This is a genomic window from Bombilactobacillus sp. ESL1202, assembly GCF_058107125.1.
In genome coordinates this window covers 634,388-749,730 of record NZ_CM176590.1, presented here as the reverse complement: position 1 = coordinate 749,730, position 115,343 = coordinate 634,388, and the positions used below count along the sequence as shown (strand labels likewise).

94 protein-coding genes, 1 tRNA gene and 1 pseudogene (1 of these 96 cut by a window edge) are annotated in these 115,343 nt (G+C 36.3%); 82 read left to right on the top strand and 14 right to left on the bottom strand.

Annotation, left to right across the window (positions count from 1 at the left end; all coding sequences use genetic code 11):
* Both AC3B7A_RS03440 and AC3B7A_RS03435 read left to right on the top strand, forming a co-directional pair.
* Positions 1–157, top strand: partial view of an SLAP domain-containing protein gene (locus AC3B7A_RS03440; RefSeq protein ID WP_489756331.1) — the 3' end only. 8,483 nt of this gene lie to the left of the window's left edge; the window shows 157 of its 8,640 coding nt (coding positions 8,484–8,640); its start codon lies off the left edge, out of view; its stop codon occupies positions 155–157.
* A gap of 250 nt (positions 158–407) precedes the next feature.
* Complete coding sequence (locus AC3B7A_RS03435) at positions 408–668, top strand: helix-turn-helix domain-containing protein (RefSeq protein WP_489756535.1); 261 nt, start codon at positions 408–410, stop codon at positions 666–668.
* A gap of 121 nt (positions 669–789) precedes the next feature.
* Here the strand turns inward: AC3B7A_RS03435 and AC3B7A_RS03430 are convergent, their stop codons facing one another.
* Complete coding sequence (locus tag AC3B7A_RS03430) at positions 790–3,015, bottom strand: putative mucin/carbohydrate-binding domain-containing protein (protein ID WP_489756330.1); 2,226 nt, start codon at positions 3,013–3,015, stop codon at positions 790–792.
* A 456-nt stretch (positions 3,016–3,471) separates the two neighbouring features.
* Between AC3B7A_RS03430 and AC3B7A_RS03425 the strand changes: the two genes are divergently transcribed.
* From AC3B7A_RS03425 to glpO, 6 genes are all read left to right on the top strand, one after another.
* Positions 3,472–10,485: a mucin-binding protein gene (locus tag AC3B7A_RS03425; RefSeq protein ID WP_489756329.1), complete on the top strand. Its 7,014-nt coding sequence runs from the start codon at positions 3,472–3,474 to the stop codon at positions 10,483–10,485.
* Between the two features lie 218 nt (positions 10,486–10,703).
* Positions 10,704–11,237: a TetR/AcrR family transcriptional regulator gene (locus AC3B7A_RS03420; RefSeq protein WP_489756328.1), complete on the top strand. Its 534-nt coding sequence runs from the start codon at positions 10,704–10,706 to the stop codon at positions 11,235–11,237.
* A gap of 347 nt (positions 11,238–11,584) precedes the next feature.
* Entirely contained in the window at positions 11,585–14,023 is a 2,439-nt protein-coding gene (locus AC3B7A_RS03415) for a hypothetical protein (RefSeq protein WP_489756327.1), read from the top strand.
* Between the two features lie 379 nt (positions 14,024–14,402).
* Positions 14,403–16,043 (top strand): SLAP domain-containing protein, encoded by a 1,641-nt coding sequence (locus AC3B7A_RS03410; protein ID WP_489756326.1) that lies wholly within the window; start codon positions 14,403–14,405, stop codon positions 16,041–16,043.
* Positions 16,044–16,333: 290 nt separating this feature from the next.
* Positions 16,334–18,736, top strand: coding sequence for an albumin-binding GA domain-containing protein (locus AC3B7A_RS03405; protein WP_489756325.1), 2,403 nt, complete (start codon positions 16,334–16,336; stop codon positions 18,734–18,736).
* Between the two features lie 425 nt (positions 18,737–19,161).
* The gene (gene glpO / locus AC3B7A_RS03400) at positions 19,162–21,012 is read left to right on the top strand and encodes a type 1 glycerol-3-phosphate oxidase (protein ID WP_489756324.1); all 1,851 of its coding nucleotides are present in this window, start codon (positions 19,162–19,164) and stop codon (positions 21,010–21,012) included.
* A 49-nt stretch (positions 21,013–21,061) separates the two neighbouring features.
* Here the strand turns inward: glpO and AC3B7A_RS03395 are convergent, their stop codons facing one another.
* Positions 21,062–22,792, bottom strand: a complete 1,731-nt coding sequence (locus AC3B7A_RS03395; RefSeq protein WP_489756323.1) for a hypothetical protein — start codon at positions 22,790–22,792, stop codon at positions 21,062–21,064.
* Positions 22,793–23,202: 410 nt separating this feature from the next.
* Between AC3B7A_RS03395 and AC3B7A_RS03390 the strand changes: the two genes are divergently transcribed.
* From AC3B7A_RS03390 to AC3B7A_RS03280, 23 genes are all read left to right on the top strand, one after another.
* Entirely contained in the window at positions 23,203–24,741 is a 1,539-nt protein-coding gene (locus tag AC3B7A_RS03390; RefSeq protein WP_489756322.1) for a hypothetical protein, read from the top strand.
* A gap of 190 nt (positions 24,742–24,931) precedes the next feature.
* Positions 24,932–26,188 carry an ISL3 family transposase gene (locus AC3B7A_RS03385; RefSeq protein ID WP_489756321.1) on the top strand — a complete coding sequence of 419 codons (1,257 nt, stop codon included), beginning with the start codon at positions 24,932–24,934 and terminating at the stop codon, positions 26,186–26,188.
* A 587-nt stretch (positions 26,189–26,775) separates the two neighbouring features.
* The gene (locus tag AC3B7A_RS03380) at positions 26,776–27,891 is read left to right on the top strand and encodes a glucosaminidase domain-containing protein (protein ID WP_489756320.1); all 1,116 of its coding nucleotides are present in this window, start codon (positions 26,776–26,778) and stop codon (positions 27,889–27,891) included.
* Between the two features lie 212 nt (positions 27,892–28,103).
* Positions 28,104–29,018, top strand: a complete 915-nt coding sequence (locus tag AC3B7A_RS03375; RefSeq protein ID WP_489756319.1) for a peptidoglycan recognition protein family protein — start codon at positions 28,104–28,106, stop codon at positions 29,016–29,018.
* Positions 29,019–29,781: 763 nt separating this feature from the next.
* On the top strand, positions 29,782–30,156 hold the full coding sequence (locus tag AC3B7A_RS03370; RefSeq protein WP_489756318.1) for a hypothetical protein: 375 nt from the start codon (positions 29,782–29,784) through the stop codon (positions 30,154–30,156).
* 2 nt (positions 30,157–30,158) lie between these two features.
* Positions 30,159–30,548, top strand: coding sequence for a hypothetical protein (locus AC3B7A_RS03365; protein ID WP_489756317.1), 390 nt, complete (start codon positions 30,159–30,161; stop codon positions 30,546–30,548).
* Between the two features lie 176 nt (positions 30,549–30,724).
* Entirely contained in the window at positions 30,725–31,219 is a 495-nt protein-coding gene (locus AC3B7A_RS03360; protein WP_489756316.1) for a sigma-70 RNA polymerase sigma factor region 4 domain-containing protein, read from the top strand.
* A gap of 330 nt (positions 31,220–31,549) precedes the next feature.
* Positions 31,550–33,019, top strand: a complete 1,470-nt coding sequence (locus tag AC3B7A_RS03355) for a hypothetical protein (RefSeq protein ID WP_489756315.1) — start codon at positions 31,550–31,552, stop codon at positions 33,017–33,019.
* A 27-nt stretch (positions 33,020–33,046) separates the two neighbouring features.
* A complete protein-coding gene (locus AC3B7A_RS03350) occupies positions 33,047–34,057 on the top strand; it encodes an AI-2E family transporter (RefSeq protein ID WP_489756314.1) in 1,011 nt (336 codons plus the stop codon).
* Between the two features lie 78 nt (positions 34,058–34,135).
* Complete coding sequence (locus tag AC3B7A_RS03345; protein ID WP_489756313.1) at positions 34,136–35,830, top strand: hypothetical protein; 1,695 nt, start codon at positions 34,136–34,138, stop codon at positions 35,828–35,830.
* A 135-nt stretch (positions 35,831–35,965) separates the two neighbouring features.
* The gene (locus AC3B7A_RS03340; RefSeq protein ID WP_489756312.1) at positions 35,966–36,952 is read left to right on the top strand and encodes an acyltransferase family protein; all 987 of its coding nucleotides are present in this window, start codon (positions 35,966–35,968) and stop codon (positions 36,950–36,952) included.
* 192 nt (positions 36,953–37,144) lie between these two features.
* Entirely contained in the window at positions 37,145–37,834 is a 690-nt protein-coding gene (locus AC3B7A_RS03335; protein WP_489756311.1) for a 2,3-diphosphoglycerate-dependent phosphoglycerate mutase, read from the top strand.
* Positions 37,835–37,998: 164 nt separating this feature from the next.
* Positions 37,999–38,562 (top strand): elongation factor P, encoded by a 564-nt coding sequence (efp, locus tag AC3B7A_RS03330; protein WP_489756310.1) that lies wholly within the window; start codon positions 37,999–38,001, stop codon positions 38,560–38,562.
* Positions 38,540–39,364, top strand: a complete 825-nt coding sequence (locus AC3B7A_RS03325; protein ID WP_489756309.1) for a PfkB family carbohydrate kinase — start codon at positions 38,540–38,542, stop codon at positions 39,362–39,364. Before efp ends, AC3B7A_RS03325 begins: the two co-directional genes overlap by 23 nt.
* Before the next feature lie 224 nt (positions 39,365–39,588).
* Positions 39,589–40,140, top strand: a complete 552-nt coding sequence (locus AC3B7A_RS03320; protein ID WP_489756308.1) for an ECF transporter S component — start codon at positions 39,589–39,591, stop codon at positions 40,138–40,140.
* A 4-nt stretch (positions 40,141–40,144) separates the two neighbouring features.
* Positions 40,145–40,822, top strand: coding sequence for a DUF6198 family protein (locus AC3B7A_RS03315; protein WP_489756307.1), 678 nt, complete (start codon positions 40,145–40,147; stop codon positions 40,820–40,822).
* Positions 40,823–41,162: 340 nt separating this feature from the next.
* A complete protein-coding gene (citX, locus tag AC3B7A_RS03310; RefSeq protein WP_489756306.1) occupies positions 41,163–41,705 on the top strand; it encodes a citrate lyase holo-[acyl-carrier protein] synthase in 543 nt (180 codons plus the stop codon).
* A 101-nt stretch (positions 41,706–41,806) separates the two neighbouring features.
* On the top strand, positions 41,807–42,598 hold the full coding sequence (locus AC3B7A_RS03305; RefSeq protein ID WP_489756305.1) for an alpha/beta fold hydrolase: 792 nt from the start codon (positions 41,807–41,809) through the stop codon (positions 42,596–42,598).
* Positions 42,599–42,935: 337 nt separating this feature from the next.
* Positions 42,936–44,117 carry an aminotransferase class I/II-fold pyridoxal phosphate-dependent enzyme gene (locus AC3B7A_RS03300; RefSeq protein WP_489756304.1) on the top strand — a complete coding sequence of 394 codons (1,182 nt, stop codon included), beginning with the start codon at positions 42,936–42,938 and terminating at the stop codon, positions 44,115–44,117.
* Positions 44,117–45,577, top strand: a complete 1,461-nt coding sequence (locus tag AC3B7A_RS03295) for a hypothetical protein (RefSeq protein ID WP_489756303.1) — start codon at positions 44,117–44,119, stop codon at positions 45,575–45,577. The genes AC3B7A_RS03300 and AC3B7A_RS03295 overlap by 1 nt, the downstream gene beginning before the upstream one ends.
* Positions 45,564–46,520: a glycosyltransferase family 2 protein gene (locus AC3B7A_RS03290; protein WP_489756302.1), complete on the top strand. Its 957-nt coding sequence runs from the start codon at positions 45,564–45,566 to the stop codon at positions 46,518–46,520. Before AC3B7A_RS03295 ends, AC3B7A_RS03290 begins: the two co-directional genes overlap by 14 nt.
* 20 nt (positions 46,521–46,540) lie before the next feature.
* The gene (gene tyrS, locus AC3B7A_RS03285; RefSeq protein ID WP_489756301.1) at positions 46,541–47,803 is read left to right on the top strand and encodes a tyrosine--tRNA ligase; all 1,263 of its coding nucleotides are present in this window, start codon (positions 46,541–46,543) and stop codon (positions 47,801–47,803) included.
* Between the two features lie 22 nt (positions 47,804–47,825).
* Positions 47,826–48,566, top strand: coding sequence for a DUF975 family protein (locus AC3B7A_RS03280; protein ID WP_489756300.1), 741 nt, complete (start codon positions 47,826–47,828; stop codon positions 48,564–48,566).
* A 152-nt stretch (positions 48,567–48,718) separates the two neighbouring features.
* Here AC3B7A_RS03280 and AC3B7A_RS03275 read toward each other — a convergent pair whose 3' ends face one another.
* On the bottom strand, positions 48,719–49,375 hold the full coding sequence (locus AC3B7A_RS03275; RefSeq protein ID WP_489756299.1) for a metal-dependent transcriptional regulator: 657 nt from the start codon (positions 49,373–49,375) through the stop codon (positions 48,719–48,721).
* A gap of 95 nt (positions 49,376–49,470) precedes the next feature.
* On the opposite strand from AC3B7A_RS03275, the gene AC3B7A_RS03270 reads away from it, so the two are divergent.
* Together AC3B7A_RS03270 and AC3B7A_RS03265 are read left to right on the top strand one after the other, a co-directional pair.
* On the top strand, positions 49,471–49,986 hold the full coding sequence (locus tag AC3B7A_RS03270; RefSeq protein WP_489756298.1) for an HdeD family acid-resistance protein: 516 nt from the start codon (positions 49,471–49,473) through the stop codon (positions 49,984–49,986).
* A gap of 91 nt (positions 49,987–50,077) precedes the next feature.
* Positions 50,078–50,150 (top strand) — tRNA-Thr (locus AC3B7A_RS03265).
* A gap of 140 nt (positions 50,151–50,290) precedes the next feature.
* Here the strand turns inward: AC3B7A_RS03265 and AC3B7A_RS03260 are convergent.
* Positions 50,291–50,995 (bottom strand): hypothetical protein, encoded by a 705-nt coding sequence (locus tag AC3B7A_RS03260; RefSeq protein ID WP_489756297.1) that lies wholly within the window; start codon positions 50,993–50,995, stop codon positions 50,291–50,293.
* Between the two features lie 213 nt (positions 50,996–51,208).
* Here AC3B7A_RS03260 and AC3B7A_RS03255 point away from each other — a divergent pair, with 213 nt between their 5' ends.
* From AC3B7A_RS03255 to AC3B7A_RS03235, 5 genes are all read left to right on the top strand, one after another.
* Positions 51,209–51,880 (top strand): hypothetical protein, encoded by a 672-nt coding sequence (locus tag AC3B7A_RS03255; protein ID WP_489756296.1) that lies wholly within the window; start codon positions 51,209–51,211, stop codon positions 51,878–51,880.
* 16 nt (positions 51,881–51,896) lie between these two features.
* Positions 51,897–53,438 (top strand): glutamine-hydrolyzing GMP synthase, encoded by a 1,542-nt coding sequence (gene guaA, locus AC3B7A_RS03250; RefSeq protein ID WP_489756295.1) that lies wholly within the window; start codon positions 51,897–51,899, stop codon positions 53,436–53,438.
* A gap of 234 nt (positions 53,439–53,672) precedes the next feature.
* Positions 53,673–55,463: a translation elongation factor 4 gene (gene lepA, locus AC3B7A_RS03245; RefSeq protein ID WP_489756294.1), complete on the top strand. Its 1,791-nt coding sequence runs from the start codon at positions 53,673–53,675 to the stop codon at positions 55,461–55,463.
* 459 nt (positions 55,464–55,922) lie between these two features.
* Entirely contained in the window at positions 55,923–56,462 is a 540-nt protein-coding gene (locus AC3B7A_RS03240; RefSeq protein ID WP_489756293.1) for a TetR/AcrR family transcriptional regulator, read from the top strand.
* A gap of 1 nt (position 56,463) precedes the next feature.
* Entirely contained in the window at positions 56,464–57,048 is a 585-nt protein-coding gene (locus AC3B7A_RS03235) for an NAD(P)H-dependent oxidoreductase (RefSeq protein ID WP_489756292.1), read from the top strand.
* Here AC3B7A_RS03235 and AC3B7A_RS03230 read toward each other — a convergent pair.
* A complete protein-coding gene (locus AC3B7A_RS03230) occupies positions 57,026–57,301 on the bottom strand; it encodes a hypothetical protein (RefSeq protein WP_489756291.1) in 276 nt (91 codons plus the stop codon). The two genes, AC3B7A_RS03235 and AC3B7A_RS03230, sit on opposite strands and share 23 nt — an antisense overlap.
* Before the next feature lie 344 nt (positions 57,302–57,645).
* On the opposite strand from AC3B7A_RS03230, the gene AC3B7A_RS03225 reads away from it, so the two are divergent.
* The 14 genes and pseudogenes from AC3B7A_RS03225 to AC3B7A_RS03160 all read left to right on the top strand — a co-directional run bounded on the left by AC3B7A_RS03225 (position 57,646) and on the right by AC3B7A_RS03160 (position 70,627).
* On the top strand, positions 57,646–57,711 hold the full coding sequence (locus AC3B7A_RS03225) for a hypothetical protein (RefSeq protein ID WP_489756534.1): 66 nt from the start codon (positions 57,646–57,648) through the stop codon (positions 57,709–57,711).
* Positions 57,701–57,928: a hypothetical protein gene (locus AC3B7A_RS03220; RefSeq protein WP_489756290.1), complete on the top strand. Its 228-nt coding sequence runs from the start codon at positions 57,701–57,703 to the stop codon at positions 57,926–57,928. The genes AC3B7A_RS03225 and AC3B7A_RS03220 overlap by 11 nt, the downstream gene beginning before the upstream one ends.
* A gap of 382 nt (positions 57,929–58,310) precedes the next feature.
* Entirely contained in the window at positions 58,311–58,664 is a 354-nt protein-coding gene (locus tag AC3B7A_RS03215) for an iron-sulfur cluster biosynthesis family protein (RefSeq protein ID WP_489756289.1), read from the top strand.
* Positions 58,665–58,839: 175 nt separating this feature from the next.
* Positions 58,840–59,748, top strand: a complete 909-nt coding sequence (locus tag AC3B7A_RS03210) for an NlpC/P60 family protein (protein WP_489756288.1) — start codon at positions 58,840–58,842, stop codon at positions 59,746–59,748.
* A gap of 141 nt (positions 59,749–59,889) precedes the next feature.
* Positions 59,890–61,398: an ABC transporter substrate-binding protein/permease gene (locus tag AC3B7A_RS03205; RefSeq protein WP_489756287.1), complete on the top strand. Its 1,509-nt coding sequence runs from the start codon at positions 59,890–59,892 to the stop codon at positions 61,396–61,398.
* On the top strand, positions 61,385–62,143 hold the full coding sequence (locus tag AC3B7A_RS03200) for an amino acid ABC transporter ATP-binding protein (RefSeq protein ID WP_489756286.1): 759 nt from the start codon (positions 61,385–61,387) through the stop codon (positions 62,141–62,143). Before AC3B7A_RS03205 ends, AC3B7A_RS03200 begins: the two co-directional genes overlap by 14 nt.
* A 9-nt stretch (positions 62,144–62,152) precedes the next feature.
* Positions 62,153–63,304, top strand: coding sequence for an ArgE/DapE family deacylase (locus AC3B7A_RS03195; RefSeq protein WP_489756285.1), 1,152 nt, complete (start codon positions 62,153–62,155; stop codon positions 63,302–63,304).
* Between the two features lie 350 nt (positions 63,305–63,654).
* A complete protein-coding gene (locus AC3B7A_RS03190) occupies positions 63,655–64,782 on the top strand; it encodes a 5-methyltetrahydropteroyltriglutamate--homocysteine S-methyltransferase (protein ID WP_489756284.1) in 1,128 nt (375 codons plus the stop codon).
* Positions 64,783–65,088: 306 nt separating this feature from the next.
* Positions 65,089–65,388 carry a glycine cleavage system H family protein gene (locus AC3B7A_RS03185; RefSeq protein ID WP_489756283.1) on the top strand — a complete coding sequence of 100 codons (300 nt, stop codon included), beginning with the start codon at positions 65,089–65,091 and terminating at the stop codon, positions 65,386–65,388.
* A gap of 229 nt (positions 65,389–65,617) precedes the next feature.
* The gene (locus AC3B7A_RS03180; protein WP_489756533.1) at positions 65,618–66,925 is read left to right on the top strand and encodes a threonine/serine exporter family protein; all 1,308 of its coding nucleotides are present in this window, start codon (positions 65,618–65,620) and stop codon (positions 66,923–66,925) included.
* Between the two features lie 166 nt (positions 66,926–67,091).
* Positions 67,092–67,481: a hypothetical protein gene (locus tag AC3B7A_RS03175; RefSeq protein WP_489756282.1), complete on the top strand. Its 390-nt coding sequence runs from the start codon at positions 67,092–67,094 to the stop codon at positions 67,479–67,481.
* A gap of 267 nt (positions 67,482–67,748) precedes the next feature.
* Positions 67,749–68,492, top strand: a pseudogene (locus tag AC3B7A_RS03170) (transporter substrate-binding domain-containing protein); the annotation flags it as partial.
* Positions 68,484–69,893, top strand: coding sequence for an amino acid ABC transporter substrate-binding protein/permease (locus AC3B7A_RS03165; protein WP_489756532.1), 1,410 nt, complete (start codon positions 68,484–68,486; stop codon positions 69,891–69,893). The pseudogene AC3B7A_RS03170 and the gene AC3B7A_RS03165, both read left to right, overlap by 9 nt.
* On the top strand, positions 69,890–70,627 hold the full coding sequence (locus AC3B7A_RS03160) for an amino acid ABC transporter ATP-binding protein (RefSeq protein ID WP_489756281.1): 738 nt from the start codon (positions 69,890–69,892) through the stop codon (positions 70,625–70,627). Before AC3B7A_RS03165 ends, AC3B7A_RS03160 begins: the two co-directional genes overlap by 4 nt.
* 517 nt (positions 70,628–71,144) lie before the next feature.
* Here AC3B7A_RS03160 and AC3B7A_RS03155 read toward each other — a convergent pair.
* A complete protein-coding gene (locus AC3B7A_RS03155) occupies positions 71,145–72,551 on the bottom strand; it encodes a basic amino acid/polyamine antiporter (RefSeq protein WP_489756280.1) in 1,407 nt (468 codons plus the stop codon).
* A 503-nt stretch (positions 72,552–73,054) separates the two neighbouring features.
* Here AC3B7A_RS03155 and AC3B7A_RS03150 point away from each other — a divergent pair.
* The 3 genes from AC3B7A_RS03150 to AC3B7A_RS03140 all read left to right on the top strand — a co-directional run bounded on the left by AC3B7A_RS03150 (position 73,055) and on the right by AC3B7A_RS03140 (position 76,554).
* Entirely contained in the window at positions 73,055–74,371 is a 1,317-nt protein-coding gene (locus tag AC3B7A_RS03150) for a cytosine permease (RefSeq protein WP_489756531.1), read from the top strand.
* A gap of 370 nt (positions 74,372–74,741) precedes the next feature.
* Positions 74,742–75,176, top strand: coding sequence for a MarR family winged helix-turn-helix transcriptional regulator (locus AC3B7A_RS03145; protein WP_489756279.1), 435 nt, complete (start codon positions 74,742–74,744; stop codon positions 75,174–75,176).
* On the top strand, positions 75,163–76,554 hold the full coding sequence (locus tag AC3B7A_RS03140; RefSeq protein ID WP_489756278.1) for a DHA2 family efflux MFS transporter permease subunit: 1,392 nt from the start codon (positions 75,163–75,165) through the stop codon (positions 76,552–76,554). The genes AC3B7A_RS03145 and AC3B7A_RS03140 overlap by 14 nt, the downstream gene beginning before the upstream one ends.
* 153 nt (positions 76,555–76,707) lie before the next feature.
* Here AC3B7A_RS03140 and asnB read toward each other — a convergent pair whose 3' ends face one another.
* Entirely contained in the window at positions 76,708–78,666 is a 1,959-nt protein-coding gene (asnB, locus tag AC3B7A_RS03135; protein WP_489756277.1) for an asparagine synthase (glutamine-hydrolyzing), read from the bottom strand.
* A 504-nt stretch (positions 78,667–79,170) separates the two neighbouring features.
* Here asnB and AC3B7A_RS03130 point away from each other — a divergent pair.
* Positions 79,171–81,690 (top strand): hypothetical protein, encoded by a 2,520-nt coding sequence (locus tag AC3B7A_RS03130; protein WP_489756276.1) that lies wholly within the window; start codon positions 79,171–79,173, stop codon positions 81,688–81,690.
* A 156-nt stretch (positions 81,691–81,846) separates the two neighbouring features.
* Here AC3B7A_RS03130 and AC3B7A_RS03125 read toward each other — a convergent pair whose 3' ends face one another.
* The gene (locus AC3B7A_RS03125) at positions 81,847–82,701 is read right to left on the bottom strand and encodes an aldo/keto reductase (RefSeq protein ID WP_489756275.1); all 855 of its coding nucleotides are present in this window, start codon (positions 82,699–82,701) and stop codon (positions 81,847–81,849) included.
* Between the two features lie 81 nt (positions 82,702–82,782).
* Positions 82,783–83,253 carry a nucleoside 2-deoxyribosyltransferase gene (locus AC3B7A_RS03120; protein ID WP_489756274.1) on the bottom strand — a complete coding sequence of 157 codons (471 nt, stop codon included), beginning with the start codon at positions 83,251–83,253 and terminating at the stop codon, positions 82,783–82,785.
* A 135-nt stretch (positions 83,254–83,388) separates the two neighbouring features.
* Between AC3B7A_RS03120 and AC3B7A_RS03115 the strand changes: the two genes are divergently transcribed.
* From AC3B7A_RS03115 to AC3B7A_RS03100, 4 genes are all read left to right on the top strand, one after another.
* Positions 83,389–84,213 carry an RluA family pseudouridine synthase gene (locus AC3B7A_RS03115; protein ID WP_489756273.1) on the top strand — a complete coding sequence of 275 codons (825 nt, stop codon included), beginning with the start codon at positions 83,389–83,391 and terminating at the stop codon, positions 84,211–84,213.
* A gap of 71 nt (positions 84,214–84,284) precedes the next feature.
* Positions 84,285–85,646, top strand: a complete 1,362-nt coding sequence (locus tag AC3B7A_RS03110) for a PTS sugar transporter subunit IIC (protein ID WP_489756272.1) — start codon at positions 84,285–84,287, stop codon at positions 85,644–85,646.
* Positions 85,646–85,828 (top strand): hypothetical protein, encoded by a 183-nt coding sequence (locus AC3B7A_RS03105; RefSeq protein ID WP_489756271.1) that lies wholly within the window; start codon positions 85,646–85,648, stop codon positions 85,826–85,828. Before AC3B7A_RS03110 ends, AC3B7A_RS03105 begins: the two co-directional genes overlap by 1 nt.
* A gap of 231 nt (positions 85,829–86,059) precedes the next feature.
* The gene (locus AC3B7A_RS03100) at positions 86,060–86,482 is read left to right on the top strand and encodes a DUF3284 domain-containing protein (RefSeq protein WP_489756270.1); all 423 of its coding nucleotides are present in this window, start codon (positions 86,060–86,062) and stop codon (positions 86,480–86,482) included.
* A 121-nt stretch (positions 86,483–86,603) separates the two neighbouring features.
* On the opposite strand, the gene AC3B7A_RS03095 is transcribed toward AC3B7A_RS03100, so the two are convergent.
* Positions 86,604–87,707 carry an SLC13 family permease gene (locus tag AC3B7A_RS03095; RefSeq protein WP_489756269.1) on the bottom strand — a complete coding sequence of 368 codons (1,104 nt, stop codon included), beginning with the start codon at positions 87,705–87,707 and terminating at the stop codon, positions 86,604–86,606.
* Positions 87,708–87,987: 280 nt separating this feature from the next.
* Between AC3B7A_RS03095 and alsS the strand changes: the two genes are divergently transcribed.
* From alsS to htpX, 4 genes are all read left to right on the top strand, one after another.
* Positions 87,988–89,661 (top strand): acetolactate synthase AlsS, encoded by a 1,674-nt coding sequence (alsS, locus tag AC3B7A_RS03090; protein ID WP_489756268.1) that lies wholly within the window; start codon positions 87,988–87,990, stop codon positions 89,659–89,661.
* A 100-nt stretch (positions 89,662–89,761) separates the two neighbouring features.
* On the top strand, positions 89,762–90,469 hold the full coding sequence (gene budA, locus AC3B7A_RS03085) for an acetolactate decarboxylase (RefSeq protein ID WP_489756267.1): 708 nt from the start codon (positions 89,762–89,764) through the stop codon (positions 90,467–90,469).
* A 56-nt stretch (positions 90,470–90,525) separates the two neighbouring features.
* Positions 90,526–91,077, top strand: a complete 552-nt coding sequence (locus AC3B7A_RS03080; protein ID WP_489756266.1) for a LemA family protein — start codon at positions 90,526–90,528, stop codon at positions 91,075–91,077.
* Positions 91,078–91,088: 11 nt separating this feature from the next.
* Positions 91,089–92,003 carry a zinc metalloprotease HtpX gene (gene htpX / locus AC3B7A_RS03075; protein ID WP_489756265.1) on the top strand — a complete coding sequence of 305 codons (915 nt, stop codon included), beginning with the start codon at positions 91,089–91,091 and terminating at the stop codon, positions 92,001–92,003.
* A gap of 290 nt (positions 92,004–92,293) precedes the next feature.
* Here htpX and AC3B7A_RS03070 read toward each other — a convergent pair whose 3' ends face one another.
* Entirely contained in the window at positions 92,294–92,926 is a 633-nt protein-coding gene (locus AC3B7A_RS03070) for an HAD family hydrolase (protein ID WP_489756264.1), read from the bottom strand.
* Positions 92,927–93,011: 85 nt separating this feature from the next.
* On the opposite strand from AC3B7A_RS03070, the gene AC3B7A_RS03065 reads away from it, so the two are divergent.
* The 4 genes from AC3B7A_RS03065 (at position 93,012) to AC3B7A_RS03050 (ending at position 98,578) form a co-directional block, all read left to right on the top strand.
* Positions 93,012–93,962 carry an SGNH/GDSL hydrolase family protein gene (locus AC3B7A_RS03065; protein WP_489756263.1) on the top strand — a complete coding sequence of 317 codons (951 nt, stop codon included), beginning with the start codon at positions 93,012–93,014 and terminating at the stop codon, positions 93,960–93,962.
* A gap of 299 nt (positions 93,963–94,261) precedes the next feature.
* On the top strand, positions 94,262–95,914 hold the full coding sequence (locus tag AC3B7A_RS03060; protein WP_489756262.1) for a putative polysaccharide biosynthesis protein: 1,653 nt from the start codon (positions 94,262–94,264) through the stop codon (positions 95,912–95,914).
* Positions 95,915–96,087: 173 nt separating this feature from the next.
* A complete protein-coding gene (locus AC3B7A_RS03055; RefSeq protein ID WP_489756261.1) occupies positions 96,088–96,879 on the top strand; it encodes a hypothetical protein in 792 nt (263 codons plus the stop codon).
* A gap of 361 nt (positions 96,880–97,240) precedes the next feature.
* The gene (locus tag AC3B7A_RS03050; protein WP_489756260.1) at positions 97,241–98,578 is read left to right on the top strand and encodes an NCS2 family permease; all 1,338 of its coding nucleotides are present in this window, start codon (positions 97,241–97,243) and stop codon (positions 98,576–98,578) included.
* A gap of 333 nt (positions 98,579–98,911) precedes the next feature.
* On the opposite strand, the gene AC3B7A_RS03045 is transcribed toward AC3B7A_RS03050, so the two are convergent.
* Positions 98,912–99,856: a 2-dehydropantoate 2-reductase gene (locus AC3B7A_RS03045; protein ID WP_489756259.1), complete on the bottom strand. Its 945-nt coding sequence runs from the start codon at positions 99,854–99,856 to the stop codon at positions 98,912–98,914.
* Positions 99,857–100,008: 152 nt separating this feature from the next.
* A complete protein-coding gene (locus AC3B7A_RS03040) occupies positions 100,009–100,359 on the bottom strand; it encodes a hypothetical protein (protein ID WP_489756258.1) in 351 nt (116 codons plus the stop codon).
* Positions 100,360–100,443: 84 nt separating this feature from the next.
* Between AC3B7A_RS03040 and AC3B7A_RS03035 the strand changes: the two genes are divergently transcribed.
* Positions 100,444–101,619, top strand: a complete 1,176-nt coding sequence (locus AC3B7A_RS03035) for an MFS transporter (RefSeq protein WP_489756257.1) — start codon at positions 100,444–100,446, stop codon at positions 101,617–101,619.
* A 128-nt stretch (positions 101,620–101,747) separates the two neighbouring features.
* Here AC3B7A_RS03035 and tpx read toward each other — a convergent pair whose 3' ends face one another.
* On the bottom strand, positions 101,748–102,239 hold the full coding sequence (gene tpx / locus AC3B7A_RS03030) for a thiol peroxidase (protein ID WP_489756256.1): 492 nt from the start codon (positions 102,237–102,239) through the stop codon (positions 101,748–101,750).
* Between the two features lie 119 nt (positions 102,240–102,358).
* Between tpx and AC3B7A_RS03025 the strand changes: the two genes are divergently transcribed.
* The 13 genes from AC3B7A_RS03025 to AC3B7A_RS02965 all read left to right on the top strand — a co-directional run bounded on the left by AC3B7A_RS03025 (position 102,359) and on the right by AC3B7A_RS02965 (position 115,330).
* On the top strand, positions 102,359–103,849 hold the full coding sequence (locus AC3B7A_RS03025; RefSeq protein WP_489756255.1) for a glycosyltransferase: 1,491 nt from the start codon (positions 102,359–102,361) through the stop codon (positions 103,847–103,849).
* Positions 103,850–103,930: 81 nt separating this feature from the next.
* Complete coding sequence (locus tag AC3B7A_RS03020; protein ID WP_489756254.1) at positions 103,931–104,425, top strand: LPXTG cell wall anchor domain-containing protein; 495 nt, start codon at positions 103,931–103,933, stop codon at positions 104,423–104,425.
* A gap of 104 nt (positions 104,426–104,529) precedes the next feature.
* Positions 104,530–105,243 carry a WxL domain-containing protein gene (locus AC3B7A_RS03015; RefSeq protein WP_489756253.1) on the top strand — a complete coding sequence of 238 codons (714 nt, stop codon included), beginning with the start codon at positions 104,530–104,532 and terminating at the stop codon, positions 105,241–105,243.
* A gap of 182 nt (positions 105,244–105,425) precedes the next feature.
* The gene (locus AC3B7A_RS03010; protein ID WP_489756252.1) at positions 105,426–106,472 is read left to right on the top strand and encodes a DUF3324 domain-containing protein; all 1,047 of its coding nucleotides are present in this window, start codon (positions 105,426–105,428) and stop codon (positions 106,470–106,472) included.
* Between the two features lie 92 nt (positions 106,473–106,564).
* Positions 106,565–107,575 carry a WxL protein peptidoglycan domain-containing protein gene (locus AC3B7A_RS03005; RefSeq protein WP_489756251.1) on the top strand — a complete coding sequence of 337 codons (1,011 nt, stop codon included), beginning with the start codon at positions 106,565–106,567 and terminating at the stop codon, positions 107,573–107,575.
* 25 nt (positions 107,576–107,600) lie between these two features.
* Positions 107,601–108,644, top strand: coding sequence for a DUF916 domain-containing protein (locus tag AC3B7A_RS03000; protein WP_489756250.1), 1,044 nt, complete (start codon positions 107,601–107,603; stop codon positions 108,642–108,644).
* Positions 108,645–108,679: 35 nt separating this feature from the next.
* Positions 108,680–109,513: a hypothetical protein gene (locus AC3B7A_RS02995; RefSeq protein WP_489756249.1), complete on the top strand. Its 834-nt coding sequence runs from the start codon at positions 108,680–108,682 to the stop codon at positions 109,511–109,513.
* Positions 109,476–110,567, top strand: coding sequence for a WxL protein peptidoglycan domain-containing protein (locus tag AC3B7A_RS02990; RefSeq protein ID WP_489756248.1), 1,092 nt, complete (start codon positions 109,476–109,478; stop codon positions 110,565–110,567). Before AC3B7A_RS02995 ends, AC3B7A_RS02990 begins: the two co-directional genes overlap by 38 nt.
* A gap of 15 nt (positions 110,568–110,582) precedes the next feature.
* Complete coding sequence (locus AC3B7A_RS02985; protein ID WP_489756247.1) at positions 110,583–111,434, top strand: hypothetical protein; 852 nt, start codon at positions 110,583–110,585, stop codon at positions 111,432–111,434.
* The gene (locus AC3B7A_RS02980; protein ID WP_489756246.1) at positions 111,431–112,462 is read left to right on the top strand and encodes a WxL protein host-binding domain-containing protein; all 1,032 of its coding nucleotides are present in this window, start codon (positions 111,431–111,433) and stop codon (positions 112,460–112,462) included. The genes AC3B7A_RS02985 and AC3B7A_RS02980 overlap by 4 nt, the downstream gene beginning before the upstream one ends.
* 197 nt (positions 112,463–112,659) lie before the next feature.
* Positions 112,660–113,442 (top strand): WxL domain-containing protein, encoded by a 783-nt coding sequence (locus AC3B7A_RS02975; protein ID WP_489756245.1) that lies wholly within the window; start codon positions 112,660–112,662, stop codon positions 113,440–113,442.
* Positions 113,443–113,470: 28 nt separating this feature from the next.
* The gene (locus AC3B7A_RS02970; protein WP_489756244.1) at positions 113,471–114,514 is read left to right on the top strand and encodes a DUF3324 domain-containing protein; all 1,044 of its coding nucleotides are present in this window, start codon (positions 113,471–113,473) and stop codon (positions 114,512–114,514) included.
* An 18-nt stretch (positions 114,515–114,532) separates the two neighbouring features.
* Positions 114,533–115,330, top strand: coding sequence for a WxL domain-containing protein (locus AC3B7A_RS02965; RefSeq protein ID WP_489756243.1), 798 nt, complete (start codon positions 114,533–114,535; stop codon positions 115,328–115,330).
* Positions 115,331–115,343: the final 13 nt, after the last annotated feature.

Here is a 115,343-nt window from a genome sequence, read left to right as displayed (position 1 = left end):
TCGTCATCAAGCTGGCTATTTAGCGAAAGCTCTAGAACGTAGTATTACCAATAAAAATGACTGGAAATTTGATCAAATTTTGCAAGTCAACGGTCATAAGTATTATCGTGTTGGCGGTGATGAATGGGTTAGAGATGTTGATATTAAAGTTGACTAAGCTGCAAACAAGACTGGTCAGCGCTCATCAACTAACCTAGACTAAGGATTTAAGATTGAATTTTATTTTCAGTTTTTGGAGCGAATTAAAATCAAGCTGAATGTATTGAAATAGTGATTTCTAGAATAATTCACGCAATCGAAAAGTCACTTTTGAAAAATGATATCCGCCCTAAAATTAGGACTAACTCTGGATACTCAATCGGAGTTAGTCCTTTTAACTTAGTAATTGAATTGAAAAGCTTTCCTGAATTGTCAAATCAAGTGCAATCGATCCAAAATTTGCTAAAGCAGTGGAGCAAGAAGATATTAATTTAGAAGTTGCGGTTAAAGTTCGTAGTTTGCGTGAAAGTTTTGACATGAGTCAACGAGAATTTGCTAAGTTAATAAATAAGCCTCAATCTACGATTGCCCGAGTTGAGAGTGGCAATATGAATGCTTCAACAAAACTATTAGCAGAAATTGCTCAAGCTACAAATCAAAAATTATCAATTCAGTTTGATCCAATGTAATTAAATTTCGTTATGTACAAAGCCTTCCTATGTGACCTGCGAAGTTGTCCTAACTTCGGGGGCCACATCAAAATAGGAAGGGCTTTTTAGTTGTACTAATAATTTAGAATTAGCACTCTATTTAATGAAATAAGATACCATACATTTGTTGATAAGCACCCTTGTAAGGTTCATCGAGGGCATTGATGGCAGCTAGTAAGTCTTTTTTATCGGGGGAATCAGCCAAAGGAATTTTTGGTGTCTTATCTTGACTGATCAATTTAGCACCGAGAGTACTAATCTTACCAATCAAATCTTGTTGCGGATCATTATTTAACGCTTTGTTTTTTAAACCACACTTCGTAACTGTCCAAGTATTGGTATTACTGGCAGGATTAATGATTTTGTCGGCGGCGTGGAGACGATTTTTGGTTTCAGCATGATAGATTTCGATGCTATCGCCAATGTTCAAAGCAAAAGTATCATTGCTCTTAGTCATGCCAGCACCAGTGATATCTTTTTGGAAAATAACTTTGCCGTTACTATCTTTAACAGTGACTGCAGCATATTTCTTACTACCATAATAAGCATGTGGTTTAGTCTGGGTTACGGCAAAAGTAGCGTTGTGGTTATTCAAGTTAGTTTTTAAGCTAGCGAATTGTTCTTCACCTAAACCCGTAAAATCAATTTCCTGATTAGTTAAGGAACTAGCATTAATCTTCTTTAAAGAAAGTTCCACGCTGTTATTGGCTTCTTTGACGTAAACATAATGTTTGTCCGGAGTATAACGTTGCATTGCAGTGCCGGTAAAGTCTAACGTGTAAAGGCCGTTAGGAACATCTTTAAACGTCACGGTTTTGCTGGTAATTGCTTTTGAAGCGACAACTTTTTTGCCGTCTTTCAAATTAACTGTGACGCCGTCTAAGTCTTTAAGATCGGTGGCAGTTAAGTTTAAGGTTAAATTGCCAGTTAATTTCAAAGGTGCGAGATCTTGGTCTTGAACCATTTCAAAATTCGAATTGATCAAAATATTTTTATCCAAGAGATTACGAGCCGCTTTAAGTTGACTTTGTGGCACCACATCAGCTAAGGAAGCAACGGCGGGATAATTAGCTGCCCGATTTTTAGCAGCTTGATTTTGGTTAACACTTAAACCTAAACGTTCTAAAGCTGGGGTGAAATCTTGCTGACTATTTTCACTATAAATTTGATTCATTAAATCAGGTAAAGAATGATCACTCTTGTTAAAGCCAGCTTGATTGGCCAGCTTCCGATAAGTTTGATACATCTTGGTAAATGAACGATCGCCAGCTTTTTGTTTCAACATAGTCAATAAAATTAATTTGCCGCGGAGATCAGTATCACTGTAGCCACCTTTTTTAGTTACTAAGGTTTGATACAGACTATTTTCGACGGCATCTTTTTTACCATAATTAAATAACCAACCGATTTGATCGGCCTTTTTACCATACTTACTGTATTGGTATTGGACACCGAATAAATTATTGGAAACTTCGCCGGTGTACATGCCGACGCCATCAAAGCCAGCTTGGTAACCGTGGGCAATTTCATGTAAAGTCGCCCAATCTAGTTTGGTAATCCACATTTTGATGGAACGGGAAGTATTAGCGGCCCACTTATCGCTATAATAAGCCCCACCGGCGCCGTGAGCGTCAGCCTTTAAGAAGTAACGGTTTTGTCCATTGACATTCTCAGGAGCGGAGCCGTCAAAACCAGCCATTTTATTATAAAAAGCAAAGATATCTGTGTAATGATCAATTAAGTCGTCTAAGTTTTTATAATCCGTTAGTTTGCGTACGGCCTCTTTGTCACTTTTAGGGACTAACAATTGGAAATCAGGCCCTTTAATCAAGGCAAAATTACCATCATATTGATCCCAAGTTTTGAAGAAAGCACTTTGGTTACCGTGGTAATTGTAGATCGGTAACGACTTTTGGGCAGCAGTAGCTTCTACTTCGTATTCCAAAGTAGCATTGGTATGACCGTAAGGTGTATCAACAAAAGGAACTAAGGGACTATCCGCACTGATGGTCACCCAATTAGAACCAACGGTCGTGCTTTTTTCCATTTGCGAGTCAAAACCTAACAATCTTAATGTCAATTTACCACTAAAATTGGGATTAGTTTGCCGAACTTTGAGGACGGTATTTTCGCGCAGAATAAAACCTAAATCCTGACGATCGTGATACTTACCCTTACTCATGCCAGCATGATAGATCCAAGTAGGTTCTGGTAAACTGGTGATAGTTTGTTGCTTAGTAGTCGCTTGAGTATTAGTAGTGATACTAACAATAAAGAAGAATACCACGGCTAAAAGCCCAGATATTCTTAAAAGTTTCTGTCTCATGATGTAACCTCCTAGTAAAATAAATTAATCACAAGTCGAGTATATGGTTTTTCAGCGCTCGAAAACAGCAATCAGTCTTTTGCGCACTGTTTAAAACAACAAATTTCCATTTTTGCGTAGATAATCCAAAAAGTCAATCGTTAATTTAATTAATTTCTAAAATAATGATTAATTTTTGTGATTTATATTGATTATAAGGTTTTTAAAATTAAAAATCATATAAAATGCTGCTATAATTTATGATTAATACTTAATGAAGATGCGTCATGACAAGGGGGAGTTTCGGTTAGTCAATAGATTAGTTTAGTGACCATTAGTTTTAACTAGTTGATTCAACTAATGATTTGAATAAATTTTATCAAGCATTTTTTTTGTATATTTTTGTAAGCGTTATATAATGATGGTGTAGTTAAGGTACTCGTAATTTTAGCAAGTTAGATAATGGAGGGAATGTTTATGCCTAAGTATTCTCAAGAACAAAAGGTTCATTACAAGATGTATAAAGCCAAAAAGCAGTGGGTCTTTGCGGCAATTACTACATCAACAATTTTCTTCTTCGGCTCTAATCTTAATAATATAACTACCCAAGCGGCTACATTATCAAGCAATGAGTCTAATAATAGCGATCAAGTTTTAACAAAAGCTGCACCACCAGCCAATCAAGTAGCGGCTGATCAAACTGATGTTAACACTAGTGCACCAGAGTCAGTAGCGACGACTACAGCTACGGCGCCAGCAGCAACAACAGTGGATTCGGCACAAACGCAGGTTGTACCGACTACGACTGATTCATCGCCAGTCAATAGCGGGCAAACGCCATCGACTGATAATGCAACGTCACCGGTTACGAGTCCAGCACCCGCAGCTCCGGTGAAGCCGCATTTACAAACGATGGCAGTGCCACAAATGCAAACCAATACTAATCCGTTGCTCCGCAGTAATGCCAGACCAACTAATAACTATCAAGTTTCTTATCAAGAATTATTGCGTGATTCGGGTTTGGATGAAAACGGTTTTGCCAATGTTAATAAAGATAACTTTTTAGATTACTTCGATTACAACGGTAGTGGTACTTATGATCCAAACACCGGTTTATTTACTTTTACCCCTGATGATCGTTCACACGTTGGGAGCTTTAGTTTAAAGCATAAAATTGATTTGAGTAATGATTTTTCTTTAACCGGCCAAGTTCGTTTAGGCAATAAACCTAGTTATTACGGTGGTGCTGATGGGATTAGTTTTGCCATCCATACGGGTAATACCAATGATGTCGGTGCGTTTGGTGGTAACTTAGGGATTGGTGGTTTACAAAACGCGTTTGGTTTTAAATTAGATACTTTCCCCAATGACGCGCAAAAACCTGATCCGACTAATGCGGATAATGCCTTTGGTTGGGATGCTGATGAACCCAATGGTTACTACTCATACGGAGCCTTTGTCACAACTTCTTTCCGGCAAAATGTAATTGATACGCAAGGTAACCCCCAAAGTCGTTGGTGGGCAACGGTTGATCAAAACTCCGTTCAAGGTTTATCAGATAATAATTTAAATAATCAATTACACGATTTTACAGTGACTTATACCGCGCAAAGTCGGCAATTAAGAATTACCTTTAAAACTACCAATGGCTTAACGATGGTTTGGCGTGCAAGTATTCCTGATACGCCGATGTACCAATCAGTGTCTTTGATGATGGCAGCATCTACTGGCTGGAATACGAACTTACAAGAATTTAAAATTAATGATTTCAAGTTTAAGCCAGCTTTGTCTGTAAACCTCGAATACGTTGATTTAAATGGAAATCCAATTGGACAAGGAACTGTTCCGCAATCCATTAGTTATCCTAATGGGGTCACAAATGGTGATGCCTACCAAGCCCAAGAACCACCTGAGATTCCAGGCTATGACTATGTTGCTTTAGGCAGTGATAGTTTACCGGCCAGTGGGACTTTAAGTGAGACTAATAATGGGCAATCCGTGGTCTATGTTTACCGTCCCAAAGCCCCAGCTGGTCAACATCTTGTTACTGGTCATGATAATTTGCAAGCGGGCGATAATCTTCCGGGCACTAATATTGCCGCACCAGCTGAAGTTTTAGGGGATCAATTAGATGTTACTGTACACCGTAAAATTAGCTATCTAGATGGTGCAAACAATACTGAAATTCATGATGCAGAAGACCAGACGGTTGATTATTATTTAACTGGTGTGGTGGATGATAATGGTCAATTTCTTGGTTATGATACCGATGGCGATGGTCAAGCTGATACGACTGACCGCAATGCAGCATTAAGTCAAATTGGTGCCACAGGCACGGATAATACGAATGCCAAGAGTTTTGATGAAGTATCTTCGCCCAGTGTTGACGGTTATAATGCTCCCGATCAAGCCACGATTAGCGCACAAGTTGCTAAAGCAGATCAACCGGCTGGTTCTTATGATGTCACAGTTTATTACAGCAAAACCAAGTTGCCGGATGCTGGTTTAAAAATGGTCACGATTGGCGATGATTTACCAGATACTGTGACGGCTGACGACTTAGTGGATACCGTTACAAGAACCATTCACTATCAAGATCAAGCCAAGCCGGGCATTCCGATTGCTCCTGATGTGGTGCAAAAAGTTGATTATCAATTAACGGGAGTCATTGATCAGGATAATAATAATAAATTTTTAGGTTATGACACAGATAATGATGGTAAAGTTGATGTTTTACTCAGTGATTATACTTCAACTGAAGATGCTAAAGATGCGGCTGTGTTAAAGATTGCTCGCAACTTTGATCAACAAGCTTCGCCCAGTGTTGACGGTTATTCTACGCCCGATCAACCTTTAGTGGCTGCCAGTTCTGCAATTCCGGGAGCTGATGATGTCACAGTTAACTATACCAAATTGCCAACGATTACCGAAAATCAGGTAGTTGTTTATCCGGATTGGGGAATTCAAGATGGTTATCATGTTGATCCTCGCGATCCAAACAGTCCAGATTGGCCAGCCCAAGCTGATGCAACTAATTTAAGTTCACATGTGACTCGTACTATTAATTACGTGGACAAAGATACTGGTAATTCAATTTCTAAATCCGTCGTGCAAGCTGTTGATTATCAATTAGCAGCCCAGTTTACTTTAACTAAAGCTGATAATAAAGTGACGGGAATTTCATTTGACGGTTATGTTTTACCTGACGGAACAGTAACTCAAGATAAGCAAACAGCTATTACTGCTAATTATCCACAGGCGCAAACTGTACCGGAAGCTATTTCTCCTAACTTAAGTGCACAAGACTATGGTGCTCCTGATCAGGCGGTGGTTGCCGGAGCTAGTTTAGCTTATGATGCTGACAATCAAGTTGTGACAGTTAATTATACAAAGAATAAAATGACTTCTGTCACAGGTGATCCTAATACCACGACACCAGTTAATGCTGAGACACCAGTCGAGGCTGGTAGTTCGATTATGATGCCCGAACAAGCCTGGAATATTAATTTAACTGGTAATGTCCAACGGACAATTAATTATCATGCACCAGATGCGAGTGCGGCACAGGCAATTGCCACACATTTAAAGTCAACGAATATTCCTTATACAGTAGCTGGAAACGTCGTTTCTGTACCGCAACAAGTTGATTACCAATTAACTGCGGTTGTTAATGTTAATACTGGTGAATTTGTCGGTTATGATACTGATGGCGATGGTTGGGCTGATACCAAAGATAAAAAGGAAGCTGTCACTCAATATATTGCTAATAATAACCGGACTTTTTATGAACAAGCAACTCCTAATGTGGTCGGTTATCACCCAGTTTTAAGTGATGCCCAGGGTACCCCAACTACGACACCAGCACCGAATGTTCCTGACACGACAGCTGCTATGGATATGCCTGACGTCAATATTGCCTATACGGCTAATGCTACGAAACCAATTACGGGCGCTGACAATTTAGGCGCTACTGATCCAATTGATCCTGGTAATGTGCATTATGCACCAACAGAAGCGCAAGGAACTAATTTGAATGGTTCAGTTTCGAGAACTATTAATTACGCGATGGCTGACGGATCGACGTTGCCAGCTGATGATCAGGGACAACCAATTAATGCAGTTACGCAGACTGTTAATTACAATTTAACGGCCATTGTTGATCTCCAAACGGGTGAATTTGTTGGTTATGATACGAATGGTGATGGAACAGCTGATACTAATGACAAAGATGTCGCCATTGCAGCCTATTTAAAGCAAAATCCATTTGCTGCCCAAACTTCACCAACTATTGGCGGTTATACTGTCAGTCAGGTAACAGTTCCCAGCAGTTCCGAACAAAAAGACGTAACGGTTTACTATTCCCAAGATGAAATAACTGTCGTTGATGGCAGTGCTATTCCTGATGACACGACAGTTACTATTGATGGTCATGACTTAATGGGAGCAGATTTGCAGAATGCTTTAAACGGTACAGTCCATCAGATTGTGCACTATCAACTTGCTGATGGTTCAACACCTAGTTATTTACCAACTGATCATACTAGTCGAGAAGTGAGTTATCATTTACGCGCAGTTGTCGATCAAACTAATAATGATTTATTAGGCTACGATACAACGGGCAATGGTCATATTGATACTAAAGATAAAAACGTGGCAATTGATGCTGCCTTAGCCAATGAACAGTTTGACGAGGTAGCTTCACCAAAAGTTTTAGGTTATACCCCTGATATAGCGATCGTCGCTGCAACTACCGCAACACATGATCCACAGATTGTTAATGTCACTTACAGTCCGAATACGACCGTTCCAATTTCTGGTGGGGCAGCGCATACAACAGGTCAACCTATTCAACCAGGGAGTAAAGTAGGCACACCAGTTAAAGCGACCAAAGATGAGTTGACAGGGACAGTTAGCCGCAAGATCACTTATGTCATGGGTGATGGTTCGACTTTACCAGCTAAGGCCAAAGCAGTCACTCAAAACGTGCCTTATAGTTTAACGGCAATTGTTGATGCACAAACGGGCGATTTTCTCGGTTATGATACAAATGGTGATGGAAAAGTTGATATTAGTGCTCACGAACCTGATGCTAAACAACAAGCCATTACGGCTGCGATCAGTAATAAGACGTTTGCTGAAGTCCAAGTACCAACGATTGACAACTATGAACCTGATCAAGCTACGGTTGACGCAATTTCTGCTACTGACCAAACTCCAGTAACCGTCACTTATAACCCACAAGCCACTGTAGTGGTTAACGGAAGTGATGATCCATCACCAACTGTTCCGGGAACTTCTTTACCAATGCCTGTACCTGCACAACAAGCTAACTTACACGGTGAAGTTAAGCAGACAATTAATTATGTCATGAGTGATGGGACAGATTTGCCTACTGATTTTCCTAGTTCTAAAGAACAATCAATCCCTTATGATTTGACGGCGGTGGTTAATCAAGTTACCGGCAAGTTTCTGGGTTATGATACTGATGGCGACGGGAAAGTTGATACTACCAATAAACAGGATGCCATTCGCAAAGCTTTAGCTGGACAACAATTTGGTGAAGTTGAGTCCCCAGCAATGGCTGGATATACCGCTGATCAACCAATCGTTGCTGCTAGTGATATTGTATTGAATGGTAACGACGATACGGCGGTGGTGACTGTCACTTATACGCCTAATTCAGACCCAGATCAGACGCCAGTACCCGCAGAAAACTTGATTCCAATTTCAAGTGCGTACGGGCATGATACAATTACCGTCGATGGCCAAACGGTACGGTTGCCTAGTCAAGCAGCAGCTAGTGAATTAACAGCCACTTATACTAGAACTATTAAGTATCAACAGGAAAACGGGACTAGTGTGGCAGACGATGTAACTCAAAGGGTGGAGTATGATTTAATTGCCATGGTTGATAAAACTACAGGGCGCTTTGTCGGCTATAATACTGACGGTACTGGGCAAACAGTTAACGTACGTTTGAGTGATTATAGTACGGTAGCTGATGCGAAAAGAGCCGCTATTCAAAGTTACTTTACTAAGAACAATTTGAGTTGGGCAGCAGTTACTTCGCCAACAGAGCCCAACTTGAAACCTAATCAGACGGTTGTAGTAGCCCAAACTAATCCTGCACGTGATGAAACTGTAATTGTCACGTACGTGGATGAAAGTACACCTGCTCCTGTACCGACAGTTACACCACTGGAAAGTGATCATAAACATGAGGTTGGTACTTGGATTGACGTTCCTGGCACCAATGGTACTCAGCAAATTAAAGTGCCAGCAGAAGCTATGCCGAGTGAATTAAATGGTAAATACGTCAGAAGGATTAACTATCAAGATGTAGATGGTAATACGGTTAAAGATTCGACTGAGCAAACGGTCGATTATAAATTGACTGCCATGATTGATACGACTTCTAGTGATGTGATTGGTTATAATACCGACGGTACTGGTGAAAGTGTCAATATTCGCATTAGTGATTACAGTAGTCCTGAGGAAGCTAAAAAAGCCGCTATTCAAGATTATTTTGCTAAAAATGGTCTGAAATGGGTAGCCTTTACGCCAGCCGATATTAATGGTCAAGCACCTCATCAAAGTGTTCCTGAAGTGACTAATCCTTTTGGTAATGATACTATAACTATCACTTATCCACGCGCAGCTAATGGCGGTGGTAACAACGGTGGTGGCAGTGGTGAAACACCAACCCCACCTGAAGATAATAATGATGCAGAGGTTGTGGTTGTTAAACCAAGTGATAATGTTCAACCTGGACAATTAATTCCTGGTAGTTCAACGAACGCTACTTGGCCAAAAGGCGTTGCCGCTACTGATTTACAAAAGACAGTGACGCGAATTGTTAAGTATCAAGATGAACTAGGCAATACGTTGAGTTCACCAACTATTCAACAAGTCACCTACCAGATTGCAGCTGTGGTTAATAAAACGACTGGTCAGTTATTAGGTTATGATATTAATAATGACGGAACTGTTGATGCCACCGACTTGGCAAGTGCTTTTGCTAAACTGAACCGGACGCAAAACTTTGCAATGCAACCAGGAGTAGATTTGAGTAGCCAAGGTTATTATCCAGTTGGTGAGGCAATGGTTGCTAGTGCACCAGCTGATTTGAATCAATTGGATACCATTGCAGTTATTCGTTACAGTAAAACGGCTAACCAACCAGGGCAAACAACTCCTGAAAATCCAACCGGAGGTTCAACTGGTTCAAATGCAAATGGTCAGCCAGTAGGAATTCCAGGTGCTAGTGGTCATCAATTAGCAGCCAATCAAGCTGGTCAAGCACAACAATTAGCGGTTGATCCACGAGCTGTTAATGGCAATGATCCAAGTGTGAAGAAAGATCAGGCTAAATTGCCACAAATGGCTGATAATCAAAGTGAAAATCAAGGTTTATCCTGGTTAGGCTTTGGTTTGTTGGGAACGTTCATGACTTTCTTAGGCTTAGATCGCAAAAAGAAAAAAGATGAATAATTAAGTTTGAACAGTAGGAGTTCATCAGAAAAATCATTGAAATGCAATATGTTTCAATGGTTTTTTTATGCTTAAGATTAGTTTGAACACTAAGTTAGCAAGAAACTAATTTTAATATTAAAATCGCTATTTTATTTGCTACATATTATGAAAAAATGTTGGATAAGTTGTATTATAATAATAAGGTTCAGGAATAAAACTGAAAGTAGGAGTAAAAGATGGTTAAAGAAAATCGGCGCGTTCAACGAACAAAAACGGAAGTTCAAGAAACTCTAATTAAATTGCTGCAGAAAAATAGTTTTGATGATATCACAGTGACCCAACTTTGTGATAAAGTACCGATTAACCGTTCGACTTTTTACTCACACTATGGTTCAACTTATGATGTTTTATTGGAAATTGAAGAACATGTGGTGGGCGCTTTTGTGAAATATGTGACGCAACAACAAAAGTTATCCATGGAAGAATACCGTCAAGAGATGTCGGTCTTGTATTTAAAGATTTTGAAATTTGTCAAGCGCAACTTGTCCGAGTTTAAAATTATGTTTACTTCTCCGATTAGTGATAAATTTAATGCTGACTTGTTAAAATTATCGCAAGATTATAATGTTTATCTGGGTGATAATTACCAACAATTGTATACAGTGGCGGGCAGTTTGGCGATGGTACGGCTCTGGATTAAACAAGGCTTAGATCTGACGCCAGAAGAATTAAGCCAAAAGATGGTCGAAATGGGACCGTATGATAAGTAAATTTTATTTACGTTACTAATTTGAAGCAAAAATTATTTTGGAGAGAATTTTTAATTTGAAAAAATTATCTTTAATAAGTGACAATTAATTAGATGATTTTAGCTAATGCAACCATTTATTAAAAAAAGTAGGTAAAACTATGACTATTTTTAATTAAAATTAGTGCTTGACACTAGCTTAGTGGGTGATGCTGGATTTTGACTGGAATTGAAATGTGCTAAAATGTACATATGTAAATATTTCTTTAATGTTAAGTAAAAAGTTTTCTGTGGGGAAAAATGATGCGTAACAAAATATGGGGAAAAGTTTTGACAGCGTCCTGTTTGGTGCTGTTTAGTGTAGTACTATTGGAAAACAAGGCTTCAATTGTGAAAGCCGTCTTGGCTGATCCACAACCGACTGATATTGATGATGGAATCAGTGGGTGGGAATCTAAAATTGATTTATTTTATAATGATGTTGGTTATAATACAGTACCGATATCTAATAAAACCTCTGATAAAGAGTATATGGGATTTACATTTGGTAATTTGTCTAACGTATTGTATGGAAGGATCTCTGAGCCTGATACTTTGCCCATTAATCCATTCTTTGAGGCAGCTAAGGATCCTACGCACCATGTTTTAGAACGTAAGTTTTCTCTTTATAAAGGTGGAGCCGATGGAATCTTTCACAATCAGGCCGCATATACCGGATTTAGAATTTTTGATTCTGATAAAGCTAACGATTTAACATACAAAACTAATGGTAACGTGATTCATAATTTAAAAAATCTTTCTATTTTTTGTTCAAGAGATAGCTCTGGTACTATTCGTGCCGAAAAAATGATGGGCTATTTAAGAAATGGAGATTTGGAAGTTGAAATTCTGTTAAAGCCTTCCCAATCTTTCCCGCAAAGAGTTTCACAACAATTAATTATTAAAAATCAATCTAATGAACCTCAATCTTATGAAATAATGGACTGTCGCACTCTAGAGACTGGAGGCGTAGATACCGCTTATTACATGTTGGATAACAAAAATCCAACTCAGTTTACAATCTATTCACTGGGGAATAACCGTGGAATTTATGTTAAATCTAAGAACCCAGAATTTCCTTCTAACTATGTGTTTAGTGTTTATTTTGATACGACTAATGGACCAGATCGTTTTATAACTGCTCAAAATGCCAATATGGATACTATTGGTGGTGATAATTGGCAGGGAACAGATCTCAGTAATTTAACTGGTCTGGAAACTAAAAATTATCCAGCTGGTAAAGATATTACGCCGGTAAGTGATTTCCAAAAAGGTTATAGCTACAGTTTATTGTGGCCTTACACATCGAATCTAAACCCAGGACAAACGGCAAGCTATGGTACAGAAGTTGTTGCTTGGCCTGGCGGTCAATCTAATCCTCAAGTAACTGAAAGTTACAAAAATGCCTCACGAAGTAATGGTCATAATTATTCTGGAGATCAACTTGACTTTTCGCTTAAGATTCATAATGAGAGCTTTAATGGTTCTTGGCTAATTAATAAATTAAGCCATTTAGTTCCAGTTGGTGTGACAGTTGATCCAAACAGTATTAAAGTTACTAAAACTAACGTTAATCAAACTACAAGCGCTTATACCAGTGATGCTGCTAGCTATGATAAAACGACGGGCGATTTATCTTTATCAAAAGTAGCAGTGGATAGTAATGAAGATGTGACGATTGATTTTACGGGTAAAATTGATGATGATCAGAAAGCTGGGCTTCTGACGACAACGGCCTCGGTAACTGGTCAAGATACTAAATTTATAGATACACCGACCACGACAGTTTCAGCCAATCCTATTAACTTTACCGTTTCTAATCGGCCGTATGCTGCTAAATTTACGCAAACTGTGAAGAATGAAACGCGAAAAGATACTGGTTTTACACCGGATACAGTGTATGTTCCCCGTGATTTGATTGATTTTAAACTAGATTATCAAATGAAATCGACTAATTCATTGCAATTAAATGGACCACTGAAGATCAAAAATACTTGGCACAACGGTCTGACAACCAATTTTGATACCTTAAAGGCGACCTTTTATCCCGATAGTGGTTCTGCAGAAGAATTAACTTTGAGTGGCTATGATCCAAACAGCCCTAAAAGTTTTAAAAATTTAACAGTCGTCCGAAAAAATGGTACTGCTTTTACCTCAGGGAAGATTGAGATTACTTGGCAAGCACAAGCTGGTAATAGTTCTAAGGGAGCTTACGACAGTGGCTATGTGCAAATGGCTAATACTGCGACTGCGTCAGGCGCTTTGAGTGATGGAAACAGTACAAGCAATGCTTCCGATGTGACACTAAATCGGCAAGATTATGTTTATTTTCTAAGTACGCCTAAAACAATTGACTTTGGTAGCTCTTATCAAGCGGAAGTTACAAATAAAAGAACTATTAATGAATCAGGAAAAGAAACCGAAACCTTAGTTATTAGTTCGTTCCTAAAAGCTGCTAGCCGAAATAATGGTTATGAGGTCTATGTAGCTTACGATAATGACAAAGATGATACTAAAATCAGCCATGCAATGACTAATTTACCCTTATCAACAGCAGCGACACCGTTTTTATATTTTAAGGATATTCCTATTACCCAAGGTGGAGCTTTAATCAAAAAAGAAACAGCACAAATTAAGGGTAGTGATCAACATGCGGATTTAACAACGGATGTTGGTGCTGCTCAGTGGCATTTATATGCGCCTCCACGAAGGCCAGCCGGTCAATATGATGGCAATATTACTTGGTCAATTGTTCAGAGCTTAAACTAAAATTAAATAATGATAGCAATAGCAAGAGTTGTTGAATTACTCTTGCTATTTTTGTGTTTTCATATTGATAATGCTTAATATTGGACGACCTGACAGTTGTGTAGTACGGTTAAATTGGTTTTGGAATATTATATTTGTCTTAGTAATTTTGATTTTTAATTAATGAAAGCCTTTTATTTTTATGCGTTGAAGATTATGATTTGAATATAAAAAGCTAATGGTTGCTTTAATTATCTATTGTATTATTTATTGAATGGAAACTGATTTGGTTTTGTATGGGAAATTTTATAATTTAAATGATAAATAAGTAATACTATTAATTAAAAGTGTGCTATTATTAAGGATGTATAATAAATGTTATATAGGAGCTGATAAGAACATGAAAAAGAATACATTAAAAAGTTCAAGCGTAGTTGTTGCAGCATTATTAGCTGTTGCACCAATTGCAACCCAAGTACCTAGTGTTTTTGCGGATGTGCAAACACAAATTGAAGATCAAAACAAGAGTGATAAAACCATTTTGAATGATTTTATGAATGGCTTTGATCAAAATGTGGGATTTTATAGCAGAAGTGAAGCTCATGACTTATTAACAAATTCAGATCCGTATGAGTTTTTAAATAAGAGCCAAGCACTTGGTATGGCTAAGGCAGATGGTAATAGTAATTCTCACGATGGACTTATAAATGACGATGGCACTTTAACGACTTCTACATTAGCTAATAATTTTTATAAGGGCACTTCTTCTAGTTTAGCTGCTTGGAAGATTTCTTCCGATGCACATTCACTTAAGCCTAATTATTATGTTCGTTCAACGGTAACTATTGGTGATAATCCATCATTAGAAGTTAAGGATGATAATAAAACTGCTATTAATAATCAATTATCCACAATTGGCAGTCAAGGCGGAGATGTTAAAGAAAAACTAGAAATATTGAATTCTGATAACTCTGTTGATACTGATGTAAATCCAGTTACTTTAACAGTTCATGTCCCAACTAATGAAGAGATTGCTAATAAGTTTATTAAGAGCTTTGTTACTGATCGAACTGTTTTTATGACAAAAGATGAATTTAAAGTGTACTCTGGTAATGCTAACTCAATAACTCATAATGCTGAAAATCTTAACTCTTTTGTAGACGCTTCTGGTAAAGTTCAAGGCATTGCTGGTGCTTTCTATAAAGGTGATGATGATACTGCTAAAGATATGTCTTTAGTTGTAGATAATTATAAGATTACTGCTAACGCTATTGTAAATAATAAGAAGGAAATTAAGAATGTTGGCAATAATACTCCAGTTTCTGATGGTGGTGTTGTTGATTCTGACAATCATATTAGTACTGATGATGATTTTATAAAACCGGAATTAACGGCTATTGCAAATAATGGTGGCAGTATCCAACAAACTTTACAAGTTACTGATGAAAATGGTGTTAAAGTTGGAGATCCCATCAATTTAACTTTAAAAGTAGGTTATACTCCAAATATTTCTAATACAGTTAACGGTGGTTCAGCTGACGTTGCTTCCACGCCAAGTACTGATCAACCTGTAGCTAACACACCGGCAACGACTGATAAAGCTGGTAAGGGTGTTGTAACAGTTACTAAATCTGGATTTGCACAATTGTACGATAAAACTGGTCAAGCCATTGAAGGTCGCGTTGTTCCTAATGGTTCAGCTTGGAAATCTGCTTCTTTAATTAAATTAGCTGATGGTCGTCAATTTTATAAAGTAGCTGCTAATGAATATATCTCTGCTGCTGATGTGAGCTTTGCAGCGGCTGGTGCGATGACAACAACTAAGGAAAAGGGTGTTGTTACAACTAAGAACGATGGTCAATACAAAGTACTCTATAACTTAAAGGACAATAATTTTACCGCTAACGCTGCTCGTGTCTTGCCAAGTAATTCTGCTTATCGTTATGACAAGAAAGCTGTTGTTGATGGTCAAACTTACTACAAAGTAACACCAACTGATTGGATTAGTGGTGCTTCTGCTGGTTCAGCAATTGCCGATTAATTTTTAAAAATTGATTTGATAATCTGGAGTGTCGATGAGTAATTTCATCGGCACTTTTTTATGTAAGCTTATTTATTTGAACATATTTAAATTGGCATTTTGGATTAACTTTTTTATTTCAATTTGAATTATCTTAAATCTTTATAATGTTAAACTTATGTGATAAAAATATCACATCGTTAAAAATATTTCTTTTCTTCGTTAATAAATAGAAAAAACTGTTAATATTATTTAATGTTTGTGTTAATATATAGTTGTTTAATTAATTATTAAAGGGAGAGAATTTTAAAATGAAAAGAACAATTTTTAAAAATTCTGGAGTTGTTATTGCCGCTTTGTTAGCGGTTGCTCCAGTTGCTACCCAAGCATCTAACGTTTTAGCTGATGCAAATCATACCATTTCTACACAAGATGCTTTGTCTGATGCTAAAGACGCAGCTAAGGCCACTATAGATTCAGATTATACTAACATTAAAAATGCTATTGCTTCTGCAAATATGTCAGATGAAGCTAAAAATAGTTCATTGGCTGTTGCAAAAAATATTTACGATCAATTTAATACTTTATTGAATAATCCTGGTACTGATACTGAGTCTAAAGTTAATGATGTAGTAGAAAATACTGAAACTAGTTTTAATAATATTACTTCACAAGCAACGACAGTTGATGATGCTAAAAATTCAGCTAGATCAGAGCTGAGTGCGGCTTTTTATTCAACGGATAATGCTATTGATGGTTTGAAAATCTCTGATAGTTTAAAGACAGCAGCACATAAGGCCGTTAAAGCAGCTTATGATGTTGCCCTAAAAGATGTGAAAAATGCTACAACGGCTGATTTAGTAAATGAAGTTAAAACAACTGATATTAATAATATTAAAGATGTGATAAAACAAGCTTCTGATCTAAACGAAGCTCGTGAAACAGCTAAGACTGAATTGAAATCAGTTGCTGATAAAACTGATGCTCAAATCGATGAACTTAATATTTCCGATAAAATGAAAACTGCATCGCATAATGCCGTTAAAGCAGCTTATGAGAATAATGATATTGATAAAGCTCAAACAGTTGAACAAGTGAATCAATTTGAAGCTACTGCTATCGGTAATATTAAAGGTGTTGCCGAATTAGATGAAGCTCGTGAAACAGCTAAGACTGAGTTGAAATCAGTTGCTGATGAAACTGATGCTCAAATTAATAAATTGAATATCTCAGATGATTTGAAAACTGAAGCTCATAATGCCGTTAAAGCAGCTTATGAAAATACTGAACTTGATAAAGCTACAACTGTTGATCAAGTAAATCAATTTGAAACGACTGCCACTAATAATATTAAAAGTATTGTTTCTCAATCATATTTAATAGACGCTAAACAAAACGCTGGATCTGAGCTAAAGACTATTGCTGATAATACCAAGACACAAATTGATAAATTAAATATTTCAGATGAAATGAAGTCTGCAGCTCGTAACGCTGTTAAAGCAGCTTATGAGAATAATGATATTGATAAAGCTCAAACAGTTGAACAAGTAAATCAATTTGAATTAACTGCTATTGATAATATTATGGGTGTTATTAAACAAGCAATTGATCAAAACGATTCAAAACCTTCAACAACTTCATTAAATGATGCTAAGCAAATTGCTAAATATGAATTAAAGACTATTGCTGAAGCAACAGATAAACAAATTGATAAATTAAATATTTCAGATAAGATGAAAAATGCAGCCCATAATGCCATTAAATCAGCTTATGAAAATACTGAAATTGATAAAGCAACAACATTCGATCAAATAAAGGAATTTGAAGCAACTGATATTAACAATATCATAAGTATTGTTTCTCAATCATCATTGAGTGACGCTGTACAAACTGCTAAGTCTGAATTAAAGACTGTTGCAGATGAAACAGATAAACAAATTAATAAATTAAATGTTTCAGATAAGATGAAAGCTGCAGCCCATAATGCTGTTAAAGCAGCTTATGAAAATAATGATATTGATAAAGCCCAAACAGTTGAACAAGTAAATCAATTTAAAGAAACTGCTATTAACAATATTAAGGGAATTGTTAAGCAAGCTGTTGATCAAGATAATACAACATCTAATAAACCTTCAACTCCCAATAAGCCTGCTAAACCTAATAAACCTTCTACTACACCTAATTTGCCAAGCAATGGTGGTAGCAGTACTTCAACAACACCATCATCTAATGACAATAATTCCACCAGTGAAACAAATAATGTTGCAACCTCGACTCCAAGTAAGGGAATTGTGACTGTTACCAAAGCTGGATTTACTCAATTATACGATAAGAATGGTCAAGCCGTTCCAGGTCGTGTTGTTTCTAATAATTCAGCTTGGAAGACAACTTCGGTTCTTAAATTAGCTGATGGCCGTCAATTGTATAAAGTAGCTGCCAATGAATATATTTTGGCTGATGATGTTAGTTTCGCGTCTGCTGGTGCTGTGACAACAACTAAAGAGAAGGGTGTTGTTACAACTAAGAATGATGGTCAATACAAAGTTCTTTATGGTTTAAAGAACGGTAGTTTTGTTGCTAATGTTGGCCGTGTTTTGCCAAGTAATTCTAGCTATCGTTATGATAAGAAGGCTGTCTTTAATGGCAAGACCTACTACAAAGTAACCCCAACTGACTGGGTTAGTTCTGATGATGGTAGTGCAATAGCTAACTAATTTTTTAAGATTTCTTTTTCATGTTCTATGATATTAAGTGTCGATGAATAATTTCATCGGCGCTTTTTTTATGTAAAAAAGTAGTTTTGGGTACAAAAAATTGCATCGCTATTAGTTGTTTAAAATCAAAAACTTGACGACTCTCAATAAAAAACTAACTGAAACAATTAGTGATTCAGTTAGCTGAGAATTAATTATCAAAACGTCTTTATAATGGAAGCAAAGTACTATTGGAAATTTTTTTCATTTCTTGAGTTTGCAAAAATTCCACTTTTGAAGATTCACTTCAAAATTGTGTTGCAATTATGCGAATCTTAGGTGGAATTTCTTATTATCAATTGTTATTTTATTGTAATTTGAGTAGTATAAAATATAGGTGATTTCGGGGAATTCACCATAATTCAAAGAATACGGGGGATATCGGGGTGGATTTTTCTTACAAAACAAGAGCTAGTATTATTCAAAATTTACAAAATACAGAGTTTGATTTATTAATCATAGGTGGCGGAATCATTGGTGCTGGAGTAGCTATTCAAGCAGCCGCTAGTGGCGCTAAAGTTGGTTTAGTGGAAATGCAAGACTTTGCCGGTGGCACCAGTTCACGTTCTACCAAATTAGTTCATGGTGGTATTCGCTACTTAAAAACTTTTGACGTTGGCGTGGTCTCTGACATTGTTTCGGAACGGCAAGTTGTTCAAGGAATTGCGCCACATATTCCACGACCATTTCCCATGTTGATGCCCATTTATAATTCGGATTTTTCAACTTTTGATATGCAAAACATTCAAGTAGCGATGGATTTATATGATCGCTTTGCTGGCATTAGTGGTGGTAAATATGCTAATCAATTACTTAAACGTGATGAAGTATTAGAACGGGATCCTTATTTGAAAAAGGAAGGCTTACAAGGCGGCGGTGTCTACTTAGACTTTGTTAATAATGACTCTCGTCTAGTAATTGAAAATATAAAAGGCGCTGTCGAATTGGGAGCACAAGCCGTTAGCTGGGTGAAGGTTAATCAAATTACCCATGATTCGATGGGAGTTGCTGATGGAGTAGTAGCAAAAGATTTATTAACTGATGAAGAGTTTAAAATTCAAGCCCGCTTGTTGTTGAATGCAACCGGCCCCTGGTCATCCAAATTTACCGATTTGGATGCTAAAAATGGTTTAGGACAGATTATTCGGCCAACCAAGGGCGTTCACTTGGTCGTTGATCATCGTCGCCTGCCAGTTTCACAGCCAACGTATTCTGATTCTGGTGAAGGAGACGGAAGGATGTTGTTCGTTGTTCCTCGTGAAGGTAAGACTTATTTTGGCACCACGGATACTGATTATTACGGTGATTACCAACATCCCTTGGTTGAACAAGAAGATGTTGATTACCTTTTGCGGGCGATTAATAATCGTTTTCCTACTTTAAAAATCACCTTGGATGATATTGAAGCTAGTTGGGTCGGCTTACGTCCATTACTGGAGTCCAACGGTAGTTCGGATTATAACGGTGGCACCTCTAATATTGGTAAAATTACTGATGAAAGCTTTAATTTATTAGTAGAAATTATTGACGATTACAATCGTGGTTTTGCTAAACGGCGTGACGTTGAAAAAATTATTAGTAGTTTAAAAACCACCAATGCGGAAAAAAATTTAGATAATGGTCAAATTTCCCGCGGTTCTTCGCTAGATATTGGTGATGATGGTTTGATTAGCTTAGCAGGCGGTAAGATTACAGATTATCGTAAGATGTCTGCTGGGGCAATGGTGGCCATTCGTCAGGCTTTGGCTAATAATTTTAATGTTAATTTAGAAGAAATTGATTCTACTAAGTTACAAGTATCAGGGGGGCATTTTGATCCCGCTCGCGTCCAGCAAGCGATGGATTATTACCAGTCAATTTTCACTAGTAAAGGCATTAATTCGACGGAAGCTCGGGCTTTGGCTAATCTATATGGCTCCAATTCGAATCTAGTTGCTGAATACATTGGACGAATTTCGCCAGCGCCAGGCTTGACTCTAGCAGAGACTATTAGTTTACATTATGCAGTGGATCAAGAAATGGTTTTGACACCGATTGATTATTTGTCACGTCGCACGACTTACATTTTGTTCCACCAGGATTTATTAGCACCCAAAAAGCAAGCTTTTGTGAATGAAATGGCGCATATTTTTAATTGGTCGGCAGAAGAAAAGCGCCAACAAGAACAAGAACTTGATCAATATATCTCAGAAACGCGTTTGGATTATCTTAAAAATAAGTCTAATCCGCGTAATTAAAAAGATAATTTGCTTGAAGCAATTAAGAGGCTGGAGACATGTTGATAGTTTACTGTTCCGGCTTTTTTGGTTGCAATTTGGACGCACTATAACCACTGATGATTAACATGATACCACCAAGAATGGCAATCAAATTAGCCCATTGATCGATTCTGGTTGGCTGATAAACAATTTTAATTTGATTTTGTTCGGTAGTTGTTTTAATTAAGAAAGTACCTCGATGTGAAATTTGATAGTTAATTTGCTGCCCATGATTATAGACTTGATAATTAGGACCATTGACTAAAAATGGTAAATCAAAGGTATTATTTTTTTGGTGGGTTGATAGGTCATAGGTCATCTGGTTCAAACCAGGTGTACCTTGAAAAGCTTGACGTTTTTGATTAATGTAGCCGATTGTTTGGGATAATTCGTCAATATAAGGCCGCGCTTTTTTTGGATAATAATCTACTTTGGCATTTTGCTGACCGACTTGAATAGGGCGTTGAAATGAATTTTGATTTAAATTTAAGTTATTCCAATCTTTACGGTAATTGACGACGTCAACAATGGCTAAAAATGTTAGTGCCAAACTAATTATCACTACAATTCCGGTTAAAGTGTTGCGCAAGGATTGCAGGGTTAATTTGATGGATAACTGCCCCCTTGCTTGCTTGAAACGTTTAGTGAAGATCAATTGCTTGTTGTTGAATTTTATAAGTAATTGACCTAATAGATAGCTGGCCAGTAAGGTATAAAAGGTGCCAAAGCGAAATGCAAATTGAATTACTGTTACACTAGTATGATTTAACCAAGACCAAGGAAATGCGGGAGTTTGCAACCATAGCGTTAATAAAGCTAGAAGAGCAATAATTCTGTTGCTGGAATGGGATTGTTGAGCTTTGAATAAGAAATAAACACTAGCGATTAAACCGCCGATTAAAAGCACTAAGCCCACAGTATGTGGTTTGAAAGTTCGATTGTGTAAGAGGGTATTGATTTGGTCGCCCCAGCTGCTGACTAAAACCTGGTTTAATTGATAGTTAGTGGGTTGCAATTTAGAGGGCATTAAAATAGTATGTTCGAAAACTGGCCCCCAATAACCAAAACTAACAACTAAAACCGCCGCGCCAACTTGTAACCAGTGCATTAACAGTTTGAAGTGACGTTGAATGAGTAATTGACCAATTAAGACGAGACCAATTAAACTAGCTGCCAAAACAGCAGTTAAGAGGTGGGAATAAATGAGACCACTCAAGCCAATGATGGTTTGAACCCGGCCACCTGCTTGATGACTGACTTTAATAGCTCCAACTAGGACTAATGGTAAAAAAGTCATAGCTATGAATTCGCCTAACCCAAAATGGGCATAGATACAGGCCATACGATAAAAGGAAAAGGTATATAATAAAGCAGTTGTGACACTTTGGTAGCGATTTTTAGTTAAGGAGTAGACAGCATAATCGGTAATTAACAGCGTCAAAAAATTTAGTAATCCTAGATAAAGGTATAAGGCTAGCAGATCATTATTGCAAAACTTCATGAAGATAATTAACGGAGATAATAATTGGGCAGGATAAAACAGATTGACTAAAGAACCAATGCCAGCAAATGTATGGGTAGCAATATAAGGGAAATTTCCCAATTTAGTTTGGGCTAGTTCGCTAATGCGTTCCAGATGAAATTGTAAATCACTGCTCCAGATGAAATTATGATAACAATACATATATTCGAAACTAGCGGCTAACAGCAAATAAAGTAAGATTAGAACAATATTTTTTTTGAATTTTTTTGTATTCATAGATTTGTAACCCTCAACTTGAATCAATTTTAACTATAATCATAGCGATTTTAAATTCAGCAAACAACTCAAATTGACGTTAAATTAAGAAAACTTAATAATTAAGATGGCATTTTGCCCAGTTAAAACTTGATTATTTGGCAGAATGTGTTAATTGTGTAACAAAATATTTACGAATTCATAATATTCTTGTCAGACAATAAATATCGCTTGCAAAAGCTGGTTAATGAGTTAAAATAGCATTGTTGGTAAAAAAGATATTTGATAAGCAATTAAGATTAACGATGGATCGCGACGACTACCAAGTTACCATTATTCAGCGAACATTTTGTTGATCCTTTGCTATTAATGTTATAATGTCAGTATCTTTTATAAATTAATTATATGTAATTCGAGGAGGAATACCAATTATGAAGAAAACTTCATTAATGGGTGCTAGTGTCGTAGCTGCTACTTTGTTAGCTGTTGCCCCAATCGCTGCCCCAGCAATTAGTTCCGTTTCCGGTACACAAATCGTTAAAGCTGACGCTGCTTCAGATGCAACAGATGCAGCTAACGTATTGAATGCCGTACAAAATACAAGTTTGAATTATGATCTTAGCAAAACAGGATCTAGTGGTGATTTAGGTTCAGCAGCTTTTGCGGATGCTTCTGGTTCTTTGAAGACCGCATTTGCTAATAATGGCCTTCATGTTGATGATATTATGGATACCACTAATCATGCTGTTGGATTTTTGAAGTCATTCCAAAGTAGTGTCCCTGTAAATAATGATGAATCATTAGTTACGGATAATATTAAGGGTAATACTGTTAAAGTTACTGTCAAAGCCGGTGATTTACAGTTAAACAATAGTACTGAATTGTCAAATAAACTTCAAGACATTAATGATAATGGTGGTAGTATAACAGCAACTTATACTATTTATGATAGCAATGATGCTAATAAAGTTTTGGCTTCCAAGTCATTTACAATGAACGTTAAAGCTGCAAATAATTCTAATAGTAAAATCAGTACTTTATATTTGACAACACCTGGTAGTTTAGAGGTTAAAGCCGGTACACCGGTATCAAATTATATGTATAGTGCTACTGCAAATGTGTCAGCTAAGGATCAAAATGGTAAGGCAGTTACTGCTTTTGATAACGGTGCAAATACAAATGTTGATGTTCAGTATAACGCTACCAATTATGAAGGTGTCTCAACTGGCTGGAAATCTGTTTCTGAAGCTACTGGTGATGAGGCTACCAAAGTTTCAAAATTTGAAAAAACTGATGGTAAAGATCAACCAACGACTTATCAGTATCGTCAACAAATTACAGTTACAGTTCCTGATGATTTAGCTGCTGATGGTATAAATGTTTTTGCTAATGGATCAAGAGTTGATGGTAGTGCACGTGCTTTTACTTTCAATCGTTCTATTAACGTAACAGGTTCTGAAGCTGAAAATACAGAAGGAACTTCTCTTGAAAAAGTTAAGGGTGTTGCTGTTGTTAAACCTGCTGTAACTTATGCACAATTATATGATCGTCAAGGTAACATCATTGCTGCTCGTGTTATTCCTGCTAACTCCAGCTGGGCTGTTGATGGCAAGTTAACACACTTAGTAGATGGTAAAGTTTACTACAAAGTTTCACCTAAGGAATATGTTTCTGCTGATGATGTAACATTTACTGCTGCTGATTCTTCAAACTCAAATTCTGATAATAGTAATGCTGCTACAATTACTCAAAGTAAAGAAAAAGGTGTCTTCTCTACTTCTAATGATGGTGTTTATGCAGCATTATTCAACATCAAAGATGGTAAGTTTGTAGCAAATCCAGCTCGTGTAGTTCCAAGTAATACAAAATGGTTCTATAACAAGAAGGCTGTTGTTGGTGATACAACTTACTATAAAGTTTCACCTACAGAATGGATTTCTTCAGTTTCTGGTACAGCTGTTGCCGACTAATTAACTAATAGTTAATTATGAAAGTCTCTCTTTGGAGAGGCTTTTTTTGGTTCTATAATATTGAGTGTTGATGAGTGATTTCATCGGCACTTTTTTTATGTATACCAATTTATTTTTGGATACAAAAAAGAACATTGCCTCCCTATGTTACAATTTAGTCGTCTAAACCTATTGAAAGAAGGAAAAAACAATGCCCTTAGATAATTATTCTACCAGTTTAATTCTTGGAATTAAAGATCAAAACATTAATTTTGAATCTGTTAAGCGTCAATTTATTAATGGTAAGAGTGCTTTGGTGTTTCATGCTACTTTATCTTATCCTCTAAAACGTTGTCCTAATTGTGGTTTTACTGGAAACATAGTTAAGTATGGAACTATAAAAGTTCGTATTTTACTACCAGACAATCACTGTCAATTATCATATCTAGTTCTAAAGAAACAACGATTTTTATGTCGACAATGTCATTCCACAACAGTCGCGCAAACTGATATTGTCAAACCACATTGTCATATTGCCCTAAATGTTTATCGTTGTGTAACCCTGGCTGCACGCAAGAATCAGTCACTCAAAGATATTGCCCAAAGATATAGTGTTTCAGCCACCACTGTGCAAAATGTCTTAAACCAAAACTATCAGCGATTGTTGGGCTATCCAACTTATCGTTTACCTAAACATCTTTTGTTTGATGAATTTAAAGCTTTAAAGAATTATAGTTTTATCTTGATGGATGCCAAAAGTCACCGTTTATTAGATACCTTACCCACCAGATTAACTAAAGATCTGAAACACTATTTTGAACGGTTTTCTTTAGAAAATCGGCAACAAGTGCAGACCATTGTCGTTGATTTGAATGCTGCCTATATTAATTTTATTCCCAAACTATTCCCGAACGCAGAAATCATCCTTGATCGTTTTCATCTAGTACAAATGGCTAATCGGTCACTGAACTCCATTCGTAAACGGGTAATGGAAGGCTGTGTCCACAGGAGTCGTGACTATTGGATCTTAAAAGGTTATTGGCGGCTGTTTTTAACTAATTTTGAAAATTTGGAAGCTAAAAAAATGAATTATCAAACCAAAGTTGGTTATTATGACACGCAAGTCAATTTATTGCATATTGGTTTAGCCTTAGACTGTCAGTTTCAAGCTGCTTATGAAGTTTACCAACAGCTATTAACCGCTGTGAAAACGCGAAATGCTCATCTTTTGAAAACTATTTTGAATGACTATCGACCTCTGCATAATGAGATGGACCAAACAATTAAATCATTGCGTAAGCATTTAACAGCCGTTTTAAATAGCTGTCGCTATGAGTACAATAATGGTGCTATCGAAGGTCTGAATAGTAAGATCAAGAAAATCAAACGAACTAGTTATGGTTTTCGCAATTGGGATAATTTCCGCTTACGCATTAAACTGGAATGTTTACCCAGTTTACAGATTTAACGATAACAATTAAATAATTTTTAAAAGCCCAACAGCTTGGGTACCTTTAAGATACCCAAAAATAGCTTAGAATTAAAAAATGACGACTGAAAAGTAAACAAAAAAAACTAACTAGACCAATTACTAATCTAGTTAGCTAAAAAATTAATTATCAACACTGCTTTACATAGAATCCTTTTTTTGTGTGTCAAAGACAAAAAAGACTAGTTCAAATTGACTTGAACTAGTTTTTTCTTTGCTCAATGAAATTCATCAATACAAATTAAGTACTGATTATAGTCTAAAAGACTATTGATCTGGGGAATTGCAATAATGAACAATTACTGCAACTAGTAGTTATTATAAGACCTGAATTATGAAAAATCAATAAAAATTATATGAGTGATTATTCAACTGTTATACGGATTACTAATGTAATTTAATGATGGTTATTCTTTGATTTGTTAACATAAAGCTTCAATGAAATTTTTTATGGTTTTCCTATTGATGGAAGTAATATGTTAATTTAATTACAAATTGGCTAATGACTTGCATTAATTCCTCAAGATCGGTAATATCGAAGTGTAATTAATTCTGGAGGGATTTTCGTGAAGAAAAATTTCATAACGTCAACTTTGACAGCTGCCTTATTAACCACTTCTTTAATTCCGAGTGTTACGAATATTATTCAAGCAGCTGATCAAACTGCATCAACGACTGATGCACAAACTGATACTAAAAAACAAGTTCAAGATCAATCTCAAGCCAATGCGCAAACGCAAGTTACTGATCAAACTGCGGCTCAGGCGACCCAAGCGGCGCAAGATAATGGACAAGTAGTCGTGGCACAAGATACTGATCCAACAGTTAGTCCAGTGGCTCCAACGGCGACACCAGCTTTCAGTCCGAAAATGGCTACTTTTGCAGCTCCGAGTTCTTCACAACAGGCATTTATTCAACAGATTGCTCCTTATGCCCAACAAGCTGCTAATTCACGAAATCTTTACCCATCAGTAATGATGGCGCAAGCAATTTTGGAAAGTGGCTGGGGAACTTCTACTTTGTCTCAGGCACCTAATTATAATCTTTTTGGGATTAAGGGTTCCTATAATGGTGCTTCAGTTTCCATGCCAACCTTAGAGTGGGTTAACGGCCAATATATTTCAGTTAACGCTAATTTCAGAAGATATCCGAGCTATCTCGAATCTTTTAACGACAATGGTGATAAATTGCGCTACGGTTTGAGTTGGAATAGTTCTTACTACAGTGGTACCTGGCGTGAGAATACTACTAGTTATCGCGATGCAACGGCTTGGTTACAAGGACGTTATGCTACTGATCCAACCTACGCTAGCAAGTTAAATAGTATTATTGAAACCTATAATCTAACTCAATATGATAATACAGCTGCTGCTTCAGTAACTTTACCTAATAATTCTAGTGCTAATAGTAGTAGCTCTAATAACAGTAATACTGCAACAACCACGACGCCGGCTCAACCATCTGAGGGACAAGTCCAAGTCTTTCGTCATGTTGTGCGGACGACTAATGTCTATCAATATGCTTGGCTCTATAAGTCTGATGGTTCTTTGATTCCTGGTCGGTTATTGCCGAAAAACTCTGATTGGAAGACTGATAAGGTCAAAACAATCAATGGTCGCCAATACTATCGTGTTGCCGCCAATGAGTGGGTTTTAGCTGCTGATACGACGGTGATGAGTTAATTTTAAAAAGCAATTGTTAAAAGAGGCAGAAATGTAATAATGAATTAATGTTCGTTATTGCATAAGCTTCTTTTTTTATGCTTTTTAAGCGGAGATAATTTTGGAGAACAGTTAAAAAGTTTGCTTTTATGTTACACAACTGTTAAAGCTCTTGTTGGGCAATTTGATTCTTGTTAAAATATTGTTGAGATTAAAGATTGAGGAGAAAAACAATGTTAAAACGGAATTTAATGCTGTTTATTTCATTGATGAGTGGTTTGTTCATCTGGTTTAGCTGGAATAACCAATCAGTTCAAGCTGAAACAATCAATGAATATATTCAACGCAATAACATTCAGCCAAGCAATATTCAACAAGTCAATGGGACTTTTGATCAAATGTTTGGTTATCAAAATGGTGTGGGTAAGCCTGAAGGGGTTGTCATTCATGAAACAGCAACGCCAGGTGCGACTGCTTGGGATGAAGTAACCTATTTTAATCGGGAATGGCCAACTGCCCAAACTTACGTTCATGCGTTTGCTGATGCTAATCACATCTTACAAATTCATAATACTGATTATGGTGTTTGGGGAGCGGGTTATTGGGCTAATCAACGCTTTATTCAAATTGAATTGTGCGAAGAAAGTACGTACGATGGCTTTGCGCGTTCAGTCAATAATCAAGCTTACTTCACGGCTTACATGTTAAAGAAATATGGTTTAACACCGTCTTTAGCTGATGGTACTGGTAGCGGTACAATTTGGTCACATAATGCCGTGAACCAATATCATCCTTCCGCTGGTGGTCATACGGATCCGATTGGTTGGTTCAATCAATGGGGCTATTCAATGTGGCAGTTCTATCAACTAGTTCAGTCTTATTATAATAACTTGAACGGAACGGTTAATGATTCCGGCAATAGTAAAGACGGAATTATTCAAGTTAATGCTGATCAAGCTTATTCTGCTTTATACAATCGTAAATCTGATGGTACTTTTGTAAAAAATGATGCTCGTGTGATTCCTGCAACTACCAAGTGGGTTTATAACAAGTCTGCTGTTGTTGATGGAATTACGTATTATAAAGTTGACCCAACTGAATGGGCCATTGGCACGCAAGTAACGATGTTACGTTATTCAACTCATTAATTAAGCGTCGTTGAAGAGTTTAATTTTCCGTGGTGAAAGTTAAACTTTTTAATTAATGTTTTGTATAATTATTATTAATGTTTGAGTTAGAAACTGGTAATGATTGATGACTTTAATAATGATAAAGCTGCAATGTAATATTTTATAAGCATAAATAGTCACTTTTATTAAATTTTATTATACAATTTCTTTGTGGTTAAAAGTAAATAGTGATTATTTTTACAAATCGGATTAAAACTGTAGTGCTAATTACCTCAGTCAACGGGGATTAGCACGAGTTTAATCTGATTGTACTTGAACGGTTAAAGTAGGGACATTAAGTCTAGTTCGTATATTTGTATTGGCTTCCCTATTTACTTTTAACTTCTAGATAAAACAACAGTTAGTGAAAAACTCCTTGATTTTCTCCCTTTCTTAAAAAAGATTGTCAAACATTAAATTAATTGTTGTTTTATCGAAAAGAGGCTGGGTCGCAATAATGAATTAATGTTCGCTTAATTCTACGGAAGACGAGCGTTAATTTTCTTGGCGAAGCCTCTTTTTTTGTACCTTGATTGGCTTACTATATTTATAGTGCTAGTACTATAAATTTTAAAAAAAATTGCCAGATAATTAACGTAAATTAATTAATTATCTTTTTTTTATCTTTTTTTAACAAAAACAGTGGCTTTTTGTTTTGATTAGCGGTAAATTTGTAATCGTTGACAGCAATTAGTTGGTTGTCAAATAATCATGGAAATTTAGGAGAATAAGGAGTGATTTTATGGCTGAATTTTTATTGCAGCACCAAACAGTCGATAAGGAGGTGCTGCTGGCTGAGATTGAACAACAAAATCTACCAGTTATCACTGACTTTCAATTAACCCCGCAAACGGTTGCGATCTTTAATTTGCAGGGTCGTTCGCCATACGCAACCGTCGTTTTAGATCATCAATTAGGCTATTTTTGTGTGCCGTACACTACGCGGCAATTGTGGAACTATTATTTTCATAATCATATTTTTGATCTCTATCATTCCCGTAATTTAGTGAAATATCATGGCCGTTCCCGCCCACTATCAGTTATTTTAGGGCCATTGGTCATGGTAGTACTGATTGGGTCGGTCTACATTGGCAAATTGATTGTGCTCAAGATTTGACCATGCAACAAGCAACTTTTTGTTATCAAACGGGGCAGCAGTTGCGGTTTGACTATAGTCGTCATCATGATTTATGGTCTGCCGTTCATCAAGCTGGTTTTTATGCCCAGTACAGTGTGGCGGCTTTTCAATTAGCTGCGCAGGAATTAGGTTTGGAATTAAAACCGGTTGTTTGGCAAGGTTTATTGCGGCAAATTGATCAATGTCAATGTTCATTACACCGGAATTTACCGACTTCGTATACTGAAGTTAAAGATTTTTTGCAAAGTTTCCAAACAGGAGTTTTACAATATCTTCTGAAAGACCCGGACTTACAGTTAACGCCGCAGTTACAACAAGAACAGTTACAATTTTGGCAGACTAGTTTGCTTTCAGCTCATTATTTGTGGTAAAAATTGTTCCCGCTTTCAAGACGCCTTTATCAGTAATTAAGACGATTTTAGGGGCATAATGAGGTGTTCATCCTTAATTATAGCTAGCTGAACGCGAGTTCATTAACCATTAAATTCTTGTTATCTTAAGACTACACAAGCGCTTGTGGCATTTTTAAGATAAGGAGTTTAAAGTAATGAGTCACACTTTACAACAAGGTTTTAGTTTGGCCTTAGATAATCAACGCTTAATTGGCGGTGCCCTCAAACGCGCTGGTTTGCGTCCCAATAACGACCAATATAATGATAGTTTTCAAGAAGGAATAATTTTATATGCCACAACTTGGGTTACCTTTACCCAAACGGCTGAACAATTTGCTCCCTATATTTTTCAAAAGATTAATTGGCGGACGAAAGATCAATTACGTTTTCTCCAGCAACGCCAGCATGAATCGGTGGAAGAGTTGTTATTTTTACCAGATCTGACTAGCAAACCAGCAACTGTTGACTGGAATGATTTTTATCGACAAGTTGCAACTTTGTCGGCCTTAGAACGGCAGATTTTGTTGGAACATTTAATTGCTGGCAATTCGTTAACCGAAATTGCTCATCAAGTTCATAAAAGTCCGCGTTATTTACGCAAAGTGCGGGCTCAACTGCAACAAAAATTGCGCCAAAATCTCATTGATTGAACCTAGCGTAACTTGGTTGTAAGAAACAAAATGAAACCTATTTATTTCAGTAAATTTTGGTAACAAATAGACAATGGACTTAAGTTGAAACTTAACTTAAGGCTATTGTCTTATCATCAATTAGTGGTAATTTAAGTTGATTAAATTAGCACTTTTATGCGGACTGGATTTTTGTGAATAAATGTTTGGTTTGTGGGGAAATTTTGCTATAATTAGTCTTGTTTAATTAACTTGGAAATACATAGTTTGAAAAACTGATATGATAATTTTACTAATCAAACTTTGTCATATGAAACAGCTAGATCTAGTAAATAATGAGGGGATTATTTAATGAAGAAGCGGCAAATTTTCGGGGGAACGCTGCTCTTAATTGGGAGTATGATCTGGTTCATATTAGTTGGTTGTCAACGCCAACCGACTAATCAACAAGTTGTCCAATCTAAGTCAGCTTGGTATTTGTACCAAAAACCAAACCAAAGTGTACAGCGTTTTTGCTTTTATTCTAATAAAACAGTCGGCATTCAGCATGTTAATTTAATTGGTGATCGAAAAGGTTCTAGTGTTTTGAACGCTAGGTTTGCCAATCCGAGTTTTCAACTCAATCAGGATGGACAAGAAATTACGATTAATACTTCGCATCCTAAGCTGATTTTGGCAATCAAAAAGCCTTATCAGGAACATGTAGCTGGTTATCAGCTCCAAGGTTTTAAGGTGACTTATCAAGGTGAGCAATGGAAATTAGGGCAAATTACTGAAGTCAATCATGCCAAAAATAAAAAATACCGGCACTTGCAAAAACAAAAACGGCAGGCACATCTCACGCCAAAGCACTCCGACCAATTAGGCCCTACACTTTTAAAACATTTAATTCAACCAAGCAACAAAACGGCTAGCAGTCAATTACAGCAACAATCGATTGCGGGTGAGTATAACTATCGGGCTCTTTTAGGGCTGAGTCGAGTTTACGGGCATTTAAGTATTGATGATCACGGCAGTTTTACGAATACTTTATATATTCACGCCAAGCAAAGTGTGAAAAATCCGCATAAAGACAATCCCGTCATGCTCGAACAACAGACAATTTCCGGAACTTTAACGAGTTTATATGGTAAATTATATTTTAAGCCAGCGAATGTTTTAACGGTTAAGTATTGGACGGCGGGGCAAAATCCCCAAAATCCGGCGATTAAATCACTGAATTTAACCACGAACTCCAAGCGTTATGGTCATAATATTAAATTGGCCAAGTATCGCTTAGAAAAAAACGATCAAGGTTTACAACTCTTTAGTCACGGTTTAAAACCGTGGACTGATCAAGATAATGATGGTATTTTATTGTATCAAAGCACGAAAAGTGCGCCGACTTTGAGTCAGCAATATGATAAGTTATATGAGCATTACCAAGACTTGAAGAAAGCACCTTTGACTTCCAATGCTGATTTACGGCAGTTAGTGGCAATTTTGGCTGATCAAAATGACAGCACTTTGGCCGGCATTGGAATTAATCTGGCGGGGAAATTCAGCATTAATCAAGACCCCGAAGCTTTTACGGGCGTCGATGCTAAAGGGCAACCGCAACCGCCCCGCCAATATATCGCCTTATTGGAACCGGCGATTATGCAGGATAATAAAAGTCAAAAGACGGTTAATACACCAGCGGGCGAGTTTTTAGTATTTGGTGTTTACCACCGGCGGTTGTATTTATTGCAACAACCAGACAGTGATTCAACGACTACGACGTGGACCGCTTTTAGTAATTTAAAGTTGCAATTGCCAACGGCTAATATTACTTGGAATTAAAATCTTTACTTAAATATAGGGGTAGAAATGAAATTATATCGAGAGTTTATTCAAAATCAAGCCTTACGGCGCACGTTTGTTTTAATCATGTGTATTTTTTTGATTTGGTTAATGCAAGATATCATGAGCATTGTCTTGTTAACCTTTATCTTTACTTTTTTATCAATTAATTTTTTGCGTTGGGTTCAAAAGTACCTCTCGTGGTCACCAATTTGGATTATTACACCGCTGTATTTAATCATTTTGGGAGTCATTTATTTATTTGCCACTCATTATATTCCTAGTATTGTGACGTCAACGGTTCAGTTAAGTAAAAAAGTGGTGCACTTTTATAATAGTAATCAAATGCAAAATAATCCGACCATCGCTTATCTAGTAGATGGCCTCAAAAGTTTAAAATTAGATGATCAGATTAAAACTGGGATTACCGAAATTTTTAAATATGTGACGAGTGTCGGTGCTTTAGGTGTAACGATTGTGTTATCTTTTTTGTTAAGTTATTTTTACAGTTTTGAAGCCGATAAAATGAATGATTTTGGCCGCTTGTTTGAGCGCGGACATTTGGCTTGGCTCTTTCAAGACATTAATTATTTTGCGAAAAAATTTGTTAACACTTTTGGGGTAGTTTTAGAAGCCCAGTTAATTATTGCCATTGTTAATACGATTTTAACCGCCATTGTGATGTTAATCTTGAAGTTTCCGGGAGTGCCGAGTTTATCCGTCTTAGTATTTATTTTATCGATGATTCCGGTGGCTGGCGTCATTGTCTCCTTGATTCCACTATCAATTGTTGCTTATTCAGTTGGTGGCTGGCAGGCAATGTTGTATATTTGGATTGCCGTATTATTAATTCATACGCTCGAAACTTATGTTTTAAATCCCAAATTAATGTCCAGTCGCACGCATTTGCCCATTTTCGTGACCTTTGTCGTTTTACTGATTGCTGAGCGATTATGGGGTACTTGGGGATTAATTGTCGGTATTCCCATTTTTACGTTTTTCTTAGACTTATTAGAGGTTAAAGCCATTAAAGTTTAATTAGGTAACTTAGTGGTTTCGTTCATTAATTTTATGTTAAACTGAGTATTAGTTAGGAATACAGTGAGGTAAGGTTATATGTCATTATTTAACAAGCAACATTCCAATAAACAATCAGCGCCCAATCAGCCCCAAGAACAGCAAATGGCGCCTAATATGCCTAATTCCAATAATTACGGAGCTAGTCAACAAACGCAGACCATGCCGATTCAGGGTCCTAATCCCAATAATCCGGTGAGTCAACCAACTCCAAATCAGCCTGTTCAAGGACCAAACCCGAATAATTCAGCTAGCCAACAAACGCAGACGATGCCAATTCAGGGTCCTAATCCGAACAATCCAGTGAGTCAACAAACTCAATCAATGCCGATTCAAGGTCAAAATCCGACCAATCAGCCAACTCAAGCGCGACCAGCGCAAAATTCTCAATCGGCTGCTAATCAGTCAGAGGGCTATTTTCAAGATGTAGCTGAATATCCGGTACAAACACCTGCTAATGCAAATAATGACAATAATCTTTATCGTTCTAGTAATTTTAACCAACCGGAAGTAACTGTGAATGAAGTTAACGAACAAACGGCTTCCAAAAATAACGGTTGGAATCAGTGGCGGCACACTGAAGAACAATTAACTAATTTAAAATCTGAACAAAAAGAATTGAAACATGTCCTAAAAGGACAGCTATTAAGTAGTCGGACTTTTTATCACCAAACTTTACAAAAAAAGCAAGGTACCGAAGACCCGTATGGTCAAAATGTTAATTATGACTTGCAACAAATTCAACAAATTAATGACTCTTTGAAACGTTGGTTTGGCACAGATGCGATTTCCGGAGAAGTTTTATTTGAAAAAGGGCAGCAGTACTTAGTTTTGAGTGAAAAATTAAGTTCTCCTGATGATGAAGCAGCTACGAGTTTAGGTGACCTAAACTTTTACTTGGATGCTTTTCACGTTTTGCCTAATTTGGTGACGCTAGATTTTGATGAAGAATTAGCTGCTGATTGGCAAGATAATTTGGATGCTGGAGTGGTTAATCCGGAATCACAATTGCTTAACTTGTACCAATATTTTCAAACTGAGGATGGCGTGCAGGCCAATAAGTCGCATTTGAATATGGGGATTGAAGTTAGTCCTCATGCCCGCGTAGAAACAGACTCGCAACAAAATATTGATCGGATTTATGAACGCGATAGTTTGATTATGAAGGTCATCAAAGATGATCAAGGCAAACCAGCGAATGTCTATCATTACTATAATGGGCAACTATTGAGTTTGGATTACTTAAATGAAGCCGGAATTAACTTAGTAACGGAATTTTTTGACAGTCGCTCCAAAGATCAGCTATTGCGCAAGAATTTTTATCGTTTAGATGGCACTTTAGCAGTCGTATTGAACTGTCAAGAAGCACAACCTCGGGTTCAAGTGTTTAACCATAACAATTTATTAGTTCAAGCGTTTGAAACGGAACAAGATTTTGCCGCTTGGTGGTTAGTAAATAAGGTATTGAATGAAAAGACGACGATCATTGCTCCGTTGAGCTCACCCGTCTGCATGATTTTGTTAGAGTATCCAGACGCTAACTATCAAGTAATTCCTTATATTGCTGATGCTAAAAAGCAACAAACGGAAGTTTCACAACTCCTGCCGTTGACCCAACGTTTAAGTGCTGGTATTTTGGTTAAATCGACTGCTGACCAAGAGCGGTTAAGTGATTTAACTAAAGGACAAGTTAATGTTTCAGTAATTAATAATGACGACGATAGTGACGATTAAGTTGCTGTTTTAAAGTGAAATTGGCAAATAGCGAAAGTGAAAAATTACTTTCGCTATTTGTTATGATTAAAAAGTAGTCTTCTACCAACTAATTGAGAGGACTCTTAAGAAGAGCTGCAAGAAAGAGAGAACTAAATGCATAAAAAACAAATTGATAGTTTGGATGTTATGAAAATCTTGGCGGCTATGGCCGTGGTTAGTATTCATACGGGCTTTGTGGAGGTTTTAAATCGTCTCAGTCACAGTAATTTTTTTACATTAATTGTTCGAATGGCTGTGCCCTTATTTTTTATAGCGGCTAGTTTTTTATTAGCGCGTCATATTCAAACTCATCATGATCGATTAGCGGCCTTGAAAAATTATACACGCCGGATTGGTAAGTTATATCTGTTTTGGATTATTTTGTATGGCTATTATATTTTGCGCGATGCTTGGCCCGCGTTTCAACAATATGGTTGGAATTTACCACGTTTTTTGTTTACTTGTGCGCAGTGGTTGTTAGTTGGGCCGTGGACGATGTTAGTCGGCTGGTATTTGAATGCCTTGTTATTTGGGGTGTGGTTTGTTTACTGGTGGTTGCGGCGTTACAAAAATCTAGGCTTAATCTTGGCCTTAATGATTTTTGTGACTGTGGTCATTTTTAGCGCTTATCTACCAATCAATACCGGAATTTTAATTGCTTGTACCATTTTGGTGGGACCCATTTATATTTACTTAGGACAAATTGTGGCTCAATTAAAAACCTGGCCTAATTGGCGGTGGCTGCTTATTAGTTTAATTGTGTTGGTGGCGCTAGCTTATCTAGAATTACATTATGTGATTGCTAGACAAGGACACACTGACCAGTTATTATCGTATTTACTCCTAGCCCCCTTACTATTTATTATGGTTTTAAAAATTCCGTTGACACTGCCGCATGCTCATTGGTGGCGGAACTTAAGTACTTTTATGTATTTTAGTCATTACTTATTAATGAAAATTGGTTATAATTTATTGTACTATCAAATTCACAGCACGACGGTGCGTTTCTTGATAGTCATACTGGCAGTCCTGATTTTATATTCAATAGTTTTAGCTTTACAGAAAACGCGCTGGAAAGTTTTAGTGACGTGGGCGTATTGAAAAAGCTTTATTTGATTGATATTATCAGTTCATGAAAACGCAGAAAATCAAGGCTAAAGAGCAAGTTATGAAAATACAATCGGTTAAATTTTAAAATTTACTGAGGGGTTAGTTTTGCTTTATTGACACTAGTTTACTGAAAACATATAATATTTGTGAGTATGTAAACATAATAAAAGGGGTATTGCAATTATGACAAAATTAGTCTTTATTCGTCATGGTCAAAGCCAATGGAATTTATCAAATCAATTTACTGGTTGGGTTGATGTTGATTTAAGTGAAGAAGGCGTTGAACAAGCCAAAAACGCTGGACGCTTATTGAAAGCTGAAGGAATTGAATTTGATCAAGCTTACACATCCGTTTTAACACGGGCTATTAAGACCTTACACTATGCTTTAGAAGAAGCTGGTCAACTATGGATTCCTGAAGAAAAATCATGGCGCTTGAATGAACGTCATTATGGCGCTTTACAAGGTTTAAATAAACAAGAAACAGCCGATAAATATGGTGATGAACAAGTTCATATTTGGCGGCGTTCATATGATACTTTACCACCATTATTGGATGCTAACGATGAAGGATCTGCTGCTCAAGATCGGCGTTATGCTGATTTGGATCCACGGGCAATTCCTGGTGGTGAAAACTTAAAAGTTACTTTGGAACGGGTAATTCCTTTCTGGCAAGATAAGATTGCGCCAAAATTATTAGATCATAAAAATGTCATCATTGCCGCTCATGGTAACTCCTTGCGGGCCTTAACAAAATATATTGAAGATATTTCGGATGCAGATATCATGGATGTTGAAATGGCAACGGGTCAACCAGTTGTTTATGATTTAGATGATCAATTAAACATTATTAGTAAAACTAAATTAGGTTAAGTTAACAAGAGTGATTGACTGACTTGCTGCTAAAACTCCCGAAGTTAAGACGACTTCGGGAGTTTTTTGACACGATTTTTAATTGAAATAACAGTTCAAGACTTAACTATTGTTTTAGATCTGCTAAAATGGGAAGTAATTAAGTTTTTAAAAGGAGTGAGTATATGATTGAAGCAGTTAATTTACGAGCTGGCATGACTTTTGTTCAAGATGGCAAGTTAATTAAAGTTATGAAAGCCGACCATCATAAACCAGGTAAGGGTAATACGGTGATGCGCTTAAAGTTGAAGGACGTTCGAACCGGAGCAATTGTTGATAAAACCATGCATCCTGATGTTAAATTGGAGCCGGCTGTCATTGACACGAAAGCTGCGCAGTATTTATACACTCAAGATAGTGTCGCCGTTTTTATGGATTTAGAAACTTATGATCAGTATGAAGTACCATTGGATCTTATTTCCCAGGAAATAAATTATTTGATGGAAAGTATGGAAGTTAAAATTGATTTTTATGGTACGGAAGTAGTCGGAATAACTTTGCCCACGACCGTTATTTTAACAGTTACGGATACACAGCCACTAATTAAAGGCGCAACCGCTGCGGGTTCAAACAAACCGGCAACGATGAATACTGGTTTAGTGGTTTCGGTACCAGATTTTGTTAATATCGGGGAAAAATTAGAAATTAATACGCAAGATGGTAGTTATGTCAAACGTGCAGCCAAATAAACCTGATCATTGCTTTTTAATTGCCGAAGATTGGTCTAGTTGGGGCAATATCTCTTTACAGGTTGCGACCACGGTTTTACAAATTTTAGGGATTTCTAGTGTTAGTTTACCAGTGCACTTATTAGCTACTCATCCGGGTAATGATAGCCAAGCTCCCCAAGTTAAAATTGATACTTGGCTCAAAGCGGTTTTGCAATATTGGGATAATGTGGCTTTTAGTGGGCTAGCTTTAGGATACTTGGGTACCAACTCATTAGTTGAATTATGGGTTCAATATTTAACTAACCATCATTTGCCTTTGGTAATTATTGACCCAGCGATGGCTGACCATGGCAAGTTATACAGTTTATTAGCCAGTGATTATGTTGCTGCTCAACGTCAATTATTGCCATTTGCCGATGTTTTAACGCCTAATTTAACGGAAGCGCAATTGTTACTGGATCAGACCATCACAAGTCCAAGTGAACTAACTGCGGCTTTAAGAAAATTGACTAGCTTAATTAAGGGACAACGGGTAGTAGTTACCGGCATTAAAATTCATGAAAAAATTGGGTGTGCATATCTGGCTAATGACGAATTACAATATTTAGCTTATCAACAAGCACCACATTCAGTGGGGGGAAGTGGTGATTTATTTACTAGTATCCTAGCGGGGTGTTTACTGAAGGATTATTCCTGGGTGACGGCGATTAAGTTGGCAACTAAGTTAACCACTAAGGCTGTGACTTTGACACCAGAGACACAAAGTGATTTATTTTTAGTACCAATCATCCCGGATTTAATTAAAATAACCCAGCGTTAGCTGACTATTTTTTCAAATATTACTTAGTAAATTGTCTATCTGCTGAGGTTGGGGCAATAAGGGGTAATGTTCATATTCGATTTAAATTAAACGAACATTAATTCCTGATTGTATTTAAGCAATAAAATAAACTAAGCTGAATCTTTCAACTTAGTTTCTGCTTGGCTTTTAAACAGTTCTTGTCTCAGCCGCAAGCAAATTAATTAATTAAGGAGGAAACTGACATGCAACGTTCGACTTTGCGTAAGACCATTTTTACAGGACTTTGTGCAGCTATTATTTTTGTAGGCATTAGTATTTTTCGAATTTATTTACCAGCACCCACAGGTCGACCGTTTATCCATTTTGGCAATACCTTTGCGGTTATTACGGTGTTACTATTAGGATTTAAAGCTGGCGCACTGGCTTCAATGATTGGCTTGGGCTTATTTGATATTTTAAATGGTTATGCAGCAACTTCTTGGTTAACAATTATTGAAGCCTTGATTTTGGCTGCCGTTACGGCTTGGACTTTTAAAAAAGTTAATTATCAGGCTCATAAACAAATCTCTAAACTCTATGTAGTTTCTTTGGCTGCAGGCTTAATTAAATTATTAACTTCGTGGTGTACGGGGGTAATTGAAGCCTTGATGGTAGGAACGCAATTACATGTTGCGCTGATTAACGCGTTTGTTAGTTTACCGGCAACGGCCATTAATTCCGTTTCGACTTTTATTATTGTACCAATAATTTATGTAGCCTTAGAACGAACCTTATTGAAACGGATGCGAATATAATTAAATGATTGAATTACCAAATGGGAAAAAACGCCACTTGAAAACTTCGGAAATGATTTTTTATTTAGCTTTTTCCATTATTTTAAACTCTTTAGCTAACGGTTTGACGATTGCGACACATCTAGGTAGTGCTGTTTGGACGGCTTCGGCAGTCAATTTAGAAACCCAAATTTCTTGGAGTTTGGGTTTGATTTTATTAGTCTATGCCCTAGTTGTTCAATGTTTAAATCTGATTATTAGTCAGAAATTGGATTGGGCCATGTTTGGCAGCAATATGTTGTTTGCCCTTTGTTTTAGTTATTTGGTGCAATTTAGTAATCATTGGTTCGTTCTATTAAATGTGCCTCAATTTAATTTTTGGGGACGGCTAATTTTAGATATATTAGGCGTTTGCTTGATTGCAACTGCCGTTTCAATTTATCAACGGGTTAATGTGATGCTGCATCCCAATGATGAATTTAGTTATTTATTGCGGTTTCACTTTTTCCACGGGAATGCTGCTTGGGGCCAGATTGTTAGCTATACCATTCCTGTTTGTATCATGATTTATTGCTGGTTGCGCTCGGGTCACTTACAATCAGTTGGAGTAGGTACGATTTTTGCTTTATTGTTTCAAGGCTCAGTCATTGGTTGGGCCGATCAACATGTTTTTAAAAGCTTACGTCACCATTTAACGGCATAAAAAAGTTATTAGTAGAAGAGACTGTTAACAGTTGCGCACTAACAAAATTTAATTCTACTGGGCAAAACTGTTAACTTTGAGAACGCAATAAGGGATTAATACTCGCTGAATATGAGCCTTAATCTTTATGAGTCTAACCTCTTCTATTTTTTATACCTTTAATCACAATTAGTCATAGCTGAATAGTGATTTTGCTGCTCAGGCGGTTGCTTGATTTTTGTAAAAAGTAATAGAAAAAATAATTTATATCTAATGAATATTATGATAAACTAACTCCAAATAATCGAAGATTGCTTTAAATCAAATCATAATTTAATTAAATTCATTAGGGTGTATGATAATGAAAATACTTGACCAGGGAACGCCAGTCACTAAGACTGAATTGTTACAAAATCAAGCTTGGCGTGACCAAAAACAAGCAGAGATAATGTTAAATTACCGAATAGATGTGGTATTGAGCATTAAATTGCATCTTCCTGGAAATATTAAAAATAATCAAGTTATTCGGGATATTTTTAGTGCGGGTTTAAAAGAGATTGATCATATTTGTCGCCAAGAGCAGTTGCCAGTGCTGAACTTAGAAAATTATTTTCAGCGATTAACTGGTCCAGAATCATTTTTAGTTCTAGGGGAAAATAGTGTTTTAGTGAAACGTAAAATGTTAAATTTTGAAGAAAATTTTATTTTAGGACGACTATTTAATTTGGATGTTTTTCATTACGGAGCCGCCCAGAAGTTATCACGCAATGATTTAGGTTTGCCACCGAGAAAGTGTTGGCTTTGTTCAAAACCAGCTACAGTTTGTATCAACCAACACAACCATCCGTTAGCACAATTGAAAGCGGTGGTCGATCAATGTTACACGGCTTATTTTAAGAATTGATTGCCGTTGTTTCTTCTTTGAAGAAAAGCGTTTTATTAATGCTGCTTGAATGTCCCTCCCAAAAGGCGTAGTTTAGAATTAAATCAGTGGAGGCGATTTTTATGTGGTTGACAACCAACGATGGTGTGCAACTTAATTATCAGTTACAGGGGCAGGGCACGCCACTAGTCTTTATTGCTGGATATTCTGGCAGTCAATTAGAGTGGCAACAAGAGGTGCCCTTTTTTTTACAACAAAATTACCAAGTACTAACATTTGATCAAAGAAATCACGGTCGGTCACAAGGTAGTTCTTATAATTTGCGCATTGCGCGGTTAGCAACTGATTTGGCTCAAATTTTAACTGGCTTAGATTTACATAATGTAGTCATCGTTGCTCATTCCATGGCAGCGGCAGTTATGTGGTGTTATGTGAGTCTATTTGGTACGAAGCGCTTAAAAGCGTTAGTGGATGTTGATGAATCACCGAAGGCTTTAAATACTGCTACTTGGCCTTTTGGTGCATTGGATTTAACTTGGGATACTGTTCGTTCGCAACAAAAACGGATTTTACAAACCAAAATGACTTATCAACAGGTGCCAACTGTCGTTTGGAATTCTTTAAAACAGCAGCAACAAGCGCATCCTTTTGACCAAAAAGTAACAGCACCACTACTAACTGATCATCTAATTCAAGATTGGCGTGGAATTATTGCGAATTGTCCACTGCCCCAATTATTTTTTGGTAGTCAGCATTCACCGATTTGGGCACCGGGTTTTGTCCAACAGTGTTTACAACTTGCTCCCCAAGCACAGATGCATATTTTTCAACATTCAGGTCATTTGCCCCATTTGGAAGAGGCCGACCAATTTAATCAATGGTTAATGGAATTTTTACAAACATTATCTGAATGAAACAGCCAGGGATGGAGCAAGCCATGCTGAATCCGATCTAAATCCTTGCCTAACCTTACTTGCCTAACCTTAGTATTTCAATTGCTTAATCTAGTGTAATTTAGCTGACAGCATGATTGTTTCTCCTCGTTAGTTAGCGGTATAATATAGGCTTACAGAGTATCAGATAAATTGAATTAGAACAAAGAATTAAGCGCTAAGATTTGGTCGAAAGCTAAGTAATACTTGTCCTACTAATGCAGGGGGATTTTTAAAATTTAACCATTGAATTGTTTTTACGACCAATTATTAGATCTTGACCCAGTTCATAAATTTTTAGGTGAAGGGAAGAAGTAACATGAGTGATTTAGAAGCAAAAATGAGTAGTTCGGTTTTAAAAATTAAACCGCAAGATATTTTTTTATTCAATGCCAAGGCTAATCAAACATTGGGTATAGTGAATATGACTGTTGGAGAACCAGATTTTATCACGCCCGCTCATATTAGACAAAAGGCTAGTGAAGCGATTTTAAATGATAAAATGCACTATACAATTCCCGAAGGAAAGCCCGCATTAACGCAGGCGATTGCTGATTTTTTACAAACTAAATATGACTTACATTACGATCCAGAGACGCAAATTGTGACCACGGTGGGGGTCACTGAAAGTGTTTATACGACTTTGACGGCTATTTTAAATCCAGGTGACGAAGTGATTTTACCGACACCCTGTTTTACAATTTATGAGCCGGATATTCGTTTAAATCATGCGCAACCAGTTTATTTGGATACTTCAAAGACCAATTTTAGGGTTGAACCCGAAGTGCTCAAAGATTTATTACAACAGCATCCCAAAGCCAAAGCGATTATTTTAAATTATCCGAATAATCCAACAGGTGTGACGTATGACCAACAGCAATTAGCCGCCTTAGCAGCCGTCTTACGCCAGTTTGATATTTTTGTGTTAAGTGATGAGATTTATAGTGAATTATCTTATGATATTCAACATGTTAGTCTAGCTAAATTATTACCAGAGCAAACCCTGTTGATGAATGGTTTATCTAAATCACATGCGATGACTGGTTGGCGGGTCGGCTATGTTTGTGGTCCGAAAAAAATTATGGAACATTTGTTACACGTGCACGAGTTAGTTACCACTTCCATCCCAGAAATCACGCAAGATGCTGCGATTGAAGCGTTAACGGTGGGACAAGATGATACGCAAGTCATGAAAGTACAATATCAAAAACGCCGTGATTATTTGTATCAGCAGTTAACCCAATTAGGTTTTGTGGCTTCTAAGCCACAGGGAGCTTTTTATTTGTTTGTTAAGTTGCCATCAGCTTTAGGTCAAGATGATGTTCAAGTTGCTCAAGCTTTGATTGAGCAAGAAAAGCTGGCCCTTTTACCAGGGAGTTTCTTTGGTCAAGGTGGAGCAGGTTATTTACGGTTGAGTTATGCGGCTAGTATGGAAGAAATTAAAATTACAGTTGAACGGCTAGCTGATTATCTCAAGAGAAATGGAGTTTCAACAGATTAATGAACTTAACTTTTCAATCTTGGATGACAAAGTTATTGAAAATAGTTTTAATTATTTTTAGTACTTTAATGTTACTAGGAGCTTTACTGGCTAGTTATCGGTTGTTCCACGCCCAAGTGGGCCATGATCAGTGGCTGCTAGTTGGCAGCTGGCTACTATTACTAGTCTTAATTGGCTTGATGAGTGTCATTTTAGTTAAATTGCCCGATCAACGACAACTTAATCGGGGGATAGTTATGGGGCTAATCATATTTTTTGCCATAGTTTTTACGTGGTGGGTGTTAGTGACACCAACTAAACAGCTCAGTGATTATCATAAATTTTGGAAAATTGGTTCCCAAGCAATTTTAGGCCAACCCATTTATCATACTGATAATAGCTATTTTTCTAAATGGGCTTATCAAACGGGATTTTTGACTTATGTTATGGCAGTGATTAAGCTGTTTGGGGTCAATATTCGCCTTTTTCAAGTTTTAACCGTGCTGCAACAATTGCTGGTTTTACTTTTAACCTATGTTTTAGCCCAAAAATTATTTCACCGAGTAACGATTAGTCGCTTGAGTTTGTTTTTAGTGGGCATTAATTGGGAATGGTGGGCCTTGAATAATCGGGTTACCAGTCAGTATTTGGCCTTAATTTTTTTCTTGTTAACTTTTATTTTAATAATTGACCAAAAACCTTTCAGTTGGTTAGCAGCGGGAATTTGTCTAGCTATTGCCAATATCCTGCGCCCCTTAGGAATTGTTTTTTTAGCTGGAATTATTGTTTTTTGGCTAATTTATCAGTTAAGTTCTGCACCAGTTAGTTGGCGGCGATCGTTAATGAATCTATTCGGATTAATCGGCGTTTACTTTTTATTAATTATCAGTTTAGCTGCCGCCATTAAATTAACTGGCTTAAATGAATATGGCTTAAGTAATCGTGACAGTGAGTGGAAATTTGTGATGGGCTTAAACTATCCGACTGCGGGCACGTATTCGAATGAAGTCCGCCATAAATTTGATCTGCATGATAGTCGGCAAGTAATGTTGAAAAAAGAACAGCAAGTGACCCAGGAGCATATTGTCTATTTAAACAAGCATCATCTCTGGTTCAAATTATTGGTGAAGAAATTCTTTGTTTTATGGTCGAATCCATCAAATACGCTTTCTTTTTCGTTATTTGATCACAATCATTCGCCAAGACAAACGTGGTGGGTAACAATACTAGCTTATGGTATTAGTGTGTTAGAAATGATAGCCGTGTTTTTAGGAGCGGTAATTTTGCTAAGGCAAAAAGAGTCGCCGCAGGGCTTCAATTTATTACTTTTAACCTTATTTGCTTATGTTTGTGCTCAACTGATTATTGAAGTTCAGGGTCGCTATCGCTTGGAATTTATTCCCATTTTAGCAATTATTGCTGCTGTTGGTGTGAACAGGCTAGTTCGGCGACTTGAAGGTGGTATTCGTGAAAGAAAATAAATTATGTATTGTTGTCCCTTGTTACAATGAACAAGAAGTTTTACCGCAGTCGATTCCCGTTTTAAAACGAGTTTTACAAACTTTAATTGATCAGCAACAAATTTTATCAACGAGTCAAATCGTTTTAGTTGATGATGGGAGTCAAGATCAAACTTGGTCATTAATTGAACAATATAGTCAACAAGATGCGCAAATTACAGGGGTTAAATTAAGCCGTAATTTTGGGCATCAAGGAGCACTGCTGGCCGGATTGAGTACCGTCACTGATGCGCAGATGGTGGTCTCAATTGATTCGGATTTACAAGATGATCCCCAAGCAATTATTGCAATGGTTCAAAAATATCATCAAGGTTTTGAAATTGTTTATGGTGTGCGGAATAATCGGGAAACTGATAGTGTGTTTAAACGTACAACAGCGGAATTATTTTATCGAGTCATGCGATTTTTAGGCGTGAAAATGATCCCTGATGCGGCTGACTTTCGCTTAATGAGCCAAAAAGCAGTGCGCGTCTTATTGGATTATCCAGAACGAAACTTATTTTTGCGAGGCTTAGTACCGCTAGTAGGCTTTAAGAGTACAAAAGTTTTTTACCGACGCCAAGAACGGGCCGCAGGTGAATCGAAGTATCCTTTGAGCAAGATGCTTCGTTTAGCGGTTGATGGAATTACTTCATTTTCTATTGCCCCGATCAAATTAATTATGGGCTTGGGCTTATCAATTGTGTTAGTTGCTTTTTTATTATTATTGTACACAATTATTCAAAAGATTCGGGGAGCCGTCGTTTCTGGTTGGTCATCGTTGATGATTTCTATTTGGGCTTTAGGTGGAGTGCAATTAATTTGTATCAGTGTCATTGGGGAATATGTCGGCAAAATTTTTCAAGAAGTTAAGCAAAGACCCCGTTTCACAATTGAAAAAGACTTGTATAATAAAAATAAATAACTTTTAAAGGAGTGAGGCACGTGTCTCAAAATATTATTGACGAATTAGCTTGGCGTGGTGCCATTAATCAACAAACCGATGAAGAAGGCTTAAAGGATTATGTGAAGGATCATAAAATTGCTTTATACTGTGGCGTTGATCCGACTGGCGATTCTTTACATGTGGGGCATTTGGTAACCTTTATGATTTTGAAACGTTTCCAACTGTTGGGACACAAACCTGTGATTGTCATTGGTGGTGCAACAGGTTCGATTGGTGACCCCTCTGGTAAAAAATCCGAACGCGTTTTACAAACAATGGAACAAGTGCAAAGTAATCAAACAGCCTTAACTAAACAAATGATTGCCCTGTTTGGTACGGAAAATTTTGAAATTGTTAACAATTACGATTGGTTATCTAAATTAGATTTATTAACCTTTTTAAGAGATTACGGTAAATTATTCAATGTTAATACCATGTTGAATAAGGAAATTGTGGCTTCGCGTCTACAAGTTGGTATTTCTTATACTGAATTTACTTATCAAATTTTACAAGCAATTGATTTTCTAACTTTATATCGTCAACATCAAGTGCAATTACAAATTGGTGGTGGTGATCAGTGGGGCAATATTACTGCGGGGATTGATTTGATTCACCGGATTGAAGGTAACGAGACCAAAGTCTTTGGTTTAACAATTCCGTTATTATTGAAGGCTGACGGTACGAAGTTTGGTAAGACAGAAGGCGGCGCGGTGTGGCTTGATCCGAAAAAGACCAGTCCGTATGAATTTTACCAATTTTGGTTTAATACGGATGATCGTGATGTTATTAAATACTTGAAGTACTTTACATTCTTAAATCAAGACCAAATTAATGAGTTGGAACAACAAATGCAAACGGCCCCAGAAAAACGGCAAGCACAGAAAGTTTTAGCTCAAGAGGTTACTAAGTTTGTCCATGGTCAAGCTGCCGTTGATGAAGCTGAAAAAATTTCTGCTGCGTTATTTAGTGGTGATTTATTGGCTTTATCAGCACAGGAAATTGAACAAGGATTTAGTTCGGTACCTTCAGTAACCGTTAATGGGAAAATTAACAATTTAGTTGAATTTTTAGTTGATCAAACTAAAATTGAACCTTCTAGACGCCAAGCTCGTGAAGACATTCAAAATGGTGCCATTTATGTTAATGGTCAACGGCAACAGGATGTGAACTACGAAGTTGATCCAAATCAAGCTTTTGACGGTAAATTTGTCATTATCCGCAAGGGCAAAAAGAAGTATACCTTGGTTAGAATTCAAGGTTAAATGGAAAGAATAGGTAAAAAGAGTGCAATTTCCCCAAAATATTTATGAACTCAAGCGCCAAGCTCGTAAAAGCCTAGGTAAACATCCGCAAAATTGGCTACATCTGGGTTTGGTGCCCACGTTAGTATTAGTTTTTATTTTTTATTTAGTTTTTCGCCTATCGCTGGCGATTACTACGCAATTGCCGACGGATTTAAATTATGAACAGCTTCAACAAACGGTTCAAAGTTTAGTGAATCATAATCCACAATTTTTATGGTACAGTATTGAAATTCAATTAACTTATGCTTTAGTTGCCATTGGGACGGATTTTGCGGCCTTGAATTGGTTACGGGGGCAACAACCAACTGGCGGAATTTCGCAAAGCCTGCAAGTTTTTTCGGGATTATATTTTTTTCGGGTGATCTTTTTGTGGTTGATTTGTTATGGCGTTTTTAAGTTAGGCTTGCAGTTTCTGTGGCTCTTTGGCCTTTATTTTAGCTATGGGTTGCGGTTAGCTTATTTTATTTTAAAAGATCTTTCGCAAGTTCAAAAATTATCTTGGCTTCAAACGCTCAGAGTTTTGGGTTACAGTTGGCAAATGATGCGGGGGCATAAGTGGCGGTTGTTAATTTTAGACCTCAGCTTTGTGGGCTGGGATTTAATCAATTGCCTGACACTGGGATTAACCAATTTATACGTGGCACCTTATAAAGCTGGTAGTTATGCCGCTTTTTATCAGGATATTTTGAGTTTAAAGATGCAAGCTAAATTTAAAAAATAAAGCTGTGACAAGAATGATTAGGAATTGAGTGTAGAACTTAGACGTTAATTTCTAAGCGACTTTTGTCCTCACCTCATCCTTATTGGAATAATATGTTTAACAAAATAAAAAATGACGACAGATTAGTTTGGTCTGCCGCCATTTTTTATATATTAATTTTTAATGGGCTCCACAAAAATATAGTCTGCTAGTTTTTGGCTTAAAGAAATTTTTTGCTTGTCCTTAGTAGTAACTAAAACTGAATGGTCAAACTTAGAATGTTCAGTGACGGTAATAACTTGATTTAACTTTAAGCCTAATCCCGTAAAGTAAGCTAAAAAGTCACGATTATCAAAGACGCGGACGATTTTAACTTGCGTGTTGGGAGTGACTTGACTTAAAAGCAAGTCATCATCATCAGTTTCCCCTTGGCCATTTCCCGGAATAATCCCGCCGTGAGGACATTTTTGTGGAAAATTTAAATAACGGTTCAAGGCTTTGGTCATACGTTCATCAGTAGAATGTTCTAGAGCATCAGCTTCAGGATGAACTTCAGCAATTGGATAGTTTAATTTGTTAGCCAAAAAAACTTCCCATAGTCGATGCTTTTGCACCAGCTTTTCGGCTAAGATTTGGCCTTGGTTAGTTAAAGCGATGGCATTATATGGTGTATGTTCAATAAAACCATTCTGGCTCAAGGTTAACAGCATTTCAGTTACTGAAGGTGCACTAATATTCATCATGGCAGCCAGCTTTTTGTTAGTAACTTTTTGGGCACTTTGTTGTAATTCAAAAATATTTTTTAAATAATTCTCTTGACTGGGTGACAAATTCTTGCTACCCCCTATAATTTAAGATATCATTTTCATTATAAAGTGTTCATCAATAACGTGCAATTTAAAATTTAAGTTATGGGGTAATAAATATGAAAACACGTAAATTTGATTTTTTTAGTTTGATAATTGGAATTTTTTCTTTATATGTTGGTTATCTAATTATGACTCATCCATTAACGGGATTGTTATCAATTATTGTAGTTGTCGGAATTTTTGCTTTAATTCGGGGAATTTACCAATTATGGTTAAGTTATAAACTGCATAAGTATACTAATCGCCGAACTGGCTGGTTAATCTTTGCCGCCATTGTCGATATTATCTTAGGTTTGGTCTTTTTGTTTAATTTACCAGTTGCCGTCTCAACGTTGATCTATATCTTTGCTTTTTGGTTTATCATTGATGGTTTGGCGGAGATTAGTATTGCCCCAATATATCATACCTTGGGTAAAAATTATCATTGGCTAGTAATTTTATTGGCAATTTTGAGTATTATTGCGGGGGTGATCTTACTGTTTCGCCCGATGTTAGGCGCCTTGATGATCATCGTTTTTGCAGCAGTTTATTTTATTACTGCAGGCATTTTGGAAATTGTCGAAGCTTTCTAAAATCTGTGAAATGAGATAATCAATTGAATAATTTTTAAAATTGGGCTTGGCAAAAGTTAAATCTTTTGCTAATATAGATAAGTGCTCAGTTGCCATCTTAGCTCAGTAGGTAGAGCGCCACCGTGGTAAGGTGGAGGTCGTCGGTTCAAACCCGATAGATGGCTTAAGTAGAGAAAAGTTAGGCTAGTGAAGCTTAGCTTTTTTATTTTACTTTGCAAAAACGAAAAAGGTTAGAACAAAAGTCAGGTGGTCAACGACTTTTGGTTCTAACCTTTTTTGAATGTTGAAGCTTCACGATAATTAACTATTTAATAACACCAATACTTAATTTTTTATTTTTAACTAAAGCTGTTACTTGATAATTATTTAATTTCTTAGTTTGATTTTGGCCTTTATTGCTCTTGGCTTTTGAAACTAAATCTTTTAAAGCGGATGGTTTGATTTTTAAGCCACTAGCAAAAGCTTTTATATTAGTTTTAACTTCTTTACTATTAGCATCGTTGAAATGTAATTGAATACGGTAAATATTAGTGCCATCACTTAAAATTTTATAAGTGGTTACTGGGCTAAATAAAATTTCCATTGGTTGATCTAATTTTGGTAATTTAGCAGACATTTTAGCTTGCAATTGTTTAGAATTATTAAAATTGGTTGCAAAATCATTCAGTGATGAAACAACTTTTGGTTTTTTAACAGTAACTTTAAGCGGCTTTTTCAAAGACTTGGATTGGCTAACTTTGACTTGACGATCTTTAGTAACTGCTGGCAAAGTAATGGTATATTTTTTATTTTTAACCGTTGTTGTCTGCGTTTGGCTATTGGCAACTTTATAATAAACTTTGTTACCCTTATCAGAATTACCAGTAATTTGTTGCTTGAAGACTTGGGTACCGTTAGTATTCTTGGCACTAAATGGTTTACTATCTGCATTATTCTTAGTATTAGAACAACCAGCTAATAATAAAGTAACTCCAGCAGCAATAGCGGCAGTTAATTTTTTGTTAAACATTATTAATCGAACCACGCTTTCATTTTATTTGTAAACAAACACATTATAACAGTTTTTCAAATTAAGTCCTATATCATTAATGACAAATAATAAAGGCTAATTTTTCCTTAATTGAGTATCATGAACAGTTTGTTTAATTAATAATTAAGTTGTCGTCTATCCTTTGGTAATGGTATAATTCGCTAAGGATAACTGTTATAGGTGGAGAATAATATGAATGTTTTAAAATCACCAACTTTGCGGGGCATATGGTACGCAATTTGGTTAGCAATGGTTTTATTTTCTCAACGTTTAGAACAATTGAGTATTGGCAGCAAGTCAATTAATTGGCCAAATGCCATACTTTTTTTAATTATTTCAGTAATTTTTTTGGGAGCAATGATTGAGCGATATTGCCATGAGCAACTGTCTTTTGCGAATGATTCGTTGAGGCTCTTTCATGGACTCGGATTGTTTTTTGGATTGGTGGTTTTTGTGGCGTTGGTTATTGGCCTTTTTTTACTGATAATTAGCTATTTGAAAGCGCAAGGACGTTTACCTTCTTTAAAAGTGCAATCGGACTATGTTGATCGTGGAATGTTAGTTTTTTGGTTTGATTTATTAGCTTCGGCGTTTATTGTTGCCGCGGAGCAACAATTTGTCGTGACAGGCTTCTTTTTTAATTATTTTTTTCGAAAAAGTACTTTAACTAATGCTTTATTGGGAATTTTAGTTAGTGGTTGCTTATACGGCGTACTTAATATGGAAGTTTTTCATTTTATCAACTTTTTTATCTATTGGGCCATTGGTTGCTTATTGGCAGTTGTTTATTTGGCAACGCAAAATTTCCGGATTAGTATTGTACTGGGAATTTTTGTGGCCTTATTGCGGGTGATTTTAATTTAATAGAGGAGTGAGATTAATGGTGCAAACAGCTGATAGTATTTTAGTTTTGGACTACGGTAGTCAATATAATCAATTAATTACTCGACGGATTCGAGATATGGGCATTTATTCAGAATTATTGCCGCATACGATCAGTGCGCAGGAAATTAAAGCTAAAAATCCCAAAGGAATTATTTTATCAGGTGGTCCTAATAGCGTTTATGATGCTCAGGCTTTAACAATTGATCCTCAGATTTGGCAATTAGGGTTGCCAATTTTGGGTATTTGCTACGGTATGCAATTAATGATGCATGATCTGGGAGGCCAAGTTCAAGCTGCTGGTCAGCCAGAATATGGCCGGGCTAAAATTCAATTACAGTCCGCTCAAGACTTATTGTTTGCTGATCTACCGGCAGAACAATTTGTGTGGATGAGTCACGGTGATCGGGTCACACAAATTCCGGCGAGTTTTCAAACATTAGCTGTTAGCGATAGTACACCTTATGCGGCTGTTGGTGATTTAGACAGAAAATTATATGGCGTTCAATTTCATCCCGAAGTGCGCAATAGTGAACATGGTCTAGAAATTTTGCATAATTTTGCTTTTGAAATTTGTCAAGCGCAAGCTAATTGGAGCATGCAAGATTTTATTACGGATCAGATTGCGAAAATTAGAGCAACAGTTGGTGATAAAAAAGTTTTATTAGGTTTGTCTGGTGGGGTTGATTCTTCAGTGACTGGTGTCTTACTACATAAGGCAATCGGCTCCCAATTGACGAGTATTTTTGTGGATCATGGTTTATTACGTAAAGGTGAAGCTGAGGAAGTGATGGCTAGCCTTGAAGGTAAGTTTGGTTTAAACATCATCAAAGTAGATGCCAAACAACGTTTTATGGACAAGTTAAAAGGAATTAGTGACCCTGAACAAAAACGGAAAATCATTGGTAATGAATTTATTCAAGTATTTAATGATGAAGCAACTAAATTAGATGGCATTGATTTTTTGGCGCAAGGAACGTTGTATACTGACGTGATTGAAAGTGGCACCAATACTGCACAAACGATTAAATCGCATCATAATGTGGGGGGGTTACCTGAAGATTTGCAGTTTACTTTAATTGAACCACTACGGACACTGTTCAAAGACGAAGTGCGTGAATTAGGCGAACGCTTAGATATGCCGCATGATTTAGTATGGCGGCAACCCTTTCCTGGTCCGGGTTTAGGCATTCGGGTTCTTGGTGAAGTTACTGAGGATAAACTCCAAATTGTGCGCGACAGTGACTGGATTTTACGTGATGAAATCAAAAAAGCCGGTTTACAAGAATCAATTTGGCAGTACTTTACGGTCTTACCAGGCATGCGTAGTGTTGGTGTCATGGGTGATGGACGTACTTATGATTACACCATAGGCATTCGCGCGGTAACTTCAATTGACGGGATGACGGCTGATTTTGCTCAAATTCCGTGGCAAGTTTTAGCTAAAATTTCCACCCGAATTACTAACGAAGTCGCTCATGTTAATCGCGTCGTGTATGATATTACTTCTAAGCCACCAGCAACGATTGAATGGGAATAGTTAATAATCAGATTTGAGATTGGGATTAAAGTCGGTTACAGTATCCAATTTAAATTTTAATACGCAATAATGGTTTAATATTCGTTTTACTTTGGCAAAAATATGTTTGTTGAACTTACTTATTCAAATTTTTCTTGATTGAAGATTTTTTAAGAGGGTGGAGCTGTATGAAGGAAATTTTGTTAGTTGGTCAAGCATTCTAATTTAAGCGTTAGATTAGAATGGAGAAAATAAATGAAACAAGCAAATATTCGTAATTTTTCAATTATTGCACACATTGATCATGGTAAATCAACTTTAGCTGATCGAATTATGGAAATGACAAAAACAATAGATAATCGTCATAATGATCAGCAAATCTTAGATAGTATGGAAGTTGAAAAGCAGCATGGCGTAACAGTTAAGGCACGAACGGTTCGCAATCTTTATCATGCCGATGATGGGCAAGATTATGAATTTAATTTAATTGATACTCCAGGTCATGTTGATTTTAATTATGAAGTTGCTAAAAGTTTGACAGCTAGTGATGGTGCTATCTTATTAGTCGATGCTACGCAAGGCGTTCAAGCTCAAACTTTTGCTAATTTTAACTTAGCCAAACAAGTTGGTTTACCGATGATTCCAGTCATTAACAAAATTGATATGGATAGTGCTCAAGTTGAAAAAACTAAAAATGAACTTTATCAACTAGATAGCCAATTTAAGAAACAACCCATTTTAGAGATTTCAGCTAAAACAGGTTACGGAGTACATGAAGTTTTGGAAGCAATTGTACATTTGATTCCAGCTCCGACAGGGATAGTAAGTCATCCGTTAAGGGCTTTAGTTTTTGATTCAATTTATGATAGCTTTAAAGGAATTATCACTTATGTACGCATTTTCGACGGTAAACTAAAAGCTAATCAAGTTTTAAAGTTAATGCAAAATAATGAAAATTTTACTCCTATTGAAATGGGAATTTTGACTCCTAAAATGTTGCCAACCAAGGAACTACAAGCTGGAGATGTTGGTTATATTGTTACCGGAATTAAAGATCCCAAATTGGTTCGTTTTGGCGAAACGGTTACGACTCAAATTGACGGTACAAAAGAGAAACTTCCAGGGTATGAACCAGCAATTCCAATGGTTTATGCTGGAATTTTTCCTAAAAATGATTATCACTTGCTTAAAGAAGCATTGAATAAATTGGCTTTAAATGATTCTTCTTTACAAATTATTCCTGATGTTTCAGACGCGTTGGGATCAGGATTTCGATGTGGTTTTCTAGGGATTTTTCACTTACAGATTATTCGAGAACGTCTTCACGATGAATACGAGGTTGATGTAATTACCACAGCTCCCAACGTAACTTATCGGGTGCACTTAAAAGATACGCCTGAAGTGATGGCGGTTAATAATCCTGTTCATTATCCTAGTTTTGATCAAATTGAATTTGTCGAAGAACCAATGGTAACAGCAACGATTACAACTACTGGTGATACTTTGAGTGAAGTAATGAAGCTGGCCAACAGCATTCAGGGACAATTTGAAAATATGACCAATCAAGATGATTTGGTTCAATTAATTTATCGGATGCCTTTATCTAAAGTTGCTTATGACTTTTTTAATCAGTTGAAATCTGTTTCGCATGGCTATGCAACGCTAGCAATTAAGCCAGCTGGTTTTGAGCTAGCTGATGTTGTGAAAGTTGAAATCAAAATTAATTATGCAACGATTGATGCCCTAACTTTTGTGACTCATCGACTTGATTTTTCGAAACAAACTCAGCAGTTGGTGCGGCAATTGAAGTATACAGTTCCTAGAAAATTGTATCCCATGCCTGTGCAAGCTACGGTTGAAGGAAAGGTAGTTGCGCGCGTTGATATTCCGCCCTTGCGAAAAAATGCAGCCGTAAGCGGTGATCAAAAAAGTGTTTCCAGAAAACAGGCTTTGCTGCGGCGTCAAAGTATTAATAAGCGTGCGTCGGCACACAGTGACGTCAAATTGCCTCAAGAAGTGTTTAACTCTTTGTTGGAAATACAATAAGGTTATATACTAAGAGTTTTTGAGCAGTTGATTATGGACTAAGTGTGTCCGTGAATTATAATTTAATCTTTAAAATTTAAATAAGTTTGGTTCTATAAGAAGATTGGATATAAGTCATTTAACAGTTGAGCATGAAGCTGCTAGTCTCTGCTTTTGAGTGCTGTGGTTTCAGAAAAATGGTTCTATGTAAAGCGGTGTTGATAATTAATTTCTTAGCTAACTAGATTAGTAATTGGTCTAGTTAGTTTTTTTATTTACTATTTAGTCGTTAGTTGGATAATTTCTTTTGATTTTTGAGGTTGGGATAATAGAAGTTGAGTACTAACTGAGTTCAGTACTAAAGTTCGAACTTTTAATTTAATATTGACATAGTTGAACCCAAGCTTTGACTTTTTAGATAACGGTGTTATCATAAAATTTGTATTTTGAGATAACATTGTTATCCAAGGGAGGTTAATTATGAAAAATGAGACTGAACAACAATTAATTCAGAAAACAATTGAAGTTATTGAACAGCAAGGTTATCAAACTTTATCATTACGTAAATTGTCGCAATCGATTGGGTTAACGACTGGAGCATTTTATAAACATTTTAAAAACAAGAATGATTTATTTCAAAAAGTTACTAGTGAATTGTCGCAAGCTTTTATTAGTCACATTAACTTTGAATCGGACGATCCCCAGCAACAGCTGTTACAAATCGCCCAGTATTTTGTCGAACAAACCATTGTGCGGCCATACATGATGGATTTTCTCTTTTTTAATGAAACGGCATCATCTGAATTAACACAAAATCCAGAGTCTTATGTTTTTTTAGCTAAATTGAATGACTTAATTGGGCAAATTAAAATCCAGGCCAATATTTCTCCACAAGCTTTTTTTGTTCAAATTTGGTCCTTTATTCAAGGTTACGCGTTGCTAATAAAAAAAGGTGTGACGCAATATGATCCTGATTTAGTACAGTTAACTTTAACAGAAATGATTCAAGGAGTGGATTAGAATGCAAACTTTAATTATTTATTGTCATCCTTATAGTAAAAGTTTTAATCATGCCATTTTACAAACGGTTGTTAAAAATCTCCAGCAAGCTAAGAGAGAATATCAATTGATTGATCTGTATGCTGAACAATTTAACCCGACTTATGATCAAGAAGAATTGCGATTGTTTCACGATGGACAAACGCATGATCAATTAGTGCTGAAATATTTCCATTTACTCCAGCAAGCTACGAGCATAATTTTCATCACCCCTGTTTGGTGGAACAGTATTCCTGGGATGCTCAAAGGCTTTGTTGACAAAGTCATGAAAGAAGGAACTGGTTTGTCACATACAGTTACTAAACTGGGAATTCATGGTGAGCTGACTAATATTCAACATACTTATGTCTTAACCACTTCAACGGCACCTAAAATTTACTTACAGCTACTGGCTGGTAATGGTATTAAACATCTGTTTTTAAATACGACGCTCAAGCAATTAGGAATGAAAGATCGGCATTGGTTACATTTTGGTGGGATCACAACTTCTACTTTAGCCAAACGGCAGCGGTATTTAACCAAAATTAATCGTTATCAGTTTCAATAGAAAGCTTTTCTTGTTTAGCAATAAATTTAACAAATTCATTAAGTCTGCCGTGAAATTTGTGGACATGATCCATTTGATAAAAAGTACTCGTTATTTGCGGAGCTTGAATTTTGTTAATAGTGTCAAGCGCATAAATTATTTTATTCAGGGCGGTGGCAATTCCAAATTCAATATTGGAACCTTGACCACCGGGAAAGATAAATATCAAAAAATCACACTGAGCAATCCCTTGATATTTAGTATCAAATCTCATGTAGTTGCTTTAACGTATTAATTGTTGGCGCTTGAGTCCAGTTGTAAGTTTGGTGATTTTTAGCTTATTGGCGAGTTGGTTGATTAGATCTTTTTTTTTAAAAGAACCCGCAATATAGAATTGCTTAAGATGTGGTTGTGTCATGATTTCACCCTTCGAATGATTAAAGTGTGTCCGATATTATTTGATAAAGTATCATATCTTTGGAACTGTACGTTGTTTGACGTTCAATTCACTTGAAATCAAGGATAATAGTGTAAGAATAATATTTTATGAATAAAGCAAATTTAGTTCGGATTTAAACACGCATAGATCCCAAGATAAAGGATAAAGCTAGAGATGTATTGGCAGATCATGGATTGAGTATTTCTCAATTTGTTAGAATGACTATTACAACTATTGCAAGATGATTATGGATTACCAACTCAAGAACTTTCGAATGCGATAAAAGAAGTCGAAGATGATATGTCTGGAAAAAAGAAATTGAGCACTGTGAATACGTTTGCAGATTTAGAGAAAGAATTGAACAAACAGGAAAGTGATTTAATGAAGGGCAAATCTCCAGAAAATAGGAATTATAAGAAATTGAAGTGTAAAAGAATTATAAGCGGAAAAAGTCAGATTTAAAATGGAAGCACATTTTTAGGTGATTAATTTAGGCTTTTATCATGAACCCAAAATTGTCAAAATTTCCTGGGCTATAATTTATCATCAATGCTAGTTAATATGTTGTTCTAGCTGTTTTATTTGTGGGAAATTATTGGTCCGCAAGGGATTTAGTTGGAGTTAAGCATTATGTTCTTTAATTTAATTCAATTACTCAAAAAACCGGCTTCACCTTATCAGATATCTGATTGGTAAGCACGGCAATAGCAAACGGTTAAAGCTTTTGCCAGCTGGAAAAAATAACTGTTGTAAAATGCTTCGACTCACAATTCTAATTACTTTGCAAAGCTAGTTTCTTTGATTATTATATTGTTAGGGATTAAAAGAAGGGGAGTTCAGATTAATGTTTTTACAAATTGATACTAAAGCACAAGCTAAATTACAACCATACTTAGATGATCCAATGGCCGTGGTTTTATTGAATTTTGATGATGGCGTTAGTTCTTATTCTAATACACAAGCTAGCTGTACTTTAAATGTTGAATTTAATTTAACAATCGTTAAAAAGGATAGTGATCATCATGATTTTCAAGAAGTTTTATCGACTTCAGTGGGTGATTTTTTAATTAAGCAATATTCCAAAGATTTTATGGACGATCAGATGCAGTTAAAATTGACGGATAGTGGTGTATTACAACTACGGGGTGCACATTCGGGCTTAATAGCAAGTCGGGTGCCAGTTGTTGATGAACGTTAAAGTTTGGATTTGATCTTAATAGTAGTAAGGCTGCCTAATTTAATATTCAAATCCGCCATCCTACCACATTCTTAAGAATTTCTTAAACAAAATGCTTCACATTTGGGACAAATCGTTGTACATTAATACTAGTAGTTTAAAAATTCGTTATTCTGATTAAGAAGTAAGGGTGATTATGGTGAAAAATTTGAATAAATTTTTAGCAGCTGGAACTTTGATGGCAGCTGGAGTAACTGTAGCAGCAACACAAACGACAACAACAAAAGCTGATACTTATGGCGCCAAAATTGCTACCACCAACGCCCAGACTAATACTGTTAATTTATATGATAATCAAGGTCAATTAATTCAAAATCGAAAGTTACCTGCGAATACGCAGTGGCGTGTTGGTAAGATTGCCTACTTTAATGGTGGTAACCAAAATTTACAAAATGTTTTGATGTATCAAGTAGCACCGAATGAATGGCTTCGGGCTCAGGATAGTTCTTTAAATATGACACCAACTAATGTTGTTACACGAGACTTAAATGCGGGAACTACCACAGTTACACCATCGACTCCAGTTGTTAATAATCAAGTTACAACGCCAGTCAATAATAGTGACGTGGTTTCGACTGCCAAGAGTCTGCTTGGTTACTTTAATTATGGTGCGACTCACGGAATTGCTAATATTGGTTCAGTTGCTAATCCTAATCCATATGGCGTGACTGATTGTTCCGGTTTTGTTTGGTTAGCCTTAGCTAAAGCAGGTTATCAAGTTCCAGCCAATATGGGCTGGTTTACGCAAACTATGGAAAATGATGCCAAAGGTGCTCATCAGTATTTACAAGCCATTGATCCTAGTCAATCACAGGCTGGCGATATTGTAATTGTTAATACTAATGATGGATCTGGTCAAAACGGCCATACTGCTATTTTAGAAGGACCATGGCAAAATGTTTCTCCAAGTGGTAATATGACGCCAGTGATTCAAATGGGTGGTCGAACAACCTCACATGGTGTTAATGAAGATGGATTTGCAACTTCATTTTTAAGTTTATTGCAAGGAAATTATAGTTTGACAATTGCACGTCCAGTTCGTTAATTAGAATTGATAATTATCTAAGTTTAAGTTTTGGAATATTTATTCCAAAACTTTTTTGTGTGCTTTTATTTTTAATTAAAAGATTGTAATTTTTACTTGTTGTTTTATAATGTTAGTTATCTAATAAAGGAGGTACAAGTTATGATTAAGCAAAAATCTTGGTTACAATTTTTGATTGTAACTTTGACAGTAATGCTGGGCATTGCAATGACAACCCAAATTGGACAAGCTGCAAGTTCTAATGTGCCAGTGCCACAAGATGATTATTTACAGAAAGTTAAGGCCAAAAAAGAGTTAGTGATGGGGACTAGTCCGGACTTTCCACCATATGAATTTGTTAAAAATATCCATGGCAAATCGACTGTTGTTGGCATGGATGTTGAAGTGGGCAAAAAAATTGCGAGTGATTTAGGTGTTAAACTAGTTGTTGAGCGGATGGATTTTGATTCTTTATTGGTTGCTTTGGAAACTGGTAAAGTTGATATGGTTATTTCTGGAATGAATAATACACCAGAACGGGCCAAAAGTGTCGCTTTTAGTCAGGATTATTATCAAACTGGACAAGATTTAATTATTCGGCAAGCTGATATACATAGGTACCGCAATTACCGATCATTCTCGGGGAAAACAATCGGGGCACAGACCGGTTCTATTCAATATTCTTTGATTAAAAAGCAAGCTACGATGGCTAAATTAAAGGGCATGGACAAAGACAATGATTTAGTTTTAGCTTTACAGACGCATAAAATTGATGCCGTTGCAGTTGATACGGCGACAGCCAAAGCTTTTGTGAAAAATACTAATGGTTTAAAGCGTATCCCTTCAGGCTTTAAGATTACTTCTGCCGGCTCAGCTATTGCCTTTCCTAAAAAAGCTAATTCTTTAGTACAAGCAGCGAATAAATCTATTACAACTATTAAAAAAGATGATTTAATTAATAAAAAGTATTTACCTAAAGTTGGTAAATATATGGCGAATAATAAGTCTAAAAAAGAGAAACAAAAAGCTAATTCCATGTGGGCTTATAAAGATTTCTTTGTTGCTGGTGTTGGTTATACGATAATGATCTCAGCAATTTCAGTCTTCTTTGGTTTCTTATTAGGAATAATTTTGGCTTTAATGCGTTTAAGTCAAAATCAAATTGCGCAAAAATTAGCCGGAGCTTATATTGAATTTGTTCGGGGCACACCTTTAATGGTGCAGTTACTCTTTATTTACTTTGGTTTAGGTGTCATTGTTAATATCCCAGCACTGTTGTCAGGAATAATTGCCGTTTCATTAAATTCGTCGGCTTATGTGGCGGAAGTTATTCGTTCGGGAATTAATTCCATTGCGATTGGTCAAAAAGAAGCGGCACGGTCTTTAGGTATGTCTAGGTTTTTGACGATGCGCTACGTGATTTTTCCACAAGCTATGAAAAATATTTGGCCAGCTTTGGGCAATGAATTTATCTCCTTAATCAAGGAAAGCTCAATTGTTTCAGTCATTGGCGTCAAAGATTTGATCTATCAATCACGTTTGGTGCAAGCAGACACTTATCGTGGTGTTATGCCATTAGTTATTACGATGATTCTATATTTCATTATTACTTTCAGTTTATCGCGGTTGATGAAGTATTTAGAAAGGAAAATGGGCCATGAGCACAACTAAAGAGCAACCAGTTTTATTAACTACAAAAGAATTAACTAAAAAATTTGGTGATAATGTCGTCTTAGAAAAAATTTCGCAACAAGTGTATGAAGGGCAAGTTATTTGTTTAATTGGACCTTCTGGTGCTGGTAAAAGTACTTTTTTACGGTGTTTAAATTTATTAGATGAACCCACATCTGGTTCGGTTTTCTTTAAAGATCAAGATTTGACGCAATTAAATGATAAGCAACTTGATCAGCTCCGGCAAGAAATGGGAATGGTTTTTCAACAATTTAATTTATTTCCGCATATGACGGTATTGGACAATTTGACTTTAGCTCCTTTAAAGGTTAAGCAAACGTCGCTTCAAGCAGCTCAACAAAAAGCCCAAGACTTGTTAGCTCAAGTCGGCTTAAGTGATAAGGCAGATGCTTATCCAGCTAATTTGTCTGGTGGACAACAACAACGGGTTGCGATTGCGCGAGCTTTAATGATGGATCCTCAAGTTTTACTATTTGATGAACCGACCTCAGCGCTAGATCCAGAAATGGTGGGTGAAGTCTTAAAGGTGATGCAGGATTTAGCTCAAAAAGGAATGACGATGATTGTGGTGACTCATGAAATGGGTTTTGCCCGCAATGTTGCTGATCAAGTTTGGTTTATGGCTGATGGTGATATTCAAGAAGCAGCAGAACCCAAGCAATTTTTTGAACACCCACAGACGCAACGGGCACAGGACTTTTTGGCAAAAATTTTAGAGTCATAGGAGCGCAAAATGGAGAAACAACGAGCTTTAAAAATTTTGACGGACTTAATTGCCTTGCCGACAGTTGATCAAAAAGAAGGCCAAGTAGCTGATTATTTAACACAATTATTTGCGCCTTATCAAGCACAAGTCGAAATTAAACGAATTACTTTTGCACCGCAACGTGATAATTTAATTGTGACCATTGGCACTACTGGTTCCATTTTAGGTTTTAGTGGCCATGAAGATGTTGTCGCTGCTTCCGATTTAACTAATTGGCAAACCGATCCGTTTACTGCAACTATTAAAGATGGCAAAATTTACGGTCGTGGTGCTAGTGATATGAAATCAGGTCTGGCAGCTATGGTTGTGTCAATGTTAGATTTGTTAGAATCTGGTCAAGTTTTACCAGGACGGATTCGATTACTGGCCACCGTTGGTGAAGAAACGGGAGAATACGGAGCAGCGCAACTGGTTCAACAAGGAGAACTAACTGATTTAGCTGGTGTTATCATTGGCGAACCATCTAATTTGCAATTGGAAGTTACGCATAAAGGTGTCATTGATTACTGCGTGACCTCGCAGGGACAAGCCGCTCATGCTTCGACACCAGAAGCTGGTAAAAATGCAATCTGGCCGTTAATCTTATTTGCACAAAAAGTCCAAGACTATTTTGCACAAACCAAAGTAGAAGATCCAATCTTGGGAACAACAACTCATGTTTTGAGTCAAATTCAGGGTGGCGAACAAATTAATTCAGTACCTGCAAAAGCCAGTTTGACAGGAAATATTCGTACTACACCGGCTTATTCCCATCAACAAATTTACCAATTTTTGGAAGCGGAAATTAAGCATTTAAATCAAGCGGGCGCTGATTTAAAAATTGAGTACCGTTATCCTGAATTACCATTACCTGATCAATCCCAAAGTGATTTAGTGAAAATTGCACAAACGGTTTTGCGGCAAGAATTGCATTTACCAGGAGAAATTATTGCGGGAACTGGAGCTACCGAAGCTTCAGAGTATATTAAAGTTGCTGATCTTCCAATTTTGATTTGCGGTCCTGGTGAGGGTACGAGTGCTCATCAGGCTAATGAGTGGGTCAGTGTTAATAATTATTTATTGGGATGTCAATTTTATCAACAATTAGCTTGGCAGTTTTGGCAGGCAAAAAATAGTTAAAGAAATTGACAAAGATCAAAAGATAATTTAAGATAACCATAATTAAAAAATGCTGAGAAAAGATGAGTAAATATCACGCTAACTTAGAGAGTCACGGCAGCTGGAAAGTGATTTAAAACGGATATTGAAGATGGTCTGGGAGCAAAATCAAGTGTCAAAAACTTGCGGTTAACGATCGATAGCTTGTTGCAGTATGAAGGTACTGCTTGAGGATAGTATTGTGAAATGCTATTAAAGTTTAAGGTGGTAACACGCTTTTGGCGTCCAACATTAGTAATAATGTTTGGGCGCTTTTTTGATCCTTAGTTGCGGCTTGATTAGCATGGTTATTAATTTAGAGGAGGAAACATATGACTGAATTTACAAAACGTTCAACGTCACCATTTAGATATGATATTGTGGGGAGTTTTTTACGGCCCCAAAAACTAAAGCAAGCTCGTCAAGCTTTTGTTCAACACCAAATTAATGCGACTGATTTAAAAAAAGTAGAAGATCAAGCGATTATTGAATTATTGGCTAAACAAGAGGCAATTGGTCTGCAAGCGGTGACTGATGGTGAGCTACGACGCAGTTGGTGGCATTTAGATTTTTTCTGGGGGTTGAATGGATTACAGAAAGCGCAAGCCCGTCAAGGTTATGATTTTCACGATGAGCAAACGCGCCAAGAAACTGTTCAAGTGGTAGGACCGATCAATGGTGTTCAACATCCTTTTGTGGAGCATTTTAAGTTTACAAAAGCACATGCTAAAGTGTCGACGCAAGTTAAACAAACGATCCCTGCCCCGAGTCAATTATTGTTGGAGTTACAGCGACCAGAAAATCAAGCTAGTGTGAAAGCAGTTTATCAATCTGAAGATAATTTACTACAAGATATTACACAAGCTTATCAACAAGTTTTGGCAGATTTAATGGCAGCTGGGTGTCAAGTAGTCCAATTTGATGATTGCTCTTGGGGGAATGTTATTGACGCTAGTGTTAATAACAAATTGTCCACACTAGATTTACAACAGTTAAAGCAAACATTAGTACATTTAAATAATGAAGTGATTGATCACGCTCCTGCCAATTTAACGATTAATACGCATATTTGTCGCGGTAATTACCATTCAACTTGGTTTGTTGCTGGGGGTTATGATAATGTAGCTGTCCCCTTATTTACCACGGAAAAAGTTAATGCCTTTTATTTGGAATACGATAGTAGTCGGGCGGGAGATTTTCAGCCGCTGCAATTTGTGCCCCAAAATAAGATGGTTGTTTTAGGTTTAATAACTACTAAAACTGGTACGCTAGAACAAAAAGCAAATATTATTCAACGCTTGCAAGAAGCTAGTCAATATCATGATTTAGATTATTTAGCTTTAAGTCCACAGTGCGGTTTTGCTTCGACTGAAGAAGGTAATATTTTAACAGAACAACAACAGTGGGATAAGTTGCAATTGGTTAAAGAAATTGCACAAGAAGTATGGGGAACTAATTAGTAGTTACTTTTCGGTAAGGCGGGGACAAAAGTCGTGGAGTAATGGCATTTTAATCAGAGTAAAGCGACGGAAACCAACTTCTGGTTTTGGTGCAATATCGGGAAAATATTCGTTTAAATTTATGGAAACTTCCTGTTACCTCATTTCGTTAGGTAACAAAATGTTGCTTGGTGGCACGGTAATAATTAAGATTTAAGCTTGTTTTCCTAGATCAGGTCAATTTTTAACCGCTTCTTGTCGCTGCTTTTAAAAGTGCGTTATAATTATAAAAGCGATACCAAATTAATGAGAACAGGAGCTTGATACATGGATTCTTCAGAAAGTGAATATTTTTGGCAAGAAACTTTAACTAATGGTCATATGCGAATCGGTTTAGATCAAAAAGGCCAAGAGGAAGTAGGAACGGTTAGTTTTGTTGATTTACCACAGGCTACTGAGCTAAAGCAAGGCGATTTATTGATATCAGTTGAAAGTAAAAAAGCTGTGACGGAATTACATACTCCTAAAGCAGGACATGTAGTTCAGTTTAATCAGGCATTGACAAAACAACCAGACTTACTAAATGAGACAGATCATCAAAAGAATTGGATTGTGGAAATTGCTTAAGATAATGAAGTAAGTGAATTGCAATTAAAAATTAAAATGGAGATTAAGATAGTCAGCTTTCAAGCGTTTTTGAGAGCCAACTTGTTTTAAGCTCCTTTTTCTTTGCAAAAAATTATTGTGTTATACTAAAAAAGATTGTTTTAAATTCTTGAGTTAAAGAAAGTTGGCGAATTACGTGGCTGATGATAAAATACCTCGACCACATTTTCATTTAACAGCAAAAAATCATATGGATATTCCTTGGTCGCGTGTAGTGGCGCAACATCGCCAGCAACCAGTAGTTCAAGCTTCACTGATGGAAAAAGCAACGATCATTGGCCGGGTTGGTTTAATTATGCTAGCCTGCGGTACTGGAGCTTGGCGGGTACGCGATTCAATGAATACAATTGCCCGCATTTTAAAAGTTAGCTGTTCAGCTGATATTGGTTTAGTTTCCATTGCTTATAGTTGTTTTGATGGAAAAGATGAGTATCGAAGTGTAACTGAAGCTTTATCGTTAGCAAGTAGTGGGGTTAATACTGCTAAATTAGCTGCTATGGAAAACTTTGTGGATTTGTTTGAAGCGGAAGGTGCATTTTTAAGTGTTGGCAAAGTTCATGAATTATTAGCTGAAATTCAAAAACGCCCCAATTTATATGGACCAATTGGTTTGGGATTAGCTGCCGCCGTTGCTTGCAGTTCTTTCGTCTTTTTACTCGGTGGCGGACCAGTGGAAATGTTTTGTACTTTTTTAGGCGCTGGTTTAGGAAATTATGTTCGTGCCTTGATGAATAAACGGCATTTGACACTTTTTGCTGGTTTAGCAGCAGGAGTGGCAGTCGCTTGTTTAACTTACTTATTAGTTTCGCGATTTTTGGAATTTAGTTTTCAGATTAATGTGGCACATGAAGCGGGGTATATCGGTTCAATGCTTTTTGCTATCCCAGGTTTTCCATTTATTACCAGTGGCTTAGATATTGCAAAATTTGATATGCGTTCCGGGATTGAACGTTTAGTGCACGCCGTGACTATTATTATTGTAGCAACTTTAGTTGGGTGGATGGTTGCTTTAGCTAGTGATTTGCGCCCCGATAATTTTGTACCGTTGGGACTTAACCCCTGGTTATTAGGCATTTTACGTTTTCCAGCCAGTTTTTTAGGTGTTTTTGGTTTTTCCATTATGTTTGATAGTTCCCAAAAGATGGCTACTTTAGCAGCTTTAGTCGGAGCTGTAGCTAATACTTTGCGTTTGGAATTAGTAGATTTAACCAGTTTACCACCAGCGGCAGCGGCTTTCTTAGGTGCTTTAGTAGCGGGCCTTCTAGCTTCTTTTGTGCATAAAAAATTTCGTTATCCGCGAATTAGTTTAACTGTTCCAGCTATTGTGATTATGGTACCTGGACTTTATATGTATCGCGCAATGTATTATCTGGGCATTGGCACAGTCGCTCAAGGGGCACAATGGTTTTTAAACGCCATGATGATTGTCATCTTTTTGCCATTAGGGTTGATTTTGGCACGAGTACTAATGGATGCTGATTGGCGTCATTCAGGATAGGCAGTTTTATTGATTATTGAAAGACAAAATATTTGTGCTTTGATTAAAAGTGCTCTTATAATGCTAATTATAAGGTCATATGCAAGTGGAAATTTCTGGTTAGATTAACTAGAAACTGGATTTGCTCGGTCATAAAATAGTAATTTGTTGGAACAGCACCTTATTAATGACAGAAATCGGGGTTACAGGCATGAAGCAATATTTAGACGATAAAGTCCAATATAAAATTTATCAAACCGCTAATTATCAAGTTTTGGCAACAATTACCTCCCCGATAATTTTTATTCTGAATTTAACAAAGACGATCCCTTTGTCCAAACCTCATTTAAGTTTATTGACTGATCAACCACCATTGACTAAGTCAATTTTGGTTTTACCAATGCCAACTAGCAAGAAAAATGCTCTAGGCCATTTAAAAATTGTTAAATCAATTCAGAACTCTTATTGCTTGTTAGAATCTCACCAAATATCAGCGTTGATGCAGCAATTACGTCAACAAGGTTATCATGGATTGCAATTAGCGTGGATTTTAAAAAAAAATTTTCAATATTATTAATTAACTATTAATTTTTTAAAGACCAGTTTAGCCCCAAAAACTGATCTTTTTTAGTATTTTAACGAGTTAATTTGTAGGATTTTTAGAAAGGACAATGACAATTTGAGAATTTTGGGGTAAAATTATTCTTTAATATTTCTGTATTAAGTAAGTACTAATGTTGTATCATTAAATTTTAATTTAGGATTATCAGTCAAAGGAGATGAGATAAGCATCAGATAATTTTAAATTAAAGTTCCAAATTTTATTGAAAATGGAGTGAGACTGATGAAAAGTCATTTAAAAAAGATAGGTAGTTTTTTAGTACTAGCTTTTAGTTTTTTGATTTGTTGGACTAGCACTAACAATCAAGTGAAAGCTAAAACCTATCAAATTGGAACAGATGTTACTTATCCACCATTTGAATTTGCAAATGATCAAAATAAATACATTGGAATTGATATTGATATTATTAATGCTGTGGCTAAAGAAGAGGGCTTTAAGGTTAATACCAAACAAGTTGGTTTTAATTCTGCGGTTCAGTCGACTCAAGCAGGTCAATTAGATGGTGTGATGGCCGGCATGACAATTACTCCAGAACGTCAAGAAAAGTTTGATTTTGGAACACCTTACTTCAAAACTGGGGTGGTCATGGCTGTTGGTAAAGATAGTTCAATTCAAGATTTTAAGCAATTGAAGGGTAAACGAGTCGCTATTAAGACGGGCACGGCTGCTGCTCAATATGCAACGAAATTGAAGAAGAAATACGGTTTTAAAACAGTAACTTTTGATGATTCGAATAATATGTATCAAGATGTGATTACTGGTAATTCCGTGGCCTGTTTTGAAGATCAACCAGTGATGCAATATGCCATTAAGCAAGGTATGAAATTAAAGATTGTTACTAAACCAGCCGAAGGTGGTTGGTATGGTTTTGGTGTTAAAAAAGGAACTCATCAAGAATTAATTCGGCAATTTAATGCTGGTTTCAAAAAAATCAAAGCGAACGGCACTTATGATCGGATTGTGGCAAAATATTTAGGTGGCAAAACTAGTTCAGAGGTTAAAGGTAAAACCTTTGTCGTGGGAACTGATGTAACTTTTCCACCGTTTGAATTCGCTAATAAAGATAATAAGTACGTTGGGGTCGATATTGATATTTTGAAAGCAGTTGCTAAGAATCAAGGCTTCAAAATTAAGACGAAACCTTTAGGCTTTAATGCTTCGGTACAAGCAGTTGAATCGGGACAAATTGATGGTGTAATGGCTGGTATGTCAATTACGCCTGAACGGAAGGAAAAATTAGATTTTTCTGATCCGTATTATACCTCTGGTGTTGTGATGGCAACTTCTGATAAGGGTCGAGTAACTAGTCTTAACCAATTACGAGGCAAAAAAGTTGCCATTAAAACGGGAACTTCTGGCGCACAATATGCCAATAGTATTAAGAAAAAGTATGGCTTTAAAACTGTAACTTTTGACGATTCAAATAATATGTACCAAGATGTTTTAACCGGAAATTCTGTGGCTTGTTTTGAAGATCAACCGGTGATGCAATATGCTATCAAAAAAGGTACTAATTTAAAAATTGTGACCAAACCAGCTTTGAAAGCTCCGTATGGTTTTGCAGTTAAAAAAGGTCAAAATCAAGCTTTCCTAAAAGCTTTTGATCAAGGTTTAGCCAATATCAAAGCTAGTGGCACTTATGACGATATTAAAGCTAAGTATTTAGGCGGTAAAACTGGAAAGTCAGCTGTTAAAGCTGGTCAAGATCATGAAGATCGCAGTTTTATCGGCTTAATCAAGCAAAATAAGGGTGCCTTATGGTCTGGTTTTGTGGAAACGATGTGGCTGACAGTCGTAGCCATTATTTTTGCCACTATTTTTGGTGTGATTATTGGTTTATTAGGAGTAGTTCCAATGAAGTTCTGTCATTGGATTTCTAATTTTGTGATTTATTTATTCCGAGGGATGCCGTTATTAGTTTTGGCATTATTTATTTATACCGGAGTACCTAGTTTAACAGGACAAAAGATTCCCGCCTTTATTGCGGGGACAATTACGTTAACCTTAAATGAAGGAGCTTATATTGCTGCCTTTGTTAAAGGGGGAATTGAAGCCGTTGATGTCGGTCAAATGGAAGCCGCTCGAAGTTTAGGTCTGCCATTTGGTAAAGCAATGCGCAAAGTTATTTTACCGCAAGGAATTAAGATTATGATTCCGTCGTTTATTAACCAATTTATTATTACGTTAAAAGATACTTCCATCTTATCCATTATTGGTATTTTAGAGTTAACACAAACTGGTAAAATCATTATTGCCCGTAACTTAGAAGGTTTTAAAGTTTGGACAATTATTGCTGTGATTTATGTAGTTGTTATTACGTTATTAACTTGGTTATCAAATTGGGTTCAAAGGAGAACACGGGTATGAGTGCAAAAGTTGAAGTGAAAAATTTAGTCAAAACTTATGGCACAAATGAAGTGTTGAAAGGCATTGACTTAACTGTTCAAAATAATGAAGTAGTTGTGATTATTGGACCTTCAGGTTCCGGAAAAAGTACGCTATTACGGACTTTAAATAAATTAGAAGAACCAACTTCGGGCAGCATTTTGGTGGATGGAATTGATATTTCCAATCCTAAAACCAACTTAAATGAAGTTCGAGAAAACATTGGCATGGTGTTTCAGCATTTTAATTTATTTCATAATTTGACTGTTGGTCAAAATATTATGTTAGCTCCAGTGGAGTTAAAGAAGCAAAGTAAGTCAGAAGCACAACAAAGTGCCAAGCAATTATTAGAAACTGTTGGCTTATCTGATAAATTTGATGCAACCGTCCAATCTTTATCTGGTGGTCAACAACAACGGGTAGCCATTGCTCGGGCGTTAGCGATGGATCCCAATGTAATGTTATTTGATGAACCAACTTCAGCATTGGATCCAGAAATGGTTGGTGACGTGTTGGCAGTTATGAAAGATTTAGCTAAAAACGGCATGACCATGGTCGTGGTCACTCACGAAATGGGCTTTGCCAAAGAAGTTGCGGATCGAGTAGTCTTTGTTGATTCTGGCAAGATTCAAGAACAAGGTGAACCGCAGCAAATCTTTGAACATCCTCAAAATCAACGGTTACGAGACTTTTTGGATAAGGTGTTAAACGTTTAGGAACGCAAAATTTTAAAATTACAAAAAGGCTCGAACTAACGTCAGAAAAGTTGACGTTAGTTTGAGCCTTTTTACTACATAATGTAAAAATATAAACCCTCCTTCGCTATAGTTGATGACTACCAACCAAAACTGTGATCGAAAGAGTTTTTTCTAATCTATAAACAAGACGCTTAATATCTGAGCCTGATCAAGCCAAAATGTACAGATTGGAAAAGTTTAGCTGAAGATTTGCAGTATTTTAAAGACTTGATACCTTAAACTAGTAGTGAGAAATTATGCTTATTAGAAATTACAATAGTTTTAAGAAAATGGAATCAATAATGACAGCTGCCACAAATACTGAAGTAAAGCTACCAACTAACATTTGGGGCAACATTTGCTCATTTAATACGGCTTCTTCTTTAGCATTAGTGGCTAATTGACTACAAATTTCAGTGATTAAATGTAATCTACTGGAAAATCAAACAAAACGGTTAAGGTGCAGGCAAATATGTGCCTTTTTATGATGTGAAAGTTATAGAATTAATTTTTGACAACCAACCAAAATCAAAGCAAAAATGCCAACAATCATCAAACTAGTAGCACCTAGACGTTCTTGCAGTGATAACGAACGGTTTAATTCGTGGGTATGAACATGATGATATAAATAAATTCCGGGTAAATAAATAATTGTACAGACTAACAGATATTTTAACCCAGAAAAAGTAATACCGACGATTTCAAAACTAATCGTGCCTAAACCTAGGACCAGTGCTACCCAGTCTTTTTGTTGCCAAGCCAGCTTGATTTCAAAAGCAGCAACAATAATGTAACAAACGATCACAGCCGCTGTGCTTAGACTGTAAGCTACTTCATAAGCTTGATTGGTAAATAATAAAGTCAACAAAAATAACTGAACCATGGCGCCGGTAATGATCAAGGCCAGGGTGGGGGCTTGATGTTGATTTTTTTGACCTATTTTTTGTGGTAATAAATGTTCCTCAGCCATGGCACTTAAAGTTTCAGCTGGAAGCATGGTCCACGAAATCCAAGCACCAAAGATGGAAATTAATAAGCCAATGCTAATAAAAGTTCCCCCCCAAGGCCCGACCATTTTTTCAAAAAGGTAGGCCATCACTGGTTGGGGGGCTTGGCGCAATTGCGCCTGTGTGAAATAGCCGTAGGGCAAGATGGAAGCTAAAATATAAATTAATAAGAGGCAACTAACCCCGATGATCGTCGCTTTGCCAGCGGTTTTGTTACTCTTAGCTCTAGCCGATAAGACTGTGGCACCTTCGATACCTACGAATAGCCACATCATAATCATAAAACAATTTTTAATTTGTTTGCTGACAGCTCCAGCTACAAAATTATTATGAATATTGCCCCAGAAATGTTGGGTCAGCATTTGACTGTGGAAAACCAGAAGACAGCCAATAATAAATGTCAAAATCGGAATCAATTTACATAAAGTAATTAATGAATTAATAAAAGCTGCATTTTCCACACCTTGATTAACTAACCAAGTTAACATCCAAGAACAAAAGCTAGCAGCTAAAATAGCCGGCCAACCATTAGCACTTTTAAAAATGGGGAAAAAATAACCTAAAGTACTCATAAAAACTGTCGAAAAAGCAACATTGCCTAGCCATCCGGACATCCAGTAGCCCCAGCCACTAATAAAGCCGACAAAATTGCCAAAGCCGGCTTGACCATAGCTAAAAATTCCCTGTAAGTCGGGACGTTTATGCAGTAAATTATTAAATGTCATTGCTAACATTAAAATGCCCCAGCTGATCAACAGCCAAGCGATTAAAGCGGGACCAGGAGCTGCCGCTTTGGCTAAATCACTACTTAAGGCAAAAATTCCCGAACCAATGGCAGTAGTAACGACTAGGGTTGTGAGTGTAAAACCATTGATTTTTTTGGATTGTGTTTCCATATAGTTCTCCTAAAATAAAGCTCATGTTCACTAGAATTTAAGCGGCTGAGATAAAAGTTATTGAGCAATTAAGCGCTGAGCAAATTAAAATTTAAAGTTTTAACTGGACTTGAAAAATTGAATTTCATTAATCATAAATGCTTGACCTGGGGAATGCAATAAATCTTATTGCTTCGGTTGTTTTTTAGCTGCAGTTTCACAGTTTAAATTTTTACCTAAGTAACACAATGTCAAAAAAACTAACCTTTTTTATCACAGCCTATATATCATAGCAAACTTTAATAGTTAACGGGCAATTTTTTAGAAAATTCATTGACTTTTATCATGAAAATCAGTAGTGTAGTTCATAAGTTTAGTCCTTTTAACTTAATTCAGTGAGATTAAGAAGGGTTAATTGTTGCTCGGAGGTCAAAACTGCGGGCTTTTTTGTGTAGCTAAAATTCAAAGGAGTGTTGGCATTGGGATTTAAACAAAGTAATAGCATTAAGGATTCAGAATTAAATATGTCTAACTGGGATATGTTTGCCACTTGGATTGGCGCTAACGCAAATAATGGAACTTGGTATGTTGGTGGGGTGATTGCCGCTTGTGGCTTTTTAACTTCATCAACGTTATTGATTGCAGTAGGAATAATTTCTTATATTTTATTAGCCCTAGTTTCCTTAGCTGGCTATGAAAGTCGTTTGAATACGATGACCTTGATGCGAGGTTCTTTTGGCGTTAAAGGTTCAATTTTGCCGTCATTAATTAATATTGTACAATTCATTGGTTGGGCAGCGGTTAATACATATATTGCTGCTGTGTCTGTAAGTTATATCTTACGAGAGATTTTTGGCTGGTCCGCTAACAATCAAACTCTGGATCGCTGGGGCTTATTTGCGGGCATTATTATTATGTCAATGTTACATTTAGGCAGCATTTCTTTAGGGGAAAAATCAGTCAAGTGGATTGAGCGCATTGGCATTATTTTAGTAACAATTTTTGTGGTTTGGGAATCGGTAATTGTTTTACAAATGGTGCCCTTAAAACAAATTATTGCTTGGCAACCACCAACTAAATTGCACTTAGCTAATGGTGTGGCAATTGATACGATTGCCGCCTTTAACTTGGCTTGGGTGACTGCGGCGGCGGATTTTAGCCGGTTTGCTAAGAAAAAATCTGGCGCTACCTGGTTATCTTTTTTGGGTGCTAATCTAGGCTTGATTTGGTTTGCCTTGATGGGGATTATTGCCACAATCGCCACGGCGATTAGCATTGATAAATTTGATCCCAATAATTCTGATCCTAGTACCATCGCTACTAAATTAGGTTTAGGGGCATTGGCTTTAATTGTAATTATGTTAACTAGTACGACGGCTAATGCAGTGAATTTAATGGCGGCTGGTTCGGCGGTAACTAACATTTTTTCCCGATTAAAATTAAAAACCGCATTGTGGATTGTTACTTTAATTGCCACGTTAGTAACATTTATTCCGGCATATATTGCCACCTTTTTGGAGACCTTTGAATTATTCTTAGATGGTGTCGGAATGTTTTTAGGACCAGAAATCGCCATCTTTTTAATTGATTATTTCGTGATTAATCATCATCAATATCAAATTGACGATTTTGACCAAACCAATGGACAATATTGGTATTATCATGGAGTTAACTTGGTGGCATTTGGTACTTGGATCATCGGGGTGGCTTTGTACTTTATCTTGCGTCGATTGACAATCATTAATCAAAGTTTTGGCGCCACCTTTATCGCCATGCTTGTCAGTGCAGTACTTTATTGGTTGGTGATGCGAAAAAAGGTCAGTTCAAAAAAAATTAATTAAGCTGTGTAGAAGTTAAATTAATCACTTGCTCTAAGAGATGCAAGAGTTGAATATTACTGTGTTTTTCGGTTAGGATAATCGATTCGGGGATAAAAGTCATTTACTAACAAAATGAAATTGTAAAGTCCGAATTTGAATTTAAAAATTTCATTCTGTTGGGCACGAAATAGTGACTTTTAGAATGTAACAGTTAATTAATGGTCGTTTAGTTTGTGTTAGAATACGAGCATTATTCTTATTGTCCCGCACTGGTTATCCTAGCCTTTTACATACTTTTAATCCTAAAAAATTTGACAATTCAGTAATTAAGTGTAAACTATCTTCTTTGAAAAGGTTAGTTAGCTAACGTTTTTGATGAGGAGGAAATTTGATGCATAATACTGGACGCTTACTCCAGAAAGCTGCCCGACAAATGACCAATGATTTTGATCGCTTTGCTAAAAACTATCAACTAACTAGTATGCAAATGTCATTTATTGATTATTTGGGTAATCATGATAACGAAGAAGTTTTGCAGCGGGACTTAGAACACGAGTTTAATATTCGCCGCTCAACTGCGACGGTCATTTTACAACGTATGGAAAAAAAGCAGTTGGTAATCAGGCAGTCGAGTCAAACAGATGGCCGCCAACGAGCGGTTTTTTTAACTGCACAGAGTCGAAAAATTGTCCAACTGATTCGTAATTATATGGATCAACAACAGCAGCAGTTACAGCAACAGTTTTCTGCTACCGAAGTGCAAAACTTTGAAAAAATTTTAAACTATTATCAACAAGGAGAAACAAATTCAAATGGCGCAGAATAAAACGATTAATCCTAGAATTATTGGTGCGATTGTGGCGGCTGGTTTAATGTCATTTTGTGGTGTGGTTGTAGAAACAGCGATGAATATTACTTTTCCAACTTTAATGCGAGAATTTAAAATTTCTACGGCCACTGTCCAATGGATGACAACAATTTATTTATTAGTGGTTGCGATCATCGTACCTTTATCTGCTTTATTAAAACGAAATTTTAAAACTAAGTACTTATTTGTAACAGCTAATTTTTTGTTTATTTTAGGTTTAGTAATGGATGCACTAGCCCCAATTTTTCCAATTTTATTATTGGGGCGGATGATTCAAGGTTTCGGCACGGGTATTGCACTTCCCTTAATGTTTAATATTATTTTAGAAGAAGTTCCACCCACTAAAATTGGTTTTATGATGGGCATTGGTTCATTGATTACAGCGGTTGCCCCAGCTGTGGGACCAACTTTTGGTGGCGTGGTGGTCAATCTTTTGGGTTGGCGCATGATTTTTATTTTATTATTGCCAATTTTATTGTTTTCTTTAGGCTTAGGCTTATTTTGTATTCAACAAGTTAATCCAATCGTTAAAACTAAATTTGATTGGTTCGGAATTTTTAGTTTAATCATTTTCTTCGTGGGCTTGATCTTTGGCTTCAGTAATTTTGGCACCCAAAAATTAGTTAGTTGGTCAGTAAGTGGTGCTTGGTTGTTGGGGATTATTGGTTTAATTTTATTTGTAATTAGTTATCAACATGCCACCACGCCTGTATTAAATTTAAGTTTATTTAAACATTCCGCTTTTAGTGCCCACTTGGTTAGCTTTTTTTGCTTTCAAGTAATTAGTTTAGGAACCTCCTTCTTGTTGCCAAATTATATTCAATTGGTTAATCATCAAAGCACGACAATAGCTGGATTATTAGTTTTACCCGGGGCAGCTTTAGGAGCGATCTTAGCACCATTTGGTGGCCAATTATTAGACCATTTGGGCGCCCGAAAACCAATTTTGAGTGGGGTTACTTTGGCGATTATCGGTTTATTAATCTTTACAATCTTGACGCCATATCTGAGTGCCAGTTTAATTATTATCTTATATGTACTCTACATGGGTGGAGTAGGAATTGCTTATGGCAATATCATGACTAGTGCATTGCAACAATTAAGTGAGCCGAAACAGGCTGATGGCAATGCTTGGTTAAATACTTTGCAACAACTAGCGGGAGCAGTAGGAACTTCATTAGTTGCAGCGATTGTAGCACAGAGTCAATTACAAAAAACTGTCAGTTTAGCTCAGACCACAATTAAAGGCACCCAACGAGCCTTTGGTTTATTATTAATTTTAGCAGTATTGGTCTTAGTAATTTTATGGAAATTTTTACCGCGAAAGCGTAATTAATTAAAGACTGAAAATCATTAAAAAACCACCAATTAACTGGTGTGCTCCCCAAAGTGGTACTAAGTTTTTGGGTTCACATCATAAACTGGTGGTTTTTCTTATAACAAGCTTTTTTTAATTAAATTTTTGAAGCCAGATTAATGCACAGCTTTTTTAGACTAGGGTTCCACTATCCATAAAAGCTTGAACGTCAGGTTGCATATGAGCGTACTTTTTAACTGTGCCATCAAAATCAATGAAGTAAAGTTGATACCAAGTTAAGAAAGTATAAATGTTCCAAATTTGACGGCGCGCGTCAATTTTTTCATCATAATTATCTTTTAATAGTTGTAAAATTTTGTCTTGATTAAAGAATTCGCTGACCCAATCTTGACTAAATAACTCTTTAACTTTGTCATAATATTTAGCTTCGCGTAGCCAAGTCTTAACGGGAACTGGAAAACCTAATTTTGGTCGTTTAGCCCAGTCTTCTGGTAGATGGCGGTTAGCAGCTTTTCGGAAGATATATTTAGTATCATGGCGATTAATCAACATTTTGGAAGGAATGGAGTTAGCTAATTCGGCCACTTCTTTATCTAAGAAAGGAACCCGTAATTCTAAAGAATGAGCCATCGAAATTTTGTCCGCTTTTTGTAAAATATCATTTAACATGAAGTGATGTAAATCAATATATTGCATTTGCTTAACTTCTTCAGCATCTTTAACTTTAGCAAAATCTTCTTGATAAATGCCGTTAACTGTTAAATCATTTTGATACGGTTTTTGTAAAATGTTATTAGCTTGTTGAGCAGTAAAAATAGTTGGTTGTTTTAAATCAAAAATTAACGATTCGCCAACATAATAATCGGATGGTTGGGCCGTTTGACAGTATAAATGTACTTTTCCTGGAAAATTAGGCACATGTTTGATGCCTTTGGCCAAGTGGTAACGCATGCCTTTGGGTAATTTATGCAAACCACTAGCAAAAACTTTAATTACCATATTATGGGAATGCATGCCGTAATTAACATAACCAGCAAATAATTCGTCCGCACCTTCACCAGAAAGTGCCACTGTTACTTTTTTACGCGCTAAGCGACATAAGTACCACAGCGGAATGACCGATGGATTACTGTCGGGTTCATCCAAATGATACTGCATTTCGGCAAAGTCACTAAAAGCTTCGTCGCCATTAACGGTAACTTGGTTAAAGTGTAATCCTTCTTCATCAGCTAACTGTTTAGCAACACTAGCTTCATCGTAAGGACCATTGTCGAAATTGACACTGAAAACTTCTTGGGGGTGAAGAATGGAAGTGACATAACTAGAGTCCACACCTTCAGATAAGAAACTGCCAACAGGCACATCGGCAATATTGTGCATTTTGACAGAATCTTTAACCGTTTGGTCAATTTGTGCCACGGTATCTTGAGCGGAACGTTGATAATCTACATTATATTTAGCATCCCAATATTCATGAATTTGTAAGTCTTGATCATGCAATTCAAACCAATGACCAGCCGGAAAACGGTAAACATTCTTAAAGAAAGTTTCTTTTAAATCATTATATTGATTCATTAAAAAGGGCTTAATGGCTTCTTGATTTAATTCCTTTTTAAAATTCGGATGCTTTAAAAAAGCTTTGATTTCAGAACCAACAATAAAAGTTTCATCATTTTGATAATAATATAATGGTTTAATACCAAAAAAGTCGCGGGCACCATAAAGTGTTTTTTTGTTTTCATCCCAAATTAAATAAGCAAACATTCCGCGGACACGTTCTAAAGTACCAGCCATGCCCCATTGTTCATACCCATGCAGTAAAACTTCGGTATCTGTTTGGGTCGTGAAAGTATGACCAGCCGCGATTAATTCCTCACGCAAACTTTGGTAATTATAAATTTCGCCATTAAAAGTAATTAAAATTGAATTATCTTCATTATAGATTGGTTGTTTGCCGCCTTTTAAGTCAATAATACTAAGGCGCCGAAAACCTAGTGCTACCTGATCGTTCGTATAAAAGCCACTACCTTTGATATTAGGTCCGCGGTGTTCGATCATTTTCATCATTGACTGAATTGTTGAAACTTTATCGTCAACAGTTGGATCGCTAAAAGCAATAATGCCGCACATGAAATTTTCCTCCTATATACTGATATCACCAGTTTAATTAAAGACGTGGTAAGTGTCAATTTGTTCAAATTAATTTGAAGTTGTTTAGTTAGGCTTTTAAAGGTGGGCAAAGAAAAATAGCGTAGTACTCTAAAAAGATGATTTTAGACGATACATCATTGCTCAATTTTTTAATTTTCGATAAAATACGGACCTTAATCTTATTGTCCCCACCCCCATACTTGACATTTTCAGCTTACCAGGTTCGTTTTTTTTATTATTATTTATGCTTCATTGTTAAAAAAACACGCACTTTTATGATGATAATTTGATTAAAATTATTGCTATTTTGAAAACGAGCTTTATAATTTAACAATATTAAAAAATTTATAGCTTTTTCACTAATTTTTTAATGATATTTTGCTTTAAAAACCAATTGACAAGTGGTATCGCCAATTATACAATCTAATTGTATTTTAATAAAAGCCGGCTGTACATATTTAAAAGCAGAGAGATGATGAAGCAATGGGCAGAAATTTTAATTTGAAAAATTTTCTCGGCGTGACTTTAACATTCGTTTCTTTAATTATTAGTATTATTTTAGCCAATAGTTTTCAATATCAAGCGATTATGGCAGCAACCAAACTTAATCAATCAGTTGTTCTTATGAAGCAAGTTGGAGGGATTAATTTACCCGATGACCAACTATTAAAAGCGCCAGTTTTGACAGTTAGTAATTTTGACTTGAATCCACCACAAGCAGCTGATATTAATGATGGTTTAACGTGGTCATCATCGCAAGACAATATGGAGATTGGTTATACTAATCCTATAACTGTTCAAGGTAAAGTAGTTAAAATGGGGTTTACTTTCGGCAGCTGGTCGGCAACTAGTTTTTCTGGACAAGAACCACATTATAGAAAATCTAATATTTTTCTTCAAGATGGTATCAAGGCTGACGGTACACCAAATAATATTCAAGCTTTTTTTTATGGGAAGTCTATTGGACCTGGGACTAGTTATGATTACACTATTTTTTCTAATTTGTCTACAGCTTCATCATTACTTGAGCATGATGACCAACCGACTTATTTTGTGTCTAAAGATAGCAGTGGTACGGTTCAAGCAGTTAAGGTCATGGATTATTGTGACGGTGATTCGTTAGAATTTGAAGAAGTTTTACGACGGTCTCCATATTCTAGTGGGGGAGTTGCTCAAGAATTATATGTGAAAAACATTTCTAATATGCCACAAAATTATTTTATCGGTGAACATGAGGATACGCAATTAGAAAATAATACTATTGGTAATATCAATGACCCAGATTACTATGACCCAGATCACGTTCCAATTTATGCTTTAGGAAATAATCGTGGTATCTATTTTGAATCACCTCAACATCGGTTAAATGTTAATACTGATGTTACAAATGGACCAACGCGTTGGGTAGCAGGATTTTATGGAGATAGGTTTAATTATAATTCTACTGGTATTAGTGCTTCACATTATGAAACTACAGTTTTTAAAGGGACATCTTTAGCAGATGCTACCGGTCAGGAAATTTATAATTATTCAGCAGGTACGGAATTGTTGCCGAAAAATGGAAACAATTATCCTGATTCAGCTTATTCTTTATTATGGCCGCAAGCTGTTTTATCAGTGGGGCAAACACAACGTTATTCAGTGGATATTGGGATGAATTCCAGTTCTTATTCCAAACCGTGGCTCAAAGAAACTTGGCATAATGAATCTCGAGCGGATAATAAAAATTATCCAAACGATAAGATTAATTTTACTGTTAGTCTAGGAAATGATGGTAAAGATAGTGAGTACAAGACAACTAATTTAGCTGATGTAGTTCCTGCAGGTATAGATGTAGATGCTAGCAGTTTTAAGTTAACCAATGCTAATGGTTTAACGAAGACTGTTACTTACAGTACTGCTAATCGTGGTTTAATGTTGAGTCCTACTGATGCTATAGACTTGAAAGATAATCAAACGGCTACTCTGACGTTTTCGGGAACTATTTCTGCTACTGCTAGTGGACAAGCTTTGACGACAACCCCTAAAGGAGTAGCCATTGAACAAAATTTGGATGGAAATCCGACTAGTGACTTTTCAGGAACAAAGGTTAGTATTCCATTATCACAGTACACATTTAATGCAACTTTAACGCAAGATGCCTTAGATCGAACTCATGACTTGCCATTAAACTATTACATTCCCGGCGATAAAATTGATTTTCATATACATTATAAAATTGCCACTGATAGTACCGACAATGTCTCAGAACTGCATTTTACTCCTAGTGTGAGTGCAGGTTTAACAGCGAGTGATTATGTAGCAGCGGCCATTGATGGGTCTGGAACGAACGATTTAAAAGCAACTTATCAAAAAAATGAAGGCTCACCTTGGCCTTATCAAGTTAACGTTACTAAACGTGATGGAACTAATTTTAAAGCTGGTGACCAATTTACGGTAACTATTACGGGAATTGCGGGCAAATCACCGGATGATAAACATAGTAGTAGTTACAAATCGTTAAGTCAGACAGCTGATGTGATTGGTACTTTAAGTTCAGGAAAATCGATTACTTCGCACCCTAATACTTTAACGATTTTACGTCAAAATCTGGTCTACTTTAAGAGTGTACCAACTACTATTGATTTTGGTAAAGCAGTTAATGCTGGTCGACAATTATCTAATCTATCGACTACTGGTAACTTAGAGATTAATAGTTTCTTTCAGAATAGTACGGATGCAGGAATTGACGTTTGCGTTGCGTATACTAGTGATTTAGCAGCTAGTGTTGGTGAAACGTCTTCTTTATCATATAAGTCAACGTCCATTTCTAATGGCAATACTAAAATCACAACTATTACACCGGCTTCTGGTTCTAATGCTGGCTTATCTGGTAATTATGATCGCGTAACAAATTTAACTTCCTTAGTTGGTGCTAATCAATGGAAACTAAGTACCCAAAAAGGAATACCAGCTGGTGGTTATAGTGGAACCATGACTTGGTCTATGGTTAATTCAATTTGATAAACAGCAAAAAAAGCTGAGACGAAAATGGAACACAAAAGGCATTAAATTTCCAGTTTCAAAACTTGAAATTTAATGCCTTTAAACATAACATGCGTGTTCAACTTACTGTCTCAGTTTTTTATTTATATCATTTTTGTTCCGATTCTTACAAGCTTAGTTTTGCGGCTTTTGATTTAGTAAGTCATCTAAAAATTCTTGATCATCCGCCCGTGCTCCATTGGGTTGATTGTGATCTAAGGTTTTGATCTGATTCATTTCATCAGAAGTTAATTCAAAATCAAATAATTCAAAATTTTGTTGGAGCCGTTGTTGGTGGATTGATTTAGGAAAGATAATATCTTGATTTTGTAAATGCCACCGTAAAATAACTTGGGCTACCGTTTTTTGATGATTTTGGGCGATTTGTTTTAAAATCGGTTCATCAAAAACTCCCGTTTGCCCTTGACCTAATGGTCCCCAAGCTTCAACGGCGATTTGGTGTTCTTTTAAAAAGTGCACTAAAGCTGGTCGCTGAAAGTAGGGGTGTAATTCAATTTGATCAACAACTGGTTTGACAGTTCCAGTTTTCAAGATAGTCTGGAAATGTTTTTCTAAAAAATTAGAAACGCCAATGGCGCGAACCTGTTGTTGTTGATAAAGTTGTTCCATTTGTTGCCAAGCTTGTTGATAACCAGGTGCTGGCCAGTGAATGAGATAAAGATCTAAATAATCAACCTGCAGGCGTTGACAAGATTCTTGATAAGCTTTTTTAGGATCGGTAAAATCTGCTGGCCACAATTTTGAAGTAATGAATAGTTCGGAGCGAGCAAGACCTGATTGGCTTAAAGCTTCACCTAACCATTTTTCATTACCATAAATAGCAGCAGTATCAAAATGGCGGTAGCCAATGTCTAAGGCCCAATTGATAGCTTTCATGAAAGCTGCTTTATCTTTCATTTGAAAGACGCCCATGCCTAATTGCGGAATTTGGACTTGATTATTTAAGGTTATTTGAGGAACTTTGATCATAATAATCACCTTTACTATAAATGAATTTTCATTCTCTATCATAAACCGAGTTAGTGATTTTAGGGTGATGTTTGTTTTAACTTAAATAATTTCACCTTCATATAATTTAGTTGGTAATAAATTGAAATCGTAAGTTTTTAATTCGTCAACACTGGTTAAAAAGGCTTTAATTCCCTTGACCAACATTAAATTTAAACCTGTTTTTTGAACATCGTCTTCACAAACGAGAATGACTGGTTTATTAGTGGCTAGCATGTAACCCATTTCCCAAGCGGTACCAGTATCTGGGTCACTATTATCCCAAGAAACAACGGCAATATCGGCTAGATTCATGGCTGTAATATCATTTTGATAGGTTTCACTGGCCCATTCATAACTGCCAAAAATCCCTTCGGGATCATGATCGACACTAGCATTTTTATATTGATGGTCGCGTGGACTATGGAGATAACCGATTGAATCGTTTTGCTTTAAGGCTGCTTCGACGCGATCCAATAAATCAACTTGCTTAGGGGTGAAAAAGCCACCGGCGAGGTAAATGTGTTTTTGCATGAGATTTGCTCCTTTATTATAATTATCTTTGCTATAATTTTAAGCTAAATAGAAATTGATTCCCAGTATTTTTCTAAAATTATTTACAAACCAGGTGAAATCGTGCAAATAACTTTTACAAATCAACAAGCTGACATGAAATTAAAAAAATTTTTACAGCAACAAGGAATTAGTCATCGGCTTTATCAAAAACTAAATCATCAAGCGCACAGTTTTTTGATTAATGGTCATCCCCAAGTGGCAAGTGCGTTGGTCAAGCAACACGATCAAGTGCAGATCAACTTACCACCAGAAGCTGATGATCCGCAAGTAGCAACGAGTTTTCAACCGTTAGCTGTTATTTATGAGGATGAAAATTTTTTGGTAGTTAATAAGCCGGTTTCTTTGAGCTCAGTTCCAGGACCCAGCAATCGCCAAGATACGTTAGTCAATCGGATTAAAGGTTATCTCAAACAAGAACATTCTGAATTTTTAGTACCACATTTAATTACACGTTTGGATTTTGATACGCAAGGTTTAGTGTTAGTGGCCAAAAATTTGGTAGCTAACAGCTTAGCTAATCAACTGGTAGCTCAAAAACAGATTACTAAATTATATTATGCAGTAGTCGCGGGGCAATTAACCAAAGACCACGACATTATTGATCAACCAATTGGGGCGGTTCCAGGGCAAATAGCGCGCCAAGTTTTAGCGACTGGTCAAAAAGCCGTGACCGAATATTGGGTTTTACAACGTTTTGCAAACAAAACATTAGTTAAAGTTCAACTGCATACTGGCCGGACGCATCAAATTCGAGTTCACTTTCAAAGTATTAATCATCCGTTAATCGGTGATCAATTATACGGTGGTCCCTTAAATCAAGGTTTTAGTCATCAAGCATTACAAGCTTACTATTTGAAGTTCAAAGATCCTTTGACACAACAATGGCAAGAATTCCAATTATCAAATCAATTAATTTGATAAAAATTTGGTGAAAGTAAACTCATCAAGTATACTAGAAGAAAAAAGGTTTTGACCCAGGAGGTAAAATTATGGATGCTTTAGTCAAATGGCTAAATAAGTATTTAGTACCCATTGCTGCTAAGATCGGCTCAATTCGCTGGTTGGTTGCTTTAAGAGATGCTTTTATTGCAATTATGCCAGCAACAATGGCTGGTGCAGTAGCAACTATTTTGAACGTCTTTGTGCGCGATATTCCGCAACAAATGCATTTAGATAGTTTTGTCAAAGCAATGGAGCCCATTATTGGGATTAATACGCAAGTTTGGACGGGCTCGTTAGCAATTTTAGGTTTAATCTTTGCGTTTACTTTTGGTTATCAAATGGCTGTGCAATATAAAGTGGAGTCAATTACCGGCGGAATCGTAACCCTCGGCACTTTTTTGATGACTTTACCACAGACGTTTACCCTACCTTTAAAAAAGGCCTTAAGTACTGCGGATATTAAAACAATTACACAAGCAGGGGCAACGGTTAATGGTAAAAACATTAGTGGTCCAGGATATTTTAATTTTAATTCATATTTTGGTTCCACTGGCTTTTTTACAGTGATGATTATGGGTGGCTTAGCGATTGCTGTTTATATTTGGTTAATGAAAAAAAATATTACGATTAAATTACCCGAATCTGTTCCGCCCGCCATTGCTTCCGCATTTACTGGCATTATTCCTGCGACGGCCGCTTTATATGTTTCCGGAATTTTAACTTACTTAGTAGTCAAGTTTAGTTCAGTGACTGTAATTGAGATTATTTCTAAAACCATTCAAGAACCACTCTTGCATTTATCTCAAGGTTACGGAGCTGTTTTATTAATGACCATTTTGGTGCAAGTCTTTTGGTTCTTTGGTTTACACGGAACGAACGTCTTAGGTCCAGTTTTGGACTCAATTTGGTTTACTGCTCAAGTTGCCAATATCAATGCCTTTGCTCAACATAAAGCCTTACCATACTTTTGGACACGTAATTCGTTTGACTTATACGCTTGGATTGGGGGCGCCGGTTCAACCTTACTATTATTAGTGGCCATTTTGATTTTTAGTAAACGTGATGATCAACGCGCAGTTGCTAAAATGGCTATTGGCCCGGGCTTCTTTAATGTGAATGAGCCAGTAATGTTTGGCTTGCCGATTGTCTTAGATCCAATTTACTTTATTCCATTTGTATTGGCTCCCGTGGTCATGGTCAGCACCTCTTATTTTGCTTTAGCTCACGGTTGGGTAGCCCCCGTCAAATCACAAATTGTCTGGTCCATGCCTCCAATTATTAATTCTTTAATTGCCACTTTAGATTGGCGTGCACCAATTTTACAGGTGGTTAATGCGGTGATTGCTTTTATCATTTATGTACCTTTTGTGAAAGCTGCCAACAAAATTAAACCCCAGGATCAGAAATAATGAAGAAGAAGACTCAGCAAACTAATCGCAGTTTGATTGCGATTAGTGGTGGTTTATTGATTATTGTCTTAAGTCCCTTGATTCGTTTTGATTCAGAATTTTTTTATTACATGTTCCTCTTAGCTGGGATAGTTTTAGTTTTGGCGAACACTTATTTATGGTTAAAAAGTCGCAAAAAATAAGCGCATGTCAAGGCTGAATTGATCTAGCCGTATTTTTCATGCTGGTGTAGACCTTAATCAGTTTAAGAAACAGTTATGTAAAAGAAGTAAGACTGAGCCAATCATAATAGCTGGGAACAATCAATAAGCGTTGTTATTTGAGCGATAGTTCAACGATATTCTGCTCCACAGTAGTTATTAATCGTGGCTGACGTTTGTTCTCAGTCTTTTTTGAAGTAGGGGGGATTTTTTATGAGAATGAAACTTGATTTTGCGGTACCCGCCAGTTATTTGTTTGAGCAAATAACTAATTCAGTTTTATATGATATTAAACAACAAACAGGGAAGAATCTGAAACCGCGGCAATTAAACAATTTCAAATTTGAAAAAACATTTAACAATCAAGTTACGGGTCATTTTAAAATTATTAACTATCAACCTGATCACGATTATAGTTATGAGTTAACAACGAGTAAAAATTCTTATCAAGTTAGTTATCATTTAGAACCCATTGACTCCCAGAATGTCAAATTTGAATATCAAGAAATTATTCAGGCAAAAACCAAGACTGGTGATGCGAATAATAATTTATTGCAGTTTTTGATTGGGTGGCAAAGAAAAAGACGCTTTAAAAAAATGAAACAGCAAATTGAACAACAATATCGGCAACGATAATTTGAGAATAACAAAAAGAGCATGAAACTGGAAAAAGTGAATTAACGCTTGGGTATTTATAATAGAAGACGCGCGTTAGTTTACTGTTCCAGTCGCATGCTTTTTTGTTTGAACCTGTTTGCTAAATTTGAATTAATAACCAACCAATAAAACCTAAAATTACTAACAGTAAAGCGTTGATTTTGAGCGAAACACCTAGAAAATGGGTTGCTTCGGTTTTATGGGTAAAAAATGAATACTGCTTGTAAGATAAAAGATTGGCCATTGAGGCAATAATTGTCCCTAAGCCGCCAATATTAGAACCTAAGAATAAAGCGTGAATATGATGGGTAAATTTAGCTACTAAAATAGTCGTTGGCACGTTACTAATACATTGACTTAAACCAAGTGAAGTCCAATAAGTTGAACTGGGACTAGCAACTAAGTTGTTAATGATTTTGGCAACGATCGGAAAGCGGCTAATGTTACCCACAGCGACAAAAAAACAAATAAAGACCAGGATGGTCGCATAATCAACGTTTTTTAAAGTCTTAGGACTCATAATTAAAGCAAAAATAATAGCGACAACTGTTGTCCACCAAACAGGACACACTTTAAAAATGCCAAGGAAAATAAATGCTGTTAAAAACAACGTAGCAATTAGTTTACTAATTTTAATTTCGAAAGGCGTAATTTCAATATCCATTGGTTCTGGTTTCGTTAAAAAATAAGAAACGATTACCAGAATAATTAATTCAATTAACATTAGTGGGGTGGACACTAAGAAAAAGTGCCCGGCAGTTAAGTTGAAATGGGATAGTAAAAATAAATTATGTGTGTTGCCAAAGGGAGTGAAAGAACTCCCTAAGTTAGCAGCAACGGTAATCATAGTCATGGTTAGTGCCCGACTTAATGGAACATCAGCAGCAATTTTGAAAAATAACGGTGCGAGAATTAAGATGGTAACATCGTTAGTAATGAACATTGCGCCAAAAAAAGCCAGCAAGACCAATGCTTCCATTAGTTGCCGGGAGTTTTTAGCTTTAACAGTTAAATGGGTTGATAAAAATTGTAATAACCCGATATGTTCCAAAATTTGGACGAGAATCATCATTGATAATAACGAAAAGATTGTATGAAAATTAATGTCCGCTAATTGTGGTTTACTAACTATAGTGGATAATACAGCAACCGATGCTGCAATCCAGAGCATCTTATCCATAAAAATATTTTTGAGAACGGCCATTTAAAAACCTTCTTATCTACGGATTGGATCAGTGACTTAAAACCACTAATTATTTTACTTTAATTGGTAGATATAATAAAGAGTAATCTTTTTTGAAATCACTTACAATTAATAAATTAAGCAGATTTTTTGAAAACAAACAGGGAAACATGTTCTTTTAAGAACGTGCGGAATTACTTTGAAGTTTAGATTTTAACTGTTTGGTGGTAGTTGATTTTGTAACCTATAAAACAACCCTGTATAATGTTTTTTATCACTTATAAAGGGAGAATTCAGTTTTATGTCTAAAAAAGCTGCTGCAACAGCCATTGTGGAAACAATGATTGAATATCAAATTGAGTATGTTTTTGGAATTCCTGGTGCCAAGATTGATCGTTTATTTGAGGAGTTAGAATATAATTCTGATCCGCGTAAACCAAAATTAATTGTGGTACGCCATGAACAAAACGCGGCTTTTATGGCCGCTGCTATCGGCCGTTTAACCGGTAAACCGGGAGTCGTATTGGTGACTTCTGGACCTGGCGTGGCTAATTTGGCGACTGGCTTAGTGACTGCTACAGCTGAGGGCGATCCGGTCATTGCATTAGGCGGTCAAGTGCAGCGTGATGACCTAGCGCGTTTAACTCACCAAAGCATTCCTAATCAATCCATTTTGGCACCTGTTACTAAAAATAGTGTTGAAGTTCAAGATCCGAACAATTTATCGGAAGCATTTGCGAATGCTTATCAAGAAGCAATTGATACCAAGAACGGGGCAGTTTTTATTTCTATTCCGCAAGATGTTATTAATGAAACTGTGACGCGACCCAATATGAAAAGAGCACCAATTGTTCAACAAGGTAGCCTGCCCATTGCAAAATTAAAAGCTGTTATTGCTGCAATTCAGCAAGCTAAAATGCCCGTGATTTTAGCCGGAATGCGTGCTTCACAAAAGCAAGTAACACAAGCTTTACGAACTTTATTACGGCAAACGCCACTACCAGTTGTTGAAACTTTTCAAGGAGCTGGCATTATCTCACATGATTTAGAAGATTTATATTTTGGGCGGGTAGGATTGTTCCGAAATCAAACGGGTGATGTTTTACTGAAGCAAGCGGATTTAGTCATTGCGATCGGTTATGATCCGATTGAATATGAAGCTCGTAATTGGAATCAAGATCGAGCTGGTAAAATTATTAACTTGGATAATGTGGCTCCCGAATTAACCCAGGATTATCAGCCAGAATTAATTTTACAAGGAAATTTAGTGGATACGTTGACCGCATTAACGCCACTCTTGGCTGATTATCAATTATCAGAAGTCACGAAGAATCATTTAAAGGCGATTAAACAAGAATATGAGCAAAAAAATATTCCAATTTTAGCTCCTAGTGCCACAGGTGTTCAAGATCCGTTAGCAATTGTTCAAGAATTGCAGCGGCACGTTGATGATTCAATGGTTGTGACTGTTGATGTTGGTAGTCATTATATTTGGATGGCTCGTCATTTTCGTAGTTATGAGCCCCGGCATTTACTATTTAGTAATGGGATGCAAACCTTAGGTGTTGCGCTACCGTGGGCAATCAGTGCCTCATTATTAGCGCCAGAACACAAGGTAGTCTCTGTGGCCGGTGATGGTGGTTTTTTGTTTTCCAGCCAGGAGTTAGAAACGGCTGTGCGTTTACAATCTAATATTGTACAATTGATTTGGGTTGATGGTTATTACGATATGGTTCGGTTTCAAGAACAATCTAAGTATGGCCATGACTCGGGCGTTAAATTTGGTCCCGTTGACTTTGTTAAATATGCCCAAAGCTTTGGGGCAGTGGGGTTAAAGGTTGATCAAAATCATAGTTTGCGCACAATTTTGAACCAAGCTTTTGCGACACAAGGACCGGTAGTGGTAGAAATTCCGGTGGATTATAGTCATAATCATGATTTGAATCAAGCTTTATTGCCAGATCAATTTCATTAATTAAGCTGAGATCAAGTCCGATTAGTTTCTGGTTGCTGGGTTTTGTGAACGCAATTTAATTAAGAATTTGACGTAATTTTAAAGGTGGTTAAGAAATTAAATGAATGATATTTTATATCAACACGGAACTTTGGCTTTACTAGTACCAGGTTTGCTAAAAGGAACATTGACCATGAAAGAATTATTAACGCATGGTGATACTGGCATTGGTACGGGTGAAGGCTTAGATGGTGAATTAATTATTTTGGATGGTCAACCGTATCAAGTTGACGGTGCGGGTCATGTTAATTTGGTAAGTGGCGAATTTACTGTTCCGTTTGCGAGTGTCCATCAAGCTGATTTTAAACCTTTGCAGCCAATTAAACAGTTGGGCGCGAAAGCAATTTATCGGCAAATTGCTACTAAAACACAAGCTGCCAACACTTTTTATGCTGTTAAAATTACGGGTACTTTTAGTCAAATGAAAACCCGGACCGTTGTTAAAGCTAGTCAGCCGTATCAAACCTTAGTGCAAGCGTCTGAAAAGCAGAGTGTTTTTACAGCTCAAAATGTGACCGGAACTTTAATTAGTTACTATGCACCACAAGTGTTTGATGGAGCTAGCGTAGCGGGCTTTCATAGTCATTTTTTGGCAACAGATCACTCAATTGGCGGACACGTATTAGATTTTAGTGTGGCACAAGGGCAAGTTTTTTGGCAGCAATTTGCCACTTTACAACAACATTTGCCAGTAACTGATGAGGACTATATGCACCATGATTTTACTGAAGATCATGTTACAGAAGCCATTGATCAAGCTGAACGTTAGATGTTAATACTGGATAATTTATGTTAAAATTGTCTTAAAAATTAAGGAGTATATCAATGTCAACAACATTAATCATTATTATAATTGTTATTGTTTTAGTTGTTTTGTATGCGTTGTTCTATAATGGTTTGGTACAAAAGCGTAATCAAGCTCAGGAGTTTCAAAGTCAAATTTCTGTGCAGCTAAAGCGGCGGACCGATTTAATTCCTAATTTGATTGAAACAGTTAAGGGATATGCTGCCCATGAAAAACAAACTTTAGCTGAGATTGTTAACTTACGTAATTCAGTCATGAATGCCGATTCTTTACAAGATAAAGTTAATGCTGATAGCAAATTGACGACAGCTTTGGGACCAATTATGGCTTTGGCAGAAAATTATCCAGATTTGAAAGCTAATCAAGAATTTAATAAGTTAATGGAAGAATTAACTAATACGGAGAATAAGGTGGCTTATGCCCGTCAAGCTTATAATAGTTCTGTGCAATATTACAATACGGCAACGCAAACTTTTCCACGTAACTTGGTTGCTAAATTGCACCACTTTTTACCAATGGAATATTTACAAATTTCCGAAGCTGAACAGGAAGTTCCCCAAGTTAAATTTTAAGAGGTTAGATCATGCTATATCAACAAATTGCGCAAAATAAACGGCGCACATATTTAGTTTTAGCAATCTTTTTTCTGATTTTAGGGGCAATTGGGGCAGTAATTGGTCAATTAATGTGGCATAGTTTAATAGCTGGTATTATTGGTGCGCTAGTCATCGCAGCAGTTTATGCGATTAGTGCTTATTTGCAATCAACGAGTTTAGTTATGAAAATGAACCGTGCCCAACCCATTACTAGTGAGGAGCAAGCCCCTGACTTGTGGCATATTGTTGAAGATTTAGCCATGGTCGCCCGAATTCCGCAACCTGATTTATATTTTATTGATGACCCGAGTCCGAATGCTTTTGCGACAGGGCGTGATCCGCAACATTCAGCTGTAGCAGTGACGACGGGATTATATCAGATGATGGATCGGGAAGAATTAGAGGGGGTTTTGGCACATGAACTTTCTCATATCCGTAATTATGACATTCGAGTTTCGACAATTGCCTTGGCGCTAGCTTCAGCTTTAATTTTCCTATCATCAATGTTATCGAATATGTACCGCTGGGGTTTTTGGTTTAGCGATGACCGTGACGATCGTAATGATTCTAATAGTAACAATTGGTTACAGTTAGTTTTATGGTTAGTGGGTTTGATTTTTGCGATTATTGGTCCATTAGTTGCTTCGATTATTCAGCTGGCAATTTCTCGTAATCGGGAGTATTTAGCTGACGCTTCCGGAGTTGAATTGACTCGTAATCCGCAAGGCTTGATTGGTGCTTTACAAAAGTTGCAGAATAATGAGCAACCAATGCAGCAGGTTGATGATGCCAGTGCAGCTTTATATATTACTAATCCTCTAAAAAAGCAGCATTCAATGGAACATTTATTTGATACACATCCACCGCTGGCTGAACGGATTGAACGCTTAGAGAAAATGTAATTTTAGCTGTGAATAAGACCGGTTATAAACCAGAAACTAAACTCATGGTTTAAGTCTTTTTTGACTGAAATTCTGAGTTGTAATTAGGTAACTGCTTCTGGTCTGAGGAACGCAATTTAAAAAGCTACGAATAAAAGGTTATAAAATAAGAGGCTGGGACAAAAACTTAGCAGTTGAGCACTAGTGATTTTAAATCTTAAAGTTCAAATTTGACTTGAAAGATTTAATACCATTAGGCACAAAGCTACTAAGACTTGTCCGAGCCTCTTTTTCAGTAAACTTCTATTGATTTAATGAGCGACTACGTTTAATATGTCTTCCGGTTTTTGAAAAATATAATCGGCATCACTAAAGTCATCAGCTGCATTAGCGCCCCATTTAGCTAAACCAAATTTGATGCCAGCATGATGAGCACAACCAATGTCGTTGCGTGAGTCGCCGATTAATAATGTCGTTTGCGGTTGAGCATTAATGAGTTGCATGGCTTTTAAAGCCGGCTCAGCTGCAGGTTTAGGCTGTTGAACTTGGTCAGCAGTTACAAAGTGCTGAAAATAAGGTTGTAAAGCAGTCTTTTTGAAAATGGCTGCCACTTCTCTAGAATCTTCAGAAGTAACAATCGCTAAACCAATGTTATTGTTTGCCAACCTTTTAACGGTGTTGACGATACCGGCAAAAGGTTGAACTTCATCAATAAAACCAAAGGCATTGTTAAAAACACTTTTAGCGGCTGTTAAATGTTGGCTTTGCGGAATTTTAAAGTAATTCAAAGTGTCTTCCGCCGTGCCAGAAAAGGCAAATTCTAAATCCGCTACTTCAGTTTTGATATTGTAATCTTCAAGCAAAGTTTTTTGTAAAGCTAGTAAGCTAGCTTCTTTGGTATCTAATAACGTACCATCAACATCAAAAATAATATTTGTAAACATTTAATTTCTCCTTTTCTAACAGGTGGGTATGAGTGCTATTATAGTATTGTGTCGGAGTTAAGAGCAATAGGAAGGAAGAGATTTTATGAAATTTCAACAAACAGATGCTAATTTTGACTCAAAAGGACTTTATTTTAGTGGTCGTTGGTCTCAGACTAATCACGGTATGTATACAACTAATTTAGGAGCACGGGTGATTACTCAGGTTCAAGACACTACAGCTGTTAAGTGGTCATTTTCTACAAAGGCTAACGCCGGTGACACTTGGTTAGCTTACCAGGTTGATGATCAACCGTTTGTACGTTTGGCGTTAACCACAGATCCAATTACAGTTACTTTACCCGATGAAAATAGTCATGTCATTCAAGTAGTTTATAGTGGCAATACAACTGAAGATAATGTTTGGCGAAGACATCAAGGTTTGTATTTTGATCAAGTAGAAACCACAGGTCAGTTACAAGCAGTTAAGCCTGCTGGTTCACCATTGGTCTTTATTGGTGACTCCATTACAGCTGGTTCTTGGGTAGCTGGAACTACTCCGGGCGAAGATTATCGAGCTGAGAGTAACTATGCTGCTTTAGTGGCGGAACATTTTAATCGAGAAGATATTCGCATTTGTTATCCAGGTGCCGGTGTCGTTAAGCCAGGGACTGGTGGCGTACCTAATGCACAAACTTTCGTTGATCAAATGGCGGCCGATATTGCTTGGCAACCCGATTTTGAGGCGGAAGATGTGATTGTTAATTTAGGAACACCGGATAAAAAGATTAATGATGCTGATTTTCGGGTGGGTTTTGAACTAGTTATGCAAAAAATTAAATTACAATATCCAACTAGTCGTTTGTGGATTATGATTCCTTTCAGTCAAAATCATGCGGCTGTGATTCGTGAAGAAACTCCAGAATATGAAAATACTACAATCATTGAAACTAAAGATTGGGATCTTTCCTTTACTGATGGAATGCACCCTGATGTGGCAGGTACTAAAAAGGCAGCAGCACAATTAATTCCAGTTTTGGAACCGACGTTAGGCTAATTACTTAAGCGATAATTTTAAAATTGATAAGAAGTTGGGGCAGTAAGGTTAATTGACGTTCTTAATAAAATCCCAGGAAAGTCATTAACTATTATGTTCTAAAAATCAGTAATTTCTTACTAATAACACTAAAATTTTTAAATCAAAAAATTAATTTAGAAATTTAAGTTTGTTAGGATTTAATTACCTGAATTTTGGACCCAACTTCTTTTTGAATGTTATTCAATGGCTACAAGCTTTTATCTCTATCTTATTTTTTGTATAATATAGTTTCACTGTAATGGGATTGAGGAAGAAAAATGAAGCAATCAAAAGTGACTTCTAAAGAACTTAAACATGACTCTTTATTATCTGGTTCAGCTTGGATTACGGCTAGTGGGATTGTTTCCCGAGCTTTATCAGCTTTATATATTATTCCGTGGAATATTTGGATGGGCTCTGCTGTCACTGTGGCCGCGGCTAATGCCTTGTACGGTAAGGTATATAATATTTATGACTTTTTTTTACTAGTTTCAACTGCGGGGCTTCCCAGTGCAATTTCTAAACAAATTGCCCACTACAATGCTTTGGGCGAGTATGAGGCTAGTAATCAATTGTTTAAGCAAGCATTAAAAGTAACGGCGGTAATTGGTTTAGCTTTTGCCGCTGTCATGTATTTTGGCGCTAATTTGGTGGCAGCTGTCTTCACCAACGGTGATCCCCGTAGTATTCCAGCTTTAAAAGCTTTGGCTATTGCAGTCTTACTTTTACCAACATTAAGCATTATGCGTGGTTACTTTCAGGGGCATGGTCAAATGGGACCTTCAGCAATTTCAATGATGTTGGAACAATTTGCACGTGTTAGTTATATGCTATTAATTACGTATATTATTATGCAAATTCAACACGGCAATTACGTTGATGCCGTAACCAAGTCAACTTTTGCTTCCTTTATTGGCGCGGGCGTGTCAATGTTATATCTGTTATGGGGATTTTGGCGTCAACGGCAAACATTAACGCAACTGGCAGTTAATGGTAGTCATCAAATTAGTTTTACAGCTAAAGATTTTACGAAGGAAATTTTACTGCAAGCTATTCCTTTTATTATCATTGATTCAGCAATTACCATTTTTAAACTATTTGATCAATCAACGTTCAACCCCATGATGCAAAGTTTTATGCATGTTTCTCAACAACAGTTAGATTATTATTATTCGCTCTTTGGTTTTCAAGCTAACAAATTAATCATGGTCGTGGTTTCGTTGGCTACCGGCGTTGTTTCTTCGGCTATTCCCATTGTTTCTTCACTTTATACAACTAAGAACACGACAAAAATTCAAACACAAATTGTTAAAATTATACAGATGTTTGCCTTCTTTATGGTACCCGCAGCACTAGGAATGTTAGCAGTTTCTCGACCATTGTGGAGTGCTTTTTATGGTTTTGATAAATTAGGTATTAAAATTATGCAAATGTCGTGTTTGATGGCCTTATTGTTGGGATTTTTTATGGTTTTGGCTGCCATTTTGCAAGCTTTATATCGTAATGTTTTAGCGATTAAATATTTAGTCATTGGCTTTGTTTTTAAAATAATTATTCAGTGGCCGCTAGTTTACCTGTTTCGTGAATATGGTCCCATTGTGGCGACAATATTAGCGATGATCTTAATTTGTTATTTAATGTTAAAAAAAATCCATACCTTATACCCGTTTAATTTGAAGCAATTAATTAGTCAAGATTTAATGAAAATTGTTTTGGGGGCAGTGTTAATGATGGTAGTGGTTTTATTATTAGATACAATTTTTTATGGTTTCGATCACCAGATTGGGCGAATTAAAGCGACTGGTTATATGTTAATTGAAGTGGTTATTGGTAGTCTGGTTTATGGCATTTATGTGTTAAAAACCCGATTGATGGATCAGGTTTTGGAAAAGGATTTATCCAAACTACGGCGACTGTTTCATCTCCAATAATTTTAATTGGGGCTGATATTGCGCGATTTGGCGTGAGCAGTCAAAAGGATGTAAAATCATAATTATTGCATGAATTTGTTTCAGTGAAGTTGGGACTGCAAAAATTTGCTGGATCAATGTTTGGTAATTTTTGGCTTAGCAATAAGTTTAGATTGATATTAGGATGTTGACAAATGATTAAAGTTCAGGCAACGACAGTGACCAATGGTCGTTTAATTTATTTACAGGAAGATTTACAGAGTTCTAAAAATACAATTTTTTTACCAGACTTCACACAAAGTGTTAATAGCTGTGTGCAAGTCATGACCTTCAATGGTTTAACTAATAGTTATGCTTTAGATTGGCGTTATCATGGGCTGTCTGCCCCTAGTGGAAAACTAGATGTTACTAACTGTGCACAAGATTTGCTAGAATTTGTTACTAACTTAGGGTTAAAAAATTATCAAATTGTAGCTGCAGGTTTAAGTTTTTTTGTGGTCAAGGAAGCCTTAAACTTAGGGTTACAACCAAAACAAATTTTGAGTCTAGATCCCAAATGGCAACCAGCAGAAAAATATCGCTTAGTCAAACCATTAGCAAATTATGAACAATTGGTAACATACGCCCAAGCTCAGATTCAGCAATTAGAAAAACGGCAGGCATTACAAGAGTATCAAAAGCAAATGCTGCTGAATTCTTTGGTGGCCGATTTTTGCCAAACGGATAAAGGCTTTGAATTGAATGTGAGTTTAGACAAACAGCAAGAGTTTATTGCTAGTTTAAATACGCTGAATTTCAGATCTAGCAAGGTACCGATGATTTTATTAATTGCCCAAACAACGCAAATTCAGTTACAGCAACAATCAATTAGTGCTACGGTTCAACGAAATTTACGTTCATTTCAGGAAAGTTATGTTTTACAAGAAGTTTATGATTCAAGATTGTTAATCACTGCTGCAGTTGAACTTTTGAATTTTCTGGCATAAAAAATTATTAAATATGTAAAAACCCCCGATTGTTTAACAATCGGAGGCTTTTTAATTTAAATTATTGAGGGGGATTCAAAATTTAAATATTGAGGGGGAGAAGTGAGATATCTTTTTTCTATCTCATCAACTTACAAGTTATATACTACACAGAAGTTATGAAGAAGAAACCCTTAAAATGTGAAGAAAATATGAATATTTGAGAAAAAGTGTCTTTAAATTTCCAAATCTACTTTAGCAAATTACGAACATTATAACAAAAAAGTAATAATATATATCGTGAAATTCTAGCTTTATATTTTAAATTGAGTATAATAGAACAGTGTGTTACTTAATAATAGAACTATCTGGAGGAATTGAAATGAGTAAACAGCCAGCGCGACTGTTGGAAAAGATTTTTGATCTGCAGGCTAATCATACTAATCCGCGCCAGGAAATCATTGCTGGGACAACCACTTTTATGGCCATGTCTTATATTCTCTTTGTTAACCCTAATGTTTTGGGTGATGCGGGGATGAGCAAGGGTGCAGTCTTTGTTGCCACTGCTTTAGCAGCAATTGTGGGGTGTTTAGCTACGGCGTTTATTGCAAATTATCCAGTAGCGATTGCTCCTTCTTTAGGAAGTAATGCTTTTTTTGCTTATACAGTGGTTTTGGGAATGAAAATTCCTTGGCAAACGGCGCTAGCAGGGATTTTTGTGGCGTCAATTTTGTTTTTACTTGTAACTATTTTTAAAGTACGAGAAAAAATTATAAATAATATTCCAGCTGATTTAAAATCGGCAATTGCGGCGGGAATTGGCTTATTTGTGGCTTTTGTGGGTTTACAAAATGGTGGTTTAGTTAAAGCTAGTTCATCAACGTTATTGACCATTACTGATTTTCATAATCCCACTGTTTGGCTAACGGTTTTTGGCTTGGTTTTTACTTTAATCTTAGTAGCTTTAAAAGTGCCGGCTAATTATTTAATCGGAATGGCAGCTACTTCAATTGTCGGGATTTTAACCGGTTTGATTAAGATGCCGACAGCGATTGTTTCGGGTGTTCCTAGTTTAAAGCCGACCTTTGGTCAAGCAATCTTTAATGTACAAAATGTCTTTAATCCGCAGATGATTACGGTTATCTTAATTTTCTTTTTAGTAGCTTTTTTTGATACTACGGGAACCGTTGTTGGTCTAGCAGAGCAAGCTGGTTTTATTAAACGTGGCGAAAAAGTTCCACCGCGTTTGAGCAAAACTTTATTAAGTGATGCTTTTGCTATGACCGGTTCTTCAATTTTTGGTAGTTCGCCAACCGCTGCCTACGTTGAATCTTCTGCTGGTATTGCAATTGGTGGTCGAACTGGTTTAACTGCTTTAACAGTGGCTTTTTGGTTTATAGCCAGTTTGTTTTTCTCACCATTATTGGCAGTGGTTACTTCGCAAGTAACAGCACCAATTATGATCATTGTTGGTGCTTCAATGATTACTGCTTTAGGAAATATTGATTGGAGTAAATTAGAAAGCTCATTTCCCGCGTTTGCAACAATCATTGGGATGCCATTTTTCTATGATATCGCTTATGGTTTTGCCTTTGGCGTTATGTCTTACGTCTTAATTATGATTTTTGAAAAGAAAGGTAAACAAGTCCACCCGATTATGTATGGTGCCTTTGTGATCTTCTTATTCTTATTGATTGCTATGAATCAAGCACATTATTGAAAGTAGTTTTGTAGCTCAATAACAAAATTTCAAAACAATGAGACCAGAGCAATAGGATTGATGATCGGATTCTGTTAAATTAAGTAAAACATTAATTCATTATGATGTGCTCCAAGTTAGTAGTTTATACCTAATGATATGAAATTTATCAAGTCAAGTGTGGCCGAGAAAATTTAGTATCGTTAGTGTTTGACTGCTAATTTTTATTTTAGGTTCGTTGTTTTTTATTTATAAAAAATCCTAGCACAATTTTAGGGGGAAATTGTCTAGGATTTTTACTTTGAGGCAAAGATTTTTATCTAAGTTTTATATCAGACGCCAGTTATTTATTGCTTAATCTAATTTGGCACCGACTAACTGTTCTTTACTATGAATTAATTGGGTTAATAAACGACACTCAGGGGTCGGAATTCCATATTTTTGTCCTTTACGCCAAACAGCACCGTTGATGAAGTCAATTTCGGTTAAACGATGATGTTTTACTAAGTCTTGATACATGGAAGGATAATGGTTAGCAATGTTGCCATAAAAAGTTTCATCAATGTGGTGAAAGACTTCTTCTTCATCCAAGTCGGTACCTTCATGACGAGCAACGGTAGCAAATTCGGCAATAATATCTTTTAAGTAAGTTGTGGCTTCTTTAGTTTGACCCAATTCGCCCATATTACACTCTAGTAATGAACAGAGTGAGTTTAAAGTTCCGTTGACGCAAGCTTTACGCCAGATGGAATAGCGTGCACTATTACTATATTCAGAATCCAAACCCGCATCATTAAAGACTGCGATGACTTTCTTAGCAAAGTCTTCACCTTTGGAGCCTAGGTTTTGAATTTCAACGTTACCACTACCAAATAATTGCGCATGACCCGGTTTGTCATAACCAGCAGTGAACATAGTAACGCCGATTAATAGGAGATTTTGATCGACATATTTTTCTAGAATTTCCTCATGACCCATCCCATTCATTAAGCAGAGCACATAGGTATTAGGTGTTAATAAGGATTTAATTTGATCAAAGTATTCTTCTAGTTGATATGATTTCGTAAAGACAATGATTAAATCGGCCGGATCTTTAATCTGATCGCTTTCATTGGGATAATAAATTGGCAATTTGGCACTAATTTCTTGACCATCCAAATTAGCTGAAATGCCATTTTGACGAATTGCTTCAACATTTGGTTTCCAGCCATCAATTAAGGTTACTTCATTACCAGCTTTTTGTAAGGCATAGCCAAAACGAGTTCCCATACCGCCGACACCTAACATTGTTATTTTCATAATTTGAACCTCCTTCATGATTTGTAAAACTATCTTAACACTAAAATTAAATAATTGTTATTATTTTTTAATTTATTTTCATGTTAAACTTATTTTTGAAGTTAAAAGTGTTTCCAATTAGGTAATTAATAAGTCAATGGTTATTAGCAGAGTTAATGATGACTGGTTCGATAATGGGGTTGACTATGATGTCTACCAGGATTTTTTTTATATTTGGTTGGCGTTTTATTTAATAGTTGGTAATGTTGAATCTTACCAAGAATTGTGTGGCCTTGCAGCCGCTGTTGTAGTGTTTGAATTAATTGTTGGGCTTGTTGGATCCGTGTAAAATTATGTTCATGAGTTTTGGCTTCGGGAATAACTTGCTCTTTTAGATAGCGGATTTGTTTTTGATTGTAATTAATTAATTCGGTGGTCAAGGGAGCATTTAAATATTGATTAGCTAATTTCTGAATAGTTCGCAAAGCATCTTTCGTATTTTGCGGTTGATGAAAATTTGTCATTAACTTATCCTTTCTTCAAATAGGCTAACTATATTATAATAAAGAAAAGTGTTCATAAACTAAAAAAGAAAAAGAGGTTAGAGAATGCGGCAGGTTCGATTAATGCCCCTGTTGGTTGTTACTTTTTTTAATGAGACGGCTTATAGTATGATGTGGCCATTAGCAACTATTTATATTAATACGGTTCTACATAAATCCTTAACAGTGGCTGGAATTGCCTTAATGCTGTTTTCAGCTGCTAATGTTTTAGGAGCAATGGTTGCTGGAAAAATGTATGATCGGTTTAATCAATACTACTTAACGTTAATTGCGATGGTTGTGAGTGTTATTATCTGTTTGTTGGGCGCTTGGTTTACCGGTTGGCCGAATTATCCGATTATTTTAACTTTGTTTGGAGTTGCGACGGGGTGGCTGACAACGGCAATTAATGTTTATGGAACGCTAGTGCCCAATATGTCGACGACTAAAGCTTTTAATTTGATTTACTTAGTTTTAAACGTTGGCTTGGTTGTGGGGACGCTGTTGATTAGTGAAATTTTCAAACGTTCAGTTGCACCGATATTTTTGTTGGCAGCAGTTTTATATATCTTGACGGTATTGGTACAAATTTTTTATTTTCCTAAGCAACGCTTGGAATATAGTGTGTCCAATGCCACGCATGCAACGAATTTTGCTCAACAACACCCGAACAAATTACGGGCACGGCAATTATTTTTGGTTAGTTTTTTGACCTTGGTTGTGGTCTGGACAATGTATTCACAATGGGAATCTAATTTTTCTGTGTATTTAATTGATAATGGCTTTGCTTTAAGAGTTTATAGTTTATTGTGGGCATTAAATGGAGCGGTTATTATCATCGTTCAATGGCTTTTAACTTGGCGGCCACAAATTATTAAAAATCTTTATCATCGAATTTTTATTGGACTTTTATTTTTAACGGTTTCTTATTTTGTGACCATTGCTAGCAAACAAGTAAGCTTGATTTATTTGGGCATGATTTTGTTAACAATTGGGGAAGCTATTTATGTACCGACGGTGCCTGTTATTATTGACCAATGGACTAAGCCTAAAGACAAAGGGCGCAGTCAAGGCTGGGTCAGTGGCTTTTCGTCGTTAGGAAGGGCTTTGGGGCCAGTCTTTGGCGGGATGATTATTGATCATTCATCGTTTAAAATATTATTTATTGTAGCTGGAGTCTTGATGACATTAATTACTGTTATCAACTTTTGGAATAATCTATATTATCAAAAAAACAATTGAGTCTTAGTACACATAAAAAGCGTTGTAGCAAAGTTAATTATTTGCTGCAACGCCTTTTTTAATGGACAAACTTAATTTTTTAACAAAAAAGTAAATTATTTCTTCATTATAATAGTGTTTTTTTGCGATTAATTTTCGTTCAAATGATCCAATGCTTGATTATAGTTAGGTTCTTGAGTCATTTCAGGAACGATTTCTTGATAGGCAATGGTTTGATCCGGATTAATGATCCAGACTGAACGAGCCAAAAGGCCGCTGTCGGCCATTAATAAATTAGTTTTTTGACCAAAATCATGATTCACATCAGACAAGAGCTGCATGTGGTGAACATCTTCGGCAGCACACCAATGAGCTTGTTGCTCAGGGGTATTGGTGGAAATCGTGACAAAATTAATCTGGGGATATTGATCCATGGTCTGATTAAAATGTTTAGTCTGCAAACTGCAGACACTAGTGTCAATATCGGGAACAACACTAATCAATAATGGTTGATCTAATAAATCATGTAGTTTTACCGAAGCTTGTTTTTGATTGAGCACTGTAAAATCAGGCATTTTAGTACCAATTTCAGGAACGGCTGATAATTGACAAAACATTTCTCCATGACGTGTTATTTTCATATGGTTTCACCTCATAGTTAGTATACTATGCCTGAGTGGTAATGGTAAAAGAAATTGTTCAATCATAATTTGATATAATAAAAATGCTAGGGGGGAAATAGGATGAATTTTTTTTAACGATGGATCTATCAAATATTTCAGCTGGGATTGAACATTCGGAATTGAACCGTTTGCGCTTATTTCAACAAAATAAAGCACCCGCTAAAATTGTGACAACTTATTATCGTAATGATTGGGCCAGTGGTCCAGGTAAATTTGGCCTAGATCTTGCTGATGTGATTAATGTTTTTGACTATTTTGGTGGTAATCGGGTGGATTATTATCAGAAAAATACGATTCAAGAATATTGTCAAAAAAAGCAATATCAATTGGTGCAGGCGCTCGGATCAGATGGACAAGAATTAGGTTTTCAAGTTAAAACTAATGATGGTCGTCAAGGGTTAGTGAGAGCTGATGCCCGTTCACAGCAAATTACTTCAGTCGCTTTTGCACCAATGGGAAGTAACTTACCAAGTTTTGCCGAAGGCTATGATACTCGTGGCTTTTTATCCAGCAAATATTATTATGATCGTCAAGGAAAAGTAACGAAACAAGAAATAGTCAATGAACGAGGAAAAACTTTTTGTACACAAATTTTTAAAGATGACCACCAGCGGATAGCTTTGTATAAATTAAATTATCAAGGGCACAAGCATCATTTTACGGATTTGCGTGATTTTCAAGCCTTTTTTTATGACTGCTTGAATCGAGATTATGCTTTGAATAATTTATTTATTGCTGATCGGGTAGAATGTGTCGAAAGTTTGCCCCGAATGCAGACACCAGCTAAAAAGGCTTTTTATATTCATAATCAGTTTTTAAATGGTTGGCAGGCTGATGTCATGACGGGTGGTTTAAATAACAATTATGAGTATGGTTTAACGCACAATGAAGAATTTGATTATATAATTTGTCCTTCACATTGGGAAAAACAAGAGATTAATCAGCGCTTTAATTTAGGCGAGAAAGTAATTGCGATACCAGGTAAACCAAGCCGAACAGATATTGCTCAGGTTGAATTTTCTGAACGGGATCCACATTTAATCATCATGGTAGCGCGAATTTCTCCGGAAAAACAAATCGATCAAGCTTTACAAATATTACAGCGAATTCGAAAAACTGATCCGTTGGCACATTTGGAAGTGTATGGTGGGATTACGTATAAAACGGAAGCTGAGAAAATTAACCAAAAAGTTTTAGATTTACATTTACAAAAAGCAGTTCAATTTAAAGGCATTGTTGCTAACTTGAACGAAGTTTATGATCAAGCTCGCTTACTAATTTTGACATCTTTTTCTGAAGGATTTCCATTAACGTTATTGGAAGCTAGCAGTCATGGTTTACCAATGGTTAGTTACGATTGTCGTTATGGTCCGCGGGAAATAGTTCAAGATGGAAAAAATGGTTATTTAATTCCACAAAATAATAACGTTATGGCAGCTCATAAAGTTATTGATATTTTGCAAAATGATCAATTGATGCAAAAATTAAGCCTAGGAGCTTATCAAAGTGCACACAAATTTGATTCACAACAAATCTGGCAATTGTGGCAAACTCTAATAAAGAATTAATCTAATTTGAACTTATCGAATTTAAGTGCTATATTAACACTGTATTTAGAACTTCCAATCTTACGAAAGGAGTCGTGATCTTTGGAAAAGCAAACTCGCAATACATCAAAGCGACTCCCTTGGCGTAAGGTGATTGGTTTAATTGTAGCAGTTGTAGCTACTGTGGCAATTGTAATAGGTGCTTATTCCACAGCAATGTGGGCAGGCACAGATTATGATTATCAAGGTAACGAAGTTGCTCAAGCTTTGCCAGTTACTAAAGGCGTTACTCGAGGGGGAGGTAATTCTGACGCGCAATCTAAGTCTTCAACTGCTTCTGTAATTATTCCACAGTCTAATAGCGGGACTAATAATCAAGAAGCTAAAAGTCCTAAGTTAGATCAGTTGAATTATCCGCAAACTGGTGGATCAGATCAAAATGGTCCAGTTCAGGTTGTGGGTACACCGTCTTATCCACAGACGGGTAATAGTACAAGTTATGGAGCAATTGTCTTAGGCTTAGGCCTATTGTTAGGGTTAGGATTTTGTTATCGTAAGGATTTTGTAACACTTTTTGGAAATTTCAAGCAAATTTAGTTATTCTTTTGAAATTTAACTGTTGCAAGATAAAAAAAAAGTGTTATTGTAAATATGTAATGAGTACCGATTAGGTATTCGAATTTTTTTGGGGGGATTTACAAATGAAAATGAATAAATTATTTGCTTCTGTAGCTACTGCCGTTGTTGCTTTAGCTGCTGTAGCTCCAGTTGCTAGTGTTAATGCCGCAGGTTTACCAGCAAATGCTAATACAGAAGAAAACGGAACAGATGGTTCTGCACAAGCTAAATCTACAGCTAGTGTTGAAGTTGTGGATGGTTATTTAAGCTTGGATAAAGTACCTGACTTAGCTTTTAAACCTGCTGTTAGTGGTACTACTGCTTATTTCCAAGATAATAGTAGTTTAGCAAGTAAAACTAACAATGGAAATTATGGTAATGATGGTAACGACGCTGGTTTGTTGAAAATTACAGATTCACGCCATAATGGTTCTGGTTCTGATGCTGACAAGGGCTTGGGTTACAGATTAGCTGTTTCATTAGGTAACTTCAAAGGTGTAGGTGCTAGTGGAGCAGTTTATAACGACTTTACAATGAACATTGGTTCAATCAAAGCTCAAGATAATGATATTTATACTACAGCTTTAAATGGTCTTACTTCTGATGGATCTTCTAAAGATATTTTGATTGTTCCTGCTAACAACAAACGTGGTTCTGATCAATTTGTATTTGGAGATAAGGCTGGTATGAGTATTGGACTTCCAGCAAATGTAGATAAGGGTGCTTATACTGCTCCTATTACTTGGACTTTGTATGCTAGTCCAACAACTACACCAGCTCCAACACCAGGTAATTAATTTATTTGATTAGTTATTAATATGTTTATTTTAAAAAGTATTGATAAGCAATTTTATCAATACTTTTTTTAAATTTTTGTTTATAGCGTGTTTATTAATTTAAGATGTTACATTGACTTTTTAGGACAAAAGCTTAAGATTAGAAATGGAATTTATATAATTTAATTATTGAGGTGTAAAAAATGAATCATTTGAAGCAATGGTTTGTTGCAATGTTAGCTGTATTGACATTAGTAGTAATATCAGCAATGCCAGCACAAGCCACAGTAGGGGATTACGGAATTAAACCAAATTATGGTAAAAATCAGTCTGCTCAAAATGGACAAATTGATATTTTTGGTGATCCTGGTAGTACGCAAGACTTTTCAATCAGTGTAGTTAATAAAGATACTAAGACTCATCGATATACTGTTGATGTTAACACTGCTTATACTAGCGATGATGGATCATATTCTTTTGATAAAAGAAATGCGCACGATGCATCTTTGAAAATAAAGTTATCAAAGCTCGTGAAACCTAGTGTTCAAACGATAGCTATTCCTGCAGGTAAAGCAGTTGATGTTCATTTTCAAGTACAGATTCCTGAACAAAAGTTTTCCGGTTATTTGATGGGTGGGGTAGTTGTTCGTCCCGCTAAAGGCGAAAAAGTTGTAAAAACTGTTGCTAAAAATGGTTCATTATTAACTAATAAATTTATTCAGGGAATTCCAGTTCGAGTTCGTCAAGCTGAAAACACAACCATGCAACCTAAATTTAAGGCTGTAAAGGTAATGCCGTTTGCTTTAAGTGCTGGTAAGGGTCAACGCGGTGTTAAAGCCAACATTCAAAACTATGTTAAAGGTTTTAATGCTAATATTCATGCGAAAGCCACCGTTACTAAAAAGCCTGATGATCATAAATTTAAAAAGACTGCAGTTTTGGCAAATATGTCACCGGCGCCTAACTCCAATTTTAATTATACGATAGACTGGGGTAAAACACCTTTACAAGCTGGTGACTATCATTTACATGTAAAAATGACCTCTAGCGATAAAGTTCAGTCTTGGACACTAGATAAAGACTTTACAATTACAGCTGCTGATGCTGGTAAATACAATAAATTATCTGGTATTAAGCCAAACTACATGTGGTTATGGATTCTAATCGCCGTATTAGTAATCTTACTTGTTCTAGGATTAGGTATTTACTTTGGACGTCGTAATAATAGAAACAATCAGAATAATAATTAATTTAAAAATAGCTAATTAAATTGTGTGGACACTTAACAGTGTCCACATTTTTTTGTATAATTGTGCTATCATGAAGCATTATTGGGGGATTTATGAAAAAGTTTAATTTATTACTTATTAGCTTAGGCCTCTTCATACTTATATTTTTACAAGTTCAATCTGTTCAGGCCGATGTTAATAATATTTCTGTTACGCCGATTGTAGATAATTCTGATGTGACTGACCGCTTTCAGATCGTTGCTAAACCTAATCGTGTTTATCAAGTTAAATTATCAATTACTAATTTTGGAGCTGTCAATACAAAATTGCGCATTCGCCCTACTAATGCTTCGACAACTTCTCAAGGTGGGATTACTTATCAAAAAGTGGTTAGTTCAGGCGATAGTGATTTACGTTACGCATTCAAAGATATGACTGCTGCCAAAATTATTCATTTAAAAGCTAATCAAACTAAAGAAGTAGCATTTAATATTCAAACACCACCGAAAACTTTTAAAGGTTTGATGTTGGCCGGATTTTATATCTATGATATGAATGATACTGATAGTAATGGCCTTAAGGTACCTGTTTGGTTAACTGAGGACAATCATCCAGTAGGCGGTGTTTTGGTTTTGAATAATATTACGCCACAAGTTGTTGCACATAAGCCATTTATTAACGTTAACTTGTCTAATAATCAGCCAGGTCTAATGAAAGATGTTACTGTTCATATGACTCTAAAGCGTAAAGGTCTGTTGGAATTATTTGGAATGGGTTTTAAACCGGTTAATGCTGATCAAGTCTATAAAAAAATTGCACCAAATTCTAATGTACCAATTGCTTTTGATCAACAATCTATGCCCATTAAACCTGGGATTTACCAAGCTGTGGGGACGGCTAAAAGTGGGAAGACACATTGGAAATTTTCGGGAAGCTATCATATAACCAAGCAGCAAACTGATAAAGTTAATAAAGCTTCGCGCGGATTAACGCCAGATAAGACTGTTTTATATTTGATGATTGTTTTAGGTTTGATTATTTTAATCATGTTCGTTGTTGGTGGTTTATGGAGTCAATCTAATAAGCAAAAAAAACAACAGCGTAATAACCAATTACAGCGGTAGGTATTTAAACTGGGGGAATGCAATTATGAGAAGAAAATCAATATCAGTGTTAACTATTTTACTAATACTATTTATGGGCTTTTTAAGAGGACAACCGCATCAAATTCAAGCGGCAAAAAAATTACCAACACAAGAACGTTCATTTACTGTCAAAGCTATTTTGCCGAACAACCAAACGACTGATCAAGAAACTTTTTATGATTTACAAGTCAAGCCACAGCAAAAACAACATTTACGTTTATTAGTATCCAATATTGGTAAGAAAGCTTTAACAATCACGGTTCAATTAAACGATGCTTATACTTCGGGGAACGGCATTATTAGTTATGATCGCCATCGCGTTAAATTGTATAAACCACAAAATCCTGCGCTTTCACAATTAATTACTAGCAAACGAACTTATAAAGTGCGCATAAAGCCACAATATTCTAAGATTGTCACTTTTACTTACCAAGCGCCTAAAAATCCCTTTAAAGGAATTATTCTGGGAGCGATGGTTGCTACCGCTGGTGTTAGTTCGTCTAATAAAAGTGAATTTGCTATTCAAAATCAAGTGCAATATGTTACCGGTGTAGTATTACGTTCTAAACCAGATGCAGTAACGCCGATAGTGACTATGAATAAGCAAGTTAAGGCAGCTAGTCGCGCTCAGCAGGCAGGACTAAGTTTTAAATTATATAATTCAGCACCGATTAATGTCAGTCATCTAAAGATGACTAGTCAATTAAAGCGCCAGGGACACAAAAAGATTCTTACTAAGAAGCTGACTAACTTGCAAATGGCTCCTAACTCAGTTTGGCACGCCTTTTTACCGCAAAAAAAATTACATGCTGGTTCTTATACCTTAACTTTAAAATTGCAGGCTAAGGGAAATTATCAGAAAAAATTTGTCCGTCATTTTGCGATAACTAATACAGATGTTAAAAATATTCATCAGGCAACTCAACCTAAGCATTATAATCGGTTATTACCTTGGATCTTTATTGGAATAGTATTAATAATTGTTTTAGGATTATTATATTTATTGTGGATCTATTTAAAAGGCCAAAACAAAAATGGACGTTCCTAGTTCAAGTTGCTATAATGAGTTTGAGGGGTGAAATCTTGAAAAAAATGGGGAAACTAATCATCTCAATTGTCTGTTTGTTAATTTTTGGTTGGGGGACTAATGAGCAATCTTTAATTGTACAAGCGGCAACAGATGTTACACGTAATGATACTGATCCAACAATGCAAAATGAGGGTATTTCTACTAGAGGTAGCGAGGCTATTGATAATGATGGCACAACGGGAACGACTAAAGTAACTGTCACTTTTATCAATGGTAGTATTTATATTAAGCAAATGCCGAACTTTGATTTTGGGACAGGTCATAATTATCGCGATACTGATTTCAAATTAGGTTCAACCAGTGAAGATCGGTCTTTAATTGTTCATTCGCCAGATAGTAATGTCGGCTTTACAATTTCGCTGGCAAACTATGGTAGTACATTAGTGGATTCTAGTAAAAAAACTTCTGGTGATTTGATGGGCTCGTTAGGATCGGGAAATGTCTCTTTGGGTAGTTTGTTATTAAATAGTTCAACTATTCAAACAGGAGTTACTGATACTGGTTACAGTAACCCAACTAACCCGGCTAATTTTATTACTTATGGTAATTCAGCTGAGACTGCTATTCCACTGAGTAATAGTTCTATCAATAGTTCTACTGTTGTTCCGAAGCCTGTTTTGTATTCGACCGACGGATTTCAGGGATATATTAAGTTATCTTTTGCTGACCCAGCAAGTGCTTCATTGAAATTTAATGCTGGTATTTTAAGTGATTTACAAGATAAGGTCTTGAATGAGAATCATGACCATGTGACCTTTATCTTTCCACTTTATTGGACGGCTTCCATCAATGACCCAGCAAAATCAATTGCCAATGAACAAATTTAAAATAGTCAAACGACGTTGGGTTAGAGTTGAATTCATATTTATTTTTACAGTTATCTTTTCTGCTGTCTTTATGATTCATCCAGTCCGAGCTAACGGAGGAACTTTTAGTGTTAAACCTGTGCAACTCAGTAATCAAATTGGTTCTGCTGAAGGTGGTTGGTATTTACATGTTGAGCCTAACCAAACTTATCAGTTAAAATTTAAAATTCTAAATCTAACTAAAACAGATAATGTGATTACCGTGCAGCCAGTTTTGGCGCAAACTAACTCAGCTTTGCAATTAACAATTGATAGTCCACGTTCCAAATTAGGTCCACAAGCGCAGTTTGATTTACGTAAACTAGTGGCACCTTTAACGGTTGAAGTTCCTCCAAAACAAGAAGTTGAAGCTGCTGTCACTTTAAAAATGCCGCAACAACGCCTAATTGGTTTATTGATGGGGGGCTTGTTGTTTCAATCGCAAACTGATTTAAAGAAACAGATACAGCAAGCAAAAAATCGCGGGCAACAAAGTTCGACCACAATTTCGACGGCGAACATTAGCTATGGTTTGAATTTACGGCAAGATGATGCTATTTTGTTACCAAAGCTTAAATTACAGGGACCAAGGTTGACGACTGACAGTGGACAAGTTGTTTTACAGACGCCTTTAAAAAATATTGCACCTTATCCTTTTTTAGAAGGTCATTTACGAGTCAAAGTTCATAAAGTAAACTATTCAAGAGCTGATAGTGTTACTAAAATGACTAATATTAACATTGCTCCTAATTCGCAAACAAAGTTTTTGTTACCTTGGAAAAAAGGTCGCTTGATGCCGGGAACTTATCATTTGACTTATATTTTTGATCATCACAAACAACATTACGTTTTTCACCGTAAGTTGATTTTGAGTCCGCAGCAGGCTAAGCGACTTAATTACTTTTTACCGCGGGCTAAGCGGCGTTATCGTAATATTATCATTATAATGTTAATTCTATTAGTAGTTTTTATGGGATTGATTTCTTGGTGGGTTTACTATTCTGGAAGAAATGGCTCGAAGAATAAGATTAGATAATTGGGGGATGATAATTTGAATACTTATAAGACGATGTTGACAGGTTTAGTGCTGACGGCAATTGCAGGTACTAGTCTAAATTTAACAACTGTTCAAGCGGGAAATGCTTTAGATGGTGTTTCAGATGTTGCTCCGGGACAAGCATTGGGTTCCAATTTAGGTAAAGATGATGGTATTAATTCGGCAGCGCCTTCTGCATCCGGTTCTAATTCAAGTGTTTATTTTAAATCATTTGGAGGCATCGATTTTGCGAAAGATCTTATTTCACGCCCGATTACTTTAGTAGAAGTACCGAACTTTAATTTCAGTTCTAAAATTGGTGATAAGAAAACTAATCTTGATGCTCCAAAAAATAAAAATCGTTATTTGGTGGTTCATGATGAAAATGTTGGTAATGGTGTTTATCAACATTGGCAAGTTAGTGTTCAAGTTGGGACTTTTTATACTTTAAGTCGGACAAACTTAACGACTACCCCAACACCATATCTGACTTTGTCTTCAACCGATGCAAGTAAGCGCACGTCGTATGGTAGTTGGTCGGCAGAAAGCGGTTATCAACGTATTAAGTCATCCGCAGCGCTGAAGAGTTTTGGTAATTGGGGAAGTGATGGTGCAAAGGATTTAAAACTGACTGCTCAGAATAATACTGATGCCAATCCTAATCCAGCGCAAGAAGTTATGGCTATTACAGGTAGTGGCTATACTACTAATTATTATGGCTTAGATTTTAATGATACAAGCTATGTATCTTTAAATGATTTTCCAAATACTAAAATTGATGCTAAAGATTCTTATATTGCGCCAATTACTTGGAATTTAGAGTTTACTAATACTAATATTACTAATACTAATAAAGGTTCAAAATGAAAGATAAATTTAATTTAATGCAAATAATTTGTGCACTAGTCATAGTCAGTGGTTGGTGCACTTTTTTTCAAAGTCAGACGGTAAAAGCTGACCCAGGTTCGCCCGTGCAAGTTCAATTACAAGTGCCTAAGAATAATAATGTCCCAGCCAGTAGCAATGTAATTGATGTTGATCTACACCCAAAAAAATCGGTTAAATTCGCTCTTTTATTGAAAAATTTAACAAATAAAACAGTCCAATTGAAAGTGTTTGGGGGAACGGCTCAAACTAACGCACAAGGTGGAATTAGTATTGATTCAAATAAGAACTTATTGATGGATCATTCTTGGAAGTATAGTTTGGCTGATTTAGGCTTAAAAACACAATATGTTGTTCTGCAACCTAATCAAGAACAAGTTGTTAAGTTTAAATTAAAAGCTCCCCCAAATTTTCAAGGCTCAATTTCTGGATCTACAGTAGTACAGACTTTACTAACTAAGCAATATAACAATCAAGTTAATAATTTTAAAATGTCATTTGGTGTTTTGGTTAATGTAGGAGCAGTTGATAAAATTCAGCCCCAGATGAGTTTGGGTAAGGTACGGGTTCGCTCTTATGCGGGACAACCGCAAATAGTTGGTCAGATTCATAACAAAAGACCTATTTATTACGGTGCAGGTGGTGTTAATTATGATATTCGTATCCATAGTCTCAATCATAAATTTAATAAACATTTAAAAATTCAACGGGGAGCTTTGGCAGCTAATTCCATTGCACCGCTTGTGCTTGACTTAGGTAATCAGCCTATTAAATCAGGAAATTATCAATATTTGGCAACTGTTAATGTTGGTGAACGAGTTTTTCATTTTAAGCATCAATTTACAATTAGTCCCAAGCAAGCGTGGCAATTAAATCGGCAAAATCCTAATTTGAAAAGAACCAAGTGGCCCTTAATTGTGGCAATTGTGGTTTGTTGTTGTCTATTATTTGGCCTGTTTTTATGGTTATTGTATTTGTTTGCAAGAAATAAAGGACGTAAAAATAGGTAAGAAAAAGCCTATTAATTAATAATCTAACTAGATTAACATCTTTATCATTAATTGTTTTAACTAGGTAATAGCGTGTAAACTTTTGGATTTTGTTAAAAATTATTTTATTTTAATTATTTCAGTGCTTTGTCGCAAAAACTATTGTATAATTGACGTGATGTAATCATGTTATTAATTTTTTAAAGTGGGGGATTTATATGAAATTAAATAAAATGAGTATGGGAGTTTGTGCTGTTTCTTTATTGGCTATTGCTGCTCCAATGCTAGCACAAAGTGTTAGTGCTGATAGTGCTGTTAGTTCAGCTGTTTTAGATGGCAGTGATGCAGTAGTAACAAATTCTACAATTAGTGGTAGTTCAGCTTCAGGTTCTTCAACTGCTGGTGTTCAATTTGCTACTGGTGATTTGAGTCTTTACCAAGTTCCTAATTTTGATTTTGGTGATAGTCACACGATTGGTAACAATAATGCCAATATTGCATTAATGGATAGCAATAATTCACAACGGTTAGCTGTAGTTATTGATAACCGCTCAACTCCAGGTTCTACTAATACTCCAAGTAACCTTAAGGGTTGGAAATTAAGTGTTCAAGCTACTAACTTTTTGCCAAATGGTAGTGGCTCTGGCTTGTTTATACCTTTTACGTTTACTAGTGCTAGTGGAATCAGTGCTATTACGCCAAAGGCTAATGGGGGATCTGGTTTATATAGTAAGACTGGCTCCTCAGCTGCACCTAATGTAACGGTTGGTAGTGGGTCTTTGACATCGACTAGTGGCAGTGTTGTTGTTGCAACAACAGATAATAATTTTGGTGTGACTGGGATTGATTTTGGACCAACTAAGTCTGTACAATTGAATTTATCATCTGATCTTTATGGTAAGTTGACGCCAGGAGTTGCTTATAAAGCTACCTTGAATTGGAATCTAACTGCTGATCCAACAACTTCAACACCTGCTCCTGGAACCTCTTCTGCATCTTAATTAGTATTGGAATTTGAGGAATAAAATATTGTGTAAGTATTTACGTCGATTGATTTTAACTTTGATGTTACTAGTTGGTATTTTTTCTGCGCATTCTGTTTCAGCAGCAATAACTGGTGCGGCTGGTTTTTCTGTTGAACCTGAGAGTGATCAAAATGCAGATAATAAAGCAGATTATTTTTTGATGAATGTCCAGTCTGGTCAGAGCTATCCGCTTAATTTAAAAATAACTAATAATAAAAATTATCCGATTAAAATTGTTGTTCAGCCAACAGTGGCTGGAACAACTAATCAAGGTCAGATTAACTATGCTAATTTGTCCAAAAATTTTGATTCTAGTCTAAAGTATAACTGGACAAAAATGGGTCCCATTAAGGAAATTGTAACAATTCCAGCTAAGGGTACTCAAACTATTAGTGAAACTTTAAATGTGAAAGCACCAAACTTTAATGGGGTAATGTTAGGTAGTTTTTATATTCATTCACCAACAATTGATAAAAAAAGTGTTAATAAAAAAGCCAAGTCAAAAAGTATGACTATGAGCAATGTTTATTCTTATTCTGTCAGTGCGTTGTTTAAAGTAGGTAAAGTTGATTCAGTTCAGCCAGATTTACGTTTTAATCGTGTTCGCCCTGCTTTACTGGGTGCGCAACCGGCTGTCTATTTAAATCTACAAAACTTTAAACCAAAGTATATTACGAACAATGATATGCGCGTGGATGCGAAAATTTATCCGGCTAAAAGTAATAAGCTTTTGTTTAGAAATAATCAAAAGCAAATGAATTTTGCGCCTAATTCTAACTTTGATTTTCCTGTTAGTTGGGGGAATAAACCGATGAAGGCGGGCAATTATCAAGCTCGGGTACGAATTAGTACACCAGCACGTAGTTGGTACTTTAAGAAAAACTTTACCATTTCGCCAGCGGATGCTAATCGTTTAAATCGTCAGAATCCAAATACTAAACGTAATTATTGGCCATTTATCATAATGATCATTGTGATTGTGTTACTGTTAATTGGCATTTTATTCTACTGGTTCTATAAGCGAGGACAGAAACAAGCAACTAAGTAAGGTTATGGGGGGGATAACTTGAAAGTAGCAAGGTTTAACGTTCTGTGGTTGCTATTAATTGCTACAATCTTTAGTATCAATACACCCGTCATGGCTGATCCAATCGGCTCTGCTTTAGATAGCGGTACTGAAGATGCTAACGAAGTAGCAAAAACTGGTTCCACATCACAAGCTGGTGTTAGTTTTGCCCGTGGGAATCTTTCTTTAAAAATTCCCGGACCAGTAGCAACTGATTCTAATGGAAGACCATTAAAAGATGAAAATGGTAATCCAATTACTAATTTTCCCAATTTTGGTAGCCATTATTTGTTTGCTGAAAAAGTTTGGAATTATAAACCGGCAATTCAAGAAGGACAGACGACTGCACAACCGACGGACGGAAATACGGTTCTGATTTCTGATACTCGTGGTAGTGAAGGAAATGGATGGCAGTTAAGTGTTAGTGTTTCTAAGTTTCACAAAGTAGATGATTATTCAACCGTTCAACCAATCAATTCAATGGTTTTTAATTCGGCAAAGTTGGTGCAACAAAATACACGCGATAACTCTTTGCAGCCTGTCGCTAGTGATCAAATAACGGGAATTACTGCAAATGATAATGCCGCTAGTATTGTGCCATCTGATACTCCTGAATCAACGGCAGATTATAATGCTACTTTATTGAGTGCTTCTCAAAACAATGGCTTAGGAACTTGGGGACTGTTTCTAACGAAAGCACAGTTGGTAACATCGTCGGAAAATAATCAGGTTTCTGGTAACTTTCGGGCCACTCTGACTTGGACACTTAATGCTGGTGATCCAACTACTGTTTCTTAGAAACTTTTGAGTT

Coding starts and splice junctions, on each gene's coding strand:
- AC3B7A_RS03120 (WP_489756274.1), bottom strand. CDS start 83,253: ATGCAAAAACACATTTACCTCGCCGGTGGCTTTTTCACCCCTAAGCAA.
- AC3B7A_RS03010 (WP_489756252.1), top strand. CDS start 105,426: ATGAATCATTTGAAGCAATGGTTTGTTGCAATGTTAGCTGTATTGACA.
- AC3B7A_RS03345 (WP_489756313.1), top strand. CDS start 34,136: ATGTCATTATTTAACAAGCAACATTCCAATAAACAATCAGCGCCCAAT.
- AC3B7A_RS03100 (WP_489756270.1), top strand. CDS start 86,060: ATGAGAATGAAACTTGATTTTGCGGTACCCGCCAGTTATTTGTTTGAG.
- AC3B7A_RS03050 (WP_489756260.1), top strand. CDS start 97,241: ATGAGTAAACAGCCAGCGCGACTGTTGGAAAAGATTTTTGATCTGCAG.
- AC3B7A_RS03150 (WP_489756531.1), top strand. CDS start 73,055: ATGTCTAACTGGGATATGTTTGCCACTTGGATTGGCGCTAACGCAAAT.
- AC3B7A_RS03260 (WP_489756297.1), bottom strand. CDS start 50,995: ATGTTTAACAAAAAATTAACTGCCGCTATTGCTGCTGGAGTTACTTTA.
- AC3B7A_RS03105 (WP_489756271.1), top strand. CDS start 85,646: ATGAAGAAGAAGACTCAGCAAACTAATCGCAGTTTGATTGCGATTAGT.
- AC3B7A_RS02975 (WP_489756245.1), top strand. CDS start 112,660: ATGAAATTAAATAAAATGAGTATGGGAGTTTGTGCTGTTTCTTTATTG.
- AC3B7A_RS03175 (WP_489756282.1), top strand. CDS start 67,092: ATGACAGAAATCGGGGTTACAGGCATGAAGCAATATTTAGACGATAAA.
- AC3B7A_RS03240 (WP_489756293.1), top strand. CDS start 55,923: ATGAAAAATGAGACTGAACAACAATTAATTCAGAAAACAATTGAAGTT.
- AC3B7A_RS03115 (WP_489756273.1), top strand. CDS start 83,389: ATGAAATTAAAAAAATTTTTACAGCAACAAGGAATTAGTCATCGGCTT.
- AC3B7A_RS03325 (WP_489756309.1), top strand. CDS start 38,540: ATGTCAAACGTGCAGCCAAATAAACCTGATCATTGCTTTTTAATTGCC.
- AC3B7A_RS03055 (WP_489756261.1), top strand. CDS start 96,088: ATGATTAAAGTTCAGGCAACGACAGTGACCAATGGTCGTTTAATTTAT.
- AC3B7A_RS03160 (WP_489756281.1), top strand. CDS start 69,890: ATGAGTGCAAAAGTTGAAGTGAAAAATTTAGTCAAAACTTATGGCACA.
- AC3B7A_RS02980 (WP_489756246.1), top strand. CDS start 111,431: ATGAAAGATAAATTTAATTTAATGCAAATAATTTGTGCACTAGTCATA.
- AC3B7A_RS03005 (WP_489756251.1), top strand. CDS start 106,565: ATGAAAAAGTTTAATTTATTACTTATTAGCTTAGGCCTCTTCATACTT.
- AC3B7A_RS03390 (WP_489756322.1), top strand. CDS start 23,203: ATGAAGAAAACTTCATTAATGGGTGCTAGTGTCGTAGCTGCTACTTTG.
- AC3B7A_RS03095 (WP_489756269.1), bottom strand. CDS start 87,707: ATGGCCGTTCTCAAAAATATTTTTATGGATAAGATGCTCTGGATTGCA.
- AC3B7A_RS03235 (WP_489756292.1), top strand. CDS start 56,464: ATGCAAACTTTAATTATTTATTGTCATCCTTATAGTAAAAGTTTTAAT.
- AC3B7A_RS03255 (WP_489756296.1), top strand. CDS start 51,209: ATGAATGTTTTAAAATCACCAACTTTGCGGGGCATATGGTACGCAATT.
- AC3B7A_RS03375 (WP_489756319.1), top strand. CDS start 28,104: ATGTTAAAACGGAATTTAATGCTGTTTATTTCATTGATGAGTGGTTTG.
- AC3B7A_RS03185 (WP_489756283.1), top strand. CDS start 65,089: ATGGATTCTTCAGAAAGTGAATATTTTTGGCAAGAAACTTTAACTAAT.
- AC3B7A_RS03200 (WP_489756286.1), top strand. CDS start 61,385: ATGAGCACAACTAAAGAGCAACCAGTTTTATTAACTACAAAAGAATTA.
- AC3B7A_RS03295 (WP_489756303.1), top strand. CDS start 44,117: ATGAACTTAACTTTTCAATCTTGGATGACAAAGTTATTGAAAATAGTT.
- asnB (WP_489756277.1), bottom strand. CDS start 78,666: ATGTGCGGCATTATTGCTTTTAGCGATCCAACTGTTGACGATAAAGTT.
- AC3B7A_RS03035 (WP_489756257.1), top strand. CDS start 100,444: ATGCGGCAGGTTCGATTAATGCCCCTGTTGGTTGTTACTTTTTTTAAT.
- lepA (WP_489756294.1), top strand. CDS start 53,673: ATGAAACAAGCAAATATTCGTAATTTTTCAATTATTGCACACATTGAT.
- AC3B7A_RS03215 (WP_489756289.1), top strand. CDS start 58,311: ATGTTTTTACAAATTGATACTAAAGCACAAGCTAAATTACAACCATAC.
- AC3B7A_RS03145 (WP_489756279.1), top strand. CDS start 74,742: ATGCATAATACTGGACGCTTACTCCAGAAAGCTGCCCGACAAATGACC.
- AC3B7A_RS03065 (WP_489756263.1), top strand. CDS start 93,012: ATGAAATTTCAACAAACAGATGCTAATTTTGACTCAAAAGGACTTTAT.
- alsS (WP_489756268.1), top strand. CDS start 87,988: ATGTCTAAAAAAGCTGCTGCAACAGCCATTGTGGAAACAATGATTGAA.
- AC3B7A_RS03210 (WP_489756288.1), top strand. CDS start 58,840: ATGGTGAAAAATTTGAATAAATTTTTAGCAGCTGGAACTTTGATGGCA.
- AC3B7A_RS03270 (WP_489756298.1), top strand. CDS start 49,471: ATGAAAACACGTAAATTTGATTTTTTTAGTTTGATAATTGGAATTTTT.
- AC3B7A_RS03315 (WP_489756307.1), top strand. CDS start 40,145: ATGATTGAATTACCAAATGGGAAAAAACGCCACTTGAAAACTTCGGAA.
- AC3B7A_RS03350 (WP_489756314.1), top strand. CDS start 33,047: ATGAAATTATATCGAGAGTTTATTCAAAATCAAGCCTTACGGCGCACG.
- AC3B7A_RS03355 (WP_489756315.1), top strand. CDS start 31,550: ATGAAGAAGCGGCAAATTTTCGGGGGAACGCTGCTCTTAATTGGGAGT.
- tpx (WP_489756256.1), bottom strand. CDS start 102,239: ATGAAAATAACACGTCATGGAGAAATGTTTTGTCAATTATCAGCCGTT.
- efp (WP_489756310.1), top strand. CDS start 37,999: ATGATTGAAGCAGTTAATTTACGAGCTGGCATGACTTTTGTTCAAGAT.
- AC3B7A_RS03045 (WP_489756259.1), bottom strand. CDS start 99,856: ATGAAAATAACAATGTTAGGTGTCGGCGGTATGGGAACTCGTTTTGGC.
- AC3B7A_RS03155 (WP_489756280.1), bottom strand. CDS start 72,551: ATGGAAACACAATCCAAAAAAATCAATGGTTTTACACTCACAACCCTA.
- AC3B7A_RS03370 (WP_489756318.1), top strand. CDS start 29,782: ATGGCTGAATTTTTATTGCAGCACCAAACAGTCGATAAGGAGGTGCTG.
- budA (WP_489756267.1), top strand. CDS start 89,762: ATGAATGATATTTTATATCAACACGGAACTTTGGCTTTACTAGTACCA.
- AC3B7A_RS03385 (WP_489756321.1), top strand. CDS start 24,932: ATGCCCTTAGATAATTATTCTACCAGTTTAATTCTTGGAATTAAAGAT.
- AC3B7A_RS03195 (WP_489756285.1), top strand. CDS start 62,153: ATGGAGAAACAACGAGCTTTAAAAATTTTGACGGACTTAATTGCCTTG.
- htpX (WP_489756265.1), top strand. CDS start 91,089: ATGCTATATCAACAAATTGCGCAAAATAAACGGCGCACATATTTAGTT.
- AC3B7A_RS03430 (WP_489756330.1), bottom strand. CDS start 3,015: ATGAGACAGAAACTTTTAAGAATATCTGGGCTTTTAGCCGTGGTATTC.
- AC3B7A_RS03320 (WP_489756308.1), top strand. CDS start 39,589: ATGCAACGTTCGACTTTGCGTAAGACCATTTTTACAGGACTTTGTGCA.
- AC3B7A_RS03015 (WP_489756253.1), top strand. CDS start 104,530: ATGAAAATGAATAAATTATTTGCTTCTGTAGCTACTGCCGTTGTTGCT.
- AC3B7A_RS03410 (WP_489756326.1), top strand. CDS start 14,403: ATGAAAAAGAATACATTAAAAAGTTCAAGCGTAGTTGTTGCAGCATTA.
- AC3B7A_RS03360 (WP_489756316.1), top strand. CDS start 30,725: ATGAGTCACACTTTACAACAAGGTTTTAGTTTGGCCTTAGATAATCAA.
- AC3B7A_RS03080 (WP_489756266.1), top strand. CDS start 90,526: ATGTCAACAACATTAATCATTATTATAATTGTTATTGTTTTAGTTGTT.
- AC3B7A_RS03230 (WP_489756291.1), bottom strand. CDS start 57,301: ATGAGATTTGATACTAAATATCAAGGGATTGCTCAGTGTGATTTTTTG.
- citX (WP_489756306.1), top strand. CDS start 41,163: ATGAAAATACTTGACCAGGGAACGCCAGTCACTAAGACTGAATTGTTA.
- AC3B7A_RS03405 (WP_489756325.1), top strand. CDS start 16,334: ATGAAAAGAACAATTTTTAAAAATTCTGGAGTTGTTATTGCCGCTTTG.
- AC3B7A_RS03070 (WP_489756264.1), bottom strand. CDS start 92,926: ATGTTTACAAATATTATTTTTGATGTTGATGGTACGTTATTAGATACC.
- AC3B7A_RS03305 (WP_489756305.1), top strand. CDS start 41,807: ATGTGGTTGACAACCAACGATGGTGTGCAACTTAATTATCAGTTACAG.
- AC3B7A_RS03130 (WP_489756276.1), top strand. CDS start 79,171: ATGGGCAGAAATTTTAATTTGAAAAATTTTCTCGGCGTGACTTTAACA.
- AC3B7A_RS03425 (WP_489756329.1), top strand. CDS start 3,472: ATGCCTAAGTATTCTCAAGAACAAAAGGTTCATTACAAGATGTATAAA.
- guaA (WP_489756295.1), top strand. CDS start 51,897: ATGGTGCAAACAGCTGATAGTATTTTAGTTTTGGACTACGGTAGTCAA.
- AC3B7A_RS03180 (WP_489756533.1), top strand. CDS start 65,618: ATGGATATTCCTTGGTCGCGTGTAGTGGCGCAACATCGCCAGCAACCA.
- AC3B7A_RS03140 (WP_489756278.1), top strand. CDS start 75,163: ATGGCGCAGAATAAAACGATTAATCCTAGAATTATTGGTGCGATTGTG.
- AC3B7A_RS03420 (WP_489756328.1), top strand. CDS start 10,704: ATGGTTAAAGAAAATCGGCGCGTTCAACGAACAAAAACGGAAGTTCAA.
- AC3B7A_RS03040 (WP_489756258.1), bottom strand. CDS start 100,359: ATGACAAATTTTCATCAACCGCAAAATACGAAAGATGCTTTGCGAACT.
- AC3B7A_RS03300 (WP_489756304.1), top strand. CDS start 42,936: ATGAGTGATTTAGAAGCAAAAATGAGTAGTTCGGTTTTAAAAATTAAA.
- AC3B7A_RS03395 (WP_489756323.1), bottom strand. CDS start 22,792: ATGAATACAAAAAAATTCAAAAAAAATATTGTTCTAATCTTACTTTAT.
- AC3B7A_RS03125 (WP_489756275.1), bottom strand. CDS start 82,701: ATGATCAAAGTTCCTCAAATAACCTTAAATAATCAAGTCCAAATTCCG.
- AC3B7A_RS03060 (WP_489756262.1), top strand. CDS start 94,262: ATGAAGCAATCAAAAGTGACTTCTAAAGAACTTAAACATGACTCTTTA.
- AC3B7A_RS03110 (WP_489756272.1), top strand. CDS start 84,285: ATGGATGCTTTAGTCAAATGGCTAAATAAGTATTTAGTACCCATTGCT.
- AC3B7A_RS03335 (WP_489756311.1), top strand. CDS start 37,145: ATGACAAAATTAGTCTTTATTCGTCATGGTCAAAGCCAATGGAATTTA.
- AC3B7A_RS02990 (WP_489756248.1), top strand. CDS start 109,476: ATGACCCAGCAAAATCAATTGCCAATGAACAAATTTAAAATAGTCAAA.
- AC3B7A_RS03365 (WP_489756317.1), top strand. CDS start 30,159: ATGCAACAAGCAACTTTTTGTTATCAAACGGGGCAGCAGTTGCGGTTT.
- AC3B7A_RS03025 (WP_489756255.1), top strand. CDS start 102,359: ATGGATCTATCAAATATTTCAGCTGGGATTGAACATTCGGAATTGAAC.
- AC3B7A_RS03340 (WP_489756312.1), top strand. CDS start 35,966: ATGCATAAAAAACAAATTGATAGTTTGGATGTTATGAAAATCTTGGCG.
- AC3B7A_RS03190 (WP_489756284.1), top strand. CDS start 63,655: ATGACTGAATTTACAAAACGTTCAACGTCACCATTTAGATATGATATT.
- AC3B7A_RS03205 (WP_489756287.1), top strand. CDS start 59,890: ATGATTAAGCAAAAATCTTGGTTACAATTTTTGATTGTAACTTTGACA.
- AC3B7A_RS03000 (WP_489756250.1), top strand. CDS start 107,601: ATGAGAAGAAAATCAATATCAGTGTTAACTATTTTACTAATACTATTT.